This is a genomic window from Pseudoalteromonas sp. SG43-8 (assembly GCF_014164245.1).
In the GTDB taxonomy this organism is placed as follows: domain Bacteria; phylum Pseudomonadota; class Gammaproteobacteria; order Enterobacterales; family Alteromonadaceae; genus Pseudoalteromonas; species Pseudoalteromonas distincta.
The window spans coordinates 115344-230686 of record NZ_JACJEX010000002.1 but is presented as its reverse complement, the minus strand read 5'-3'; the positions used below and the strand labels follow the sequence as shown (position 1 = coordinate 230686).

119 protein-coding genes, 3 tRNA genes and 1 riboswitch (2 of these 123 cut by a window edge) are annotated in these 115343 nt (G+C 38.7%); of the genes, 48 read left to right on the top strand and 74 right to left on the bottom strand.

The genetic code is table 11. From position 1 onward, the window contains the following. The 4 genes in view from H5122_RS06285 to dolP are tightly spaced (at most 32 nt apart) and all read left to right on the top strand, a layout consistent with a single transcriptional unit that may run on beyond the window. Nucleotides 1–503, top strand: partial view of a penicillin-binding protein activator gene (locus H5122_RS06285; protein ID WP_182681702.1) — the end only. 1375 nt of this gene lie to the left of the window's left edge; the window shows 503 of its 1878 coding nt (coding positions 1376–1878); its start codon lies beyond the left edge, outside the window; it ends in the stop codon at nucleotides 501–503. A gap of 24 nt (nucleotides 504–527) precedes the next feature. After that, entirely contained in the window at nucleotides 528–899 is a 372-nt protein-coding gene (locus tag H5122_RS06280) for a YraN family protein (RefSeq protein ID WP_002957970.1), read from the top strand. 32 nt (nucleotides 900–931) lie between these two features. Continuing rightward, nucleotides 932–1525 (top strand): SIS domain-containing protein, encoded by a 594-nt coding sequence (locus tag H5122_RS06275; RefSeq protein ID WP_002957968.1) that lies wholly within the window; start codon nucleotides 932–934, stop codon nucleotides 1523–1525. After that, on the top strand, nucleotides 1518–2084 hold the full coding sequence (dolP, locus tag H5122_RS06270; RefSeq protein WP_002957967.1) for a division/outer membrane stress-associated lipid-binding lipoprotein: 567 nt from the start codon (nucleotides 1518–1520) through the stop codon (nucleotides 2082–2084). The genes H5122_RS06275 and dolP overlap by 8 nt, the downstream gene beginning before the upstream one ends. Nucleotides 2085–2143: 59 nt before the next feature. Here dolP and H5122_RS06265 read toward each other — a convergent pair whose 3' ends face one another. From H5122_RS06265 to zapE (H5122_RS06230), 8 genes are all read right to left on the bottom strand, one after another. Beyond that, nucleotides 2144–2581, bottom strand: coding sequence for a ClpXP protease specificity-enhancing factor (locus H5122_RS06265; protein WP_002957966.1), 438 nt, complete (start codon nucleotides 2579–2581; stop codon nucleotides 2144–2146). Beyond that, nucleotides 2581–3207: a stringent starvation protein SspA gene (gene sspA, locus H5122_RS06260; protein WP_002957965.1), complete on the bottom strand. Its 627-nt coding sequence runs from the start codon at nucleotides 3205–3207 to the stop codon at nucleotides 2581–2583. Before sspA ends, H5122_RS06265 begins: the two co-directional genes overlap by 1 nt. Nucleotides 3208–3287: 80 nt before the next feature. Then, entirely contained in the window at nucleotides 3288–4037 is a 750-nt protein-coding gene (locus H5122_RS06255) for a cytochrome c1 (protein ID WP_002957964.1), read from the bottom strand. Then, a complete protein-coding gene (locus H5122_RS06250; RefSeq protein ID WP_002957963.1) occupies nucleotides 4034–5299 on the bottom strand; it encodes a cytochrome b N-terminal domain-containing protein in 1266 nt (421 codons plus the stop codon). The genes H5122_RS06255 and H5122_RS06250 overlap by 4 nt, the downstream gene beginning before the upstream one ends. Beyond that, entirely contained in the window at nucleotides 5299–5889 is a 591-nt protein-coding gene (petA, locus tag H5122_RS06245; protein WP_002957962.1) for a ubiquinol-cytochrome c reductase iron-sulfur subunit, read from the bottom strand. Before petA ends, H5122_RS06250 begins: the two co-directional genes overlap by 1 nt. Before the next feature lie 581 nt (nucleotides 5890–6470). Then, complete coding sequence (gene rpsI, locus H5122_RS06240) at nucleotides 6471–6863, bottom strand: 30S ribosomal protein S9 (RefSeq protein WP_024595789.1); 393 nt, start codon at nucleotides 6861–6863, stop codon at nucleotides 6471–6473. An 8-nt stretch (nucleotides 6864–6871) separates the two neighbouring features. Then, on the bottom strand, nucleotides 6872–7300 hold the full coding sequence (gene rplM, locus H5122_RS06235) for a 50S ribosomal protein L13 (RefSeq protein ID WP_002957960.1): 429 nt from the start codon (nucleotides 7298–7300) through the stop codon (nucleotides 6872–6874). A 283-nt stretch (nucleotides 7301–7583) separates the two neighbouring features. Further along, a complete protein-coding gene (zapE, locus tag H5122_RS06230) occupies nucleotides 7584–8672 on the bottom strand; it encodes a cell division protein ZapE (protein ID WP_182681701.1) in 1089 nt (362 codons plus the stop codon). Between the two features lie 134 nt (nucleotides 8673–8806). Here zapE (H5122_RS06230) and H5122_RS06225 point away from each other — a divergent pair, with 134 nt between their 5' ends. From H5122_RS06225 to H5122_RS06215, 3 genes are all read left to right on the top strand, one after another. Then, nucleotides 8807–9250: a YhcB family protein gene (locus H5122_RS06225; protein ID WP_002957957.1), complete on the top strand. Its 444-nt coding sequence runs from the start codon at nucleotides 8807–8809 to the stop codon at nucleotides 9248–9250. 129 nt (nucleotides 9251–9379) lie between these two features. Continuing rightward, nucleotides 9380–10732, top strand: a complete 1353-nt coding sequence (locus H5122_RS06220; protein ID WP_182681700.1) for a Do family serine endopeptidase — start codon at nucleotides 9380–9382, stop codon at nucleotides 10730–10732. A gap of 102 nt (nucleotides 10733–10834) precedes the next feature. After that, a complete protein-coding gene (locus H5122_RS06215; protein ID WP_182681699.1) occupies nucleotides 10835–11917 on the top strand; it encodes a trypsin-like peptidase domain-containing protein in 1083 nt (360 codons plus the stop codon). Between the two features lie 86 nt (nucleotides 11918–12003). Here H5122_RS06215 and murA read toward each other — a convergent pair whose 3' ends face one another. From murA to mlaF, 7 genes are read right to left on the bottom strand one after another with little or no spacing between them, the layout of a single operon-like run. Further along, nucleotides 12004–13263 carry a UDP-N-acetylglucosamine 1-carboxyvinyltransferase gene (gene murA / locus H5122_RS06210; RefSeq protein ID WP_182681698.1) on the bottom strand — a complete coding sequence of 420 codons (1260 nt, stop codon included), beginning with the start codon at nucleotides 13261–13263 and terminating at the stop codon, nucleotides 12004–12006. Nucleotides 13264–13276: 13 nt separating this feature from the next. Continuing rightward, nucleotides 13277–13534: a BolA family protein gene (locus tag H5122_RS06205; protein ID WP_002957953.1), complete on the bottom strand. Its 258-nt coding sequence runs from the start codon at nucleotides 13532–13534 to the stop codon at nucleotides 13277–13279. A gap of 5 nt (nucleotides 13535–13539) precedes the next feature. Continuing rightward, the gene (locus tag H5122_RS06200; protein WP_002957952.1) at nucleotides 13540–13833 is read right to left on the bottom strand and encodes a lipid asymmetry maintenance protein MlaB; all 294 of its coding nucleotides are present in this window, start codon (nucleotides 13831–13833) and stop codon (nucleotides 13540–13542) included. After that, the gene (locus H5122_RS06195; protein WP_002957951.1) at nucleotides 13826–14506 is read right to left on the bottom strand and encodes a phospholipid-binding protein MlaC; all 681 of its coding nucleotides are present in this window, start codon (nucleotides 14504–14506) and stop codon (nucleotides 13826–13828) included. The genes H5122_RS06200 and H5122_RS06195 overlap by 8 nt, the downstream gene beginning before the upstream one ends. A 5-nt stretch (nucleotides 14507–14511) precedes the next feature. Next, nucleotides 14512–15060 (bottom strand): outer membrane lipid asymmetry maintenance protein MlaD, encoded by a 549-nt coding sequence (gene mlaD / locus H5122_RS06190; protein WP_002957950.1) that lies wholly within the window; start codon nucleotides 15058–15060, stop codon nucleotides 14512–14514. Between the two features lie 13 nt (nucleotides 15061–15073). Then, on the bottom strand, nucleotides 15074–15853 hold the full coding sequence (gene mlaE, locus H5122_RS06185) for a lipid asymmetry maintenance ABC transporter permease subunit MlaE (protein ID WP_182681697.1): 780 nt from the start codon (nucleotides 15851–15853) through the stop codon (nucleotides 15074–15076). Continuing rightward, a complete protein-coding gene (mlaF, locus tag H5122_RS06180; RefSeq protein ID WP_182681825.1) occupies nucleotides 15853–16668 on the bottom strand; it encodes a phospholipid ABC transporter ATP-binding protein MlaF in 816 nt (271 codons plus the stop codon). The genes mlaE and mlaF overlap by 1 nt, the downstream gene beginning before the upstream one ends. A 255-nt stretch (nucleotides 16669–16923) precedes the next feature. Between mlaF and H5122_RS06175 the strand changes: the two genes are divergently transcribed. From H5122_RS06175 to H5122_RS06115, 13 genes are all read left to right on the top strand, one after another. Then, the gene (locus tag H5122_RS06175) at nucleotides 16924–17892 is read left to right on the top strand and encodes a calcium/sodium antiporter (RefSeq protein WP_002957947.1); all 969 of its coding nucleotides are present in this window, start codon (nucleotides 16924–16926) and stop codon (nucleotides 17890–17892) included. Between the two features lie 3 nt (nucleotides 17893–17895). Further along, nucleotides 17896–18867 (top strand): KpsF/GutQ family sugar-phosphate isomerase, encoded by a 972-nt coding sequence (locus H5122_RS06170; RefSeq protein ID WP_182681824.1) that lies wholly within the window; start codon nucleotides 17896–17898, stop codon nucleotides 18865–18867. Next, nucleotides 18868–19419 carry a 3-deoxy-manno-octulosonate-8-phosphatase KdsC gene (gene kdsC, locus H5122_RS06165; protein WP_182681696.1) on the top strand — a complete coding sequence of 184 codons (552 nt, stop codon included), beginning with the start codon at nucleotides 18868–18870 and terminating at the stop codon, nucleotides 19417–19419. It begins immediately after the preceding gene. Then, the gene (gene lptC, locus H5122_RS06160) at nucleotides 19416–19970 is read left to right on the top strand and encodes an LPS export ABC transporter periplasmic protein LptC (RefSeq protein ID WP_002957944.1); all 555 of its coding nucleotides are present in this window, start codon (nucleotides 19416–19418) and stop codon (nucleotides 19968–19970) included. The genes kdsC and lptC overlap by 4 nt, the downstream gene beginning before the upstream one ends. Further along, complete coding sequence (lptA, locus tag H5122_RS06155; RefSeq protein WP_002957943.1) at nucleotides 19960–20505, top strand: lipopolysaccharide transport periplasmic protein LptA; 546 nt, start codon at nucleotides 19960–19962, stop codon at nucleotides 20503–20505. Before lptC ends, lptA begins: the two co-directional genes overlap by 11 nt. After that, on the top strand, nucleotides 20502–21227 hold the full coding sequence (lptB, locus tag H5122_RS06150) for an LPS export ABC transporter ATP-binding protein (protein ID WP_002957942.1): 726 nt from the start codon (nucleotides 20502–20504) through the stop codon (nucleotides 21225–21227). The genes lptA and lptB overlap by 4 nt, the downstream gene beginning before the upstream one ends. A gap of 69 nt (nucleotides 21228–21296) precedes the next feature. Continuing rightward, complete coding sequence (locus H5122_RS06145; protein WP_002957941.1) at nucleotides 21297–22796, top strand: RNA polymerase factor sigma-54; 1500 nt, start codon at nucleotides 21297–21299, stop codon at nucleotides 22794–22796. Nucleotides 22797–22822: 26 nt separating this feature from the next. After that, on the top strand, nucleotides 22823–23110 hold the full coding sequence (gene hpf, locus H5122_RS06140) for a ribosome hibernation promoting factor (RefSeq protein WP_007580301.1): 288 nt from the start codon (nucleotides 22823–22825) through the stop codon (nucleotides 23108–23110). A 4-nt stretch (nucleotides 23111–23114) separates the two neighbouring features. Continuing rightward, a complete protein-coding gene (gene ptsN / locus H5122_RS06135; RefSeq protein WP_024595797.1) occupies nucleotides 23115–23567 on the top strand; it encodes a PTS IIA-like nitrogen regulatory protein PtsN in 453 nt (150 codons plus the stop codon). Between the two features lie 18 nt (nucleotides 23568–23585). Further along, a complete protein-coding gene (gene rapZ, locus H5122_RS06130; protein WP_002957938.1) occupies nucleotides 23586–24431 on the top strand; it encodes an RNase adapter RapZ in 846 nt (281 codons plus the stop codon). A gap of 42 nt (nucleotides 24432–24473) precedes the next feature. Continuing rightward, on the top strand, nucleotides 24474–24746 hold the full coding sequence (locus H5122_RS06125; protein WP_002957937.1) for an HPr family phosphocarrier protein: 273 nt from the start codon (nucleotides 24474–24476) through the stop codon (nucleotides 24744–24746). A gap of 131 nt (nucleotides 24747–24877) precedes the next feature. Next, a complete protein-coding gene (gene mgtE / locus H5122_RS06120) occupies nucleotides 24878–26236 on the top strand; it encodes a magnesium transporter (protein WP_002957935.1) in 1359 nt (452 codons plus the stop codon). Nucleotides 26237–26438: 202 nt separating this feature from the next. Beyond that, a complete protein-coding gene (locus tag H5122_RS06115; protein ID WP_259395750.1) occupies nucleotides 26439–26846 on the top strand; it encodes a protein disulfide oxidoreductase in 408 nt (135 codons plus the stop codon). A 159-nt stretch (nucleotides 26847–27005) separates the two neighbouring features. On the opposite strand, the gene H5122_RS06110 is transcribed toward H5122_RS06115, so the two are convergent. Both H5122_RS06110 and H5122_RS06105 read right to left on the bottom strand, forming a co-directional pair. Further along, nucleotides 27006–29183: a YgiQ family radical SAM protein gene (locus H5122_RS06110; RefSeq protein ID WP_149602129.1), complete on the bottom strand. Its 2178-nt coding sequence runs from the start codon at nucleotides 29181–29183 to the stop codon at nucleotides 27006–27008. Between the two features lie 131 nt (nucleotides 29184–29314). Beyond that, nucleotides 29315–31504, bottom strand: coding sequence for an EAL domain-containing protein (locus H5122_RS06105; RefSeq protein ID WP_182681694.1), 2190 nt, complete (start codon nucleotides 31502–31504; stop codon nucleotides 29315–29317). A gap of 111 nt (nucleotides 31505–31615) precedes the next feature. On the opposite strand from H5122_RS06105, the gene H5122_RS06100 reads away from it, so the two are divergent. Further along, nucleotides 31616–32197 (top strand): SRPBCC family protein, encoded by a 582-nt coding sequence (locus tag H5122_RS06100; RefSeq protein WP_182670949.1) that lies wholly within the window; start codon nucleotides 31616–31618, stop codon nucleotides 32195–32197. Continuing rightward, nucleotides 32166–33053 (top strand): TIGR03899 family protein, encoded by an 888-nt coding sequence (locus tag H5122_RS06095; protein WP_182681693.1) that lies wholly within the window; start codon nucleotides 32166–32168, stop codon nucleotides 33051–33053. The genes H5122_RS06100 and H5122_RS06095 overlap by 32 nt, the downstream gene beginning before the upstream one ends. Nucleotides 33054–33086: 33 nt before the next feature. Here H5122_RS06095 and H5122_RS06090 read toward each other — a convergent pair whose 3' ends face one another. The 8 genes from H5122_RS06090 to H5122_RS06055 form a co-directional block, all read right to left on the bottom strand. Further along, nucleotides 33087–33857: a TIGR04219 family outer membrane beta-barrel protein gene (locus H5122_RS06090; protein ID WP_182681692.1), complete on the bottom strand. Its 771-nt coding sequence runs from the start codon at nucleotides 33855–33857 to the stop codon at nucleotides 33087–33089. Between the two features lie 3 nt (nucleotides 33858–33860). After that, nucleotides 33861–34847 (bottom strand): DUF2333 family protein, encoded by a 987-nt coding sequence (locus tag H5122_RS06085; protein WP_024603343.1) that lies wholly within the window; start codon nucleotides 34845–34847, stop codon nucleotides 33861–33863. An 8-nt stretch (nucleotides 34848–34855) separates the two neighbouring features. Further along, entirely contained in the window at nucleotides 34856–35365 is a 510-nt protein-coding gene (locus H5122_RS06080; protein WP_024595803.1) for a copper chaperone PCu(A)C, read from the bottom strand. 79 nt (nucleotides 35366–35444) lie between these two features. After that, nucleotides 35445–35771: a hypothetical protein gene (locus tag H5122_RS06075; protein ID WP_002957925.1), complete on the bottom strand. Its 327-nt coding sequence runs from the start codon at nucleotides 35769–35771 to the stop codon at nucleotides 35445–35447. Between the two features lie 166 nt (nucleotides 35772–35937). Then, nucleotides 35938–36144 carry a PspC domain-containing protein gene (locus tag H5122_RS06070; RefSeq protein ID WP_008172691.1) on the bottom strand — a complete coding sequence of 69 codons (207 nt, stop codon included), beginning with the start codon at nucleotides 36142–36144 and terminating at the stop codon, nucleotides 35938–35940. Nucleotides 36145–36153: 9 nt separating this feature from the next. After that, on the bottom strand, nucleotides 36154–36834 hold the full coding sequence (locus tag H5122_RS06065) for a PspA/IM30 family protein (RefSeq protein WP_182681691.1): 681 nt from the start codon (nucleotides 36832–36834) through the stop codon (nucleotides 36154–36156). A gap of 244 nt (nucleotides 36835–37078) precedes the next feature. Continuing rightward, nucleotides 37079–38011: a tRNA dihydrouridine(20/20a) synthase DusA gene (gene dusA, locus H5122_RS06060; protein WP_259395756.1), complete on the bottom strand. Its 933-nt coding sequence runs from the start codon at nucleotides 38009–38011 to the stop codon at nucleotides 37079–37081. A gap of 123 nt (nucleotides 38012–38134) precedes the next feature. Continuing rightward, complete coding sequence (locus tag H5122_RS06055) at nucleotides 38135–38755, bottom strand: MarC family protein (protein WP_182681689.1); 621 nt, start codon at nucleotides 38753–38755, stop codon at nucleotides 38135–38137. Between the two features lie 95 nt (nucleotides 38756–38850). On the opposite strand from H5122_RS06055, the gene H5122_RS06050 reads away from it, so the two are divergent. The 3 genes from H5122_RS06050 (at nucleotide 38851) to H5122_RS06040 (ending at nucleotide 40256) form a co-directional block, all read left to right on the top strand. Beyond that, the gene (locus H5122_RS06050) at nucleotides 38851–39288 is read left to right on the top strand and encodes a transcriptional repressor (RefSeq protein WP_002957918.1); all 438 of its coding nucleotides are present in this window, start codon (nucleotides 38851–38853) and stop codon (nucleotides 39286–39288) included. 75 nt (nucleotides 39289–39363) lie between these two features. Beyond that, entirely contained in the window at nucleotides 39364–39831 is a 468-nt protein-coding gene (locus H5122_RS06045; RefSeq protein WP_166377060.1) for a chemotaxis protein CheX, read from the top strand. After that, a complete protein-coding gene (locus H5122_RS06040; RefSeq protein ID WP_182681688.1) occupies nucleotides 39828–40256 on the top strand; it encodes a secondary thiamine-phosphate synthase enzyme YjbQ in 429 nt (142 codons plus the stop codon). The genes H5122_RS06045 and H5122_RS06040 overlap by 4 nt, the downstream gene beginning before the upstream one ends. Before the next feature lie 234 nt (nucleotides 40257–40490). Here the strand turns inward: H5122_RS06040 and H5122_RS06035 are convergent. From H5122_RS06035 to orn, 4 genes are all read right to left on the bottom strand, one after another. Beyond that, nucleotides 40491–40566: transfer RNA gene (locus tag H5122_RS06035), tRNA-Gly, on the bottom strand. A gap of 43 nt (nucleotides 40567–40609) precedes the next feature. After that, a tRNA-Gly gene (locus H5122_RS06030) sits at nucleotides 40610–40685 on the bottom strand. A gap of 96 nt (nucleotides 40686–40781) precedes the next feature. After that, nucleotides 40782–40857 (bottom strand) — tRNA-Gly (locus tag H5122_RS06025). A gap of 260 nt (nucleotides 40858–41117) precedes the next feature. After that, a complete protein-coding gene (gene orn, locus H5122_RS06020; RefSeq protein ID WP_182681687.1) occupies nucleotides 41118–41663 on the bottom strand; it encodes an oligoribonuclease in 546 nt (181 codons plus the stop codon). Nucleotides 41664–41784: 121 nt separating this feature from the next. On the opposite strand from orn, the gene rsgA reads away from it, so the two are divergent. Further along, nucleotides 41785–42843, top strand: a complete 1059-nt coding sequence (gene rsgA, locus H5122_RS06015; RefSeq protein ID WP_004336055.1) for a small ribosomal subunit biogenesis GTPase RsgA — start codon at nucleotides 41785–41787, stop codon at nucleotides 42841–42843. Nucleotides 42844–42858: 15 nt separating this feature from the next. Further along, the gene (gene asd, locus H5122_RS06010) at nucleotides 42859–43725 is read left to right on the top strand and encodes an archaetidylserine decarboxylase (RefSeq protein ID WP_004336058.1); all 867 of its coding nucleotides are present in this window, start codon (nucleotides 42859–42861) and stop codon (nucleotides 43723–43725) included. Between the two features lie 146 nt (nucleotides 43726–43871). Here the strand turns inward: asd and H5122_RS06005 are convergent, their stop codons facing one another. The 8 genes from H5122_RS06005 to H5122_RS05970 form a co-directional block, all read right to left on the bottom strand. Continuing rightward, the gene (locus tag H5122_RS06005; RefSeq protein ID WP_182681686.1) at nucleotides 43872–44621 is read right to left on the bottom strand and encodes a HesA/MoeB/ThiF family protein; all 750 of its coding nucleotides are present in this window, start codon (nucleotides 44619–44621) and stop codon (nucleotides 43872–43874) included. 20 nt (nucleotides 44622–44641) lie between these two features. Beyond that, the gene (gene thiE, locus H5122_RS06000; RefSeq protein WP_182681685.1) at nucleotides 44642–46177 is read right to left on the bottom strand and encodes a thiamine phosphate synthase; all 1536 of its coding nucleotides are present in this window, start codon (nucleotides 46175–46177) and stop codon (nucleotides 44642–44644) included. Between the two features lie 10 nt (nucleotides 46178–46187). Further along, nucleotides 46188–46979: a thiazole synthase gene (locus H5122_RS05995; protein WP_138488527.1), complete on the bottom strand. Its 792-nt coding sequence runs from the start codon at nucleotides 46977–46979 to the stop codon at nucleotides 46188–46190. Between the two features lie 5 nt (nucleotides 46980–46984). Continuing rightward, nucleotides 46985–47179, bottom strand: coding sequence for a sulfur carrier protein ThiS (thiS, locus tag H5122_RS05990; RefSeq protein ID WP_182673251.1), 195 nt, complete (start codon nucleotides 47177–47179; stop codon nucleotides 46985–46987). Between the two features lie 7 nt (nucleotides 47180–47186). After that, complete coding sequence (locus H5122_RS05985; RefSeq protein ID WP_182673250.1) at nucleotides 47187–48188, bottom strand: FAD-dependent oxidoreductase; 1002 nt, start codon at nucleotides 48186–48188, stop codon at nucleotides 47187–47189. A 106-nt stretch (nucleotides 48189–48294) separates the two neighbouring features. Then, nucleotides 48295–50247 carry a phosphomethylpyrimidine synthase ThiC gene (gene thiC / locus H5122_RS05980; RefSeq protein WP_220487014.1) on the bottom strand — a complete coding sequence of 651 codons (1953 nt, stop codon included), beginning with the start codon at nucleotides 50245–50247 and terminating at the stop codon, nucleotides 48295–48297. A gap of 140 nt (nucleotides 50248–50387) precedes the next feature. Next, a riboswitch (TPP riboswitch) is annotated at nucleotides 50388–50502 on the bottom strand. 107 nt (nucleotides 50503–50609) lie between these two features. Next, a complete protein-coding gene (locus tag H5122_RS05975; protein ID WP_032826923.1) occupies nucleotides 50610–51008 on the bottom strand; it encodes an META domain-containing protein in 399 nt (132 codons plus the stop codon). Nucleotides 51009–51134: 126 nt separating this feature from the next. Next, on the bottom strand, nucleotides 51135–51533 hold the full coding sequence (locus H5122_RS05970; protein ID WP_182681684.1) for a thioesterase family protein: 399 nt from the start codon (nucleotides 51531–51533) through the stop codon (nucleotides 51135–51137). An 84-nt stretch (nucleotides 51534–51617) separates the two neighbouring features. On the opposite strand from H5122_RS05970, the gene H5122_RS05965 reads away from it, so the two are divergent. Continuing rightward, nucleotides 51618–53735, top strand: a complete 2118-nt coding sequence (locus H5122_RS05965; protein WP_182681683.1) for a TonB-dependent receptor — start codon at nucleotides 51618–51620, stop codon at nucleotides 53733–53735. Between the two features lie 289 nt (nucleotides 53736–54024). Here the strand turns inward: H5122_RS05965 and epmA are convergent, their stop codons facing one another. Both epmA and efp read right to left on the bottom strand, forming a co-directional pair. Then, nucleotides 54025–54999, bottom strand: a complete 975-nt coding sequence (gene epmA / locus H5122_RS05960) for an elongation factor P--(R)-beta-lysine ligase (RefSeq protein ID WP_182681682.1) — start codon at nucleotides 54997–54999, stop codon at nucleotides 54025–54027. A 56-nt stretch (nucleotides 55000–55055) separates the two neighbouring features. Continuing rightward, a complete protein-coding gene (gene efp, locus H5122_RS05955) occupies nucleotides 55056–55622 on the bottom strand; it encodes an elongation factor P (protein ID WP_024596699.1) in 567 nt (188 codons plus the stop codon). A gap of 41 nt (nucleotides 55623–55663) precedes the next feature. On the opposite strand from efp, the gene epmB reads away from it, so the two are divergent. Beyond that, complete coding sequence (gene epmB / locus H5122_RS05950; RefSeq protein WP_033031971.1) at nucleotides 55664–56677, top strand: EF-P beta-lysylation protein EpmB; 1014 nt, start codon at nucleotides 55664–55666, stop codon at nucleotides 56675–56677. Here the strand turns inward: epmB and H5122_RS05945 are convergent. After that, entirely contained in the window at nucleotides 56674–56883 is a 210-nt protein-coding gene (locus H5122_RS05945) for a hypothetical protein (protein ID WP_002960797.1), read from the bottom strand. The genes epmB and H5122_RS05945 overlap by 4 nt on opposite strands. Nucleotides 56884–56954: 71 nt before the next feature. Here H5122_RS05945 and H5122_RS05940 point away from each other — a divergent pair, with 71 nt between their 5' ends. Next, the gene (locus H5122_RS05940) at nucleotides 56955–57245 is read left to right on the top strand and encodes a hypothetical protein (protein WP_002960798.1); all 291 of its coding nucleotides are present in this window, start codon (nucleotides 56955–56957) and stop codon (nucleotides 57243–57245) included. Between the two features lie 47 nt (nucleotides 57246–57292). Here H5122_RS05940 and H5122_RS05935 read toward each other — a convergent pair whose 3' ends face one another. Next, nucleotides 57293–57784, bottom strand: a complete 492-nt coding sequence (locus tag H5122_RS05935; RefSeq protein ID WP_182673246.1) for a DUF3016 domain-containing protein — start codon at nucleotides 57782–57784, stop codon at nucleotides 57293–57295. Nucleotides 57785–58060: 276 nt separating this feature from the next. Here H5122_RS05935 and galE point away from each other — a divergent pair, with 276 nt between their 5' ends. Beyond that, nucleotides 58061–59077: a UDP-glucose 4-epimerase GalE gene (gene galE / locus H5122_RS05930; RefSeq protein WP_002960801.1), complete on the top strand. Its 1017-nt coding sequence runs from the start codon at nucleotides 58061–58063 to the stop codon at nucleotides 59075–59077. A 169-nt stretch (nucleotides 59078–59246) separates the two neighbouring features. Here the strand turns inward: galE and H5122_RS05925 are convergent, their stop codons facing one another. Continuing rightward, nucleotides 59247–59927: a Fe2+-dependent dioxygenase gene (locus tag H5122_RS05925; RefSeq protein ID WP_182673245.1), complete on the bottom strand. Its 681-nt coding sequence runs from the start codon at nucleotides 59925–59927 to the stop codon at nucleotides 59247–59249. An 89-nt stretch (nucleotides 59928–60016) separates the two neighbouring features. Next, nucleotides 60017–62197, bottom strand: coding sequence for a TonB-dependent siderophore receptor (locus tag H5122_RS05920; protein ID WP_182673244.1), 2181 nt, complete (start codon nucleotides 62195–62197; stop codon nucleotides 60017–60019). Between the two features lie 217 nt (nucleotides 62198–62414). On the opposite strand from H5122_RS05920, the gene H5122_RS05915 reads away from it, so the two are divergent. The 6 genes from H5122_RS05915 to H5122_RS05890 are packed head-to-tail and all read left to right on the top strand — an operon-like array spanning nucleotide 62415 to nucleotide 67400. Beyond that, a complete protein-coding gene (locus H5122_RS05915) occupies nucleotides 62415–63188 on the top strand; it encodes a DUF3450 family protein (RefSeq protein WP_182673243.1) in 774 nt (257 codons plus the stop codon). Further along, on the top strand, nucleotides 63188–64513 hold the full coding sequence (locus H5122_RS05910) for a MotA/TolQ/ExbB proton channel family protein (protein WP_182673242.1): 1326 nt from the start codon (nucleotides 63188–63190) through the stop codon (nucleotides 64511–64513). The genes H5122_RS05915 and H5122_RS05910 overlap by 1 nt, the downstream gene beginning before the upstream one ends. Beyond that, complete coding sequence (locus H5122_RS05905; RefSeq protein ID WP_002960812.1) at nucleotides 64506–64886, top strand: MotA/TolQ/ExbB proton channel family protein; 381 nt, start codon at nucleotides 64506–64508, stop codon at nucleotides 64884–64886. The genes H5122_RS05910 and H5122_RS05905 overlap by 8 nt, the downstream gene beginning before the upstream one ends. Nucleotides 64887–64890: 4 nt before the next feature. Beyond that, entirely contained in the window at nucleotides 64891–65295 is a 405-nt protein-coding gene (locus H5122_RS05900; protein ID WP_002960813.1) for a biopolymer transporter ExbD, read from the top strand. A 1-nt stretch (nucleotide 65296) separates the two neighbouring features. After that, entirely contained in the window at nucleotides 65297–65953 is a 657-nt protein-coding gene (locus H5122_RS05895; RefSeq protein ID WP_138488520.1) for an energy transducer TonB, read from the top strand. A 19-nt stretch (nucleotides 65954–65972) separates the two neighbouring features. Then, complete coding sequence (locus H5122_RS05890) at nucleotides 65973–67400, top strand: lipopolysaccharide assembly protein LapB (protein ID WP_182681681.1); 1428 nt, start codon at nucleotides 65973–65975, stop codon at nucleotides 67398–67400. A 543-nt stretch (nucleotides 67401–67943) separates the two neighbouring features. Here H5122_RS05890 and zapE (H5122_RS05885) read toward each other — a convergent pair. After that, a complete protein-coding gene (zapE, locus tag H5122_RS05885) occupies nucleotides 67944–69053 on the bottom strand; it encodes a cell division protein ZapE (protein WP_182681680.1) in 1110 nt (369 codons plus the stop codon). Nucleotides 69054–69112: 59 nt separating this feature from the next. Here zapE (H5122_RS05885) and rsuA point away from each other — a divergent pair, with 59 nt between their 5' ends. The 3 genes from rsuA to H5122_RS05870 all read left to right on the top strand — a co-directional run bounded on the left by rsuA (nucleotide 69113) and on the right by H5122_RS05870 (nucleotide 71628). Continuing rightward, a complete protein-coding gene (gene rsuA / locus H5122_RS05880; RefSeq protein ID WP_182681679.1) occupies nucleotides 69113–69811 on the top strand; it encodes a 16S rRNA pseudouridine(516) synthase RsuA in 699 nt (232 codons plus the stop codon). Between the two features lie 120 nt (nucleotides 69812–69931). Continuing rightward, the gene (gene rluA, locus H5122_RS05875; RefSeq protein ID WP_182681678.1) at nucleotides 69932–70585 is read left to right on the top strand and encodes a bifunctional tRNA pseudouridine(32) synthase/23S rRNA pseudouridine(746) synthase RluA; all 654 of its coding nucleotides are present in this window, start codon (nucleotides 69932–69934) and stop codon (nucleotides 70583–70585) included. 92 nt (nucleotides 70586–70677) lie between these two features. Then, complete coding sequence (locus tag H5122_RS05870; protein ID WP_182681677.1) at nucleotides 70678–71628, top strand: DUF3530 family protein; 951 nt, start codon at nucleotides 70678–70680, stop codon at nucleotides 71626–71628. Here the strand turns inward: H5122_RS05870 and djlA are convergent. From djlA to H5122_RS05855, 3 genes are read right to left on the bottom strand one after another with little or no spacing between them, the layout of a single operon-like run. Then, nucleotides 71611–72477, bottom strand: coding sequence for a co-chaperone DjlA (gene djlA, locus H5122_RS05865; RefSeq protein WP_002960826.1), 867 nt, complete (start codon nucleotides 72475–72477; stop codon nucleotides 71611–71613). The genes H5122_RS05870 and djlA overlap by 18 nt on opposite strands. A 31-nt stretch (nucleotides 72478–72508) precedes the next feature. Next, entirely contained in the window at nucleotides 72509–73165 is a 657-nt protein-coding gene (gene murU, locus H5122_RS05860; protein WP_182670974.1) for an N-acetylmuramate alpha-1-phosphate uridylyltransferase MurU, read from the bottom strand. Beyond that, nucleotides 73162–74163: an aminoglycoside phosphotransferase family protein gene (locus H5122_RS05855; RefSeq protein ID WP_182681676.1), complete on the bottom strand. Its 1002-nt coding sequence runs from the start codon at nucleotides 74161–74163 to the stop codon at nucleotides 73162–73164. Before H5122_RS05855 ends, murU begins: the two co-directional genes overlap by 4 nt. Nucleotides 74164–74263: 100 nt before the next feature. On the opposite strand from H5122_RS05855, the gene lptD reads away from it, so the two are divergent. From lptD to H5122_RS05815, 8 genes are all read left to right on the top strand, one after another. Next, complete coding sequence (gene lptD, locus H5122_RS05850; protein ID WP_182681675.1) at nucleotides 74264–76516, top strand: LPS assembly protein LptD; 2253 nt, start codon at nucleotides 74264–74266, stop codon at nucleotides 76514–76516. 30 nt (nucleotides 76517–76546) lie between these two features. After that, nucleotides 76547–77839, top strand: coding sequence for a peptidylprolyl isomerase SurA (surA, locus tag H5122_RS05845; RefSeq protein WP_182681674.1), 1293 nt, complete (start codon nucleotides 76547–76549; stop codon nucleotides 77837–77839). Between the two features lie 5 nt (nucleotides 77840–77844). Beyond that, a complete protein-coding gene (gene pdxA / locus H5122_RS05840; RefSeq protein ID WP_039485530.1) occupies nucleotides 77845–78837 on the top strand; it encodes a 4-hydroxythreonine-4-phosphate dehydrogenase PdxA in 993 nt (330 codons plus the stop codon). Next, a complete protein-coding gene (gene rsmA / locus H5122_RS05835) occupies nucleotides 78834–79640 on the top strand; it encodes a 16S rRNA (adenine(1518)-N(6)/adenine(1519)-N(6))-dimethyltransferase RsmA (protein ID WP_182681673.1) in 807 nt (268 codons plus the stop codon). The genes pdxA and rsmA overlap by 4 nt, the downstream gene beginning before the upstream one ends. After that, entirely contained in the window at nucleotides 79624–80013 is a 390-nt protein-coding gene (gene apaG, locus H5122_RS05830) for a Co2+/Mg2+ efflux protein ApaG (RefSeq protein ID WP_002960839.1), read from the top strand. Before rsmA ends, apaG begins: the two co-directional genes overlap by 17 nt. Nucleotides 80014–80021: 8 nt before the next feature. Continuing rightward, on the top strand, nucleotides 80022–80840 hold the full coding sequence (locus tag H5122_RS05825) for a symmetrical bis(5'-nucleosyl)-tetraphosphatase (RefSeq protein ID WP_182681672.1): 819 nt from the start codon (nucleotides 80022–80024) through the stop codon (nucleotides 80838–80840). Between the two features lie 137 nt (nucleotides 80841–80977). Then, on the top strand, nucleotides 80978–82993 hold the full coding sequence (locus H5122_RS05820; protein ID WP_182681671.1) for a methyl-accepting chemotaxis protein: 2016 nt from the start codon (nucleotides 80978–80980) through the stop codon (nucleotides 82991–82993). 571 nt (nucleotides 82994–83564) lie between these two features. Then, a complete protein-coding gene (locus H5122_RS05815) occupies nucleotides 83565–85007 on the top strand; it encodes a capsule assembly Wzi family protein (protein ID WP_182681670.1) in 1443 nt (480 codons plus the stop codon). 282 nt (nucleotides 85008–85289) lie between these two features. Here H5122_RS05815 and H5122_RS05810 read toward each other — a convergent pair whose 3' ends face one another. The 27 genes from H5122_RS05810 to rfaH form a co-directional block, all read right to left on the bottom strand. Next, on the bottom strand, nucleotides 85290–86294 hold the full coding sequence (locus tag H5122_RS05810) for an NAD-dependent epimerase (protein ID WP_182681669.1): 1005 nt from the start codon (nucleotides 86292–86294) through the stop codon (nucleotides 85290–85292). Between the two features lie 56 nt (nucleotides 86295–86350). Beyond that, nucleotides 86351–86698, bottom strand: coding sequence for a four helix bundle protein (locus H5122_RS05805; protein ID WP_182681668.1), 348 nt, complete (start codon nucleotides 86696–86698; stop codon nucleotides 86351–86353). A gap of 92 nt (nucleotides 86699–86790) precedes the next feature. Next, nucleotides 86791–87957: a nucleotide sugar dehydrogenase gene (locus H5122_RS05800; RefSeq protein WP_182681667.1), complete on the bottom strand. Its 1167-nt coding sequence runs from the start codon at nucleotides 87955–87957 to the stop codon at nucleotides 86791–86793. A 241-nt stretch (nucleotides 87958–88198) separates the two neighbouring features. Next, complete coding sequence (locus H5122_RS05795) at nucleotides 88199–89155, bottom strand: DHH family phosphoesterase (protein ID WP_182681666.1); 957 nt, start codon at nucleotides 89153–89155, stop codon at nucleotides 88199–88201. 84 nt (nucleotides 89156–89239) lie between these two features. Further along, the gene (gene cysC, locus H5122_RS05790; RefSeq protein WP_024596724.1) at nucleotides 89240–89845 is read right to left on the bottom strand and encodes an adenylyl-sulfate kinase; all 606 of its coding nucleotides are present in this window, start codon (nucleotides 89843–89845) and stop codon (nucleotides 89240–89242) included. Between the two features lie 93 nt (nucleotides 89846–89938). Further along, complete coding sequence (locus H5122_RS05785) at nucleotides 89939–91669, bottom strand: SLC13 family permease (RefSeq protein ID WP_182681665.1); 1731 nt, start codon at nucleotides 91667–91669, stop codon at nucleotides 89939–89941. A gap of 75 nt (nucleotides 91670–91744) precedes the next feature. After that, the gene (gene cysN, locus H5122_RS05780) at nucleotides 91745–93157 is read right to left on the bottom strand and encodes a sulfate adenylyltransferase subunit CysN (RefSeq protein ID WP_182681664.1); all 1413 of its coding nucleotides are present in this window, start codon (nucleotides 93155–93157) and stop codon (nucleotides 91745–91747) included. 96 nt (nucleotides 93158–93253) lie between these two features. Then, nucleotides 93254–93598: a four helix bundle protein gene (locus tag H5122_RS05775; protein WP_182682534.1), complete on the bottom strand. Its 345-nt coding sequence runs from the start codon at nucleotides 93596–93598 to the stop codon at nucleotides 93254–93256. A 96-nt stretch (nucleotides 93599–93694) separates the two neighbouring features. Continuing rightward, the gene (gene cysD / locus H5122_RS05770; RefSeq protein WP_002963147.1) at nucleotides 93695–94603 is read right to left on the bottom strand and encodes a sulfate adenylyltransferase subunit CysD; all 909 of its coding nucleotides are present in this window, start codon (nucleotides 94601–94603) and stop codon (nucleotides 93695–93697) included. Nucleotides 94604–94848: 245 nt separating this feature from the next. Next, a complete protein-coding gene (wecA, locus tag H5122_RS05765; RefSeq protein ID WP_182682533.1) occupies nucleotides 94849–95925 on the bottom strand; it encodes a UDP-N-acetylglucosamine--undecaprenyl-phosphate N-acetylglucosaminephosphotransferase in 1077 nt (358 codons plus the stop codon). 93 nt (nucleotides 95926–96018) lie between these two features. Then, nucleotides 96019–97140 carry a glycosyltransferase family 4 protein gene (locus tag H5122_RS05760; RefSeq protein WP_182682532.1) on the bottom strand — a complete coding sequence of 374 codons (1122 nt, stop codon included), beginning with the start codon at nucleotides 97138–97140 and terminating at the stop codon, nucleotides 96019–96021. A gap of 18 nt (nucleotides 97141–97158) precedes the next feature. After that, nucleotides 97159–98052, bottom strand: a complete 894-nt coding sequence (locus H5122_RS05755) for an ATP-grasp fold amidoligase family protein (RefSeq protein WP_182682531.1) — start codon at nucleotides 98050–98052, stop codon at nucleotides 97159–97161. A gap of 44 nt (nucleotides 98053–98096) precedes the next feature. Further along, nucleotides 98097–99116 carry a glycosyltransferase gene (locus H5122_RS05750; RefSeq protein ID WP_182682530.1) on the bottom strand — a complete coding sequence of 340 codons (1020 nt, stop codon included), beginning with the start codon at nucleotides 99114–99116 and terminating at the stop codon, nucleotides 98097–98099. A gap of 7 nt (nucleotides 99117–99123) precedes the next feature. Beyond that, a complete protein-coding gene (locus H5122_RS05745; RefSeq protein ID WP_182682529.1) occupies nucleotides 99124–100164 on the bottom strand; it encodes an EpsG family protein in 1041 nt (346 codons plus the stop codon). A gap of 224 nt (nucleotides 100165–100388) precedes the next feature. Further along, nucleotides 100389–101528, bottom strand: a complete 1140-nt coding sequence (locus H5122_RS05740; RefSeq protein ID WP_182682528.1) for a glycosyltransferase family 4 protein — start codon at nucleotides 101526–101528, stop codon at nucleotides 100389–100391. A 221-nt stretch (nucleotides 101529–101749) separates the two neighbouring features. Further along, nucleotides 101750–102685 (bottom strand): glycosyltransferase family 2 protein, encoded by a 936-nt coding sequence (locus H5122_RS05735; RefSeq protein ID WP_182682527.1) that lies wholly within the window; start codon nucleotides 102683–102685, stop codon nucleotides 101750–101752. 736 nt (nucleotides 102686–103421) lie between these two features. After that, a complete protein-coding gene (locus tag H5122_RS05730; protein ID WP_182682526.1) occupies nucleotides 103422–104504 on the bottom strand; it encodes a glycosyltransferase in 1083 nt (360 codons plus the stop codon). Between the two features lie 15 nt (nucleotides 104505–104519). Next, entirely contained in the window at nucleotides 104520–105953 is a 1434-nt protein-coding gene (locus H5122_RS05725) for a lipopolysaccharide biosynthesis protein (protein WP_182682525.1), read from the bottom strand. Next, a complete protein-coding gene (locus H5122_RS05720) occupies nucleotides 105953–106741 on the bottom strand; it encodes a sulfotransferase (protein ID WP_220487734.1) in 789 nt (262 codons plus the stop codon). Before H5122_RS05720 ends, H5122_RS05725 begins: the two co-directional genes overlap by 1 nt. A 138-nt stretch (nucleotides 106742–106879) precedes the next feature. After that, a complete protein-coding gene (locus H5122_RS05715) occupies nucleotides 106880–107824 on the bottom strand; it encodes a sulfotransferase (protein ID WP_182682524.1) in 945 nt (314 codons plus the stop codon). After that, on the bottom strand, nucleotides 107824–108783 hold the full coding sequence (locus H5122_RS05710) for a hypothetical protein (RefSeq protein ID WP_182682523.1): 960 nt from the start codon (nucleotides 108781–108783) through the stop codon (nucleotides 107824–107826). Before H5122_RS05710 ends, H5122_RS05715 begins: the two co-directional genes overlap by 1 nt. Beyond that, nucleotides 108784–109473 carry a WbqC family protein gene (locus H5122_RS05705; RefSeq protein WP_182682522.1) on the bottom strand — a complete coding sequence of 230 codons (690 nt, stop codon included), beginning with the start codon at nucleotides 109471–109473 and terminating at the stop codon, nucleotides 108784–108786. Further along, nucleotides 109470–110546 carry a DegT/DnrJ/EryC1/StrS aminotransferase family protein gene (locus H5122_RS05700; RefSeq protein WP_182682521.1) on the bottom strand — a complete coding sequence of 359 codons (1077 nt, stop codon included), beginning with the start codon at nucleotides 110544–110546 and terminating at the stop codon, nucleotides 109470–109472. The genes H5122_RS05705 and H5122_RS05700 overlap by 4 nt, the downstream gene beginning before the upstream one ends. An 87-nt stretch (nucleotides 110547–110633) precedes the next feature. Then, nucleotides 110634–112862 (bottom strand): polysaccharide biosynthesis tyrosine autokinase, encoded by a 2229-nt coding sequence (locus tag H5122_RS05695; protein WP_182682520.1) that lies wholly within the window; start codon nucleotides 112860–112862, stop codon nucleotides 110634–110636. Nucleotides 112863–112877: 15 nt separating this feature from the next. Beyond that, nucleotides 112878–113312 carry a low molecular weight protein-tyrosine-phosphatase gene (locus tag H5122_RS05690; RefSeq protein WP_182682519.1) on the bottom strand — a complete coding sequence of 145 codons (435 nt, stop codon included), beginning with the start codon at nucleotides 113310–113312 and terminating at the stop codon, nucleotides 112878–112880. A gap of 11 nt (nucleotides 113313–113323) precedes the next feature. Beyond that, nucleotides 113324–114448 (bottom strand): polysaccharide export protein, encoded by a 1125-nt coding sequence (locus H5122_RS05685; protein ID WP_182682518.1) that lies wholly within the window; start codon nucleotides 114446–114448, stop codon nucleotides 113324–113326. Between the two features lie 762 nt (nucleotides 114449–115210). Further along, a protein-coding gene (rfaH, locus tag H5122_RS05680) for a transcription/translation regulatory transformer protein RfaH (protein WP_182682517.1) crosses the window boundary here: on the bottom strand, nucleotides 115211–115343 show its 3' portion. It continues 350 nt past the right edge of the window; 133 of the gene's 483 nt are visible here — the last part of the coding sequence; its start codon lies off the right edge, out of view; its stop codon occupies nucleotides 115211–115213.

Sequence of the window (115343 nt, the reverse complement as noted above, 5' to 3'; positions counted from 1 at the left end):
TTTATATTTTGGGTGATGCAATAGAAACTCGCTTAATTAAACCTTACCTTGATGTAAACGTCAGTACATTTGCTGATCGCATTCCACTTTATGCAAGCTCTAAAAGTCATAGTAAACAAATTGACAGTACAGACAAAGGCGACTTAGACGGCCTATACTTTACTGAATTACCGTGGATGCTTGATTCACAAATTAAACAACATAATTTACGCCAGCAGTACAACTCTCTATGGCCTGAGCAAATTGATATTAGCCAACGCTTATTTGCAATGGCGTACGATGCAGTATCAATATTACATGACATTAGACAGCTAAGCGTAATGCCAGGCAATCAATATAGTGGTTTGAGCGGTAAGCTATCTGTTAATACCAGCGGCCATATAGAACGTATGCTCGACTGGGCTCAATATACAAACCGTCGCATTAAGCCTGTGCAATTAGAAACACAACGCCCGGTACCATTGTTTATGCAATCAGCGGGTGATATACAAACTATAAATTAAACTTTATTTAGTTAAGGGGGCGGCATGTCGTGGTTTAAAGAGCTGTGGCACAATAGTCGCGAAAAAGGCCAGTACTATGAGCTTGAAGCGCAAAAATACTTAGTTACTCAGGGCTTAACACCCATTGAACGTAATTATTACTGCCCCTTTGGCGAGCTTGATGTCATTATGAAAGAAGGCGACACCCTTGTATTCATTGAGGTCAAATTTCGCAAAAATAATGCCCGTGGCGGTGCCAACTATGCACTTAGCCCACAAAAACAAGCTCGATTAAAACGTAGTATTTATCATTACTTAGCAGCTAAAAATTTAACTAACCAAGCACTAAGAATTGATTATGTAGCCATTACAGGAGAAGCATCTCCTAATATTAATTGGCTTAAAAATGTATTTTAAACGCAAATACAAAGATAAATTATTGGTAGGCTATGCAAGACACAATTAAAGAAATTTTTACAGAAAGCATTCAAGTTCAAATCGCTGCTGGTGAAGTGCTACCTAGTGCGCTTGAGTCAGCTGCATTTACTATTGCACAAAGTCTGATCAACGGAAATAAACTCATTTGCTGCGGTACTGCAAATTGCCACATGCTCGCTCAGCATATGGCGGGTGTATTGGTTAATCACTATGAAACCGAACGTCCTTGTTTGCCGGCAATTGCTCTATCGCAAGAAAACGTTAATCTTGGGCAAAGTACTCAGGTAGACGATCACGATACATTTGCTCGTCAAGTCCGCGCTTTTGCCCAGCAAGGCGACTTATTGCTCGTACTGGCTATTAACGGTAACGAAAAGCATGTTATTTCTGCCGTTGAAGCAGCACTAACTAAAGATATGAAGGTCATAGTTATGGTTGGTGATGATGGTGGCGAGTTGGTTGGCCTACTTGGCCCTAACGATGTTGAAATTAGATCCCCATCTAAACGCCCTAGCCGCATTATCGAATCCCATTTAGTTAACTTACATTGTTTAAGCGAACTTGTTGATTTAACGCTTTTCCCTCAGGATGAAAATTATGTTTAAACGCTCTCTTATTGTTTTAGGAACTGTTGTATTACTACAAGGCTGCGCAGCTGCTGTTGTTGCAGGTACAGCCAGTGCAGTAACTGCAGCGAACGATCGCCGTACCATTGGCTCTCAAATTGACGATAACAATATTGAAATAAAAGCGAGTATTGCACTTAGCGAAGTAGAACGCCTTGAAAAGTTTGCCAATATAAGCGCTGTAAGCGTTAACGGTATTGTTTTACTTGTAGGCCAAGTATCTAATGAAGAAATGAGAAACGAAGCACAGCGTACCATTGAGGGCGTTTCAGGTATTCGTAAGATACATAACCAAATTCGTATTGGCTCAAATATTGGCATTACTACACAAACTCATGACTCTTGGTTAACTTCTAAAGTAAAAGCTCAGTTACTAACAGCAAAAGACATTAGCAGTAATAATATTAAAGTAGTTACTGAAAACGCTGAAGTATTTTTAATGGGCTTAGTGTCTGACTCTGAATCTACTCAAGCTGTAAATATTGCCCGAAATGTATCTGGCGTAGAGCGTGTAATTAAAGTATTTGAATACTTGTAAACACAAAATACAGATATAAAAAAACCGCTTATTAAGCGGTTTTTTTTCGCATTTACTTATTATTTAATAACGCGTAAATGAGAGCCTTTTTTCTTCTGTGGCTTCTCTGGTGGTGTTTCATCAATAAATTCAGCTGATGAATCAACACTTTCAAGCTCAGGCACAAAATCGTCTTCGTCCTCTAAAAACTCATCTGCAGTAAAGACTGTTCCTTCGCCATTTTCACGCGCGTATATTGCAAGCACAGCACCTAGAGGCACATACACTTGCATTGGCTGACCACCAAAGCGCGCATTGAAGCTAAGTTGGGTTAAGTCTAACGAAAACTGTGTGACCGCTGATGGACTTATGTTTAAAACAATTTGTCCATCTTGAACAAACTGTGTTGGCACTTGTACATTTGCAAACCCAGCGTCTACCACTAAATGCGGTGTACACTCGTTATCGACTATCCAATCAAAAAAAGCACGTAATAAATAAGGACGATTAGGCGTCATTATAAACGGATCTCACGCTCAGCTTCAGTTAAAGAGGCTTGGAATGACTCACGTTCAAATAAGCGGATCATGTACTCTTTAAGCTCTTTAGAACCTGCACCATTAAGCTCAATACCAAACTCTGGTAAACGCCATAATAGTGGAGCTAAATAACAGTCTACTAAGCTAAACTCTTCACTCATAAAGTAAGGTGCTTCGCTAAAAATAGGTGCTACAGCAAGTAATGCTTCTGTTAGCTCTTTACGAGCTTGAGCAGCATCTGACGTGTTGTTACTGATTTTATCAGCTAGGCTGTACCAATCAGTATCAATACGATGCATCATTAAGCGACTACGACCACGCATTACCGGGTAAACAGGCATTAGTGGAGGATGAGGAAAACGCTCATCAAGGTATTCCATGATGATGTTTGCCTGGTATAAACCAAGCTCACGGTCAATCAGTGTTGGCACTGTGCCGTAAGGGTTAATTTCGTGAAGTGCTTCTGGCAAGTTATCTTTTTCAGCCAAATGAATATCTACACTTACACCTTTTTCCGCAAGTACAATACGTACTTGGTGGCTATACATACAGTTAGCACCAGAAAAAAGGGTCATTACAGGGCGCTTATTGGCAGCTACGGCCATGCCTATACCTCCATTAAATAACTAAAACAGCAAAAGGGGCTTAAGCCCCTATTGCAAAATTACCTTTAAAAATGTTCAACTTAATGAACATCTCTCCAGTATTCTTTCTTAAGCATAAATGCCAAGATAAATAGAATTATTAAGAATCCTATTACCTTAATACCTAGCGCTTCCGATTCAAGACGTGAAGGTTCACCCACGTACTCAAGGAAGTTTGTTAAATCACGAGCCGCTTGGTCGTATTCATCTACGCTTAATTCACCCGTACCATCAGTTTCAGTAGCAATAACTTTGGTCACAGTGTGGCCATGTTCTTCTACTTCTTTAGTGATAGGCGTTGGTAAACCTTGTAGTTCTTGAAGAACATGAGGCATACCTACCGATGGAAAAACAATATTGTTAACTCCAAACGGGCGAGATTCATCTTTATAAAACGATTTTAGGTACGTGTAAATATAATCTGGTGATTTTACACGTGCAATTAGAGTTAAATCCGGCGGAGCCGCACCAAACCATTTTGCTGCATCGTCTTTTGTAATTGCGTTGGTGATATGGCTACCTACTTTAGAGCCGTCAAAAATTAACTGCTCTAAACCAACTTCTGTTGGGATACCGATATCACGAAAAGTACGTTCATAACGTTGATACTGCATTTGGTGACAACCAAGACAGTAGTTCATGAACAACTTTGCACCGCGTTGTAAAGATGGTTGATCAGTAAGGTCGTTATTCGCTTCCATTAAAGGAACCGACGGACCTGCTGCCATAACCATGTTAGGCAACAAGTTTACTGATAAAGCAAATAAACCAATAATAAGCTTCTTCATCATTTCGTTAACCTCTCTGGCAATGGCTTAGTTTTTTCGTTCTTACTGTATACAAACAACAGTACGAAGAACATAAAGTAAGTCACAGTACAGATTTGAGAAATAATCGTTTTCATATCAGTTTGTGGAGTTGCACCCACCCAACCAAGAAGAACGAAAGTTACAACAAAGCCTGCAATGTTCCATTTATGGAAACCACAACGGTAACGAACCGATTTAACTCTACCACGGTCTATCCAAGGTAGTAATGCAAGTACTACAATCGATGCACCCATCGCCGCAACACCAATTAACTTATCAGGGATTGCACGTAAGATTGCATAGAATGGCGTAAAGTACCAAACTGGGAAAATATGCTCAGGTGTTTTAAGTGGGTTAGCCGCCTCGAAGTTTGGACCTTCTAAAAAGAAGCCATTCATCGCCGGCATAAAGAACACAACCCAACAAAACAGTATTAAGAAACCAACCACACCCACAATATCTTTAACTGTGTAGTAAGGGTGGAACGGTATCGCATCAACAATGTCTTTTTTGTTAGTGTAATACTCGTGGAATTTAAATTTAGGCTTATCTTCTTCAGCTACTGAGCCTTTCTTACGTTTAATCTCAATACCTTCAGGGTTATTTGAACCCACTTCGTGTAGAGCAACAATGTGTAAGAAAACTAAGATTACAATAACCAGTGGTAGTGCAATTACATGTAATGCAAAGAAGCGATTAAGCGTTGCACCTGATATTACGTAGTCACCACGGATCCAAAGTGTTAAGTCATCACCAATAACCGGAATAGCACCGAATAATGAAATGATTACTTGTGCGCCCCAGAACGACATTTGGCCCCATGGTAATAAGTATCCCATGAATGCTTCAGCCATTAGCGCTAAGAAAATGAACATACCAAATAACCACAGTAATTCACGCGGTTTTTGGTAAGAACCGTAGATCATGCCACGGAACATATGCATATATACAACGATGAAAAACGCTGATGCACCTGTTGAGTGCAAGTAACGTAGTAACCAGCCATATTCTACATCACGCATGATGTACTCTACCGAGGCAAAAGCACCTTCAGCAGACGGAACAAAGTTCATCGTCAACCAAATACCTGTTAGGATTTGGTTTACTAGTACTAACATGGCTAGTGAGCCAAAAAAGTACCAGAAGTTAAAGTTTTTAGGTGCTGGATACTGTGCAATGTGCATGTTCCAAACACGTGTCATTGGGATTCGGTCGTCTATCCAACCAATAATCTTACCAAACATTAGGCTACCCCTCTTTCTTCGCCCACTAAAATAGTGGTGTCATCTAGAAAAGTATAAGGTGGTATTTCTAAGTTTAATGGTGCAGGTACCGATTGAAATACTCGACCAGCCATATCAAATTTAGAACCGTGGCACGGGCAGTAGAAACCGTCATCAGTCCCTTCTACTTTCTCACCAAAATTACCTTGTAAAAAGCCTGGTGAACATCCTAAATGCGTACAAATACCTACAGCCAAAAATATTTCTGGACGTAATGAACGGTAATCATTTGTTGATGATTCTAATTGTTGTGGCTCTTGCGATTGCGGATCACGAAGTTGACCTTCATGTTCTTTCATCTGCTCAAGCATTTTTGGGGTACGTGATACAACCCATACAGGTTTACCACGCCACTCGACACGTATTAATTGTCCAGGCTCAAGTTTGCTGATATCTACTTCTACAGGCGCACCCGCAGATTTAGCTCGCTCACTTGGATTCCAAGACGCAATAAAAGGAACAGCAGCCCCAGCCGCACCAACACCACCTACAACAGAGGTAGCTATGGTTAAAAAGCGACGTCGGCCATTGTCTACAGGCGCATTGCTCATCCACTTATCTCCACTATGATTCTCAACACTTGCTATATTGAGAACATCAGTTACAGCAGGTTAATTATTCGAAATTTTTAAAATAGAAGCGATCATAATTAAAACCCTTGATTAAAACAAGGTTATTCAAAGCCCCATGCTCGAATAAACCTGACTTGATCAAAAATTTGATTAAGCTAGCTCGAGAATAAAGCCGAACGACTATAATAACGCTTCTGTAAAAACAATATACTGACCGAGATCAACACCACTAAGAGGAAACAGTAAAAACTGTACATAGTGTCGTTAAACTCACTCATTTTACTTCCACGCCAATTGTAGCAAAAAATTCCACCAATTAACTGATGGATTTAAACTAATTACGATAATTATTTAACTTTTTTGCAGCTATCTGAGTGTTTTTTAACTTTCGTTCGATTAATACGCAGTTATTGATAAATTTGATCATCATTAATTACAGCAATACCAAGTATGGCGACCGCTATAAACAAATTTAAATTAAGTAGGAAATGTAAACTTTTTGATTTGAAAACAAAAAACCCAGCATAAGCTGGGTTTTTGGATTCTTGATAACGTATAGATTAACGTTTTGAGAACTGTGGACGCTTACGCGCTTTCTTAAGACCCACTTTCTTACGTTCAACTTTACGTGCATCACGTGTAACAAAACCTGCTTTACGAAGTTGTGGACGTAGTGACTCGTCAAACTCCATAAGTGCACGAGTGATACCGTGACGGATAGCACCAGCTTGACCAGTTGTACCACCACCAGAAACGGTGATGTAAAGGTCAAATTTTTCAGTCATATCAACTAGCTCAAGAGCTTGATGAACAACCATGCGTGCTGTTTCGCGACCAAAATACTCTTCTAGAGAGCGTTTGTTGATTACGATGTTACCAGTGCCTGGGCGTAAGAATACGCGAGCACTTGAACTTTTACGACGACCTGTACCGTAGTATTGATTTGCCATGATGGTGCTCCTTAAATGTCTAGAACCTGAGGCTGTTGTGCAGCATGGTTATGCTCAGTACCTGCGTAAACTTTAAGTTTACGGTACATAGCGCGGCCTAAAGGACCACGTGGCAACATGCCTTTTACAGCTTTCTCGATGATCATTTCAGGCTTTGCAGCTTGAAGTTTATCAAAAGTAGTAGACTTAAGGCCACCTGGAAAACCAGAGTGAGCGTAGTACACTTTATCTTTGAATTTGTTACCAGTTACAGTAACTTTTTCAGCGTTGATAACGATGATGTAATCACCAGTATCTACGTGAGGAGTGTATTCAGCTTTATGCTTACCGCGTAGGCGGTGAGCGATTTCAGTAGCGATGCGACCTAAAGTTTTACCTTCAGCGTCAACTACGTACCAGTCACGTTTTACTGTTTCTGGTTTAGCAACAAACGTTTTCATTTATAAAAATCCAATGTTTTTCAATTAAAACCACAAGTAGTTAATATTAACTACTGCTCTAAGTTTGCTATAACCCCTTCGAGTTTTAGACTTTTGCGCCGCTCACAAGTGGCTAGACTATATGAGGACATAGAACGCAACGTGGCAGACGCGGGAGTATACCAGCACTTAAAACACATTGCTACTCGCCGGTTGTTTTTTCCACAAGAAATTTCAGAAATAAGAAGTACTATATATGTACCTCTTTTTTTATAGTTGCCCTATTACACATTTACTTACTTATTTAAACTAAATGCTCTCTAGCTAAATATTCTAAGGATTGCATTTCTTGTAAACGACTAATACAACGCTTAAATTCAAAGTTTAAATTACCTTGGGTATAAAGGTCGGTAATAGGTTTTTCAGCCGATATAATTAAAGTTACGTGGCGCTCGTAAAATTCATCCACTAAAGCAATAAAGCGTCTAGCAGCATCATCATTAGTTTGCCCTAGCTGTTTTACGTTAGAAATAATCACCGTATTGTATAAGCGGCTAATCTCCATGTAATCGACCTGGCTACGTGCTGTTTCGCACAATTCACTAAACTCAAACATCACAACGCATTTAGCTACTTTACGCGTTTTGATTTTTCGCCCTTCTATCTCTATCGGCTCATCTAATTGTCCTGGCTCTGGCGATAACTTATCGAAGTACTCAAATAGATTCTTATCCGCATCTTCATCTAACGGACTATGAAAAATTTCGGCTTGCTCTAAAGTACGTAAGCGATAATCAATACCTGAATCTACATTAACTATCTCGGTATTTTTTTTAACAAGCTCGATTGCTGGCATAAAACGCGCTCGCTGTAAGCCATTTATATAAAGTTCATCAGGCACTATATTAGAGGTTGCTACAAGTACGATGCCCCGTGCAAATAGCGCTTCCATTAAGCCACCTAATAGCATGGCATCAGTAATATCTTGTACAAAAAACTCATCAAAGCAAATAATGTCTGTTTCAGCTTTAAAAGTGTCAGCAATTTTTTCTAATGGATTAGCCGTATTATTTAGCTTTTTAAGCTCGTTATGCACTCGGTGCATAAATCGATGAAAGTGCACACGCATTTTACGTGTGCCCGGTAATGATTCGTAAAAAGTGTCAACTAAATAAGTTTTACCACGCCCTACTCCCCCCCAAAAGTACAAACCTTTTACAGGCGCAGGTTCTTCTTTACTAAATAGCTTAGCAAAAAAGCCTTTTTGTTTTGGCTTTGTCTGAGTTAGGTCATCGTATAGACGTTGTAAATGGCGCACAGCATTTTCTTGTGCTGCGTCGTGTACAAAGTCATCTCGCTTTAAGTCTTGTTGGTATGTTTGCCAAGGAGTCATATCTATTTACAGTTAAAACACAGTTTAATTTGCAAAGCATATTAACACGCATCATAACTCGGGGTATATTACACTTAGTATGATTTATAATTGAATCGGCATTCGTTAGTTATTTTCCCAAAGGGGTAGTTTTTATGGGCACAGTTATGTGGGTAGGTTTGATTGTTATTGTTGCTGTTGTAGCATTTTTTATTGGCGCATTTGTTACTAAAAAACAGTTCAAACAAGATGAATTAAAAGAGCAAGCAGAGCAAGCTGAAAATGCGTTAGAGCAGTATCGTCAAGATGTAGCTGATCATTTAGCGAATACTGGTAAGCTCGTAAATAAAATGAAAGAAAACTATGATCAGCTGCTTAGTCACGTTGAAGAAACAAACCAGCTTCTTCTAGAAGATAGAAATAAAGCACCAGCTGAACCATTCTTTTCAAAAGAAACAACAGAACAACTGCAGGCTTCATTAAAAGAGCGTCAATGCGATCGTTCTACAGCCGCAGCACAACCAGCTGATTATGTATCAGGTGAATCAGGTTTATTTGCTGGTCAAAATAAAGTTTCAGAACATTCTAAAGCATCTTGATGAACTTTTTTTTGACCCCATAGTCTTTAGATATAACAGCTTTGTTGTTTTATCTTAATAAACCGAAAAGGGCTGCTGTAAAGTAGCCCTTTTTGTTTTGCTTTATCTTAAGTGGAGTTACCCCTGACTATGAAAATGAAATTATCACTTATCAGCGCAGCTATCCTATCTACAAGCTTGTTAATGAGCCCAGTAGCGTCTTATGCAAAAATGCCAATTGCAGTAAATGGTCAACAACTACCAACTCTTGCCCCCATGCTAGAGAAAATATCTCCAGGTGTTGTAAGTATCCAAGTTTCAGGCTCAAAAGAAGTACGGCGCCGTGCAGATCCGCTTGAATACTTTTTTGGACAGCAACAGCCTCGCAGTCAAAAGCGTCAATTTAGTGGATTAGGCTCTGGGGTGATTATTGATGCTGATGAGGGTTATGTAGTCACTAATAATCACGTCATCCAAGATGCCGAAAAAATGGTAGTAACCCTCGAAGATGGCCGTGAATTTGAAGCAACTAAAATTGGTACTGATACAGAATCAGACATCGCTCTTTTACAAATAGACGCTGATGACTTAACTGAAATAAAACTCGCAAATTCAGATAGTATACGAGTGGGCGACTTTGCTGTCGCTATTGGTAACCCATTTGGACTTAGCCATACAGTTACATCTGGTATTGTTAGTGCTCTTGGCCGTAGTGGTTTAAATATTGAGGGCTACGAAGATTTCATTCAAACCGATGCTGCTATCAACCAAGGCAACTCTGGTGGTGCATTAGTTAACTTAAACGGTGAATTGATTGGTATTAACACTGCTATTTTAGGTGCTTCTGGCGGTAACGTGGGTATTGGTTTTGCCATTCCATCAAACATGATGAAAAACTTAGTTGATCAAATTGTTGAACACGGTGAAGTACGCCGAGGTTCGCTGGGTATTTCTGGCCGCCCACTTGATGCAGGCCTTGCTAAAGCGCAGCAACTTGACGTCAAACAAGGTGCTTATGTAATGCAAGTAATGGACGACACTGCCGCAAGTAAAGCAGGTATAAAAGCAGGTGACGTAATTGTTAGCATTAATGGCGGCGATATTAGTGGTTTCCACGAGCTGCGCAGCAAAATTGCTACGCTAGGTGAAGGCCGCGAAATAAAACTAGGTATTTACCGCGATGGTAAAATTAAAACGGTAAAAGTAACTCTTGATGGTGCATCAGGTGTTACAGCGACAGGCGAAGAGCTGCATCCTGCCTTCCAAGGCGCGACACTTGAAAACGTGCAAAAAAATAGTAATAAAGGTATTGAGGTTACGTCTGTAGACCCTCGCTCACCTTCTGCCCGTGTTGGCCTTGAAGAAGGTGATATTATTATGCAAGTGAATCGTCAACGAGTAGAGACTATTCGTGATATGAATAAGATTATCGAAAACACCAAAGGTAATATCGTACTTGGCGTGCAACGTGGTCGTGAGTCTATATTTATTTTAATTCAGTAATAAATAGCACTATTAATGTAATAAAAATAACAGTGGCACTTGCCGCTGTTATTTTTTTTATGTCATCATAAAGAGATTGCTCACTTACATAATAAGAAAACTGTGCTGAAATTAATAAAATTTATTCTTCCCCCTTTATTTGCAGGTCTAAGTATTGCTTTTTTAGTGGTTTTTTTCAGCCCTAATATGCGAGCTGCCTTACTTCCTAATGTTCCCCTTCCGAGCGCGATGAGTGCGAGTCACTTGAGTTTTTCTGATGCAGTTAAACGAGCAGCTCCTTCTGTAGTTACTATTTTTTCAGAAAGCATTTCCAAAGAGCCTCGTTATAAAAGAAAAAACACGGTACAAGAGCTAGGCTCTGGCGTCATTATGTCGCAAGACGGTTATATTCTTACTAACTACCATGTTGTGAATAATGCAGACCAAATTATGGTTATCTTAACCGATGGCCGACGCTTTTTTGATGTGCAACTAATTGGTTTTGATACCATTACTGATTTAGCCTTACTTAAAATCAATGCAGATCACCTCCCGGTAATTCCCGTAAACGATAACTATGTATCAAATGTAGGCGATGTTGTACTTGCTATAGGCAACCCGCTTAACTTAGGGCAAACAATCACTCAAGGCATTATTAGTGCAACCGGTAAGCAAAAAATTACAGATAGCCCTTACAATAACTTATTGCAAATGGATGCAGCTATTAACGTGGGCAACTCCGGCGGGGCATTAGTTAACTCCAATGGTGATTTAGTCGGCATTACTTCTGCACAATTTAAAACGCGTGAGAACCTGAATATTCAAGGAATATTTTTTGCGGTTCCTTACTCACTTGCTAAAAAAGTGATGGGTAAACTCATTCGTCACGGTCGGGTTGTGCGCGGCTATTTAGGCTTTGAAGGCACAGCAGTAGATAGTACGGGTAAAGAAGTAAACGACAGCCTAACGCCGGTTACCGGCATGCGTATTACTAATTTAGACCCTTTGGGGCCAGCATGGCAAGCGGGTATTGAAGAGCAAGATATCGTCATTAAAATTGCAGGGCTTTCGGTAGCAAACCCACAAAAAGTGCTTGAAAAAATAGGTAATACGGAGCCCGGTAAAGAAATAGAATTTGAGCTTTACAGAGATGGAAAAATAGAAAAAATCATGGTGGTGGTAGCTGAGCTTGAAACAAAGCTCTAATAAAGAGTAATATCAATCGTCAATAAAAAGGCCGGATAGCAATTTGCGTATCCGACCTTTTTTAAATAGCTTAACTAGTTATCTACTTAGCTACTTCTACGTTTAATGTTTGCGCCTAATGCACTTAGCTTATCTTCAATGCGCTGATAACCTCTATCAACGTGATAAATACGGTCAACAACCGTTTCACCTTGTGCCACTATACCCGTTAAGATTAAGCTAGCTGAAGCGCGCAGATCGGTTGCCATCACTTGCGCGCCCGTTAAGCTATCAGTCTCACCACAAATTGCGGTATGCCCTTCTAAACGAATATTAGCGCCCATACGCTGCAACTCTGGTACATGCATAAAACGGTTTTCAAAAATCGTTTCTGTGATCGTTGCACTACCATTTGCTACTACATTCAATGCTGTAAACTGAGCTTGCATATCCGTAGGAAAACCTGGGTGTGGAGCTGTTTTAATATTCACGGCTTTAAGTTCTCGGCCGCGCATATCAAGATAAATACTATCGTTATGTACTTCTAGGTGCGCATTCGTAGCACGTAGCTTTTCAATCACAGGCTCAAGAGAATGAAAATCTGTATTTTTACAAAGTACTTCACCGCCAGCCATTGCTGCTGCGACTAAAAACGTCCCAGTTTCAATTCGGTCAGGTAAAATACTGTGCTCGCAACCAGCTAAACGCTCAACGCCCTTAACTTCAATGCGGCTAGTACCTGCACCTGTGATTTTAGCGCCCATAGCAATTAGGCAGTTAGCTAAATCAATTATTTCAGGCTCGCGTGCCGCATTATCAAGTATGGTTTTACCATCAGCGAGGGCCGCTGCCATTAATAGGTTTTCGGTAGCGCCTACGCTTACCATTTCCATAAAAATTTCAGCGCCTTTTAAGCGACCATTTACCTTGGCATTAATATAACCATTTTCAACGTTTATTTGTGCGCCCATGCGCTCCAAACCTTGAATATGAATATCAACCGGGCGAGCACCAATAGCGCACCCACCAGGTAAAGACACTTGAGCTTCACCAAAACGTGCAACTAGAGGGCCTAATGCAAGCACAGAGGCACGCATTTGCTTTACTAAGTCGTAAGGCGCTAATGTTTTATTAACCGTAGCACCGTCAATTACTAGCGTATCGCCCTGCCAATTAACATCTGCACCTAAAGTTTTTAATAAGGCTTCAGTGGTCACTATGTCGCGAAGACGCGGTACATTAGTAAATATACTTTTACCATCAGCTAATAGTGAAGCAAATAAAATAGGAAGTGCGGCATTTTTAGCGCCCGAAATAGTCACTTCACCAGCAAGTGAAGTGCCACCTTGAATTACAAATTGATCCATTAGGAGGCCCTAGTTATTGCGGTAAAATGAATTTTTGTTCACGCTTCCACTCTACAGGAGTAAATGCACGAATAGATACTGCGTGAATTGTCCCATCTGAAATTGTATTCATTAATGGACCATAAACTAGCTGCTGCTTTTTAACTCGGCTTAAACCGTCAAAGCATTCGCCTACTGCAACAACTTCATAATGACTACCATTGGCTTTTACATGTACTTCAGCTAATTGAAGTTCTTCGCGTAATAATGTTTCGACTTGGCTAGTTTCCATAACTCTCACTCAAATAGGGTTGTAACCTGACCCAATTGCATTAAATTTTGCAATTGCTCAGGTAGGTTTTGCAATTCAAGGCGAATGCCTTGCTGCTTTAATTCTGCAAAAGAGTGAATTAACCAAGCTAAGCCTGCTGTGTCAACCCTTGATACTCCACTTAGGTCGAAATAGATGATTTTATGCTTAGTTAATAACTTATTGTTCAGAAGCTGTTCATCGCCAATTGAATTTCGAGTAAGCTCACCGCTTACTCCAAAATGTTGTCCATCAACTTGGCTTATTGCCAATTTAGTCATTCGAGTTACTGCCTCTAAACTGAACTGGTAGCTGACTCTTTTGCTCTAAAAGGTTACTTACATTATCAATACCTTGCTGGCGCAAAATACCTTGCAGCTCACTTTGTTTTGCGTCTAGTAAACTAATACCTTCGGCAATCATATCGTACGCGCGCCATTCACCGTCACGGTCTTCGCGTACTTTAAAATCGATTCTGATATCAGGTTTACCGTCTTCAATAATTTTAGTCTTAACAACAACAACGTCTTTGCCTTTAAACGCTTGCTCTGCACCAAACTCAACTTTCTGGTTTGTGTATTGAGTAAATACACCTGCATAAGTAGCAACTAAGTACTCTCTAAATACACCAATAAAGCGTTGAATTTCTTTAATTGCTTTGGCCTTTTCAGCCTCATCGGTAATTGCACGAACTTTAGATACTTCACTGCCAAGTACACGAAGTGCTGCATATTTATAGTCGATATAAGGCATTAATTCTTCTTCGACTATTACGCGAAGGTATTCTTGATCTTTAACAATTAATGGCTGATCTTTTTTAATGCGCGCAAATGTATTATCGGCAACTTGGCGTACCATTTTATTAGGATCGATTAATTTCACATCTGCTGCACTTACGCTTTGAGTTAGCGTCATTGTGCCTATTGCTACAATAGCTAAAAACTTTTTCAACATAATAATTACTCACTACCTTGGTTGAATAAAAACTGCCCGATTAATTCTTCAAGTACAATGGCAGACTTAGTATCAGTGATTGAATCGCCATCACCTAGTGCTTTACTTTCCACACCAAATAAATCGTCAATTGCTTCATCTTGCTTGTTTTCTGTCACTGTTTCGCCTAAACAACGTTGCTTAGCAGAATCTGGAGAAATTACAGGGTGAATACCCAAGTACTGCTCACCTAAAATACCCGACGTTAAAATAGAGATTGAGCTTGTGTCTGAAAAACGACATAAGTACTGTGCGTCAATGGTCATATTAACGACTGGTAAAAACTCTTGTGGGTGAACATAAATTGATTCAACACGACCAATTACAACACCACCTACTTTTACTGGCGCACGCGCTTTTAACGAGCCGATATTTTCAAACTTGGCATTAAGCGTATATGTTTCGCCAGAGCCACTAATACCTGAATTGGCAACTTTAAGTGCAAGCATCGCAAAAGCTAAAATGCCAAGTGCTACAAAAAAACCAACTAAAATTTCTAATTTCCGTGAATTCATTATCTATACCCTATTAACTGGTAAACATTACCGCTGTCAAAATAAAGTCAAAACCTAAAACTGCTAATGACGAATGAACAACCGTTTCGGTGGTTGCTTTGCTGATCCCTTCTGAGGTCGGCACACAGTCATATCCTTTATAAAGCGCAATCCAGGTCACCACTATGGCAAATACAAAGCTTTTAATAATACCGTTTAGTATGTCTTGCTGAAACGACACTTGCGATTGCATGATTGACCAAAAACTACCTGTATCAACCCCCAGCCAATCTACACCCACTAAATGAGCGCCTATAATTGCTACAGCTGAAAATATCAATGCAAGCAATGGCATGCTTATAAAACCCGCCCAAAAGCGCGGTGCAATAATACGTTTTAGCGGATCGATTGCCATCATCTCAAGTGATGAAAGTTGCTCTGTTGCTTTCATTAAGCCAATTTCAGCTGTCAAAGCGCTACCTGCGCGTCCTGCAAATAATAATGCAGTAACAACCGGGCCCAGTTCTCGCAATAAGCTCAGTGCCACTAACGGCCCCAAACTATCCTCAGCGCCATAACCAACCAATACGGTGTAACCTTGTAGAGCCAACACCATGCCGATAAACAAACCCGACACCATAATAATGAGTAACGATTGCGAACCAACCATATAAAGCTGGCGAACAAATAAAGGTGTGCCTTTTTTAAAATTAGGAACATGCGCTAATGCACTAAACAGCATATAAGCAGAACGACCAAGGGCCGCAAAACGTCCTAGCGTTTTATGCCCTAGCTTTTGAAATAAATCCAACATTATGCTTTTTCTCCAAGTAGTTCGTCTGCATAAGCTTGAGCCGGAAAATGAAATGGTACTGGACCATCCGACAAGCCTTTTAAAAACTGTTGAACTAAAGGAGATTCATGATTACGCATTTCATCTGGAGTACCAGAACCAATTACCCCTTGATCGGCGATAATTATCACGTGATCGGCAATGCTCATGACCTCTGTTACATCGTGCGTCACGATTAAAGACGATAAACCTAATACTTCGTTGAGCGACTTAATTAGCTTAACCAATACGCCCATCGAAATAGGATCTTGCCCTGCAAATGGTTCATCGTACATGATTAGCTCTGGATCAAGTGCTATAGCGCGTGCAAGTGCAGCACGCCTTGCCATACCGCCGGATAACTCAGATGGCATTAAATCTTTAGCGCCACGTAGTCCAACAGCTTGCAATTTCATTAACACAACTAATCGAATCAGGTCTTCACTTAGCTTTGTGTGCTCTCTTATAGGAAACGCGATATTGTCAAATACCGACATATCAGTAAACAACGCACCACTTTGAAAAAGCATACTCATTTTAGTACGTGCTTCGTATAACTCTTTACGAGACATTTTAGGAATGCTGCCACCTTCAAATAAAATATCACCTGAATCTGGTTTAAGCTGACCACCAATTAAACGCAACATAGTGGTTTTGCCAATTCCGCTTGGCCCCATAATCGCAGTAATTTTACCTTTAGGAACGCTAAAACTCATATTTTTATATATGGTTCTATTGCCTCTCGAAAAGCTAACATCCTTGACTTCTACTATTGATTGCGACAAGTCGCTCTCCATAAAAATGTTCACTAGTGCCCCTATTTTAAAGCTTTTTTGTCAAAGATGGAAAAAACAATTCGTAAGATTTTGTAATACACCCATGAAAAGGATTATAAGACTCGCTCAAAACAGCTTAACCCCGGCTTAAATTTTTAAATTAGCTGTTTAAAAGCAACATTGTTACCTAGTTGACCTTACTCTTTTATTTATACTTTCATCTTGGCTTTTGTTACTATTCGCGCCATCCGTATTTTGTATAACTGGCTTAACACAATGGTTACCTCGTTTGTTATTTTAATTCTTGGTTTTGCAGCTCTTGTTTGGAGTGCCGATAGGTTTGTTTATGGGGCTGCGGCTCTTGCTAAAAACTTTGGTGTACCTACACTTATTGTTGGTTTGACCGTTGTAGCCATGGGCTCTTCAGCCCCTGAAATGATGGTTTCAGCCTCTGCCGCTTTAGCTAACAAAACCGACACAGCCGTTGGCAATGCTGTTGGCTCTAATATTACAAACATTTTACTTGTGTTAGGTATCACAGCTCTATTTCGCCCTCTTTCAGTTTCATCTAGTACGTTAAAACGTGAAATGCCATTAGTGATGCTCGTATCTTTAGCTACTTGGTATGTGTTCTCAGATAACTACTTTTCATTTAGTGAAGGTGTTGCGCTTTTAGTTGGCTTTATCGTATTCATCGGTGGGTTAATTATTGTATCTATGCGTGCAAAAAACCAAGATGACCCATTTGTCTCAGAAGCCTGCGACGATGTACCAAACGATGTACCTACTAAAAAAGCGGTATTTTGGTTAATTGTCGGCATGATACTCTTGCCGGTTAGTTCTCATTTTTTAATCGGCTCAGCTGTTGATATTGCTAAATACTTCGGCTTAAGCGACTTAGTCATTGGTTTAACAATTATTGCCATTGGTACTAGCTTGCCTGAACTTGCCGCCTCGGTTGCAGGTGTACTTAAAAATGAAGATGATTTAGCACTAGGTAATATTGTTGGCTCAAACATATTTAATATTTTAGCTGTATTACCTCTAGCAGGTATTATTAATCCTTCAGCAATTGATCCATCGTTAGTAAGCCGAGATATATTAATTATGATTGGTGCAACACTTGCTCTTATTATTATGTCATTGAACTTTAGAGGCACCCAGCGTATCAATAGGGTAGAAGGCGGCTTATTGCTAATAGCGTTTTTGGGTTACCAAGGGTATATTTTTAGTCAAGTAGGGTAAATGATGGCAACGCTAAACTTTATTGAACAAGGCCTTCGCGTTTTAGATGTTGAGCGCCAAGCACTTAGTGATATTGCACAATATGTAGATGAAAATTTTCATAACGCGTGCCAATTAATGTACGACTGTGAAGGCCGTATTATTGTTATTGGCATGGGAAAATCAGGCCATATTGGCAATAAAATAGCGGCAACTCTTGCAAGCACTGGCAGCCCTGCGTTTTTTGTTCACCCTGGTGAAGCAAGTCATGGTGATTTAGGTATGATCACTAAAAATGACGTGGTTATGCTTATTTCTAATTCAGGGGAAACCAGCGAAGTTTTAAATATCATTCCGGTTTTAAAACGACTTGGTGCCAAAATGATAGCGATGACTGGCAATACGCAATCAACCATGGCAACCCTTGCTAATGTACATGTGTGCATTAAAGTAGAAAAAGAAGCTTGTTCATTGGGTCTAGCCCCTACATCAAGTACCACTGCAACGCTTGCGATGGGCGATGCCATGGCTGTTGCATTATTAGAAGCTCGCGGCTTTACAGCTGATGACTTCGCGCTATCTCACCCAGGTGGTAGTTTAGGCAAGCGCTTATTACTTACTTTAAAAGATGTTATGCACAGCGGCGCAAATACACCTATTATTGATGTTTCACAAACAGTTAAAGATGCCCTAATTGAAATGTCAGCTAAAGGGTTAGGTATGACAGCCATTGTTGATGAAAATCAGCAACTCGTAGGGTTACTTACCGATGGTGACTTACGTCGCATTTTAGAACAAAGAATTGATATTCATACAACACAAATAGATGTTGTTATGACTAAGTCATGCACTACAGCTACGCAAGATATTTTAGCCGCTGAAGCGCTCAATATTATGGAACGTAAACGTATAAATGGCCTAATCGTCGTCAATGAGAAAAACCAACCTATTGGCGCATTAAATATGCAAGACCTATTAAAAGCAGGAGTGTTATAAATGCAATTTGAAGAACTCTATCAACCGCTGAGCGATGATGCAAAAGCACGCGCTAAAAAAGTAAAACTACTTATATGCGATATTGATGGTGTATTTTCTGATGGCCGTATTTACCTTGGCAATCAAGGTGAAGAGCTAAAAGCATTTAATACAAAAGATGGTTTTGGCATTAAAGCACTTATAAACAGTGGCTTTGAAGTAGCTGTTATTACTGGTCGTCATTCACAGATAGTACTACAACGTATGAGCAGCTTAACCGTACAGCATATTTATCAAGGCCAAGAAAATAAGCTCATTGCCTATCAAGAATTAAAAGATAAACTCAACCTTAGCGATGAACAAATTGCTTATATTGGTGATGACGGTCCTGACATGCCTGTTATGGAGTTAGTAGGCTTTGCCGTTGCAGTAAATGATGCCCACCCACTTATTAAGCGTTTGTCACATTATGTAACGCAAATGCCTGGCGGTTTTGGTGCTGTGAGAGAACTCACCGATTTGCTCATGCTTGAAAATGGTAAAGCATTGACTACACAAGGCACTAGTTCATGAATGCAGCGCGCATAATATTAAGCGTTTTATTCATTAGCTGTATGGTTTGGCTTTGGTACCCTTATTTTACACAAACAAATATTGTGCCTCAGGCTGAGCCTGAAGTTGTTGCTAAGCCTGATTACATAGCTATTGAGCTCAAACAGACAGCCTATGATGAGCAAGGTAAAATTAGCCACAAAGTCACTGCGGCTAAAATGGAGCTATACCAGCAATTAGGTTTCACGTTTTTCGAAAAACCCATTTTCACTTTATATAACGAACAACAAACGTGGCAAATAAATGCAGACGAAGCAACATTATACGAAGATAAACAATTAATTTTAGAAGGTAATGTGGTTGCCAAAAACTTAACCGATAACGCCATGATAGACAAAATCAATGCTGATAATATTCAGGTTGATATAAAGTTATTAACAATGCGTTCGGAGCAACCCGTCATTATCACTGGACCCAATTTAAAAATCACCGGTAAAGGCCTAGAAGCCGACTTAAAAACCGAAGTGATAAAACTAATTAACCATACGCGAACCATATATTATGACCAATAAAATATTAAAATCACTTATAATTCCTACACTTATACTAGCGTTTAATAGTAGTGCTGCAGAACAAAACACGCAACCTGCTGCCAATCAAATTTCAATAAGTGCCGACAAGCAAGAAGGTCAATTAAAAGCTAATGTCGGGATTTTTGAGAAAAACGTTGAGATTATTCACGGTAATCGCCGCATTACAGCCGATCGCCTAGAAGTACACAAACGTGATGAACTTGGTGATAATAAACAATTATTAATTGCCACAGGTAGCCCTGCGCACTTTGAAGAAAAGCAATCAGACGGCACGACTATGAGCGCCAGTGCTGATGAAGTACGTTATGATGTATCTAAGCGTTTTTTAACGCTTGTTGGTAATGCACAAGTATCGCAAGCCGGACAAAAAATAAATGCTAAAAGCATTACCTACGACATAGAGCAGCAGCTCATCAGTGCCGAAAAAGATGAAAACTCAACTGACCGCGTTCACACGATTTTAGTACCGATCGAAACTAAAAAAAGTAAAAAAGGCGATAAAGGTCAACCATGAGCACATTAAAAGCAGAACTATTGGCAAAAAGCTATAAAGGTCGTGAAGTTGTAAAAAACGTCGGCCTTGAAGTACAAGCTGGCAGTATAGTTGGCTTACTTGGCCCTAACGGTGCTGGTAAAACAACGACTTTTTATATGATTGTAGGGCTTGTTCCTAGCGACAAAGGTAAAATATCTATTGATGATAACGATATTACTCTTTTACCTATGCATAGTCGTGCTAGATTAGGCATAGGCTACTTACCGCAAGAGTCATCAATTTTTAGAAAGCTGACTGTTTATCAAAACTTAATGGCCATTTTAGAAACGCGCAAAGAACTAAATAAACAAGCCAGAGAAGACACGCTCAATAACTTATTAGATGAATTTAGCATACAACACATTCGTGATAGCCAAGGTATGGCATTATCGGGTGGAGAACGTCGTCGTGTAGAAATAGCACGAGCGCTGGCAGCAGATCCTAAATTTATATTACTGGATGAACCGTTTGCCGGTGTTGACCCTATTTCGGTATTAGATATAAAGAAAATAATAGAACATCTTAAAAATCGTGGGATTGGAGTATTAATTACCGACCATAACGTAAGAGAGACCCTTGATGTTTGCGAAAAAGCCTACATTGTTTCTCATGGGGAGCTGATTGCATCAGGTACTCCAGAACACGTATTAAATGATAAAACAGTACGCGATGTTTATTTAGGCGAGCAATTTAGGCTGTAACATTTACGCCATGTCTTTAAGCATCTGCTAGTATTAATTATAACAACATAAAAGGATTGTTAGAGATACATGAGGCAATCACTACAGCTGCGCATGGGCCAGCAACTTACAATGACTCCACAGCTGCAACAAGCTATTCGTTTGTTGCAACTCAGTACATTGGATCTCCAGCAAGAAATACAAGAAGCTCTCGACAGTAATCCACTATTAGAGGTTGAAGAGGCAGACTATTCTGAAGACGCTGCTGGTAAAAACGAGCAAAAAGCTGATACCGATGACATAACTGTTAGCGCATCTGCTGATGATGCTCCGAGCGAATATGAACAAGATACTGGTGAAGCACTTGCAAAAGACACGCTAAGTGACGACATGGCTATGGATGTTAGTTGGGATGAGTACATGAGTGCCGCTCCTGCAGCCTCATCAGGTCCAATGCCTGAAGACGAATCAATATACCAAGGCGCCTCTACTGAAACGCTCCATGAGTATTTAATGTGGCAATTACAACTAACGCCATTTAGCCCTACCGATGAAGCCATCGCTATTGCGATTGTAGAGGCCGTCGATGATTCAGGTATTTTAACATTAAGCTGCGAAGAGATTTTAGAAAGCTTTAATCAAGAAAACGAAGATGATAACGAAGTCGAACTTGATGAAATTGAAGCGGTATTAAAACGCATCCAACTGTTTGATCCTGTGGGTATTGCTGCACGTAGTTTACAAGAGTGTTTGTGTATTCAGCTTAATCAATTTGATAAAGAAACACCTTACATTAATGAAACGAAAATGATTTTAACCGAGCATATTGATCTATTAGCAGCTCGCGACTATCGTACATTAATGAAAAAAACTAAGCTTAAAGAAGAAGAGCTTAAAGAAGTGATGACACTAATACATACTCTCAACCCAAAACCTGCAGATACTATTGTAAGGGAAGAATCTGAGTATGTTATTCCTGATGTGTCAGTTAAAAAAATTAAAGGCCGCTGGGTTGTCGAATTAAACCCAGATAGCATGCCTAAAATTCGTGTTAATAGCCAATACGCGGCAATGTCTCGCACTGTAAAATCAAGTGGCGACAGCCAGTTTATTCGCTCACATTTACAAGAAGCTAAATGGTTTATTAAAAGCTTAGAAAGTAGAAACGACACGCTATTAAAAGTTACTAATTGTATTGTTAAGCAACAACAAGGCTTTTTTGAACATGGCCCTGAAGCCATGAAACCAATGGTTTTAAATGATGTCGCTGAAATGGTAGAAATGCACGAATCGACAATTTCGCGCGTGACTACTCAAAAGTACATGCATACACCCCGTGGTATATTTGAGCTTAAATATTTTTTCTCAAGCCATGTAAGTACTGAAAACGGTGGTGAATGTTCATCTACAGCAATACGTGCGCTTATCCGAAAATTAATCGCAGCAGAAAACTCAGCAAAACCATTGAGTGATAGCAAAATAGCGGATATATTGGCTGAGCAAGGAATTAAAGTAGCGAGACGTACAATCGCAAAATACCGCGAATCTCTTGCTATTCCACCGTCAAATCAGCGTAAAAGCCTGATTTAAGACGCTAAACTAAGAGGGTAATGCTTATGCAACTAAACTTAACTGGTCGTCACGTAGAATTAACCGATTCACTAAGAGACTATATTAATACTAAATTTGCGAAGCTTGAAAGACACTCTGATCATATTAATAATGTTCATGTCATTCTCGATGTAGAAAAGTTAAATCAAAAAGCAGAAGCCACAATACACGTAAGCGGTGCTGAGCTATTTGCCTCTACAGAACATCAAGATATGTATGCCGCTATTGACTCGTTGATCGACAAGCTCGATCGCCAAGTAATCAAACACAAAGAGAAGCTTGCTCGACACTAATATGATGAAATTAAGTTCACTTATATGCCAGGACTGCAGCAAAGCTGCGGTCCTTTTTAATAGCAAAAAAAGAATTTTAGAGTTCATTAGCGAACTTGCTCACGACAAACTTCCGTATTTACCGCAACAAGATATTCTTAATGCTTTAATGAGCAGAGAGAAATTAGGTAGTACAGGTATAGGGCGTGGCATTGCTATTCCTCATGGAAGAATGAGCGGTGCAGAAGAGCCTTTGGCTTTAGTGCTCGTTAGCGAAACTCCAATAAACTTTGATGCAATCGATAATCGCCCTGTTGATATTTTTGTCGCACTCATCGTACCAGATGGCGATAACCAGCAGCACTTAAAGACTCTAGCAACCATTGCTGATAAACTAAACAACAAAGATTTTTGTAAACAGTTACGCAGTGCAAAATCTGATACTGAGCTTTACCAAGTTATTGTCGATCAATCATAGTTTTATAAAGGGTGTTAAATGGAGTTAATTATCATAAGCGGCCGTTCTGGTTCTGGAAAGTCGGTTGCTTTGCGCGTTGTAGAAGATTTAGGTTATTATTGCGTTGATAATATTCCAGTAAACCTACTACCTTCATTAGTTCGCAGTGTGTCTGATAGCTACGATAAAATTGCTGTTAGCATAGATGTGCGCAACATCCCTAAAGAACAAGATGAATTTAACGATATTCTTGAATACTTACCAGGCTTTGCAAACCCTACGTTATTTTATTTAGATAGCGACGATCAGACATTGATCAAACGCTTTTCTGAAACACGCAGATTACACCCACTATCAATAGACTCGTTGCCGCTTGATTTAGCCATCAAAAAAGAAAAAGAATTACTTGATGTATTAACCACTCGCGCCGACTTTATGATAGATACGACTGATTTAAGTGTTCATCAACTCGCTGAATCTATTCGTGAAAAGATTTTAGGTAAAAAAGATAAGCAACTGATTGTCACATTTGAATCATTTGGTTTTAAACACGGTATACCAAAAGAAGCAGACTACGTATTTGATGCACGCTTTTTACCAAATCCACACTGGGAACCAGAGTTAAAGCCTTTAAATGGGTTAGATCAACCGGTTAAAGACTATTTAGCTAATCACAGCATAGTGCAAAAATTCACATGGCAAATTCAAACATTTGTACAAACGTGGTTACCGCATTTAGAACGAAATAACCGCAGTTATTTAACCATTGCTATTGGGTGTACAGGCGGGCAACATCGTTCTGTGTATTTAGCGCAAACTATCGGTGAAAGTTTTGCAATGACACATCCCAATGTAAAAATTCGCCATCGCGAACAAGAAAAATAATATAGCTGAATAATCACCTGTTCAGCTTAGGTAGAGTAAGTTATGCATTGTGAAGATACCTTTTTAATAAAAAACAAATTAGGCTTGCACGCCAGAGCAGCTACTGTGCTTGCGCAATTAGCAGTACAATTTGATGCGACAATCACATTATTCCAAGATGACAAAGAAGCAGCAGGCGATAGCGTACTTGCACTAATGTTACTTGAAAGTAGCCAAGGAAAAGAAGTTAAAGTTGTTTGTAAAGGCCCTGATTCTGAGCAAGCTTTACACGCTGTTGGAGAATTAATAGCACAACGCTTTAATGAACAAGAATAACCTGTTTTATAAAAACAATATTCGCATTACTAATGCTTCAATTAAAACAGGTATATAAAATAAATAGGTTAGTAACGCCAGTTAACTCACCTCCCCCCATAAAGTAATATAACAATTTATAAAGGACGCCAATGCCTGAAGCTTTTGAACAAGATTACCCACTACAGCAACTAAAACAGGTGACGAAGTCACTCAATAGTGGTCAATTTGTTCAAGTTAGGCGCATGCTCGCAAAAACGGCTCCTTGTGATACCGCATTATTATTAGAATCATCACCGCATAAAATTCGCCGACTGCTTTGGCAATTGGTCGATCCTGATGTGCAGGGTGATGTTCTTGAAGAGTTATCTGAAGATGTTCGTTTAGGCATTATTGCCCAAATGGAACCTAAGCACATTGCCGCCGCAACTGAAGACATGGGCCACGATGACTTAGGTGAAGTATTACGTAGCCTGCCAGATACCGTCTATAAAGACGTTGTTAGCGCGATGGACATTCAAGACCGTGAACGTGCCACGCAAGCACTGTCATATCAAGAGCGTTCAGCAGGTGCGCTAATGAACACCGATACGGTGACCATTCGCCCTGATGTAACACTCGATGTTGTACTTCGTTATATTAGACTGCGTGGTGAGTTACCAGAGGGTACAGATGATTTATATGTTGTTGATAAACATAACTGCTTTATAGGCGCTTTATCGCTAAGTACATTATTAACTAATCCGCCAGAAAAAATTGTCCGCGATTTAATGGATGAAGATTGTGAGTCTATCCCAATCTCAATGGATGAAAGTGAAGTAGCGCAATTATTTGAGCGCCATAATTGGATATCGGCCCCTGTGGTGGACGATAACGACCAACTCCTCGGTCGTGTTACTATCGATGACATCGTTGATGTAATCCGAGAAGATGCCGAGCATAGCCTATTAAGCCTAGCCGGTCTTGATGATGAAGAGGATACATTCGCGCCTGTACTAAAAAGCTCTAAAAAACGCTCAGTTTGGCTAGGAGTTAATTTACTAACCGCACTTGCAGCTGCTTTTGTAGCTAGCTTTTTTGAAGGCACTTTAGATGTGCTCCCTATTTTGGCTGTGCTTAACGGTATTGTCCCTTCTATGGGTGGTGTTGCTGGTAGCCAATCATTAACGCTTGTTATCCGTGGTATTGCAGTAGGTCATATAAACCAAACAAACCAACGTTTCTTGATGATGAAAGAACTGGCCATTGGCGCGCTAAACGGTATTTTGTGGTCACTATTAATTGCGGGTGTTATTGCGCTATGGCAGTGGGACTTTATGCTTGGTGGCGTACTCGCCTTCGCTATGTTTATGAACTTAGTGGTGGCAGGTGTTGCTGGTGCAAGTATTCCAATAATTCTTAAAAGAATGAATATAGACCCTGCTCTTGCAGGGAGTGTGGTGCTAACCACAGTGACTGATATTGTTGGTATATTCGCCTTTTTAGGTACTGCTACATGGTTGCTGATATAAATTAAACGCTTTAAATGTAAAAAACTACAGCAAAAATACTTAGGGTAAATCAGTAGCTATGGCAACGGATACCAAACATAAAAATGACATACCTAAAAAAACGCTAAAACAAAAAAGCGTATCCATATTAAAAAGTGTACTGGTATATAGCTCTATATTTTTCGTCATATATACCGCCGTCAATTGGTGGCGGCAACCTGTCATGCCAGCAAATCCTCAACTACAATTAATCGACTATGAAGGGCAAAACATTAATTTAGCAGCAATGAGCCAAGATAAACCCACGCTTGTGTATTTTTGGGGAACTTGGTGTCCTATTTGTAGTATTACCTCCCCTGCCATAAACGAACTCGCAAACGAGAATAAATACCCCGTCGTGAGCATCGCGATAAAATCAGGCTCTGATCAAGAACTGCATGATTATTTAAATGAGCAAGGCTACAGCTTCAGTACTGTTAACGATCAACAGGGGGAGATATTTTCCGATTGGCAGGGACAAGTCACGCCATCTTATATAATCTTAAAAGATAATAAAATGACGCAAGGACTCACCGGCATTCAGCCGTTATGGTCACTTAAATTGCGTTTGTGGTTATCATCAATGCTTTAAAAAAAGCTAAACTTAGCACAGGATATCTAAAGAGAGGGGCTCTAAAACCTCACTCTTTATCACCTACAATAATATAGATAATAAAGAGCAAGGCTTACTTAATTTGCGTATGAAAAAGCGCGTACCGCAATTAGCCTTATCTATTAGCAAATAAAATTACTAACGTGTACTTTGACGATTACCGCCTACTTTTGGCTTAGTGTTTGCCTTTTTAAATTGGCTAAAACCAGTATGTCGCGTTAGTGCCGGACGCCCACTTTTTTTACCACCTTTACCTGCTTTTTCATCGCGCCCTTCTTCTGGCACTAAACAGTTAGGCCCTTTACCAATTAAATTAGCTTTACCCATTTTACGTAGAGCTTCACGTATCATTGGCCAACCAGCTGCATCGTGGTAGCGTAAAATAGCTTTATGTAATCTACGTTGGCGTGCGCCTTTAGGTACTGGAACAACTTCTGAGTTGTTTTTTATATTACGTAAAGAGTTCATCTCTGTATGGTAAATAGTCGTCGCATTAGCCATAGGTGATGGGTAAAAATTTTGTACCTGATCAAGCTTAAAGTCGTTTGATTTAAGCCATAAAGCCATGTTTACCATGTCTTCATCTTTTGTACCTGGGTGAGCAGAAATAAAGTAAGGAATTAAATACTGCTTTTTACCGGCTTCTTTAGAGTACTTATCAAATAGTTCTTTAAATTGATCGTACGCTCCCATACCTGGTTTCATCATTTTTGATAATGGACCATCCTCTGTATGCTCTGGCGCTATTTTTAAGTAACCGCCTACATGATGCGTTACTAATTCTTTAACGTAACGCGGGTCGCGTACAGCTAAATCGTAACGTACACCTGAAGCAATCAATACCTTTTTAATACCCTTAACTTCACGTGCTTTTTTATATAAATCTATTGTTGGCGTATGATCTGTATCCATGTGTTTACAAATATCTGGATACACACATGATAAGCGTCTACAGGTACTCTCGGCCTTTTTGCTCGTACAGCGCAGCTTATACATATTCGCCGTTGGGCCACCTAAATCAGAAATAACACCAGTAAAGCCGGGAACTTTATCTCTAATTTGTTCAATTTCTTCAATAATAGATTCTTGCGAACGACTTTGAATAATGCGCCCTTCATGCTCTGTAATTGAGCAAAACGAACAGCCACCAAAACAGCCACGCATAATATTAACTGACGTTTTAATCATATCGTAAGCAGGTATTTTAGCATCACCATAACTTGGGTGAGGAATACGCTGATACGGCAAACCAAATACAGCATCCATTTCATGTGTTTCTAATGGATATGCTGGCGGGTTTACCCAAATAGAGCGATCGCCATGTCGTTGGTAAAGCGCTCTTGCACAACCAGGGTTTGTTTCTTGATGTAAAATTCGTGAGGCATGGGCGTATAAAGGTTTGTTAACACTTACTTGCTCATAAGCAGGTAACTTAACATAGGTTTTTTCCCACGGCTTAGGACGTGCAGGCTGAACCATGATTGGTTTTGCCGCTTCTGCTTTTAAATCAATACCCGCTTGTTTAAATTCAGATTTACTACAGCCAACATCATCCGCGCCATATGGGTTTGGAATAGGGTCTATTTTACCAATTTTATCAATAGCGGTAGAATCACTGCCACGCCAACCAGGTAGAGGCTCTTTTCGAATAACAGCCGTGCCGCGAATATCCTGAATCGTATCCATCGTTTCACCCGCCGCAATACGGTGTGCAACTTCAACTAGCGGGCGCTCTGCGTTACCGTAAATTAAAATATCGGCTTTTGCATCAAACAAAATACTACGACGTACTTTTTCCTGCCAATAGTCGTAATGAGCAATACGGCGAAGGCTGGCTTCAATACCGCCAATAACAATTGGGATACCTTTGTATGCTTCACGGCATTTTTGCGAGTAAATCATCACGGCGCGATCTGGGCGCTTACCGCCAACGTTATTAGGCGTGTAAGCATCATCGTGGCGCATGCGTTTTTCCGCTGTATAGCGGTTGATCATCGAATCCATGTTGCCGGCTGTTACACCAAAAAATAAATTCGGTCTGCCGAGCTCCATAAATGCATCTTTAGAGTCCCATGCAGGTTGGGCAATAATCCCCACTCTAAAGCCTTGCGCTTCAAGTACACGGCCAATTACAGCCATACCAAAACTAGGATGGTCAACATACGCATCGCCACTAATTATTATTATGTCGCAGCTATCCCAGCCAAGTGCATCCATTTCTTCACGTGTAGTTGGTAAAAATGGCGCGGTGCCATAACATTCAGCCCAGTATTTCGGGTATGAAAATAAGGCGCGCTTAGCTTTGAGTGTGCTCATAATTGTGGCCGTAGAATAACAAAAGGCGCGAATTATACCCTACTAAATTCTTTATATATACAAAGTAGTCAAAGCATATCGCGCTTTAAATTCTAAATCGTTCATTAGCATAAATAATAAGTTAATCTTTTTTAGCGTTTATTTATAAATTCTATCAATTCATGCTCAGGCATGGGTTTAGCATACATAAAACCTTGTACCTCATCACAGCCTAAGTTTTTTAAGAACTGAGCTTGTTCTTGTGTTTCAACGCCTTCAGCAATCGTTTTTAAACCCAACTTAGCACCAAGAGAAATAACTAAGGCAGCAATAGCGCCAGTGTCATCATTTGGCAGATCCTTAATAAATGCACGATCTATTTTCAACCTATCCAAGGGTAAACTTTGTATATAACTAAGCGATGAAAAGCCAGTCCCAAAGTCATCAATAGCAACCTCAATCCCTAACTCTTGAAGCTCTCTAAGTGTATTAATAACAGTTTCGAGTTCATCCATTACTACGCTTTCAGTGACTTCTAACTCTATGTTTTTTGGCTTAACACCATATTTTAATAATGTATTTTTAACTTTTTGAGCATAACCTTTTACTTTAAACTGCGGAACAGACACATTAACCGCAATACAAATTTCGGTGCCCATATTTTCTAGGCGCTTTTGTTGTTGGCAAGCTTGCTCTAAAACCCACTGCCCTATATCAACAATCAAGCCCGCATCTTCTGCAAGTGGAACAAATACCGCTGGCGATATATATGATCCATTACCGGTAGGCCACCTAAGTAATGCCTCACACCCAATTAAAGACAAGTCATCTAATGAAAGTTGAGGTTGATACCATACCTCTAACTTGTTTCGAGCAAAATCATGACGTAATTGTCTAATAATTCCTATGCGCCAAGCCATTTTATCTTGCATGTCTACACTGTAATAAATTCCCTCTTTGTGTTTTGTTTTTTTAGCTTGATTAAGTGCAATATAAGCAACTTTAAGTGTATCAATCCCGCTACTTTGAAAGTCTTGCTGTTGGCATAAACCCAATCTAAAATCGATAGGCAATGTATGCTCTTCTGCGCAAAATGGAACACCTAACTGCTCATTCAATTTTTTTAAGTCGAGTTCATCACGGCGAATAATAAAGCCAAAAACATCAGCACCAATACGAGATAGTAATTCAGCTGTTGGGTAGTTTTCTTTTAACCTTTGCACAATGCCAATTAATACTTTATTGCCGACCTCTTGCCCTAAGCCGTTATTAATATCTGCAAAATTAACTATATCAAGTAGTACAAATACATAATCATTCACGTGCGGCTTTTGATAACGCTCTACCCGTTCAATAAAATTGGTACGATTTGAAATACCTGTAAGCACATCTTTATAAGCTGCATCTCTTAACTTTACAAACAGCCTTATATTATCGAGGGCCACACTCACATTTGTTAAGAAGATTTCAGCAAACTGCAATTGTGCTTGCAAAGGAACATGGTCACATTCTATATATAAAGCCGCTTTTCTATGCTTACTTTTTAATACAAACGTTGCACTTGAGTCTGTATGTTGATGCTTTGATAAATCAAAACACGACTCGACTTGTTTAAATACTTTGCTATCAACATTAATTAATTTTTCACCAAAGTAGTTTTCGTAATGCCCACAACCACCTAAGACTTGAATAAAGTCATCGCCATCTAATTTGCTGCACACAAGCCCTCGAGGTGAACACTTTAAAATAATACTCATGTGCTTGATGATTTCTTTGCATAGTTGCTTAATATCAGTAAGCCCTAAAATAGACTTTGATGCAGAAACAATCGTGTTCATTGCATCACTTTGATATTTAAGCTGGCATACCTGCTCGTAAGAGCGAATAGCGGTTATGAGCGATGTTACTAATTTAGAGCGAGTGAGTTCTGTTTTAGTTTTATAATCATTTATGTCGTACTCACGTATTACTTTTTCCTCTGGTGTATTACCAGCTTGCCCTGTTCTTAAAATAATTCTTACATGTTGATTATTTAATTCGTCACGCACCCTTTTTACAACATGCAAGCCAGCATCGTCAGTTTCCATAACAACATCTAAAAAAATAACTGAAATATTGTTATTTTTAGCTAAAATCTCTATTGCTTCAGCTCCCGAATAGGCATCATGAAATCGCAAGCCTGCCCCCCAAAACTCAACCCCAGACAAAGCCAACTTTGTGACAGAGTGGATCTCAGGTTCGTCATCAACAATTAAAATATCCCAAAACTTAGTCGGCTCAATTACTGCTTCATCTTCATAGTCTTGTTCAAAAAATAAAAAATCGTTTTGATCTGACGACATTCGCTCTCCTAGGTAGCAATTTATAAATTATTTTTGGTTTATAATCTAATTCATACTATAGTCGATTAATAAAAAGTTGTTGTATTTCAACTCAAAAAACTAATAAAAGGTGTGCTTATTAAACCATTAAAAATATTGATCAAAGGCGTACTGTTATTGCTATTGGTATTAGTACTGGTAGGGCTAATACTTCCTCAAAGTTATAGTGTAAATAAAACAATAGAAATCAATGCAAATATTGACGCAGTAAAACCGCTTATTACTGACTTTAATCAATGGCAAAAATGGTCTCCATGGGAAAAAGTAGACCCCAGTATACGTTTTACCTTGGGCGAACCTAGCTCTGGCCTAGGTGCTCATCAGTCTTGGAAAGGAAAATGGGGGTATGGTGAAATGATCATAACTTCGGTGAGTCAAAATAAGGTCAGCTTTAATATACTTTTAAATGCTGAGCATATTATTAGAGGGACTTTTAATTTTAGTGAGCAAAACGGTATCGTCACTTTAATATGTAAGATTAACGGACAAACAACCGCTCCTTTAATATCTGGTTACACTGCAATTTTAAGCGAATATGTGCTCCGTAATACAGTTTCATTGGGGTTAAATAACCTTAAAACTGTTGCTCAGCTTAGCCATTCACAAAGGACAATGCACAGCCATGACAGTCAAGACAGCACAAGCGAGAATTAACCTTGCTAACATTATCGAATCCTTACTTGGTTACCCTATAACAAAAGTTGGCAGTAACGGAGTATTGCCTACCTCTGAACAAAGTTACGATATTAAAGGCCAAGTTAAGCCGCTTTATCATATTAACAGTGAAAACTCTGTTTTAGCTCGTGCCCAAAAGCGCCAAGATTTACTTCTAATAAAACAACAACAAAATATAGAGTCAATTTTGGCGATGGCTATGGGGTTTTGCCCCGATGTAGCAAGTAGTAAACAACCTGATGTTGATTGGGTAGAGCATTTTATCGCACTGTGCGAAGATACTTCAAATGCGTCAATGCAAACTTTATGGGCGAAAATTTTAACGGGAGAAACACTCAACCCTGGCACGTTTTCAATTAAAAGCCTGCAAACGTTAAAGCATATGACACAGCGAGAAGCTGACTCTTTACAAAAATGTGTGTCGCTCTCAGGCTATAACGAAAAAGACGACAGCCACTTTATTTTACTTGGCTTTTACAAAAAACCATCATTGTTTGATTTGCTACGAAAAGGCAATAAAGTGTCTCTAAATTTAGGAAAAACAGGTATTAGTTTTCCTGATATTTTAACACTTATGGATCTTAATTTACTGTATAGAAAAGAAATTGAATCTGCAGTGCTTAAAGCGGGACAAGAACTTACCCTTTCATTTTTATCGCAAAAAGTAACGTTAAAAGCAAAAAGCAGTGACTTGGTATTAAGCTATTATAAATTCACGCAAACAGGTGATGAGTTATCTAAACTCATTAATTTTCCTGTAAATAAAATTTATAAGCAGTTAATTAATAATGCGCTGGAGGGAGAGTTTGATTTAGCGTGGCACGCAATAAAATAATATGCCACGCTTTGTTTAATTAGAAAATACTAATTAAAAGTGAACCTGAATACCCGCAAATGGGCCAGATGCATCAATATCAGTAGTAATATCATCTACATCATCAAGTTCTAATACCATAGAGCGGTAACCTGCTTTAACAGCAACATCTACTGCTAGGTTATCAATAAGTTCCCACGCTACGCCTACTTGGTAATCTTGTACTTTGCTATCGTCAATAGCCAAAAAGCTACCTTCAAAAAATACACTTAAGCCAGTAAAAGGTAAGCCTGCTTCAGCACGACCATACGCAAGAGGAACAAAACTAGAGAAATCTTTTGTTTCGGTAAAGTTAGTACCACCATTTTGAGTAGTACCATTTACAATAATATCACCATCAAACTGCTTAGCATTTAAACCTAAGTCAATTGAGATTAAATCGTTATCAAAAATCTCATAATAAAAAATGTAATCGATGTGTGTTAAATCACTTACCGTATTTACCGTAGAGCCTACAACATAATCAGAGCCATTAAAGCTAAATGTATCTGTAAGTAGCGCAGAACCATTTAACTCAAGCTCGGTATACTTTAATTTAATATTTGGAACTAATGGTACAGGGTGCTCAAGTGCCGCGTAGTAACTTACAAACGTCTCATCTTCAAAATTAAAATCTTGAGATGCATTATTTTTATAAGAAAATTGACCATCGTTATCTGACTTCCACCCATCAACACCTACGTATAAACCTAGTAGAGTGTCAGCTTGCGCTGCTGGTGCTAAACATGCCATTGAAAGGGCTGCTGCTAAACAATACTTTTTCATTTTTTATCCTTGAGCTAGTAGTTCGCTGAGTTCGATTAAAGCCGCATTGGCTCTAGAAATATAATTTGCCATAACTAAAGAATGGTTTGCCACATAGCCAAAACCATTGCCGTTTAAAATAAGTGGGCTCCACACTGTTTCTTGAGTGGCCTCAAGTTCACGTATGATTTGTTGTAAGCTTACACGTGCATTTTTCTTTTCAAGCACGTCATTAAAGTCATACTCTATCGCTTGTAAAAAATGCAGTAATGCCCAAGTTGCACCGCGCGACTCGTAAAACACATCGTCAATTTCTAACCACGGTGTTCTTACTTGCTGCTGCAGTGGCGCAAGAGTTGCTTGTTTATTAGATGAATTACCCGCTAAATCGGTGTTCACTTTTTCCTGACCTACGCTGGCACTTAAGCGCTGGCTTAGGCTACCTAAACGTTTTTCAGCTTCTTTAAGCCAACTACGTAAGTTATCTGCTCGTGCGTAAAATTGGCTATCGCGCTCATGCTCATTAGCTATTTGTCCACGATATACCATTAAGTAGTCAATACCTTTTTGGTACTCACCTTCAGCACTTGGCCACGCCCATGCCTCAGAGCTTATATTAAACTGCGGCTGCGCCTTTTTAAGAGCTTCATGTTCCGTTGATTGTGATTGAGAACGGCTAAAATCTTTTCGCATAGAAAGCGATAAATCACGTACCATTTCTAGTGCGCCATATTCCCACGCTGGCATATCATCCATAATAATACTTGGTGGTATTACATCATTTGATAAGTAGCCACCCGGTTTATCTAGTAAGGTATTGGCTACCGTAATTAATGTAGAAGTAGTTACATAACCCGTTACTATTTTTTCATTACGAAGCTGCGCTTGCTCTTTCGCGTTTGCAACAACATCAAAACGTGAAGGTTCTGTGCTCCAATAAACAGCAATTGCGTAAAAAATGATAAGCAGTAAAACAATTATTCCTGCTATTTTTCCTTTATGTTGCGACATGTGTACTCCTAATGATGAGCGTGTTGAGTAGATGGTTTTGACTGCTTAGCTTGCGCTTCAAGCGACACGACTTGAGCATTAGTAAATAAGCGATTACCGTCACTAAAATATAGTGTGAGTTTACGTTCTTGTCCTACTTTTAATGGCTCTTGTGGTTCAAATGCCATTAAATGATAACCGCCAGGCTGAAAGCTGACGCTTTCGTGCGCCTTAATTTCAACCGATTCAACTTGTTGCATTTTCATCATGCCGTCTACATGTGAATGCTCGTGTATTTCAACACGCCCTAAGCCATCAATAGTTGCCTTAGTTAAAGTTGCTGCGGCTCCACTGTGATTAATAAGGGTTAAATAACCGACAGTTGAAGTACTGCCAGGTAAAAACTCTCTAACTTGCGCGTTAGTTACTTCGAGCACAGCCACATCAGAACCATGATCGTGCCCTGAGTGCGCCGCCAACGATGACGAAAAAAAACTAAATATTAATGCAGAAGCCATCGAAAAACATAGTTTCGTCATCATTCTTATCCTTATGAAAACTTTAAATTACAGGCTAAATTTAACATAGTTAACCTATAATAGTCAGTCAAATTAAGGATTAAGAGGCTACTTTTTTGTTATCGGCAACAAGCCAACACAACACTGCAACAAATAGTAACGGCCATGCAATCATTATAGATCCGAATAAAAGCGCTAAAACAGTCCCTGCTAATGCCACTACACCCGCACCAACTAATCCCATAGTAATTAAAGCCACTACCGCAACTACAGCAATAATTGCGGCCAAAGCACCTACAAGCTCGAGCCCAGCCCAACTAATATCAGCAATCCATAACGGCAACTGCCAAGAGTCAATCTGCACAAACGTTATTAAATCAGTAAACAGTAATAAATAGATAATTACACATACTGCCAAAGCTTTCATAGTAATTCTCCTTATACCAACTGGCTTATATATGAGGTCTATTTAACGATAAGAAAATTGCGCTATAACTAGGCAAAAATTTTTATACTTAGCTGTTCTAAATTTATAACAACGTTATAGGGTGATTTAATTCGTTAAATTGTTCAAATATTTATGCCTGTTGGTATTAATACTCTTTATTTTCAAGGCAGCAATGCGCTATAAAATAACCAAGTGCAATTGCAAACGGAAAACTCAAAAACAACAAAATAGTAACTACGCGTGTTGCCCATACCGGAAAGTCCAATCTATGGGCTAAACCACTACAAACACCCGATATTTTTTTATTCAGAGTATCTTTATACCAACCTCGTTGACGATTAAAGCTGTTCATAGCAATCTCCTAAGCAGTGTGTTTTAAATTAGTATTTAAGTTCGCTTTTAAGCGATCCAACTCAGCATCAATTTTTTCATTTTCAACTAACGACTCAATTTGGGCACTGGTAGAGCTTGCTGTATCAGTCAGCTCATAAGCCTCTACTTGAGCTTCAATACCTTCAACACGCTGCTCTATTTGTTCAAAACGAGACAACGCATGAGCTACTTTATCGCTTTGTAGTTGCGTACTGATTCGCCCTCTAGCAATAGCAACATTATGGCGTTGCATTAACTGAGCTTGCTTAGTTTTAGCCATAGCCATTTTTTGCTGCAAGCGCTCACAATCAGACTTAATTTTTGCAATAGACTCTTGCAAAGTTTCTAGTTGAGTTTGCTTATTTTCAATGCTTTCGTTAACGCGTTGCTTCTCAAGTAAAGCTGATTTAGCAAGATCATCACTGCCCTTCTCAACCGCACGTGCTGCTTTAATTTGCCAAGCTGCTAATTCTGTTTTTTTAGTATCAATTTGGCGATTAATTACTTTCTCTTCACACAATAAAGCGGCTGCTGTACTACGACACTCATTCAATGCATCTTGCATCTCGCTAAGCATTAGGTTTAAAAGCTTTTCTGGATCTTCTGCTTTATCAAGCATGGCGACAATGTTTGATTGAATTACATCGTTTACGCGATTAAATATTCCCATGGTATTCTCCTGTTGATTTTTAATTAATTTCAACAAGAAGATTCCAAGAGTTGTGCCAAGTCCATCAAAACAAAAATAAAGCATTTAAAATCATAACATTAAATAAAAACCACTCTAAATTTTAGTGACTTTAAGCTGAACAAAATAGAGTGTAATTGGCCAATAAATTATGATTTTGACTAATTTTTAGGATCAAAAAAGCCACTCGAAAGTGGCTTAAATTTAGAATTTTTAAAGCTTAGTTTTATTCTGGTACAAAGCTTAATGCTTTATCCATTACCGATAAATCAGCTTGCTTACCGTGACCACTTTCAGAAAGGTGGCGTCTAAAACCTCGCGCGCCAGGCTGCCCCTGAAAAATACCGAGCATGTGACGTGCAATATGCCAAAAATTAGCACCCAAACGCATTTCTTCTTCAATGTAGTCATACATTGAACGCACTACATCGTGGCGTGACTGCGTATTTGCAGCATCACCATAAATTTTCTCATCAACGTCATTGAGCATAAATGGGTTGCTATAAGCCTCACGCCCAATCATTACACCATCAATATGTTGCAAATGTTCTAGGCTCTGCTCAATTGTTTTAACACCGCCATTTAGGCTTAAATCTAGCTGCGGATAATCTTTTTTAAGTTGATAAACACGTGGGTAATCAAGTGGCGGAACCTCACGATTTTCTTTCGGGCTTAAACCATTAAGCCATGCTTTACGAGCATGAATAATAAAATCATCACACCCTACTTTATGAGACGCTTCAATAAGCGCACATAAAAACTCATACGAATCTTGCTCATCAATACCAATACGCGTTTTAACGGTAACAGGAATGCTTACTTCGTTTTTCATTGCTGCAACACACTCAGCAACTAATTGAGGTTCAGCCATTAAACATGCGCCAAATCGACCATTCTGAACTCGGTCTGACGGGCAACCTACATTTAAATTTATTTCGTCATAACCACGCTCACCTGCGAGCTTCGCACATTGCGCAAGCGCTTTAGGATCAGAGCCACCAAGTTGCAGCGCAACGGGGCCTTCGTGTTCATTAAAATGTAAGTAATCGCCTCGACCAAATAAAATAGCGCCTGTGGTTATCATTTCTGTATAAAGCACAGTATGTTTAGTCATTTTGCGATGAAAGGTACGACAATGGCGATCAGTCCAATCAAGCATTGGGGCCACAGAAAAGCGTCTATCCAAAGTACATTTATTCAAAGCAAACCTCAGGGTATTAAAGTTATTAAGCACAGCTTAAAAGGCGCTGCATTTTACACAAAAGCCTAGCGAGCATCAATGTTAAGAGAAAACCTGCAAGCCAAAATAATGGGCTATGCCATTTAAAATATTGGTAACCGCAACCGAGCTTAAAATAAGCCCCATAATTCTACTTATTATACTTGCACCACTATCACCAATTAATTTATGTACATGTGTTGCAAGCAGTAACAAAACCAGTACAACCGCTAATACAGCAAGCATCATCGAAGACGTTAGTAACTGCTCAACCCAGGTATATTCTTCATTACGAGTCATTAATACGGCGCCTAACATAGCGCCAGGGCTCGCGATAGAGGGAATCGCAAGCGGAAAAATAGTGGTTTCAGTGCTGTCGCGTACACTTTTAATTTCGGCTTCTGGTTTACTTTCACCAAATATCATTGAGAGCGCAAAAATAAGTAATATGATACCGCCGGCTATTTGAAAAGCCGAAAGTGGAATTTCAATTGCGTTAAGTAATTGCTCACCTGCAAGTACAAAAAATAAGAGCACTAATGCAGATACGCCTACCGCTTTATATATAACTTTGCGTTTAAATTTCTCATCATCACCACGTGTGACAGCAATAAATACAGGAACAGTACCAATGGGGTCAATAACCGCAAAAAAGAAAATAAATATAGCTAATAGTTCGTGCATTACTGGGTTTCCTAGGTAAAAAGCGCTTAATAAAAACGCTGCAACTACAACACAGTATGTTAGTATATCACGGTAGCATAAGGATAAGAGTAATGATGAATATAGAATCACTCGTAAGTAAAGCAAAACAAGTTTGTGACAACCGTGGTGCGCGTTTTACGCCTATCCGCGAGAAAGTATTTCGCCTATTAGCCAGCGCACAAGGTGGTGTTGGTGCATACGATTTGCTTGAGCAATTAAAAATAACTGAAACGGGTGCTAAACCTGCAACTATTTATCGTGCATTAGACTTTTTAGCTGAGCTAGGTTTTATTCATAAAATTGAAAGCACAAATGCATTTATGCTGTGTCATCATTTTGATCATATACACCCAGTACAATTGTTAATTTGCGATACCTGTGGTTTTGTCAAAGAATTACACTCGAGTGTAATTTCGCATGAGCTAAATAATTTAGCTGCCGAAGGTGGCTTTGTTGTATCAGGGCAGACAATAGAAGCACATGGTAAATGTGAATCTTGCAGAGCATCATAATCCTTCAAAGTTATCCTTAGTGACTATACTCAAACTATATAGTCATTTCACAGAACAAATTTAAGAGTAGCCACTATGAATGTAGAATTCATCAATCCTTTTTTATCTTCTTTAATTAATGTTTTGAGCACTATGGCTCAAACTCAATTGAAGCCAGGTAAACCTCGCATTAAAACTGATGAGATAGCCTGTGGTGATGTATCAGGTTTGATTGGGATGGTTGGCCCGCAAACGCGAGGATCATTTTCAATTACATTTGATGAAGAACTAGCATTGACCATCATGGAGCGTATGCTTGGCGAACGCCCTGATACCATAGATGAAGAAGTTACAGATATGGTTGGCGAAATAACCAACATGGTAACAGGTGGTGCTAAAAATTTACTTGGCGAGAAAGGCTTTGACTTTGATATGGCAACGCCTATTGTGGTATCGGGTAAGGATCATACAATTACTCACAAAAGCCAAGGTAAAAAAATCATCATGCCATTTAGCTGTGATGCTGGTAATGCAAACATTGAAGTTAGTTTCGATAAATTATGAGTTGGCAGCAAAAGCAAATTACATTAAAGCCTCGCCCGCGAGGTTTTCATATAATCGATGACGAAATATTGTCTCAGCTTCCTGAACTGGCGAGTTATAAAGTTGGCTTGTTACATTTATTTATTCAGCATACCTCAGCGAGCCTTACAATAAACGAAAATGCAGACCCTACTGTTCGTATGGACATGGAGAGCCATTTCAATAAATTCGTTCCTGAGCGTCAACCTTATTATCGCCACGATTATGAAGGTGACGACGACATGCCTGCACACATAAAAACCAGTACGTTAGGCTGCGAGTTAGGTATTCCTATTTCAAATGGTTATTTAGCGTTAGGTACATGGCAAGGTATTTATTTAGGTGAGCATCGCGATTCTGGTAGCTCTAGACGAGTTATAGCAACTATTCAGGGGGAGCTTTTTTAACACAAGCTTCTCGGTTTAAAATGTTAACCTCTGTTTTTCTTCAGCCATACCCTCATAGATTCAAAATACGTCACTCTATAGACGTAAATCTTAGGCGCGCGAAGTAATAATTTCTAACAACCAAAACTTTAATGCTGAATATTGCACATAGAATAAAGTAGATAAGAGAGATTTTAAATTATAATTTTATTTATGATTTTTAATACAAAGGATTTTGAAAGGATATAAAAAGATTGGAGCGGTACACGAGGCTCGAACTCGTGACCTCGACCTTGGCAAGGTCGCGCTCTACCAACTGAGCTAGTACCGCATTACATTTTCATTCAACACTACAATTTCTTTTGGTTAGAAATTGGAGCGGTACACGAGGCTCGAACTCGTGACCTCGACCTTGGCAAGGTCGCGCTCTACCAACTGAGCTAGTACCGCATTTTTCAGTTATTTTATTGATGCGCAATGAATTGCGTTCAACATCCTAGCAACTGAGCTAGCTTTTATTCACTTCAATTTCTTTTGGTTAGAAATTGGAGCGGTACACGAGGCTCGAACTCGTGACCTCGACCTTGGCAAGGTCGCGCTCTACCAACTGAGCTAGTACCGCATTTTTTATTTCTTCAGTTATTTTACGTTGGTGCGCGACGGGTCGCGTTCAACATTCTAGCAACTGAGCTAGTACCGCATTTTCATTTCTTCAGTTATTTTATGCTTAAGCGCGACGGGTCGCGTTCAACATTCTAGCAACTGAGCTAGTACCATATTTATTGATGGTAATTCAATCACTCAAACACACTAACCCCGCGTGGGTTATCGTCTTGAGCGGGGCAGGATTCTACAATAATCCGATGTGTTTGCAAGTGTTTTTTACAAATTAAAGAAATTTTCTCTATAGACTTTTAATTCCATAATCGAATCTTTAATGTCATCCAAAGCAAGGTGCGAACCTTTTTTGTTCACTTTTGCAAGCACTTCAGGTTTCCAGCGACGTGCTAATTCTTTAATAGTACTCACGTCAAGATTGCGGTAATGAAAAAAATCTTCAAGTTCACGCATGTATTTATTCATAAAGCGGCGGTCTTGCCCAATTGAATTACCACACATTGGTGATACACCTGCAGGCACCCACTGTTTTAAAAAATCTAACGTTTGTTCCACGGCATACTCTTCATTGAATGTACTTGATTTACAGCGTGCTGTTAAACCCGACTTACCATGCTGCGTAGTACACCACTCGTCCATACCATTTAGTAATTCATCACTTTGATGAATAGCTATGGTTGGCCCTTCAGCTAATATATTCAGGTCTGCGTCAGTGACAACCGTCGCAATTTCGAGTATTTTATCGGTCTCTGGTTCGAGTCCTGTCATTTCAAGATCGAGCCAAATTAAATTTGATTTATTAATAGTCATAATTACCTAAGCGGTGCTTTCCTTTAGATCCAACGCATTTCGATATATCATATTAGCATCAACCGTCGAGCTAAAGCTTTTTTTAGGAAAAGCGACATTTAACTAAGGTTATAGGCCTCCAGTGGCAAAACAGAAAAAATTAAGTAAAGGCCAATCGCGTCAGATCAAGGCCAACCACCAAAAGCGCATTAATAGCGCAGACTCAAGACCAGCTAAAAAAGGCGCGCAAGAGTGGCAAACCGATAATTTAGGTCAGGTCGAGAGCGCAATTGTGATCAGTCGTTTTGGGCAACACGCCGATGTCGAAACTGAAAATGGCGATGTACTTCGTTGTAATATACGACGTACCGTGTCAAATTTAGTGTGTGGTGATGAGGTATTGTTTCGCCGTGCCAAAGTAAGTGAAGGTGATTTAGCCGGAGTAATTGAAGCCACGCAAGAGCGTCGCTCGCAACTTACCCGCCCTGACTTTTACGACGGCGTAAAAGTTATTGCGGCTAACATAGATCAAATACTCATGGTATCGGCGGTATTACCTGAGTTTACCCCAAGTATTATCGACCGCTATTTAATAGCCTGTGAAGATATGGGTATTGAGCCAATTTTAGTACTCAATAAAATAGATTTAATTGATGACGCAGGTCTTAGCGAAATACAAAAAGTTCTCGATATCTATCGTAAACTTGATTACCAAGTACTTCTTGTTAGTAATATATCGGGCAATGGTATTGATGAATTAAAAGAAGTACTTGTTGGTAAAAATAACATTTTTGTTGGCCAAAGTGGTGTGGGTAAATCCACCCTCGTTAATACTGTATTACCTAACGCTGAAATATTAACTAAAGAAGTATCTGAAAACAGCGGCTTAGGACAGCACACAACAACTGTTTCACGCCTTCACCATTTACCAAGTGGCGGTAACCTAATCGACTCGCCAGGAATTCGTGAGTTTGGTTTATGGCATTTAGATGTTGAGCGTGTAACCTGGTGCTTTAAAGAGTTTAGAGAATTTATAGGCGGGTGCCGCTTTAGAGACTGTAAACATTTAAACGATCCGGGCTGTATAGTTAAAGAAGCTGTAGCAGATGGCAAAATTTCTCAATTGCGCTTTGACAGCTACCACCGAATTTTAGAAACAATGGCCGATGGCCGTGCAGGCGCCCGTGCGCCTCGCGTATAATTTAGGATAAATACTGTGAGTTTAGACAAATTTAAAATCGCAATGCAGTACGCAATGCCAAAACATTTTATTTCACGCGTAGTGGGTAAATTAGCCGCAGCTAAAGCAGGCGCTTTAACAACGACTTTAATTAAACTATTTATTAAGCAATATAAAGTAGATATGAGCGAAGCCCAATACCCAGATCCGGCTCACTATAAAAGCTTTAATGAATTTTTTACTCGCCCTTTAAAAGACGGCATGCGCCCAATGGTAGAAGATAGCAATATCATCATTCATCCAGTGGATGGCGCAATCAGCCAGCTAGGCGATATTGTTGACGGACAGCTAATACAAGCTAAAGGTCACGATTACAGCTTACAAGCGCTACTAGGCGGCTCACAAGATGATACAACACCATTTTTAGGCGGTAAGTTTGCCACTATTTATTTAGCACCTAAAGATTATCACCGTATTCATATGCCAATTGATGGCACACTAAGCAAAATGATTTACGTGCCAGGTGATTTATTTTCAGTAAACCCACTTACCGCGCAAAACGTGCCTAACTTGTTTGCGCGTAATGAACGAGTAGTAGCAATTTTTGAAACTGAAATTGGTCCGCTTGCTATGGTACTTGTTGGCGCAACAATTGTAGCCAGCATAGAAACTATTTGGGCAGGTACTGTCACGCCACCAGCAGGTAGCGATGTATTTAGTTGGAAATACCCAACCACTGGCGATAACGCCATCACGCTTAAAAAGGGTGAAGAAATGGGTCGCTTTAAGTTAGGCTCTACTGTGGTACTAGCATGGGGTGCTGATAAAGCTGAAATACTGGATGACCAACTACCAGAAGTGGTTACTCGCTTAGGTACTGCGTTTGCAAAAATTAACGACTAAAATAAATCGTTAATTAGAAATCAAAAAACCGCGTTATTTAAACGCGGTTTTTTTATTTTTGTAGGCGTGAAGCTTGCTCACGCGAAAAGCGCAGATTTTAGTTTCTTAAAGCCACATGTAATAACAGGCACAAGCCCATTCAAAACCTATTTTCCACACTCTTTACACTCTGAATCTTTAATCACTTTAAAGTACTGCTGCTTTAAAGTAAGCGCATCAAACGTTATAAACACACTTCCCTCTGCATGCCCTAGCAATAAGTTAAGCGTAAGTTGCGCCTGCATAGAGCCTATTACACCAAGTAACGGGCTAATAACCCCAGCATTACTGCAATTTATAACCGGTGTAGCTTCGCCCTGTGGAAAAACACAGCCATAACATGGGCTATCACTTTGCCTAAAATCAAAGCCCATTAACTGCCCTTTGGTTGCGAGTGCAGCACCAGAAATTAACGGTATTTTATTACTAATACAATAACGATTAACACTATAGCGAGTACTAAAGTTATCAGAGCAATCAAGTACTATATCAGCACCTTTTAGAATATTAGTGGCGTTACTCTCAGCTAATTTTTGGCAATGCGTTACTATTTCTATTTGATTATTAAGACTCGCTAATACTTTACCCGCTGCAGCGACTTTGCTTTGTCCTAAGTGATTTATTTTATAAAGCACTTGGCGCTGTAAGTTTGAAAGCTCAACCTCATCATTATCAATTAAAATAAGCGTTCCAATGCCCGCCGCAGCTAAATATAAAAGCGCTGGGCTACCTAACCCACCAGCCCCCACTAAAGCAACCGTTGAGGATTTAAGTGCTAATTGCCCTTTAAGCCCAACTTCTTCAAGCAACAAATGGCGGCTGTAACGCAGAGTTTCTTTATCGCTTAGCTCACTCACGTTTATCAGCCTTGTTAGTTTTAATAGGCACTGCTTATGGCCACTTGCAGAGCGCTTATAGCCTCTACGTAATTATCAGCTTCGGTAATCGCACGCACTACGGCAACACTGCCCACGCCTGTTTTCGCTACCTGCTCAGCACGGCTTAAATCAATACCGCCTATTGCTACTTTTGGGTAGCTTTGCATAAGTGGTACAAACTTAATCAGCTTTTCAAGGCCTTGTATTTGACCTGTCATATCTTTTGTTGTGGTTGGGTAAATAGCGCCAAATGCCATATAACTAGGGCGATAATTATGCGCACGCAACATTTCATAAAAACCATGAGTAGAAAGCCCAAGCCTTAACCCTGCGTCTTTAATTGCCGCTAAATTAGCAATGTCTAAATCCTCTTGCCCTAAATGCACGCCATATGCACCGTGCTTAATAGCTAACTGCCAGTAGTCGTTTATAAATACCTGTGCGTTGTATTGTTTGCCCAGCTCAACAGCTTGCTTAATGAGCCCATCAAGCTCGTCTTGCGTTTTATTTTTAACGCGTAACTGCGCTGTTTTAATGCCTTGTTGTAAGCACTTTTCTAACCAATCTATACTATCTACAACTGCATACAAGCCAAGCGATTTACTTTCACAAGGTGCAAAATCAGCAGCCATATTAAAATCAAGCGGCACATCAAAATCTAGTTCATCACCCAGCCAGCTCCCCGGCTCAATCACTTGTGGGTAGTCAGCTAAATTAGTGGGGAACGATGTATGAGCAACCGGTCCAATCCCTTCGCCATAACGTACCGACTGTTTTAGCCCTTGGTTTATATATGCTTTAGCTAAAATAAAGGCATCTTTTAATGGATAGTCTTTAGCTAAACATGCAGCAATTACCGAAGCCATGCTACATCCGGTGCCGTGGTTATGCGGGGTTTGTATTTTTTGATTGCCTAACCAGTATTCTTCACCATTTTGCGTATTACTATCAATACAATAATCAATGCAGTAGCCACTTGGGTAATCCCAATGTCCGCCTTTAATAACAACGGCTTTTGCGCCCCAGCTTAATAACTTATTAGCCGCTTCTTTTATTGCAGCTGGGCCAATTAAATACACACCGGTTAATAACTGTGTTTCGTGGGTGTTTGGGGTTATTACATCCACCAGCGGCAGTAAACATTCTTTTATTGCGCTTACTGTGTCTTCTTCTGTTAGTAAGTCACCGCTTGAGGCAATCGCAACAGGGTCATATACAATAACGGGAGGCACCGGCCACTTAGCTTTATAGTGACTTATATGTTCGCTGATCAACTGAATTTGCTGCACATTGGCAAGCATGCCAATTTTTATCACTTTGGCTTTCATGTCTTTTTCAAGCGCTAGTAACTGCGATTCAATAATATCGGTAGACACCGCATTAATAGCTTCTACGCCTAAACTATTTTGTGCAGTAAGCGCCGTAATTGCCGTGCAGCCATGTACACCAAAACTTTGCATTGCTTTTATATCAGCTTGAATACCTGCGCCGCCGCCCGAATCAGAACCGGCAATAGTCCACACTACGTTATTCATATTCTCTCCTTCACTGCTGATGCCAAAATGGCATACCCATTGTTGGGGTTGATGGGGCTGCAACGTCTTTTTCAGGCATTGCTTTTGCTTGATATGCAAAGCGCCCTGCTTCAACTGCGGCTTTAAATGCGCGGCTCATAGTAATTGGGCAACCCGCCCCTGCAATGGCTGAATTTAATAATACCGCATCATACCCCATTTCGAGTGCTTGGCAGGCATGCGATGGCAAACCTAAACCTGCATCTACTATTAATGTGGTATCGGGTAAACGCTCTCGAATAGTTTTTAAATTATAACTATTTAACAAGCCTTTACCGGTGCCTATTGGCGCCCCCCACGGCATAAGCACCTCACACCCTAGCTCATTTAAGCGCTGGCAAAGTACTAAGTCATCGGTGCAATAAGGCAATACTTTAAAGCCATCATTAATTAATATTTTTGTGGCTTCAAGTAACGCAAAAGGGTCAGGCTGTAAATTGTAATCATCGCCAATCAGCTCCAGCTTAATCCAGTCGGTGGCAAATACCTCTCGGCACATTTTTGCAAGTGTAATCGCCTCTTTTACACTGTGGCACCCTGCAGTATTAGGGAGTATTTTTAAGCCTGTATTTTTTATTAACTGCCAAAAGTCATCACCGGCTGCTGCACTTTGTTGGCGCCTAAGCGACACGGTTACAATTTCAGCACCAGAGGCGACTATCGATTGGGTCATAATGTCGGGCGACGGATAAAGCGCAGAGCCTATTAATAAACGGCTATTTACTTGCTCACCATAAATAGTTAAACAGTCTTTAGTTTGCATGAGCTTTATCCGCCTTGAATGGGTGACAGCAACTCAACACTGTCGCCTTTATTAAGTACATAGTTACTGTGCCGACTTTGTGGAATAAATTCGCCATTAACAGCCACAGCAAAAGGCGCAACCGCACCAAAACTTTGAAGTACCTCAACGAGCGCTTTGCTATTAACATTAAGTAGCTCGCCATTAATTGTAATGTTCATTTTATTCTCACTCTATTCGTGAAACTACTTGCGCCACTAATGCCGGTGCCAGCATATAACCATGACGATATAAGCCGTTAATGCTAATTACATTGCCAACTTGTGATACTTCTGGGCGGTTATCGCTAAATGCAGGGCGTAATCCGGTTTGAATATTAAGTAGTCGTGCTTCGGCAAATCCGCTGTGTACGGTATAAGCCGCTGAAAGTAACTCAAGAGTTGATCGCACTGTTGCGGCGCCGCTATCTTGCGATTCTATTTCGGTCGCACCAATTACATATTCATGATTCGGTTTAGGCGCTATATAAATTGGGTAACGCGGATGCATTAAACGCACAGGTCGCGTTAAATTTACTTCAGGTGCATATAGCCTTGCGACTTCACCGCGCACACCTCTAAGTGGTTTATCGCTTTTAGCACCAAGCCCACGACAATCTATAATGTAGTCAAATGGTCGATTATTTATTTCACCGTTTTTAATGGTTACGCGCTGGTTAAACACACACTTAACTTTGCGCTTGTTGAGCATGGTAAAACTTGCTTTATAAAAGGCTTGGTTATCTATTTGCCCCTCGCAGGGTAAAAATAGACCTTGGTTAAACCGATTAGCAAGCTCTGGCTCTAACTGCGCTATTTGCTGAGCATTCAATGCCTGAGCGCTTTGCCCTGCTATGGGCTTTATTCTCTGAGTAAAGCTTTGTAGATCGCCTTTATCTTGCTGATGCGCAACGACCAATGTGCCTTGCTGCTGAAAAAACACATCCCCCTCAAGTTCACTCACTATTTCTGGCCAGCGCTTCATTGAATCAAGCCCCATTAAAGCTAAATCAGCCTCGCATAACACCGACTCAGCCAGCGGTGCCAGCATGGCTGCTGCCACTTTACCGGCGCTATTTGGGGTTTGCTCATCGTCTGCTTCAAACACCGTTACATGATGCAACTTACTTAGCTCAAGGGCAGCTAAGCGCCCTGCTAAACCAAAACCCACCACAGCAATGTTATAAAACATAAAACCTCCAAAAGCAGTTATTAGTAGGTGCGAACTCACTCGCACTTCTTCAATGTTTAAAGAAGCGAGGTATAAAACCTCACCTACATCTGCATCTAACTTCTTGCTATACCGCTTTGTGGTAAATTTCTGAGCCTGTTTGCTTAAACTGGGCAGATTTAGCTTTCATTTCGGCTTCTACATCAATCATTTTGATCTCAATAGCCTCGCCAGCGTCATTTGGATCAATACCGCGTGTTTCTAAATCTTTAGCGTAATCGCGTACTTCTTGGCTAATTTTCATAGAGCAAAATTTAGGGCCACACATAGAACAAAAGTGAGCCACTTTGCCTGATTCTTGCGGCAGGGTTTCGTCGTGATATTCACGAGCACGCTCTGGATCTAAACCAATATTAAATTGGTCATGCCATCTAAATTCAAAGCGTGCTTTTGATAGCGCGTTATCACGCTCTTGCGCGCCTGGGTGACCTTTTGCTAAATCGGCGGCATGTGCAGCTATTTTGTAGGTAATTAAGCCTTCTTTAACATCTTCTTTATTTGGCAGACCTAAATGCTCTTTAGGTGTTACATAACAAAGCATTGCACAGCCGTACCATGCTATTTGGGCCGCCCCAATACCTGAGGTGATATGATCGTACCCTGGTGCAATATCGGTCGTTAGCGGGCCTAAAGTATAAAAAGGCGCTTCGTCGCAATGCTTTAATTGCTCATCCATATTGGCTTTAATCATGTGCATTGGCACATGCCCTGGGCCTTCAATAAATACTTGTACGTCGTGCTTCCACGCAATTTTAGTCAGTTCACCTAATGTGCGCAGCTCACTAAACTGCGCTTCATCGTTGGCATCAGCAATCGAACCAGGGCGAAGGCCATCACCTAATGAAAAACACACATCGTATTGTTTTAAAATTTCACAAATGTCTTCAAAGTGCGTGTATAAAAAGTTTTCTTTGTGATGCGCTAAACACCACTTAGCCATAATTGAGCCACCGCGCGACACAATACCGGTTACACGTTTAGCCGTCATTGGTACGTAGCGAAGCAGTACACCGGCATGAATAGTAAAGTAATCAACGCCCTGCTCAGCTTGCTCTATAAGCGTATCGCGGAAAATCTCCCACGTTAAATCCTCAGCCACACCGTTTACTTTTTCAAGCGCTTGATAAATCGGTACTGTGCCAATAGGTACAGGCGAGTTACGTACAACCCATTCGCGCGTTTCGTGAATGTAACGCCCCGTTGATAAGTCCATCACGGTGTCTGCGCCCCAGCGGGTAGACCACACCATTTTTTCTACTTCTTCTTCAATAGATGAGCTAACCGATGAATTACCAATATTAGCATTAACTTTTACTAAAAAGTTACGACCTACAATCATAGGCTCTGTTTCTGGATGGTTTATATTATTTGGTAAAATAGCGCGACCGCGGGCTATTTCGTCGCGTACAAACTCTGGGGTAATAAATTCAGGAATACTCGCACCAAACGACTCGCCTTTATGCTGCGCGGCAAGTAATTCTTTACGGATTTCTGCACGCCCCATATTTTCGCGAACAGCTACGTATTCCATTTCAGGGGTAATAATCCCTTGGCGTGCGTAGTGCATTTGCGTTACGTTTTTACCAGCGACACCACGGCGAATTTTTGGAAGGTGATCGAAGCGAATATGATCCAACCCTTCATCTGCCATGCGCTGCTGCGAAAACTGCGACGTCACTGATTCTAAAATTTCAGTGTCACCACGGTTTTTAATCCATTGTTCACGAAATTTTGGTAAGCCTTTACGCACGTCTAGTTCAAAATTAGGATCGGTATACGGGCCCGACGTATCGTAAACACGTAGCGGATCGTTTGTCTCATAAACAGGGTTTTCATCTGTGCCGCCAATAAACGTATCACTTAACGTGATTTCACGCATACCAACGCGCACGCCTGGTTGAGTACCTTCAACGTATACTTTATGAGAATTTGGGAACGGTTGACCCGTTAAGTTATAAATATATTCAGACGCGGCAGCACGAGTTTCTCGGCGTGACGCTTTATTTGTAGTATTTGACATGACTTGCCTCATTGCTTAAGGGTTGTCTTGTCAGATATTCCGAGGAATAGAGAAAGATCGTAAAGTAGCGTACATGCTACTTTGCAGCCTAAAAAATAAATCACTTTATTGTGCGCATAAAAAAAGACGCACAAGCGTCCCATTTTAGGCAGCTTGTTCCCTACGCAGGTATTAACCTGATCAGGTTCACGGATCCCGCTTTCGCGATCTCAGCCAAAAACTAATTCCTTAGCTTTGGCACTCCGACAAGTATTGATATATAAATTTTGTTCGTCGATTCGAAGATATTATTCAACAAATCTGCGCTGAGTGTACGTCAGTTAAAAACTGCCCGCAAGGGGCTGTTTTTCAAAAACTTAAAATTATTTAGGGATAAACACAAATGTTTGCTCGCCTTGCATGACTAATTGCTGGTCTTGCATTTTAAGCTCGGCACCTTGCTTTAAGGCTTGTAATAACTGCTGCTCAAACTCATCAAGCTCTTCGCCGCACGACTTGCGCGTCATTCCTAATTTACTTACGGTAAGGTTACTTTCTTCAAGCGAGCCTTCACCAAAAAATTTGTTACAGCCAGCAAAACCGTTTACTTGCAGTGCTTCAATAAAGCTCATTGATGCATTAAACGAAGGTGGAATTGCTAAACCATCAACACGTGATAATTGCCATTGGGTGTATTTAAGCTGCTCACTGGTAACCGTCCCTGTTGATGCGCAACCAACACATAAACCGACTATAAGCATCGGTATTGCTGCTAATTTCATGCTACTACTAACTAATTGTCTAATTAATGTAATAGTAACAATATTTATGCCCTTTATCCGTTAAAAATGCATGTTTTAAATGTAAATTTTTGTTCTATGATAGTTTAAAAGTTGTCCGATTAAGTACTAAGTTGTAGTTTTGAATACGTTATCTATTTGCTCTGGTAAAAATGGCCTACCTTTTTCATTAACAGACGTTCCTATAACCAGTGCATTGAGCATTACTTTTTCATCGTTTTTACGTATAACCGTTTGCTTAAAGGCAAATTTTAAACGACTAATACGCTGCGGCTCTACAGCCACATAAAATTCATCACCTGGTAATAGTGAATGTTTATAGTCCATTTCGCTGCGCATCACGACTAGGTTAATTTTATCTTTTGCTAACTGAGCAAAATCAATACCGTGTGCGTACAAGAACTCATGTCGAGCATGCTCTAAATAATTAAAATAGACGCTGTTGTTTACAATACCTTGTAAGTCACATTCGTAATCACGTACCTTGAAGTCAACTTTAAAGGTCATATTAGTAATCCTGATTATTTAACGTATAATTGCCGCGTTTATAGCACATGTGTTTAAATAATTGCTACCATACGAGTCCCTAAAATGGAGTTAAGTAACCCAATGAACTTACGTTTGTCTTTAATTACTGCCGCACTTTTACCGCTGCTTGGTGCACCAATTGCAGCTAACGCTGATGATAGCGACCTAGAAAGAATTGTTGTAACTGGCGATTTTCAGCGCGAAAGCATTCAAACTCTAAGCGCGAGTGCGAGCTTATTTAGCGAAGATGAAATTAATCAACGTGGTGCAAGTTACTTAGACGAAATGTTAGGCAGTACCGCCAATGTAAATTTTGCATCTGGTGCGTCGCGCGGTCGTTATATTCAAATTCGTGGCGTGGGACTTCGCTCACAATTTGTAGACCCTATTAATCCATCTGTAGGCTTAGTTATTGATGGTATTAACTATTCTGGCCTTGGTGGCAGTTCATTATTATTTGATATAGACCAAGTAGAAATTTATCGTGGCCCACAAGGTACACGCTTTGGCGCAGACGGCATGGCCGGTATGATCCAAATGGGTTCAGCTAAAGCCACAAGCGATCCAAGCTTAAAATTACAACTAGGTGCTGGCACATACAACACCCGCGAAGCAGGTATTGCAGCAAGCACAGGCTTAACATATGACACTAGCGCACGCGTTAGCTACTTTCGTAGAAAGTCAGATGGTTACGTAGATAACTTGTACTTAAATGACGAAACACAAAATCAAGACGAGCAAGTAGCGCGTTTTAAATTAAACAGCCAGCTTACAAAGCATTTAAATACTGAGCTAAACCTGCACTATATTGATATAAACAACGGCTACGATGCGTTTACGCTTGATAACAGCCGCAATAGCGTTGCCGATGAACCAGGACAAGATAATCAACAAAGCTACGCAATAGGCGTTAATAATACTTACACGGGTTTTGACGCTTTTGATGTAAATTTAAACCTGTCGGCTATTGATACCGAATTACTTTACAGCTTTGATGAAGACTGGGTATGTAACGATACAAGTGAGCCAAAGTTATGTGCTGCTGGCTTACATCCAGATGGATACAGCTCAACTGATTTATACAGCCGCGATCGCGACGATCAGTCTGTAGATTTACAGTTTAATTCTAAAACGGGTAACTGGGTTGCGGGTATTTATTACCAAAACCGTGATGTTGATTTAGAGCGCCAGTACACATGGTTAGCAAGCCCGTTCTCTTCAACTTATGAAACGAGTAACGTTGCAGTATATGGTCAAGTAGCGACTCCAATTGGCCCTAAAACAACATTAATTACAGGTTTACGTGTAGAGCAATACCAAGGCGACTACACCGATAGCAATGGCTTTATAGAAGATACTGACGATGTAATGGTTGGCGGTAAAATTGCGCTAGAGTATCAGGTAATTGATCGTACGATGCTCTACACCAGCATTACGCGTGGCTACAAAGCTGGCGGTATTAACTCAGAAGCGCTTGCTAAAGCCAAAGATGAAGGCTTAAACCTAAGCGCTGATTTTTTCCAGCAACACACCAGTTTTGACCCTGAATATTTATGGAGCGGCGAATTTGGTGTTAAAGGTTCATCACTTGATGACAAATTTACACTTCGCTTAGCAGCATTTTACATGCACCGCGACGATATTCAGTTAAAAGCATGGCAAGTAGAAGGTCAGCAATTTACCGGTTATGTTGATAACGCAAGTTCTGGTAGCAACTACGGACTTGAAGTTGAAGGTAGTTACCAACTAACTGATAATCTATTTTTAACAGGTAGTGCTGGTTACTTAAACACTGAAATTGACGACTTTGTAACACAATCAGGCTTAAATCAAGACGGTCGCGAACAAGCACAGTCACCTAAATACCAGTATGCGTTTACTGCACGTTACAACTTTACTAACGCATTTTACGGCATGGTTGGTATTGAAGGTAAGGACGATTACTACTTCTCAGATAGTCACAATTCACAAGCACCAAGCAGCAACTTAGTTAATTTAAGCTTTGGCTACGAAGCAGACATGTGGGCAGTTCGCGCATGGGCTCGTAATGTATTTGACGAAACAGTCCCTACACGTGGTTTTGAATTTGGTAACGATCCACAAGATGGTTACGCAACGCATACCTATACACAATTAGGTGAGCCTCGCGTAGCAGGTGTTACGTTTACACTTAATCTGTAAAGCACAGCCGTTGGCTTTCAAATGAAAGTTACAGCAAGCAAATAAAAACACCGCGTTTAATTTAAACGCGGTGTTTTTATTTGTAGGTAAGGTTTTATACCTCGCTTTTTATAAAGTTAAATTACACGAGCACGAAATAAATTCGCACCTACAGGTTTGCCGTAGGTTGTTGGGGTTGATGTTTATTGTAGGTGAGGTTTTATACCTCGCTTATTTATAAAGTTAATTTACATGAGCGCGAAATAAATTCGCACCTACAGGTTTTCCACCTACGCCTACAAGCTAAGCATTACGCTCTTTGCACATCAAACGAGATTACGTCTTTAATTTTTTCTTTATTTGTTGCGAGCATTACAAGCCTATCTATACCCAAAGCCACCCCTGCGCACTGAGGTAATCCATGCTCCAGCGCTTTAATTAAACGCGTATCCATTGGCACTTGCTTTAAACCGTTTTCAGCGCGGTATGCGTTATCTTCATTAAAACGTTTAGCTTGCTCGCTGGCATTTGTGAGTTCGTTAAAGCCATTCGCCAATTCCATATTTTTATAATAAAGCTCAAAGCGCCCTGCTACACGTGTATCGTGTTCACAAATTTGTGCAAGTGCCGCTTGAGAAGCTGGAAAGTGATACACAAAACATGGCTTATCTTGTCCTATTGTAGGCTCCACTTTCATACAAAATAATAATTGTAGTAAGGTATCTTTATGTGTTTCATTTTGGGCTATATCAGCAAATCCCTGCTCACACGCTAGTTGCTTTAATTGCTCTAGGTTCGCTGTTAGCGGATCGAGCCCAAGTGCTTGTTCAAACGCTTGCTGATAAGTAAGCCTTGTTGCCGGCTCAACATCTAAAACAAGCCGCGTTAGCTCATCCATTTCATCCATAAGTGCAAACTCATCAAAGCCTGGGCGATACCATTCCAGCATTGTAAATTCGGGATTGTGATGACTACCTGCCTCTTCATTTCTAAATGCTTTACAAAGCTGAAAAATAGCGCCTGAGCCTGCTGCTAACAAGCGTTTCATAGCAAACTCTGGAGATGTTTGTAAAAAAAGAGGGAGCCCACCAGCATGCCCTGGACCTACAAATGTGGTGTTAAAACTGGCCAAATGCACATCGGTTACACTGGCAGCACTTAAGCTCGGCGTTTCTACTTCCATTACATCACGTGCATAAAAAAAATCACGAATGTTACGTAATATTGCTGCACGTTGTTTTAGTGTTTCAATGCTTGCGCTTGGGGCCCAAAGATCTGCTGACATATTTTCTCCAAAAAAAATCCCAGCTTAAGCTGGGATTTTATAAACAATGTTAAAGCTTACTTAACACGGCTTACGTATTCACCGTTACGAGTGTCTACTTTAATTACTTCGCCAATTTGTACGAATAATGGAACTCGTACTACAGCGCCTGTGCTAAGCGTTGCTGGTTTACCACCAGTACCCGCTGTATCACCCTTAAGGCCAGGATCTGTTTCAGTGATCTCAAGCTCAACAAAGTTAGGTGGTGTAACAGCAATAGGGCTGCCGTTCCATAATGTAATTGTACATAAATCATTTTCAACTAACCATTTAACTGCATCGCCTAGTGCTTTTTCGTCAGCAGCAATTTGCTCAAATGTTTCGTTGTTCATGAAATGCCAAAATTCGCCGTCTGTGTATAGATACGCTAAATCGGTATCCATTACATCAGCACCTTCAACTGATTCACCCGATTTAAAGGTTTTTTCAAGCACCTTACCAGAGATAAGTTTACGGATACGAACACGGTTGAACGCCTGGCCTTTACCAGGTTTTACCATTTCATTTTCTAAGATACTGCAAGGCTCGCCGTCCATCATAATTTTTAGGCCGCCCTTGAACTCGTTGGTGCTATAATTCGCCATCGTTTCCTCTATTTATATTTTTTCGAGTAATCTACATGCCAATGATACAAAGAAATGAAGCAAATTTGCATAAAAACTGGCAAAAAGAATTAGCAAATGTAGTTACCTGCCCAAAAACCTTGCTTGAAATGGTCGGTTTATCGAGCCAAGTCCATGAAAACGACCTAAAAGCCCGTAGTTTATTTCCGGTACGCGTGCCTATCCCTTTTATAAAAAAAATACGCAAAGGCGATCCAAACGATCCTCTTTTATTGCAAGTCATGCCACGCCATCAAGAATTTTTAACTAAGTCGGGTTTTAATAAAGATCCCCTACTTGAGCAAGATAACGAACAACCCGGCCTTTTACATAAGTATAAATCGCGTGTTTTAGTAATGTTTAAAACCGGCTGTGCAGTCAATTGTCGTTACTGCTTTAGAAGGCATTTTCCGTATCAAGAAAACCAACTTAATAAAAAAAGCCTGCTTGAAACACTAAGCTACATAAAATCTGATGCCAATATAAACGAAGTGATTTTAAGTGGTGGCGATCCGCTGATGGCCAAAGACGATGCAATAAGTTGGTTTTTAGATGAGCTTGAGCAATTACCACAAATTAAACGAATGCGAATTCATAGTCGTTTACCAGTAGTTATACCCACGCGGGTTACCGATGAGTTATGTGAGCGATTAGCAAAATCGCCATTAAAAATTATTTTTATTAATCACATAAACCACGCCAACGAAATAGACGCTGACTTTAAAGCTGCTATGCAAAAGCTTAAACAAGCAAACGTAACGCTTTTAAATCAAGCTGTAATTTTAAAAGATGTGAACGATACGCTCGATGCGCAAATAAATTTAAGCGAAGCGTTATTTGACGCAGACGTATTGCCGTATTATTTGTATTTGCTCGATAAAGTTGAAGGGGCCAGCCACTTTGATATTAACGAAGAAGACGCGATAAAAATAATGGCAGAGCTATTAAAAGCCCTGCCTGGATTTTTAGTGCCTAAATTAGTGAGAGAAATAGGTGGTCAAAAAAGCAAAACACCTATCGACCTTAAGCTAATTTAAACATATATATTTACGTTGTTACCCAATGATGCAGTTACCGACTTAGCCGGTGTTTGTGCACTTGACGATTGTGCAGCACCTTCAATAAGTGCAAGTGCTGCTGCGCCATCTGCTAGTTGCTGCTTTTTAGATAAAGCAGCGCTATAAAGCTCACTGCCTTGGCCTGAGCCAGAAACAGCGGGTAAACTTGTGCCTGATATATTCATATAACAAACCTGACTTTTAAATGTAATCCAAGTATTATGTCGGCCATGCAGTACAAAGCTTTAGGAAAACCATGGATTCAATTATTGAACAACTCAATACTAATTTAAAAATTGTTTATCGTCAGGCGCTTGATGCCGACAAAAAACTCGATGAACTACAACAGCAAGGCCATGGCAAATTTAAAGCCTTATTTGCACAAGATGCTGGTTTTAGCTTTGAAGCTAAACGCTTTAAGCCGTATGTTCTTGACGTAGCCGCTGACGTTGAAAGCTTATCTAACGATGGTTTTGATGAAGAAAAACTTAAAACAACCGTTATTAAGTTACAACAAATACTCACGCTGTTAGCTACTTTTAAGTAAAGCTTAAAAATAAAAATGCCGCTATTTAGCGGCATTTTTATTTTAAGTTAATCTAAACTTGGTAATATTTGCTCACCAAACCACTGCGTTAATAAGCGTTTTTCGTAATATAGTGATTCTTCGCGGCCCATTTTAATTTTATCCATAAAGCCCATATCTTTGAGCTCCACATCAGTATCTTTACTAAGCACGGTACCGTCGTTATCGGTTAACGAATAATTAAGCTTAATTCGTGGAAAGTATATTGGTTTTACTACACGAATTTCCTCCATACCACCATAACGCACATCTCCCGCTAAATCTAAATCAGTAAACTCTACGTTTAACTTATAATCTTTTGGTAGTTGCTCAGCTAATTTAGACATATGTTTTTCAAAACTTGCCGCAATACTTTTGTGATACGAGCCCTTAGCTTGGTTAGACGCTCGCACATCACGATAATCATTAAAGTCATTCCATTTAACAACAGACTCACCAGCATGGGCAAGCGCAGGTAATGCGATACACATTGTTGTTGCTATTTTTTTAACTAAATTCATATCTTTCTCCAAAGAGGTAACCAATCACAAAAGTGTGGATTGGAGTAAACCTAGCACTAGCTATTACTAAAGCTATTTTAGCACTTGTTTATTAACTATAACTTAATCTTACGAATCAAGTGTTACTTGTTTTGCACAAAATGTAATCAAAAGTATTTAATGTGCTGATATCAAAAAAATACGATTAAAATCATATAAATTACAGATAAAACATGTAAATCACCTCTATTTATGGTGAAATTAACTTAATTGATAAAAGGTACCCACGGAGCTTTCATGACTATTTTAGTAACCGGTGGCGCAGGCTATATTGGCTCGCACACTGTTTTAGAACTTTTACAGCAAGGTAACGATGTTGTTGTTATTGATAATTTAAGTAACTCATCACAAGAATCACTTGCGCGCGTAAAAAATATAACAGGTAAAGAAGCCACTTTTTACCAAGGCGATATTCTCGATAAACCCTTTTTAGATTCAGTATTTGCAAAACACACGGTAGATAGTGTTATACATTTTGCGGGTTTAAAATCAGTAGGCGAGTCGGTTGCAAAGCCAGTTGAGTACTATCAAAACAACGTTCAAGGTACGCTTACGCTTGTTGATGCGATGCGCGATGCGGGTGTATTTAAATTGGTATTTAGCTCGTCAGCCACGGTTTACGGCGACCCTGCAAGCTTACCAATCAAAGAAGATTTCCCTGTAGGCGGTACAACCAACCCTTACGGCACATCTAAGTTAATGGTTGAAATGATGCTACAAGATATCGCTAAATCAGATGAGCGCTTTGCGTTTGCTATTTTGCGTTACTTTAACCCAGTGGGTGCACATGAGTCGGGCTTAATTGGTGAAGATCCTAATGGTATTCCAAACAATCTTTTACCGTTTATCGCACAAGTAGCGGTAGGTAAATTAAAGCAACTCGCTGTATTTGGTGATGACTACGACACAGTTGATGGCACCGGTGTGCGCGACTATATACATGTTGTAGATTTAGCGATTGGTCATTTAAAAGCGCTTGATAAAATTGCCAGCAGTACGGGTGCATTAGTTTATAACCTAGGTACTGGTAATGGTTACTCTGTACTACAAATGGTTAATGCATTTATTAAAGCAAGCGATCAGGCTGTACCCTATCAGGTTTCACCTCGCCGCCCTGGTGATATTGCAGCGTGTTATGCAGCGCCAGAAAAAGCACTTAATGAACTTGGCTGGGAAGCCGTGCGCGGTATTGATGAAATGATGCAAGATACCTGGCGCTGGCAGTCAAATAACCCTAACGGTTATAAGGGTTAAGTAAAACAAGCTTTGCGCTTACAATAAGTGCGCGGCATCAAGCCGCGCATACCGAGCATTTAAAACACCGAATTCAATTTTATGGCTGCGTCGTAGGCGTAGAGCTTACTCACGCGAAAAGCGCAGCTTTTAATTACTTATATCCAATATTTAATAACGAGTATCTTCGTTATGTCTGTGCCCACTGTCTTAGTAAGTTATGGTACACACCTGTTAATTGAATAATCTCTGGGCTATCTTCTACTTTGCTGCGCAAACTTTGAATCGACATATCTAAATCAAATAACAAACCACGTTTTTCGTCGCTGTTTACCATGCTTTGCATCCAAAAAAATGAGGCTAATCTGCGCCCACTCGTTACTGGCATTACACGATGTAAACTCGTTGAAGGGTATAACACCATACTGCCTGCGGGCAGCTTTACACTGTGTGAGCCATAAGTGTCTTCAATAACAAGTTCACCGCCCTCATAGTCTTCAGGATCGTTAATAAATAACGTCATTGATACATCTGTACGAATTTTTACTGGCGTACCCGGCACTTGTCTAATTGCATTATCTACATGTACACCAAACGATTGCCCGCCTTGATAGCAATTAAATAACGGAGGAAAAATTTTTGCAGGAAGTGCAGCCGACATAAACAAATTACTACGCGCAAGTGCTGCCATAATAATATCGCCAAGCTCTTGGCATTCAGGACTATTTTCAGGTAGCTGTAAGTTATTTTTTGCTTTGGTTGATTGATGACCTGCGGTAATACTGCCATCGGCCCACTGCGCTTTAAGCAAAACCTCATGGCAATACGCCACTTCTTCTTTCGTTAATAGCTCTGGAATTTTAACTATCATGTGCGCCCTCTCACATTTTCATCAAATAATTAAGGGCAGGTAATAGGCCTGCCCTTATGCTTACTTTTGTTTTTTAATTTGTTTTAAAATTAAAAAGAGTAGCTCGCTGTTAAACTAAACTTACGACCATCACCTGGTACAAAGTGTCCACCACCTAACTGATCAACGTAATCTTTATCACCTAGGTTTTCACCATTAAGCTGCAGGCTCAAATCTTTTGATATGTCATACGCAACCATCAGGTCAAAAATAGTATAACCTGGCGCACGAGAGCGTGTTGACGTAGTGCCGTTGTAACGCTCACCTACATACTGCGCACCTAAACCAAACGATAACTTATCCGACATATCGTACGTAGTCCAAACACTCGCGCTATTTTTAGGCGTACGTGCAAGCTCGTTACCAATTTGAGTTGCGTCGTCGCCTAATGCTTTAGTTACTTCGCTATCTTGGTAAGTGTATGAAGCAATTACAGTCCACTCTTTAGTAATTAGGCCTGTTGCTGAAAGCTCTAAACCTTGTACACGCTGTTCACCACCAAGTATTTCGTCACTTGAGCTATCTGCAAATGGGTCATCAGTACGGGCATTGGTTTTTTCAGTACGGAAAAGTGCAGCATTAGTTTGCAGGCGGCCATCCATTAGGCTCCATTTAGTTCCTAATTCATAACTGCGGCTTTCTTCTGCGTCTAAATCAGCTGCATTTGAACGCGTAGATACCGTTAGGCTTTCCGCCGATGGGTTAAATGAATTACCTGCGCCTAAATATACACTGCCATTTTCTGTAGGTTTATAAACTACAGCTGCATTCCAGCTAAATAAATCGTCACTTGTCGAAATTAAAGCGCTTGGATCATTGTAATCGTTGTGATAATCCGTAGTGAAGCTATCAAAGCGAATTCCACCTGTAACTTCCCATTGCTTGTTAAGCGTCACTGTATCAAATGCATAAATAGCTTGGTTTTTAGCTTTAGCTTCAATGCTTGTACCGTCACGGCCGTACACACCCGTAAACGCAATTGTTGCATCAGGGTTGTATAAGTCGTTACGTATTCCATCTTCAATTAAGTTATCAGGCGTAGTGGCAACAAAGTTATGGCGTGTAAACGTTTCATTTGCAAGTTCAACACCCACTACAACATCGTGAGTAAAGCCAGCAAATTCATAGTTACCAATTAAATCAACTTGAAGTGCAGCAAGTGAATTTTCAGTATCACGTGTTTTTTCATCTGCAAAGGTAATGTCAGTGTCTGTTGTAACCGAGAAATAACGCGGTGCAGTTGTTACTGATTCACGTTTTACTTTACCTAAACGACCTTGCACACGTAACGTAGTATTTTGAGAAAAATCATACTCATAACGAGCTGTTGTTGAGTAAGCTTCAATATCTTCGTAATCACGGTAAATATTACCGTAAAAGTTATCAAAATCGACAGGAGAAGGTGAGCGCGCGCTATCTGCAAGTTCAGCTACTGGCGTATCGCTGTAAACCCAAGGAATACCATAATCAGGTAAATTGTCTTGGCGTTGATACTCTAGGTTTAAATCAAAACGGCTGTTTGTACCAAGCCCTGTTGCAAATGCAAACGCAACAGCATTTGTTTCATTTTCAACATGATCGCGACCTGCAACATCACCTTTATCAGTAAGAAGATTGATACGTAGTGCGCTTGTATCGTTTACTTGAATGTTAGTATCAAAACGACCACGGTAATCGTTTTCTGTACCTAAACGTAGAGAAACGTCGTTAAAGTTGTCTAACTTCGCCTTTTTACTTTCTAAATTAACACTACCACCTGTTGCGCCACGACCAGAAACTGCAGAGCCTGGGCCTTTTGCAACTTCAACGGCTTCAATGTTGTAAATATCACGTGTGTAACCTGCAACATCACGAATACCATCAACAAAAATATCATTTGTTGCACTAAAACCACGAATCGACATGCTATCGCCAGTAGGTGAGCCACCCTCACCTGCTGCTAAAGAAATACCTGAAACATTACGCAAAGCATCACGTAGGCTATCTACGTTTCTGTCTTTCATTACCGCTTGGTTGATTACTGTTACCGTTTTAGCTGTATCGAGTAGCGGTTGAGTGTATTTATGCGACGTTGATTTTTCTACAACATAACTAGACTCAGTTTTAGTTTCTGCTTTGGTTACCGATAGTTCTTGAACATCCTGTGCACTTGCCCAAGTTGAAAGCGTAGCTGTAACAACCGCTGCAATTGGCTTCACGTACGCATTTCCTTTATTCGATGGCTTACTCATGGTTACTCCGTAGTTTTTATTAAGCACTTAACTATTGTTAATTTAAGGTACATATTTAATTTCGGCGAAATCCTACCACTCAAACAACTCAATGTAAACGATAACTGTTATCAATTGCATTGTTATGTGAATTCCTATATTGTATACACACTCAAAAATTAACAGTAATTACGTCCTTGTAATTGCTTGTCGTAACTTTCAGGATTGTTGTTAAGTAATGCGAAGCTTAATTAAACCAATTAGCGTAGTTATCGCGCTTTGTAGCACTATGGCAGTAAAAGCCGACACTGTTAGTGAGCTAGAACAACTCGTTAATAAATGGCTACAAATAGAAAATCAAAACACAGAATTAAATACTCATTGGCTTGAACAAAAAAGCAGTATGGAGCAAACCTTAACGCTTCTTAATGCCGAGCAGCAGCAACTTAGCGAGCTTAATCAGCGTAGAAAAAAAAGCACCAGTGAACTTGCCCAAAAACGCGAACAGCTTGTAACTCAGCAATCAGAACTTGAAAATGATCAACAGCAATTAAATGATCAACTAGCACGTATTTCTCAGCAATTACTTTCATTACAAGTGCAATTACCTCCGCCACTATTAAACAGTTGGAAAAATGCAGGTGATTTAAGCGATTCAAAACTCAGTACAACTGACAGATTACAAACAGCGCTCAAAATGCTGACTCTACTTAATGATTTTCAACAGCGTATTTCTATTCACGAAATGGCTATTAAACACCCTGACGGGCAAGAAGTGTGGGTAAAGCAGCTTTACTTAGGTGCAGCTCAAGCATGGTTTGTAAGCGAAGATTTAAGTTATGTAGGTATTGGTTTTCCAAGTGACTTAGGTTGGCAGTGGGAGTTTGATTCAAGCATTAATGCAGAACAAGTTGCACTGGGTATTGCTGTACAGCAAAAAAAGCGCGCTGCTGATTGGGTAACACTCCCAATATTAAGTTATGTAAATAAAAACCAGCAAGGGGCTAAATAATGGCTACTAACAGCATAATTAAAGTATTTAGCGCCACAGTGTTACTTTTTAGTGCAAACATATCTTTTGCAGCTAGCAGTGATGATGCTAAGCAAAGTATTTTAAGTGATATTAAAACAGCGCAGCGTACTCTAAGTAAAACTCAAAATAGCATTTCAAAAGAGCAAGCGACCCTTGCAAAGCAAATTTTTACCAAGCAGCAATCGCTCAGTAAATTACGCGAACAAGCAGCCGTTAATCGCCGCCTAGCTGACGAAAACACATTAAGCCTTGATCAGTTACAAACCCGATTAGACACTTGGCAACAGCAGCAGCAATATCAATTAAACTTACTTAGCCGTTTTGTACGCCAAAATACCAGCAATAGTGCTAGCAGTAACGAGTCGGCTAATAGCCAAAACGAGTTATTAAGCCGTGTTGTATCGCTAATTAATAATCAAGAGCAGGCACTTTATCCACAGTTAAAAAAACAATCGGTTGTGCTAAGTAATGGCGAATTAAGCCAAGCTAATACCCTTCAAGTCGGGCCTGTTGCATGGTTTAGTACGCAAACACCTAAACTTATGGGTTTATTAAATTTAGATGATGAATCTAATGCATTAAAAGTAGCGTTAGTACAATCAACAAGTGACGACAACCCACTCGATAATACTTTAAAGCAAAACGGTGTAGGCTCTACATTACTTACTTTTGATCCTAGTTTAACGCACTTAGTAACTAGCCAAGCCCAACAAGAAAGTCCGCTTGAACACCTAGAAAAAGGCGGTTTATGGGCTATCCCTATTATTTTATTTGCCTGCTTTGCACTTACCATTGCGCTATTAAAAGCCGCACAGCTACTGCGTTTAAGTAAAATTAAAATGCACTCTCAAATGCAATTACAGCAACTTTTTAAAGCTGAAAATAGCAGTGAATTTTCAGGTATGCAGCAGCAGCTATTTAACTTAACGCTGCAAAGCGAAAAAGGCCAAGTACGAGACGATCAATTATTTAATCAGTTAATTCATGATAAGCATAAACTCGATAACTTTATTGGCGCTATTGCCGTTACTGCAGCAGTAGCCCCACTACTTGGGTTATTAGGCACTGTTAGCGGCATGATCGAAACATTTAAAATGATGACCTTGTTTGGCTCAGGCGACCCAGAAGTTGTATCGGGCGGTATTGCACAAGCACTTATAACAACCGAACTGGGTTTAGTCGTTGCTATACCAGCACTCGTTTTAAATGCACTGTTATCGCGTAAAGCAAAAGCGTATTACAGCCAACTAGAAGGCTTTGCATTACAGCTAAGCCAACTAGAAAAAGGAGATAACAATGTTTGAAAAAATAGTTAGTAACCCTATTTGCTGGTGTATTCTTTTACTCGCTTTATTTGTATACCAGCTGATTTTTCATGACTTACTGCACCTTAAACAATACCAAGCGCAGCGCAAAGGTTATTGGCAAGAAGTTAGCTCTATTTTAACTGCAGCGCTTCCGCTACTTGGTTTATTAGGCACCATTGTTGGTTTGCTTGATACATTTAAAGTAATGGCGCTGGGCCATAACGAGTTAATGAGTGACGCCATTGGTGATGCATTGCTAACAACTCAACTTGGTCTTGTGTGCGCTATTCCTGCGTGGTTAATGCAAGCTTACTTAGCGTATTCGCAGCGTAATCCTAAATTACATACATTAAGTAAACAGTTAGGGTAACACTATGCAATCACGATTAAAGCACAAGCTAGAGCAAGAAGCGGGGCAACATATTGATATGTCGCCGCTACTTGATGTGGTATTTATATTGCTAATATTTTTTATTGTTACAACCGTATTTGTACGCGAAAGCGGCGTTGAGGTTGATAAACCACAAGCCGTATCGGCCAGTCGTCTTGAGCAGCAAGTTATATTTTTAGCAATAACCGACAACCAACAAGTATTTTTTGATGGCGGCCAAATTGGTGTTGCCGGTGTACGTAGTAGTGTCGAGCAAATGTTAAAACAGCAACAACGCCCTGTGGTTATTCAAGCTGATAAAACAGTACCTACTGAGTTACTTGTTCAAGTAATTGACGAAGCAAAGCTGGCAGGCGCAGCGCAAGTTAACTTAGCTACGAAACAATAATATGCACACGATTAACCCGCTTCAAAAAACAAAAAACAATCGCCATCCGCTGTTTGCATTTGGCCTTAGTCTCATTGTGCTTAGTGCTGCATTACTGCTTTTATGGCTTGGGCAACTTGCAGAGCATCATATCCAAGACAAAGTGGTTGTACGTGAGATTGCCATGGTGGCACTGCCACCTCCGCCACCTCCATCAATATCACAACAGCAAACAAGTGAGCCAATGCAAAGCTTAGCGGTAGAAGGTGCAGGCGCGTCAATTCAAGCCGTAAAAATTAAGATAAAGAGTGATTTAAGTATTGTAAAACCCGATACCCCCAACGTAAAAGTAAGCGCGCCACAATGGCAATCAATGAGTGTAAATTGGGATGCATTTAGCTTAAATCAACTCGATGGTCTCCCCACTTTACTTACTCCCGTCAAGGCCGTTTTACCAAAAAGCTTAACCCGCCGAGGTGTTGATGTATTTACTGTAAAACTCGATGTATTTATTGATGAAAGTGGCAAGTTAAGTTTAATTGAGGTAGTACAAAACCCATACCCTGAACTTAAACCAGCTATCGACAAAATTATTAAACAAAGCCGCTTTAGTGCACCTAAAAAAGAAGGTGAAACCGTACGCGCTCGCTTTATTTGGCCAATCGAATTTAAACCTTAAGCCTATTAAAATGAAAAATATGAATATATTTAAAACGCTAAAACCATTAACTCGCGCAGTTATCACTACTTTAATGTGCTCACTCCCTTTATTAGGTGTAAGTAGCGTGCATGCTAGCGCTGCTAGTACGCCATTGAAAAGTGCGCCACTAAAAGTAACTCTATCGCCTAGCGATCCAACATGGCAGTTGGCTATAAATAACAAATTACTAGGCCCTACAGAGGTTCTTATTGAGCCGACCGAGCGCGGTTTTGCTCGCCAAGTACAACCACTATTACAAGCCGGTAATTACAGTGAAGTTGCGGCGCTATTTAAAGGCCGAGATATAAGCCAAGATAGCACTGCTTTAAACTTATTACGTGCACAAGTACTGCTTTCAACAAAAGACTTTAATAACGCTGAACTAGCTTACCTAGCGTGTTTAAAAGCTTCACCTGATTTAGTAAAAGCACACCAAGGTTTGAGCCTTTTATACATGCAACAAGCAAAGTATGACAAAGCACAAACACACCTAGTTCACAGTATTGAACTAGGCCAAGCTGACGCACAAAGTTATGCGCAACTTGCTTATATACACGTGCAGCATAGCCAACCTTGGAGCGCAGTAGCGGCGTACCGCCAGGCGCTTATGCTAGCGCCAGAAACAAGCCAATATCAACAAGGTCTATTGTTTGCGTTAATTGAATCGGGTGATTTAAGCCAGGCAAGTGCGTTACTAAAAGAATTACTTAATAAAAGCCCTGATAAAGCTGAACTTTGGCTGCAACGTGCACAAATAGCATTACAGCTTGATCAAAAAAAGCAGGCGCTAGCTGCTATTGAAGTGGCCTTAAAACTCAACCCTAAAGATGCCAGTAACCAGCTTTTAGCAGCCCAGCTGCATTTAACTGAAGGCAGCACTGAACGCGCAGTGAGTTTATTAAAGCATGGTTTAAAACACGCCACTAAACAGCAGCAAGTTGAGGTTATTAATACCACGATGCAAACTTTAGGCTGGCTTGTATCTCAACAAAAATGGGATTTAGCTAAAGAGCTAATAGGCAGCGCAAAAAGATTAACTAAGCAGCTACCCCGTGATGAACAAGCGCAGTTTTCTGTATACAGCGCACAAATTGCTATGCAACAAGGTAATACTAAACGTGCTCTTAAAAGCTTAAATAACGCACTTAAAATAAACCCGAATTTAGGTGATGCCCTACTTAGTTTAGCAAGTATATATCGTAGTAAAGGTCAACTTACCCAAGCTAAACTTATGTATGTTCGTGCACAAGCTCTACCTGATTACCAACTATCGGCGTGGCTTGGATTATCACAAATAGCAATTGACTCTAAAGACTACCCGAGCGCGCTAAAGCATCTTAGAAAAGCATTACAAGCCAATCCACAACGCCAGGACTTAATTACTAATATTCGCGCCCTTGAGAATATAGTGCGCCAAAAAGGGTAAGTTTAACACCGTGGTTAAATTTACTTGTATAAGCACAGCTTGCTGGCTGTGACGAGCAAAGCTCGTAATTTCTATATGCAATAAGATCTTAAGTGATTTGTTCACAAAGAGGTTTAGAGGGCGCTGCGCTTTAGAGAAGTAAAAATATATAATTACTATTGTTTTATGTTTTCTCATTTACTCCTCTTTTACTTCTCTTTGTGCGATAAGTTTTTAGATAATTTATTCACAAAGAGGTTTAGAGGGCGCTGTGCTTTAGAGAAGTAAAAATACATAATTACTATTGTTTTATGTCTTCTCATTTACTCCTCTTTTACTTCTCTTTGTGCAATAAGATCTTAAGGGATTTATTCACAAAGAGGTTTAGAGGGCGCTGCGCTTTAGAGAAGTAAAAATACATAATTACTATTGTTTTATGTTTTCTCATTTACTCCTCTTTTACTTCTCTTTGTGCAATAAGATTTTAAGTAATTTATTCACAAAAAGGTTAAGAGGGGCTGCGCTTCTCACGTGAGCAAGCTTGTTTACAATCAATATTAAGCGTTACCAATTTTGCATTTCGACTATGCGTGATTGTGTGCGCGCATATTCAAAGCTCAACTTTTTACCTTTATATAAATGTTCAATGTCGGTTTGCGCATTTATTACTAGCAATTTATGGCAATCGTAAAATTCATCGACTAAGGCAATGAAGCGCCGTGCTTCGTCGTCAAAAGTATGCTCATCAAGTGTTTGTTTTTCGCGTTGGTAGCTATCTTCTATACCGTGAACAATAACTTTACCCGTTGCTTTAACACCCATTTGCGGCACGTTCGATACATATAACACATCAAATTGCGTTGCTAAAAACATATAATCGTTAGCACTACGCGGGCCGGAGCATAGCGCCATAAAATCAATCATCAAGGCGTTATCTGCTTTTAATAAATAGGGTAAATCGCGGCCATGCACAGTAATTGTATTGCTACATGTTACTACTGGATACGAAGCTAAAAACTCATTTTTAAAATCGAGATTTGATAAATTAATAAAATAGTGACGACTGTTTTTACCATATCTAAAACGGTGATCGTCCTCCCCTGCCACGTTAATTATATGGCAATGGTTATTAATTAAATCGATAGTAGGTAAAAATCGCGCTCGTTGCAGGCCGTTGTAATAAAGCAGCTCTGGCTTTGCGTTCGATGTGGCCACCAGCACAACACCTTGTTCAAACAATGCATTGAACAATCTGGCCATAATCATGGCATCGCCAATGTCGCTCACAAAAAACTCGTCAAAACACAGTACTCGAATATTTTTAGCCCACTGTTTTGCAATTAGAATGAGTGGATTTTTTTGACCTTGTAGCTGCGAAAGTTGGGCATGCACTTGTGCTATAAAATGATGAAAATGCAGCCGCTGCTTTTGCTCAATAGGTAGGTTTTTATAAAATAAATCCATTAACATGGATTTACCACGCCCTACGGGTCCATATAAATAAATGCCTTTTATTAAGGGCGCTTTTTGCCACCATGATGTGTGAGCTTGAAGTTGCTCGCTTAGCGTATTTAAAGCTTCCACCGCATTTTGCTGCGCAGCATCAAAACACAGTTCACCTGTGTCTATTTTTGCTTGGTAAAGGCTTAAAATTTGTGTGCTGTGCACTGTCATGGTATTTCACTATCGGCTATAATCGCGCCCATTGTAGCCGACTAAAAATGTGAACCAAAATGAAATTCCCTTGCCGCTTAGATAAATTCATTAGCCACTTAGCTGAAATACCGCGCACGCAAGCTCGCGCTAGTATTAAGCGAAAAGAAGTAAGCGTGAATGGCGAAGTAATCACATCACATAATTTTCAGTTAGCCCAGCAAGATGAAGTACTGCACCAAGGTACGCCTTTGGTATTTTTAGGTAAGCGCTATTACATGCTAAATAAACCTGTTGGCTATGTATGCGCTAACAGCGATGAGCTTCATAAAACTGTTTTTGACTTACTTGATGAGCCAAATATGAGCGACTTTCACGTAGCAGGTCGCCTTGATATAGATACCACAGGGTTAGTTATTATTACTAATGATGGCGATTGGTCACATAAAATTACGTCGCCTAAAAGCAATAAATTTAAAACCTACCTAGTAGAAACTCAAGAGCCTATTACCGATGAAGCCCTTGAGCAATTACGTACAGGTCTCATGCTGCATAACGAAAAAGATTTAACCCGCCCAGCTATAGCAGAGAGACTTGCTAATTACGGACTCCGTTTATCAATAAGTGAAGGTAAGTATCATCAAGTTAAGCGTATGCTTTACGCGGTAGATAACAAAGTGGTTGAGTTACATCGCGAGCAGATTGCGGGGATTACCCTAGATGAAAACTTGGCCAGTGGTGAATATCGATTATTAACACCCGAAGAAATTAAGTTATAAAAACGCTTTAAAGGAGCCTAAGGCTTGGACTATTAGTTAAAACAATATAGCCAAACTTTTACTTGAGCCTGTTGGCTTGCTCTACTAAAATAGCGCCCTTCAAAATTACTAAGGTCGGCCGTGTTAGTTAACTACAATCCCCCTATGAGTCCGTATTTAACGATACTTTTTCAGGATGACGACTTGCTGATAGTTAATAAACCAAGTGAGTTATTAACTGTCCCAGGTAAAGATCCTAAACATGCCGACAGCTTAATTAATCGTGTTAATCGTGTTTTTCCAACAGCAAGAATAGTGCACCGCTTAGATATGGCGACTTCTGGCATACTGTGCCTTGCCATGAATAAAGCAGCGCACAGACATTTAAGTATGCAGTTTCAAGAGCGCGAAACAGCGAAACGTTATATCGCACGTATATACGGACAACTTGAAGCTGAAACAGGATCAGTAGATTTACCCCTTATTTGTGATTGGCCTAATCGCCCTAAACAAATGGTTGATCACGACAGAGGCAAACCTTCACTTACGCATTTTAAAATACTTGAGCGTGAAGAAAATGCAACCCGTGTAGAGCTAACCCCCATCACTGGTCGCTCGCATCAGTTACGTGTGCATATGTTAAGCCTGGGTCATCCTATTTTAGGTGATAGACTTTACGCCCACAAAGAGGCACTTGCTGCCGCTCCTCGCTTACAATTACATGCACAAATGCTGAAATTAAAGCACCCCGTAACTGAGCAAGTACTTACTTTTGAAGCCGAATTAGAGTTTTAACAGGTTTAAATTTACTAGCTAATTCGCTCTATACATTAAACTTTTAGATAACCTTGCCGATACCTAACTAATTGTCATTAGTTAGGTGCGTTATGCTATTTACACGGTTTTTAAAAGGGGCTTTTTATATACAGCTCAGCTGTGCCCTACTTTTAGCTAACCCCATCAGCGCGGCTGAACATATTGCTCCACCTAGCCTATCAAGTATTGAAAATAGCGATATTGAGCGACTACTTCCAAGTGATGAAATAAAGCCAATATTGGCGGGTGAAACAGAATTTTTAAGCCTTTACAGCGAGTATATGAGTAGTAATTTTAGAGGTATCGTAATACTTATACCCGATTGGCATTCTTCACCTACCAATAATTCAGGTATGAGCTACTTGCGCAAAGAGCTTAATAATTTAGGTTACAGCACCTACGCAATGACAGTGCCCGACATTGACTGGCAAGCAAGTAAACTGGCCGAAACAATGCCCAGCGAAACCGAAGCTGCGCCTAGTAAAGCCGGTGAGCCTGCATCACCCGACACAGCAACAAACGCACAATCACAGCCTGCAAAAATCAAAGGTGAGCCTCATTACGTTAATGCAATAGAAAAAGTAACTGACGACATACTTGATGACTATAAAATAAATCTCATTTCTCGGTTTAATGCGCTGTATCAAACCGCTATGGAAGATTCGAGTAATATAGTGGTTATTGCACAAGGTACTAGTGCGGGTGTGTTGTTGGAGTACTATGCAGATTTTCCAGATGAGAGACTAGATGCGTTTATAAGTTTAAGCAGTTACTTACCTAATACTAAACGTAACGAAAGTTTGAGCCAAACAGCGTCACTTGTTACACCCGCCTTACTTGATATTTACTACGCAAATGACAGCACAGACATTTTAATGAGCCTTAAAAATCGTCAGCGCTGGGTTGAGCGAAATGCAAAATTTGATTACCGCCAACGCCAATTGTTTGGCCTGCGCGATCAACCCGGTCAACACGCACGCCTAACAAAAGAAATAGACGGGTTTTTACGCCGACTTTTTTAAATACTCATAAGCGGCTTGAATATCTTGGCTCTTTTTAACAGCCAATTCCATCATGTGCTTTGGTAAACCTTGCGACACTAATTTATCTGGATGATGTTGCGACATAAGTTTACGGTACGCTACTTTTATATCACGCTGCGTTGCATCGCTATTTAAGCCTAATAACGCCAATGCTTGCGCACGGTTCATATTATTATTTGGCGGTACATGATGGCCAGAACCCTCACGGTAGCTACTACTTTGACCTTGGCTTTGTTGCTGCTGATTAAAGCGCTGTTGTTGCTTTCTAAAGTTAAACTCAGCTTGGTAACGTTTTAATACAAATGCAAAGTGTGTTTTAGAAATCCCTAGCTGTTTACTTACTTCTGCTAATAATTGCTTTTCTTGTTCGGCTAACACGCCATCAGAAAACGCCATTTGAATTTGTATTTCTAAAAACAACTGTATTAAATCGTTTCGTTTAGCAAAGCGTTCTTTAAAGTCGTGTACTGTTTCTTTAAGTGAAAAGTCACTCTCTTTACCTGACTGAAATGCATGTTGTGCTTCGCGGCGCTCTTCGCCCTTTAAGCCCATTTCATCCATAAACAAGTTAGCCGCTTTTATATGTATTTCGCTCACTCGGCCATTCGATTTTGCAATGTGCCCCATAACAGCAAAGCAACTTGAAAAGAATAAAGCTTGGCGCTCGTGAACATCGTCACCACTAAATAAGCTAGAAAAACCGCCTGCTTTATCAAAGTTATTTTTTAAGCTTTTATCAAATAAATGACCTAGGTATAAACCTAAAATAGCACCAAATATTTTGCCAAACATAAAGCCAAAACAAAAACCGAGAATTTTTCCCCACATCTATAATACTGCCTTCTTAAAAATTGAGTTGTTACGCCTCAAGGCGCGTGTTTAATTGGTTTAAACGCTCTGGTGTACCAATGTCATCCCACTGCCCTATGTAGAGCTCAGTAGAGACTAAATGTTCATTTAGCTTTTCACGTAAAATAGGCCCTAAAGGGCGAATACCTTGCGTTAATCCTTTAAAAAAATCAGCCTGATACCGGCCAATCCCCGAAAAGGTATATTTTTGACTCTCGGCCGACAAATGGCTCAATGCAAAGTCGCCATCTGGATTGTGTGGCGGGTTTTCTATAAGCACTATGTGCGCCTCACCGGGTTGCAAATGAAGTTGCATTAGCGCGCTTACATCGTAGTCGGTGTATACATCGCCATTTATTACAATGAACGAGTCGCCCAACAACGGTAACGCTTCAATAATACCGCCGGCAGTTTCAAGGCCACCTTCAACTTCTTGGCTATAAAGTATATTTACGCCCAATTGACTGCCATCTTTAAAGTAGTCTTTTATTTTATCACCCTGCCACGCAAGGTTTATTACAATATCGGTAATGCCGGCAGCTTTAAGGTTATTTATATGGTGCTCAATAAGTGGTTTTTCTGCCACTTTTAACATTGGCTTTGGCATATTTTGCGTAAGCGGCATCATACGCTGTCCGCGCCCTGCAGCTAAAATCATCGCTTTCATGAGCGCTCCATTGCCAACTTTTCAGTCACTTTTGGCACTATGGTATTTTTTGTCCACTCACTCAATGCTTTGAGCTCTGGGTAATTTGCCGCTACTTCAATAATGTAATCAAGCGTCGGTAAAATATTATCTAAATAACCTGTTTTACCATCGCGTAAATACAATCGACAAAATATACCCGCAGCTTTTAAGTGGCGCTGTAATCCGGTTAAATCAAACCAATATTTAAACTCATCGAATGAAGTGTTAGTCAGTAAATTTTGAGCTGTAAATTCTTGATAAGCAAAATCAAGTAAACTTGTTAACTCTTGCTCTGGCAATTTAAAGTAGCAATCGCGCAGTAGCGATACTAAGTCGTAGCAAAGCGGCCCGCGTACAGCATCTTGATAATCTATAATGGCCCACTGGCCATCACTATTCATAATATTACGGCTATGGTAATCACGATGAACGGTAACCGTAGGTTGCTCAAGCATCGCCTTTATTAATAGCTCTGAACTTGCTTGCCACATTATTTTTTGTTCTGCACTGAGTGGCTCATTAATAAAGTCGCTTACTAACCACTGGCTAAATATATCAAGCTCTAGCTTTATAAAATCTTCGTTATACGCTTGCATAGCAGAAGCTGTGGGCGTTTTTGCCCACTGAGCACTTAAACTAATTAATGCTTGGTAATGCTCGGTGCGATTTGCATCATCGAGCATGTCGGCTAGGTGCGTACTGCCTAAATCACTCAGAACAAAAAAGCCCTGTTTCTCATCACTTGCAATAATAGTGGGAAGTAAAAAACCTTGCTCAACAAACACCTGATTTAGCGAAATGTAAGGTTCGTTATTCACTTTTTTTGGATCTGAGTCCATCACTATTAAATGTTTATTATCGTGATTTAAACGATAATAACGGCGAAAGCTCGCATCACCCGTGATCGCATTTAAAGTATGCGACTTGGCATTAAGGTGTGTGTTTATAAATTGTTGTAAATTCTCAAAGCGTGTCATTTTATTAGATATCTATTTTTATAGGTCAATTACTGTAATTGCCATTATTTTCCTTTATTATGTGTATATTATATTAAACACAAAGTATTAAGGTCGATAAATGAGCAAAACCTGGGGCATATTGATGCTAAGCGTAGTTAGCGCACCATCGCTTGCCGAAACTGAACTGGCACACAACCTTTGTGGCATTTCAATGCAAACCAGAGCTTGGCAACCACTTGAAGGCCTTAACCTTGGTGAAGTTGATATCCAAGCTGATGATGTTGAGCTACTTGGCACTCAAAGCGCTGAATTTACCGGCAATGTTGATATTAACACCCTTAAGATGAGTTTGTCCGCACAAACTGCGTTGATAGACAAACAGCGTGGTTTATTAAATGCAACGGGGCCAATTACTTATCAAGACTACGTAAGTAAAGTAAACAGCACCGGATTAAATGCCGATTTAAATAATTCAGAAGTCAGTTTGTTAGGCGCCGACTACAGCCTAACCGAACAACAAGGTAAAGGCGGCGCTGAAAAGCTCACTGTTAATCAGTCTGGCCTATTACTCATGAATGCAAGCTTTACTACTTGCCCAAGTGACACCCCTGCATGGGAAATTGAAGCTGACGAAATAAACCTTTCACGCGAAGAAGGTTGGGGCGAAACATATAACGCCGTATTGCGTATTTTAGATACACCGGTTTTATATTTACCTTATTTTACATTCCCGCTAGATGAACGCCGTAAATCGGGCTTACTTACCCCGACTATTTCAAGCTCTGACAAATACGGCCTTGAAACAATTACGCCGTATTATTTAAATATTGCACCTAATTTTGATGCCACTATTACGCCTCGTTATATGTCTAACAAAGGGCTGCAATTACAAACAGAATTTAGATACCTAACAGAGCAACATGAAGGCTTAGTAGGGATTGAATACTTAGATAGTGATGATTCTGAGCCTGATTTAAATGAACGCTACATGTTTCATTGGCAACAGCAAAGCTACCTAGGTGAAAACTGGCGCGCAAACGTTGATGTAACCAATGTGAGCGATGATAACTACATTACCGACTTAACTTCAAACTACGCAAGTAAAACCGATACTCAATTGTATCGTACTGGTTCACTTACCCATTTAGGTGATACATGGCGCACCGATATTAAAGTGCAAAACTTTGAAGTACTCGGCGATCACTTAGAGTCATACACTGCAATACCACAAGTTAATTTTACGCAAACAGCGCCTTGGCGTTTTGATAATTTTGACTTTAGTGTGTCGGGCGAAATTAGCCATTTTACTAATGATTCATCAGAAGTGGCCATAGACAGCGCAACTCGTGTACACGTAGAACCAAAAGCACGCTACAACTACGCTACGCATGCGTGGTCATTTTTATCTGAAGTAAGCTTATTACAAACTAATTATAAGCAAAGCGGAAACTTAACCGGCACGCAATACAGCGATACCGTATCGCGTACTATCCCAAAAGTACGTTTGTACTCTCAGCTTAATTTTGAGCGTGACGCATCTTACTTTTTTGAAGATGGTATACAAACGCTTGAGCCGCAAATTCAGTATTTATATACACCTAATAAAGATCAGTCAGATATTGGCTTGTTTGATACAACCAAGCTGCAAGATGATTATTATGGTTTATTTAGAGACGTGCGCTTTTCGGGTGTTGACCGTATAGCCGCTGCTAATCAGTTTACTTTAGGTGCTACAACGCGCTTATTTGATAAAAAACAAGAAGAAGTGTTTAACTTGAGTGCGGGCCAAATATTTTATTTAAGTGACGATGCCAAGCCAACAGAGCAAGGCTTAAACTCAGACACTAATTATAATGCACTATTTGCAGCTCAAACCATGTTACATTGGCACCGCCGTTGGTACCTCGCTGGAGGTATTCAATATGATACAGATGGCAAGCAAATGGTACAGTCAAATGTAACGCTTGATTATAAAGGTGATAATAATCAGCTAGTACAATTGAACCATCGCTATGCAAATGATGTCTCAGGAAATACAATCGAGCAAGCAGGTGTATTTACAAGTATTCCTATTAGCGACGAATGGCAATTTATTGCGAGCTATCATCGAGATCTTGAAAACAACAGAAGTATCGAAGTATTGAGCGGATTACAGTATGAATCATGCTGTTGGGCTATCCAAATTACTGGCCATCGCCAAATTGAAACTGATTTAAATCAGTCAATAGGACAAGAACAAGCAACTTTTGATTCAGGTATTAGTTTGAATTTTGTATTAAAAGGACTTGGCAGTAAAAGCCGTTATGATGCACAAAAATTATTACAACAAGGTATTTTTGGCTATCGTAGACCGTATTTTCTTAGTAACTAGAGTACTATCAGTAAGAGTAGTAAAAAGAATATGAATTTAAAAAAATTATTAACATCAGCAGTTTTAAGTGCCAGCCTTTGTCAAAGTGTAATGGCTGCACCAGTAGAAATAGATAAAGTTATTGGCGTTGTAAACCAAGGCGTAATTTTAAAAAGCGAAGTAGACACCATAATTGATCGTGTTAAAAAGCAAGCACAAGAACAAGGCCAGCAATTACCAAAAGATGAAACACTTCGTGTACAAGCTGTAGAGCGTTTAGTTAATCAGGCGCTTATGATGCAAATGGCTGAGCGTATGGGATTACAAATCTCAGACAGCCAACTCGATCAAACTCTCGCTAACATGGCAAAAGAGCAAGGCGGAACAATTGCCGACTTACGCCGCACTATTGAAGGTTCGGGCGAAAGCTTTCAAGCTTACCGTGAAGAAATTCGTAAAGAAATCACAACGCAGCAAGTAACACGTGCAAGCGTTGATCGTCGTATTTATATTAGCGAACAAGAAGTTGATAACCTTTTAAAAATTATGGAAACCCAAGGTCAAAGTGCTGAAGAGTACGACATTGGTCATATTTTAATAGATATCCCTAACGATGCGACAGCTGACGAAATTGCTGATGCAAAAACACGTGCAGATAAGGTTATTGAGCTATTAAACGATGGCCAAGAGTTTAAGCGTATTGCTATTTCATCATCAAGCGGCTCTAAAGCACTTGAAGGTGGACAACTTGGTTACATGGGCATTAACGAAATGCCATCGCTTTTTGCTGAAGCAGTAAAAGGCCAAAAGAAAGGCGCTATTGTTGGTCCACTTCGCTCTGGTGCTGGTTTTCATATCATTAAAGTACAAGACGTTCGTGGCCTACAAGTTGTAGAAACAACTGAAGTACGTTCACGCCATATACTTATTAAACCTTCAATTATTTTAAGTGAAGAAAAAGCACGCTCAATGCTTGCAGGCTTTGCAAAAGACTTACGTGCAGGAACAGCCGACTTTGGTGAACTTGCTAAAGAGTACTCAGAAGATCCAGGCTCTGCACTTAAAGGTGGCGAATACGATTGGACAGATCCAACTACCTACGTACCTGCGTTTAAAGATACATTACTTTCTCTTAAAGAAAATGAAATAAGCGAACCGTTTAGAACACAGTTTGGTTGGCATATTGTGCAGTTACTTGGCAAACGTGTAGCTGATAAAACTGAACTAGCTAAACGTAACCGTGCTCATGGCATGTTGTTTAACCGTAAATTTAAGGAAGAAAGTTTTAACTGGCAGCAAGAAATGCGCGAGCAAGCTCACGTTGAAATTTTCCCTATAGACTAATAAATATGACTCTAAGAATTGCTATTACACCGGGTGAACCAGCCGGTATTGGCCCTGATTTGCTACTCACGCTTGCTCAGCAAGCGTGGGACGCTCAACTAATAGCGATTGCTGATGGCAAACTATTAAAAGAGCGTGCAAAGCATTTAGGCTTAACAATAAACTTAATTAAATTTGATGATAATGCCCCCGCCATAGCAGCACCTGCGGGCAGTTTGTATATTCATCAGGTTGATTTAGGTGCGGATGTAGAGCTTGGCGTACTAAATGACGGTAACGGCCAATACGTGTTAGATACCTTGCGTATAGCAAGTGAAAAAAACATGGATGGCACGTTCGATGCGGTTGTTACGGGCCCTGTTCACAAAGGCATTATTAACAAAGCGGGCATTTCATTTAGCGGACACACTGAGTATTTTGCGCAGCAATCAAATACTGCAGATGTAGTTATGATGCTTGCAACTGAAGGTTTACGCGTTGCACTTGTAACCACGCATATTCCACTTGCGTATGTATCGCGTGCCATTACTCCTGAGCGCTTAACTAAAGTAGCGGGTATTTTAAATCACGACCTACAAACTAAGTTTGGGATAGAAAAACCACGTATTTTAGTGTGTGGCTTAAACCCACATGCAGGTGAAGATGGCCATTTAGGCCGTGAAGAAATAGAAACAATCACCCCAACGCTCGAAATACTTAGAAGTGAAGGGATGAATTTAATTGGCCCACTACCGGCCGATACCTTATTTCAACATAAATACCTATCTGAAGCAGATGCAGTACTTGCTATGTATCACGATCAGGGATTACCTGTGCTAAAATACAAAGGATTTGGTAAATCGGTAAATATTACCCTTGGCTTACCATTTATCCGCACCTCAGTTGACCACGGTACTGCACTCGATTTAGCAGGTACTGGTACAGCTGACGTTGGCAGTTTTGAATTAGCGATCCGCGAAGCAATTAAGCTCGCCCAAGAAAAAGCACAAAATCAATGACCGATAAAGTACATTTAGGACACCGCGCTCGTAAGCGTTTTGGGCAAAACTTTTTATTTGATGAATCTATCATCGATAAAATAGTCTCTGCGATTGATCCTAAACCAGAAGACAACTTAGTAGAAATTGGCCCCGGCCTTGGCGCAATTACTGAGCCAGTAGCCGACTTAAGCGGCCATTTAACGGTTGTTGAATTAGATAAAGACTTAGCACAACGATTAATTGAACACCCATTTTTGGGTCCTAAATTAACCGTTAACCAAGGCGATGCAATGACGTTTGACTTTGCAAGCTTGGTTCGCGATGACAAAAAATTAAAAGTGTTTGGTAACTTACCTTACAATATTTCGACACCGTTATTGTTTCACCTTTTTGAATTTTCAGATCATATTGAGCACATGCACTTTATGCTTCAAAAAGAAGTAGTAAAACGCATGGTAGCAGGCCCAGGTAGTAAAACATTTGGCCGCTTAAGCGTAATGACTCAATACTACTGTAATGCAATGCCGGTTGTTGAAGTACCACCTGAGTGCTTCAAACCAGCGCCAAAAGTTGACTCTGCTGTTATTCGTTTAATACCTAAAAAGCCAGAGCAACGTACAGCAAAAAGCGTTAAAATTTTAAACACCGTGTGTTTAGAAGCATTTAACCAGCGCCGTAAAACGCTACGTAATAGTTTAGGTAACTTACTTACCGCAGAAGAACTAACTAACATTGGCATTGATATAACGCTGCGTGCTGAGCGCTTATCTTTACAACAATTTATTGATATAGCTAACTGGATTTATGACAACAAGCAGTAACATTGGATCGCCTGTAAAGGTATCTGTAGAAACATTTTACGTAGAAGGTCAATCTCAACCTGAGCTTGAAAAATACGTATTTGCTTACTCGGTAACAATTAAAAACCATAGTTTATGCAGTGCAAAATTACTGAGCCGCTATTGGTTAATTACCGATGCAAATGGCAAACAAGTAGAAGTTGAAGGCGAAGGCGTTGTTGGCGAAATGCCAGATATTGGCCCAGGCGAAAGCTATAAATACACCAGCGGTGCAATTTTAGATACACCTGTAGGCACTATGCAAGGCCATTACACGTTACGCAACGAGTTTGGCTCTGAGTTTCAGGCGCCTATTAATGTGTTTCGTTTGGCTTGCCCTAACATTTTGCATTAAGCACTTAGATGGCAGATTATGCGATAGGTGATTTACAAGGGTGTTTTAGTGAATTTAACACCCTTTTACAACGGGTTGATTTTAACCCAAGTAAAGATCACCTATATTTAGTTGGCGACATAGTTGCTCGCGGGCCAGACTCCCTAGCCTGCTTAGACTATATTTACCAACATCAAAATAGCATGACCATCACTTTAGGCAATCACGACCTTCACATGATTGCCTGCTACTTTCTTAACAAACCCACTAATCCAAACGATAAATTAAACTCAATATTTGAAAGCCCTAAATTGGCTAACTACATCGCTTTTTTACAAACCCAGCCATTGGCATTAGAGCTTATAAAACATAACTGCTTTATATCTCACGCGGGGTTAAACCCTGATTGGTCTGTTGAAGATGCGCTAAAACAAGCCCAATTTGCACAAAGCTGTTATCAATCAAGTAACGCAAAAGCGTTTTTTGAACACATGTATCAGCCTCACCCCGCTAAGTGGTCGAATACCCTTGATGACTTTGCAAAGTTTAGATACATAGTTAATTACTTTACCCGCATGCGTTTTTTAACAAGTGATAACACACTCGAGCTTAATGCAAAGGGTGCAATAACCGACAGCGAAACTCTCACTCCTTGGTTTAACCACCCCAATATAGCTAAATCTAAACACGATATTATTTTTGGCCACTGGGCCGCACTTGAAGGTAGAACAGGTAATTCACGGGTTCACGCCCTAGATACAGGCTGCGTATGGGGTAACACCATGAGCCTAATGGAGCTGAGTACTAAAAAAGTAATTGTAGAAAATTCCCACCTTTCGTCTAAATAAACTGAAAAAAAACAATACATCTGTTAGATTTATCAATTAATAGTTAAAATTAATTAAAGTAATTGATTTTAATTACTTAACTTATTGGTACAAACGCCGATAAGTTTTAATTGAAGTACTTTTTGAGTGGAAATCTTATGAACCTGACAGTAAGCCAGCGTATTTGGGGTGGTTTTATATTTATCACACTATTATTATTAATAATTGGTGGTAATTCCTTAATAAAAATTGCAAATATCGACCGTTCCACTCAAAAAGTGAACCAACTATCCCTCCCAGCATTAAATAAAAGCTCTGAGCTACAAGCCGAATTTATTTTAATGAGTAAAGCCGCACAAGCGAGCTTTTACACAACATCAGCCAATGAGCTTGCGCCAATAAAAGCTCAGGTCCTTGAGCAAAAACAATTGTTCAACACGCTGCACCGTGAGCTTCAAGACGTAGTAAAAAACGATGCTGCGCTTAATCAAAGTAGCCAAAATGTAGAAAAAACCTACTTAAGCTTTTTAAGCTCAGTTGAAAATTTATTAGAAGACAAAGCAAAACAACTAGCATTAAATAAAACATTAAAAGCACAATTAGAAAATATAGAACTAAGTGCAGAAGATGCTAACTCTGTTGTACTCGACATTATCGACATTGACGGGTTTGAACAAAACCACCCTCGCGCTTATCAAGCTGCAAATAATTTAGAAAACAACTTTATGTCGGTAGTTAGTAACAGCACCGACATGCTAACCGTTAAAACGCTTAACACTCTCGATATTGTTAAAAACGAGCAAACGTATTACCTTGAAGAGGTAATACGTACCGTTGATTTAATTAAGCCAGCAATAGAGCAAACGCATAGCGACTTATATTCAAGCCTAAAAGAGTATGTTGATGTTTTAGAAAATAACATAAAGGGCAGTAACAGCTTAGCAGCAAACAAAAAACGTTTAATTGATTCGATTACGCTTACGCAATCAGAGCTTGCACAGTCAGAGCAAGCCACCAAAATGGCACTTAACCAAATTGACGAACTAGTTAATCAAGCGAGTGACGTTGCGTTTAAATTACAACAAGGTGTGCGCAGCGACGTTGACTCAGCTAATTTATGGACCTGGGTTGGTATGGTTATAGCCACTCTTTTAGCAATTGTGATTGCCATTATTACTGTTAGCCGCATTACTAAACCACTTGCCGAAGTTAATCGCATTTTAGATATTGTTGCCAGTGGCGACATGACACAACGTTTAGACGACAGCGCTCAAGACGAGTTTGGCGAACTATCTAAAAGTTGTAATACACTAATTGACAGCCTACGCAGCCTAATTAAAGGTATTATTTCGCGCTCTACTCAACTTGCAGCAGCATCAGAGCAAACATCGGCCATTACCTCAGAATCAAGCCAAGCAATTCGTAACCAGCAAGCACAAGTTGAACAAGCAGCTACTGCAACAACCGAAATGAGCAGTACATCGCAAACAGTTAGTAACAGCGCTCAACAAGCACTTAGCGAAATTAAAAATGCTGATAAAGAAGCTGAACGCGTTAAAGGTATTTCGAATAACAATAAAGCAACGATTGAACAACTAGCACGTGAAGTAGACGACGCCTCACAAGTTATAAATAAACTGCATCAAGATAGCGCATCAATTGGCAGCATATTAGATGTAATACGCGGAATAGCGGATCAAACTAACCTACTTGCACTAAATGCCGCAATTGAAGCTGCGCGAGCTGGTGAATACGGCCGAGGCTTTGCTGTTGTAGCTGACGAAGTGCGCTCTCTAGCGAGTAAAACTCAAGAGTCCACCCAAGAGATACAATCAATGATTGAGTCGCTACAAACAGGCGCTGAAGCTGCAGTAACGGCAATGAGCAAAGGTAAGCAACGCGCTGTATCGTGTGTTGAGCAAACCGACCTAGCAAGTAGCGCACTTGATTCGATTACATTTGCGGTTTCGCAAGCTCACGACGTAAGTGAAGAAATTTCGACTGCCGCACTTGAGCAACAACAAGTAGCACAAGAAATTAGCGAACGCCTTGAGTCGATTGTAGCCATCGCAGAGCAAACAGCCGAAGGCGCAAACCAAACTAATATCTCAAGTTCAGAAGTAGCAAAACTTGCTGAAGAGCTTCGCTTGTCTGTAGACGAATTTAAAGTTTAGGTTTACTAAAACGATTAAAAAACCCCGATGGTACACAGTACCATCGGGTTTTTTGTTTATTAGAGCTTTAAAAGTGAGGCGTAAACCTTACCGGTAACGTAGAGCTTGCTCACGCGAAAAGCGCAGCTTTTAATATTTATACTTAATAGACTACCTACTTTTGCCTTCACTAAAGCGCAGCGCCATCTTAACCTCTTTGTGAATAAATTACTTAAACCCTATTACACAAAGAGAAGCAAAAGAGGAGTAAATGAGAAGACATTAAAATAATAGTAATTATGTATTTTTACTTCTCTAAAGCGCAGCGCCCTCTTAACCTCTTTGTGAATAAATAACTTATAAATCTATTTTTTGTAGGTATAACTTATTAAATGCGTTCGCCACCTGCTTTATAGCAAAACACTACATGCAAAACGCGCTCGAATTTAACGGATAGTCTATCACCTGCGAATGATAGCCTACTCCTATATATCCCCACTAATATATCGCTTTTTTCTTCCTTACTTAGGCGTTTATTGCTAACCTCGCGTTAACGTTTTTACTTAAACAAATTTTTGCTAACGGAATAATTATGCTCAAAAAAATATCACTGTTTATCGGGATGGCAATCAGTGCAAATGCTGTTGCTAAAGGTGGCGTATCACCCTACTTACCTTTAAATCAAGCCCCAGAACTTGAGCACCAAGTACAACGACTTTTAGCCGTAAGTAAAAACACACATATTATGAGCAAGCCTTATAAAGCTCACGATATTTATAGAGTACTGCAAACAGTAAGGCATACTTATCCAGAGTTATATCAAACACTTTCGTACCAACTTAGTCCTTATATTCAAAGCGATGCGGGGTCATTTGCAAAAGTAGCGCTTGCTGCTGGCACAAAAGATAAAACACTGCCGAACCAACGCGGCCAAACAACAAAAACAAACCTAATAGTTGAAGGTGGCGCTTATGCTAACTTTGGCCGTTATTTTGGTGTAAGTGTTGCAGGCATAGCCAACGAAGACGAAATATTACCTACACAAAGCTTTTTTTACCTTGGTAATAAATATGCGCAGTTAGATGTAGGTTACCGAGAGCATTGGTATTCACCATTTAACGACAGCGCTATGCTATTAAGTACACAAGCTAAAACAACGCCTTCTATAACGCTTAGCAATGTAGAACCAATAACCAGCTTTAATATTCGTTATGATATGTTTATTAGCAAAATGACCGAGCAACGTGGCATTTTAAAAGAAGGTCGACAAACAGGTGTCGCTAATGTATATGAGCCAGGCAAGCCTTATTTATTTGGTTTACACACAAGCTTTGCAGCAACTGATAATTTAACAATAGGTTTAAGCCGTTTAATGCAATTTGGAGGCGGCCCTCGAACAGTTACGTTAAAAGACTTTGCAGAAGGCTTTTTTACTCCTGGAAGTAAAGATAACGTGGGTAGTAATGATGCCGATGAGTTTGGAGAAAACTTTGAGCTTGGCGATCAACTAGGATCCATAACATTTGCCTACAACAATAGTATTTACGCACTTCCTTATGAGTTTTATGGCGAGGTTGCGCTTGAAGACACGTTAGGTGGATCTCGTAATAATGCCTACAGTTTTGGACTCTACTTACCTTTTATTGCTAATAACCACAGCCTACGTTTTGAGCATAGTAACTTACAAAAAGGTTGGTATAACAACCGTCTCTACCTTGATGGCAACCGTAATTCAGGTAATGTTATTGGCCATTGGCTAGGTGATGAGCATGACTACACCGACTACACACCAGCTAAATCTATGAGCGTAAGCTGGCATTGGCAATTAAGTAAAATAGAAAGCTTAAATACCACTATTCGTATGCTTGAAAATAAACGTGATGGTTATAAAACAAGTTATGAGTTACAAACAGCATACACACGTAAGTTAAGTAAACCAATAATGGGCGCTAAAAGTTGGGGAGCTGAGCTGTATCAAGGAAAGGATATATACGGGGAAACATTTGCTAGATTAGGTGTATTTGCTAATTTTTAATACCCTGTAGGTGCGAATTTATTTCGCGCTAATGTAATTTAACTTTACCAAAGCGAGGTGTAAAACCTCACCTACAATATACGTTCCTGTAGGTGCGAATTTATTTCGCGCTAATGTAACTTAACCTGTCCAAAAGCGAGGTGTAAAACCTCACCTACGATATATGCACCCTGTAGGTGCGAATTTATTTCGCGCTCATCTAACATGACTTTATTTAAGCCAATAAAAAACACTGCCTCAAATTGAAAACAGTGTTTTTAAATGACTTATAAATTGTAACTTTTACTTATAAAAGTCTTTATACCACTTAATAAGCTCACTTACGCCTTGCTTAACACAAACTTGCGCTTCATAGCCTGTTGCATTAAATAAGTCGGTAGTATCAGCATAAGTTTTATAAACATCGCCAGCTTGCATTTCACGGAAGTTCTTTTTAGCTTCAGTGCCTAATTCAGCTTCAATGGCTTCAATAAACTTCATTAGGTTTATTGGGCTACCGTGACCAATATTATAAACCGCATACGGAGCAGAGCTAGAAGCAGGTGAACCTGTTTCAACTTTCCAATCTGGGTTTGCAACAGGTATAACATCGGCAGCACGAACAACACCTTCTACAATGTCATCTATGTAAGTAAAGTCACGCCACATATCGCCGTTGTTATTTATATCAATAGTGTCGCCGGCAAGTATTTTTTTAGTAAAAATATACGGTGCCATATCTGGGCGACCCCATGGGCCATATACAGTAAAAAAGCGTAAGCCTGTTGTAGGTAAACTATATAAATGAGAATAGCTATGCGCCATTAGCTCATTGGCTTTTTTGGTTGCTGCATAAAACGACACAGGGTGATCGACACTATCGGTTGTTTCAAATGGTGTTTTTTCGTTTAAGCCATATACAGAGCTAGATGAAGCATAAATCAAGTGCTTAACTTTAGTATTACGACATCCTTCAAGCACATTTAAGTGCCCTACTAAATTAGAATCGGCATAAGCATCAGGGTTTTCTATTGAATACCTAACTCCAGCTTGCGCTGCTAAATGTATTACTTTATCAAACTGCTGTGTTTTAAATAACTCGCTCATTGCTGGGCGTTCACTTATATCAAGCTTAATAAATGTAAATGCTTCATGGCTTTCAAACAGCGCTAAACGAGCCAGCTTTAAATTTACATCGTAATAGTCGTTAAGGTTATCGATACCAACTACTACATGACCGGCCGCTAACAATTTTTGACATGTTGCCGCGCCAATAAAACCAGCAGCACCCGTTACTAAATATTTCATAATTACCTAATCTTTAAGCTGATAAAGTTAAAAGTTAAAAGTTGAAGACTAAAAGCCTAATCCCAAGTTTCAATAGTTTTCATTAAGGCCGATATCATTTTTGATAACTGCCTAGACTCTTCTATCCAGATTTCTGCTGTTTTTGTATCAACCTCACCAATTTTTAAGGCAATATATATTTGTGAGCGAAGTTCACCACAGCTACCTTTAGAGTAAGAGAGAAAACGGCAGTAATCTTTAGCTGTCTCTCTCTCATAACCCTCAGCAATATTTGATGAAATTGATAATGCAGAGCGTGTAATTTGATCTTTTAAACCAAATTGCTTACTTGCCTTAAAATAAATAAAAACTTCACAAGCTAAATCGGCAGAGCGCTGCCATACATTTAAGTCCTCAAATTGCACAACGCCCCCTAATATAAATTTACCTTAGTTTTTGACTTATACTTTAACTTTTAGCCTTTAGCCTTTAACCTTTAGCCTTTAAACTTTGTTTATTAATCGCTACCAAATAAATCGCGTGTATAAACTTTGTCTGCAATATCACTGAGCTCTTCAACCATACGGTTAGATACTACAACGTCAGATATTTGCTTGAATTCATTTAAGTCTTTAATAACACGTGAGTGATAGAACTCATTTTCTTCAAGTACTGGTTCGTAAACGACTACTTCAATACCTTTAGCTTTAATTCGCTTCATAATGCCTTGAATAGCAGAAGCTCTAAAGTTATCAGACCCTGTTTTCATTACTAAACGATATACACCAACCACTTTAGGGCTACGCTTAATTATTGAGTCCGCAATAAAGTCTTTACGTGTCGTATTAGCATCAACAATCGCACCAATAATATTGTTTGGTACATTTGCATAGTTTGCACGTAATTGCTTTGTATCTTTTGGTAAGCAGTAGCCACCGTAGCCAAATGATGGGTTATTGTAATGATCACCAATACGTGGGTCTAAACTAACACCTTGTATAATTTGCTTAGAGTTTAAGCCATGTGATTCAGCGTAGCTATCAAGCTCATTAAAATAAGCCACACGCATAGCTAAATAAGTGTTTGAGAACAACTTAATAGCTTCGGCTTCTGTTGAGTCAGTAAAAAGTACTTCAATATCTTCTTTGATAGCACCTTGCTTAAGTAAGTTAGCAAACACACTTGCGCGCTCACTTTGCTCACCTACAACAATACGCGAGGGGTATAAGTTATCGTGTAGTGCTTTACCTTCACGTAAAAACTCTGGCGAAAATATTAAGTTACTAATACCCAACGTCTCTTTAATATTTTGCGTAAAACCAACCGGTATAGTCGACTTAATAACCATAACCGCATTTGGGTTATGCGCTATCGCATCTTTAATTACAGCTTCTACTGAGCTTGTATTAAAATAATTGTTTTCAACATCGTAATCGGTTGGTGTAGCAATAATTACAAAATCAGCATTTTTATAGGCAGCTACTTTGTCGGTAGTTGCTGTAAAATTTAAATCACTACGTGTTAAAAACTCACTAATTTCAGTATCAACTATTGGTGACTTTTTATTATTTAAAAGCGCAATTTTGTGTTCGTCTATATCTAATGCAACAACTTCATTGTGCTGTGCTAACAACATAGCATTAGAAAGGCCTACATAGCCCGTACCTACTACGGCAACTTTCATTTTATTCCCTTAATATTTATAGTATTAATCATTTTGATTTTATGAGTATTCACTTAAAAATAATTTTATCATCTACAGCACCGAGCTGCTACGCCGAGAAGTTATAAGTTATATGATTGCGCCAGCAAGCTTGTCGCCTACGAGTAATTATTACTTCTCCTTGTCTTCTCTGTTGTGATAGCTATTACTTATTTTATGAGTGTTCACTTAATAGATAAGATTTAGAACTCTTATAAATACATTACTTATAGTAACCTACTAGTTCAGTTATAAAATTTGAAAGTTGCGTCTCAGGCAGCTCATTAATTCCAGCAGCAGCCGCACGTCCACCACCTGTTGCAAACTTACTGCATACACCAACAGCCCCCTGCTTATTACTAAGCGGAGCGCGTACGCTAACAGTGTAACTTCCCTTATTATTGCTTGTAACAACACCATGCGCTTTAGTCGGCGCTTGGTTAGCTAAATCATTACCTAATACACCACTAACACGACGCGCCCAAGGCTCATTATCTAATAAAATAACTTTGGCAGTATCACAATCATGCAGAACTTTAGCCCCTGCAGCTTTTTTCATATCAGCTTTATAAGCACGCTCTAAAGTATAGTAAGCAGAGTTTTCATCGTTAATGGCATCAAGCGGCGATTTATATTGCAAAAGTTGCTCGTAAAGATTTTCTGGAGAAAAATGTAAATCAGCAACTTCACTCCCATAACCATTATAATTAATATACGTACCAAATGCTTTTAGCTGCGATTTTTGTAATTCAGTCAGTTTTAACTTATCAGCTTCAGCATCAGCCTTTGCAAATAAATTATCACCATATGCAGCAGTAATTGCCCACAGGTGGAATTGATTATTAAGTAAATCACTCACAATTAAACTGGTGCACATATTTGCATCCAGATCTATATGAGGAAATAAATTTGCGTGATTAGGAATGTCACCTGCTTTGTGATGGTCAACATACATAACTTTAGCGCCAGCCGTTAAAGCATCATGAAGAGCTGGCATATTTTTTTCCATTGAAATATCAAGCACACGAATACAGTCGCCTGATTGTGGTGTTACTTTTTTTAGTAACTGAATATCACGCTTAACCCCAGTTACTTTAACTGTGTCTGTCGGATTAGCGAGTTGTAACTGAAGTAATGCGATAATACCATCAGCATCACCATTAAAAACATCGTATTTCATAATAGTCTCAAAGTCAGAAAACAAAGTACTTTGCTTAACTAAGCGGTTAATCTTTAAATTATTCAGGTATCAAAATCTGAATACCTATAATTTTATAACTTCTTTTTCTTTTAAATACTGAATAATTTGCTCAACACTTTGTTCAATACTTTGCTGTGCTGTTTTTACATGTAACTCTGGTGATATTGGTACATCAAAAGCAGAGCTAATCCCCGTAAAGTTAGGTATTTCGCCAGCTCTCGCTTTTTTATACAAACCTTTAGGATCGCGGCTTTCGCATACTTCTATTGGAGTATCAATAAACACCTCAATAAACTCACCGTTGGCCATAATACTGCGAGCCTGGGCACGATCTGTAGCAAATGGAGAAATAAATGCTGTCGACACTATTAAGCCAGCATCAACAAATAACTTAGCAACTTCACTAATACGACGAATATTTTCAATACGGTCTTCATCGCTAAATGTGAGCCCTTTATTTAGACCCATACGAACATTGTCACCATCTAACAAATAAGTATGACAACCTAATTCAAATAATTTTGATTCCACCGCATTAGCAATAGTCGATTTACCTGAGCCACTTAATCCCGTATACCAAAGCAAAACCGGCTTATGTCCTTTATGACCTTGCTTTTGTTCTCGTGACACCGTTTGCGTGTGCCATACTATATTTTCATCCTGGCTCATTAATATACCTTACCTTTTATTCTTATACGGCCCGAGGTAACCCCACACCGACGTAATATAATTTAAAATGTGACAATATAGTCCATTACATGTCTACTTAAATGGAAAAAACACCGGAATACAAACTAAAACAACCACTGCATAAACAACACTGACAGGTAAGCCCATTTTAACAAAGTCATTTAATCTATAGTTACCGGCATTAAAAACCATTAAATTAGTTTGATAACCATAAGGGCTTATAAAGCTTCCACTTGCAGCAAAAGCAACTGTCATAACAAACGGCAATACATCTACTCCAAACCCAAGCGCAATTGTATAACCTATAGGAAACATTAATGCTGCTGCCGCGTTATTAGTCACAAACTCAGTCATTAACCAAGTTGCTATATAAACAAAAATTAAAGCAATATATACATAACTCGGATCGTTATACTGGCCAATAAAAACGCCTAATGTAACTACTACACCAGAATTAACTAAAGCATTTGAAAGCAAAATTGCCGACGAAACAACTAACCAAACATCAACTGGAAAGCGCCTAACTAGCTCATTCGTAGTTAAACTATGAGTGAATAATAACGCTCCGAGTAATAATACCAAACCTTCTAATAAATCTAGAATACCAAAAGCGGCCAGCACAATGATTGAAATAAACCCACCAATAGATAGCCAAGCACGCCACCCATTTATTCTTGATTCAGGCTCAACACCAGAAAGTACTAAAAAGTTTTTATTAATATTGGTTCTTGTTTTGTAATCTTTACCCACCGCTAAGACTAAAAAGTCACCAGAACGAATTACAACATCCCCTAACTTTCCAGAGACCTGCTCACCATCGCGTCTAATTGCAACTACAGCGGCATCAAATAAAGCCCTAAAACCTGTTGTTTTTAAGGTTTTACCAACAATAATACTTTCTTGTCTAACCACCACTTCAGTTAAATTACTATTTAACGTACCGTTTTTTTCAGCAAAAATCTCTAAGCCTGTAAATTGTCCAAGCTGAAGTAACTTAGTAACTTCGCCACAAAATATAAGCCTATCAGAGCACTGTATAACCTCCGAAGGAGACACGGGGCTAATTAAGTGCCCCTTTCTCACTATTTCAACTAAAAACAATGACTCTAAATGCCTCAAGCCATTAGCTTCAACGGAACGCCCGATAAGCTCAGAGTTTTCAGCAACCTTAGCATCAATAAAATACCCTTCAGAGGTCGCCTTTTTTTGCTCAATACTGGGTAACATATTCGTGCAAAAATACATAACAACACCACAGCAAACAACTAAAATAGCCCCAATTGCTGTGAACGAAAAAAACGACAGTGAACGTCCAGAAGCCTCAATATACATTGAGTTAACAATCAAATTAGTTGACGTTCCTATAAGTGTTAAAGTACCACCTAGAATAGAAGCGTAGGAAAGAGGTAACAGTAGTTTGCTCGAAAAGTGGTGAGGATTATTACGTATAGGAGAAAGTAACGTAGCGACAACAGCTGTATTATTTAAAATAGACGAAAAAAGTGTAGTAACTCCAAATAACCTAAACCAAGTAGAATGGTAGCTACTCACAATTATTTTAGATGCGACAACCCTTAACAAACGTGTTTTTTCAAGTGCTAAAGAGCACAATACAAGTAAAATTAAAGTCACTAAACCAGGGTTTGCAATGCTTGTTAAAAATTGTTCTTTAGTAACCAAATCACAAGCTATCAAAGCAATAAGTGTCGCTCCAAAAACAGCGACAGGCCTTCCTTGAATAACAATTAATCCAGTCACCGTAAGTGCAAAAATAAAAAGCGTTAGATAAGCATCTAATGGCATAATTATAGTAGCCATCCATAGTTAATAAAACAAAAGTGCGGGCTAAAAAAGCCCGCAATGCTTAGCACGAGCAATCTATCGGATTACTTTTGCATCCCAATGAGGAAAGTGTTTACGAACCAACGCATTAAACTCAACTTCAAAAACAGAGTGTTGGCTTTGCGATTTATTCGTTTTAGCATCCAGAGGCTTACGTATCATCCCAGCACCAACAGTTACGTTAGTTAAGCGATCAATAATAATAAACGCTCCTGTGTGTTTATTAATATTATAAGCATCAAATTGTACAGGTGCTGTTAAAGCAAATTGACAGTTACCAATCTCATTTAAGTTTAGCTGCGACGCTTCTTTTTGCTCTAGCGTATTCACGTCAACTTTATAGTTAACAGCTTCTACGTGGCCAAAAACAGACTTACTGCCAACTTTTATTTCATACTCACGGTCAACTTGTAATGCCTCTTCAGTCATCCAAACCACATCAGCTTCTAAATTAGCAGATGAATGAGGTTTTTGATGAGGGCGCACTAACATATCGCCACGACTAACATCAATTTCATCTTCAAGCGTTAGCGTAATAGCCATACCCGCAGAAGCTTTTTCAAGGTTGCCATCAAAAGTAACTATTGATTTAACTTTACTTTCTTTACCTGAAGGTAATGATGCAACAGTATCCCCCACTCTAATATCGCCAGCAGCTATAGTGCCACTAAAGCCACGAAAATCTAAATTAGGACGGTTAACATATTGTACTTGCAGTCTAAATTCATCATTTTTAGCATGCGTCACTGAAACCGTGTTTAAAAGCTTCATTAGCGTAGAGCCAGGATACCAAGACATCGCTTCACTTTCATTTACTACGTTATCACCACGCAGTGCCGAAATTGGTACAAAACGTATATCATCAAAAGATAGTTTTTCAGCAAACTCTCGGTAATCTTTTTTAATGTTTTGATAAACAGATTGCTCGTAACCAACTGCATCCATTTTATTAATAGCAATAACTACATTTTTAATTCCTAACAAAGAACAAATATAGCTATGGCGACGTGTTTGTACTTGCACACCATGGCGAGCATCAATCAAAATAATTGCTAAATCACATGTTGAAGCGCCCGTTGCCATATTACGAGTATATTGCTCATGCCCTGGCGTATCGGCAATAATAAATTTACGTTGATCCGTTGCAAAGTATCGATATGCAACATCAATTGTAATACCTTGCTCACGCTCCGACTGAAGGCCATCAACTAAAAGCGCTAAGTCAAAATCGTTATCTGTAGTGTTAAAGCGTTTTGAATCTTTTTCGATAGCAGCCATCTGATCTTCAAAGATCATTTTGCTGTCGTAAAGTAAGCGGCCAATTAACGTTGATTTACCATCATCTACACTGCCGCAGGTTAAAATACGCAGCATATCTTTGTTTTCATGTACTTTTAAATAAGCTTCAATATCGGTTGCAAGTAAGTTTGGTTGTGTTTGTTCAGTCATTTTAATTCCTTTATAAGCTGTAAGCTGTAAGCTAAGAGCTGCGGGCTATAAGCTATAAGCTATAAACTATAAGCTATAAGCTATAAGCTATAAGCATTATTCTGTTGCTATTGAGTTTTTTAAGCTATTGATCATAGCGTGTAACTCTTTGGATTCTATAACCCATTCACGGCCAGTATCGTTATTTATATAACCAATTTCTATGCCGATATAAATCTGGGTTCGGGCTTCTGAAAGAGATGAACGTGCAATATCTAAAAAGCGGCGCTTTTCTTTATTACTATCTCTAGTCATCCCTTCTGCTATATTGCTCGGTACAGATAATCCTGCACGTGTGAGTTGATCTCTAAAGCCATAGTCACGTAAGTCTGCTGTTATTTTATAAATTTGTGCGGATAACCTTGCTGAACATTTCCATACTTCTAGCTTTTCAAAGTTCATAATAATCCTTTTTATAAAGTCATCAGATCTAAGATTTAAAATCTATATATCACTTGTTTAACTTACAACTTACGGCTTTAAACTTATAGCTTTGTTTTAAAAATACCCTTCCATTTTTTTCTTTTCCATAGAACCAGCTGAATCGTTATCGATTACTCTGCCTTGGCGCTCTGACGTAGTACAAAGCAGCATTTCTTGGATAATTTCAGGTAATGTTTGAGCCACAGACTCAACAGCACCAGTTAATGGATAACAACCCAATGTTCTAAAGCGAACCATTTTTTGCTGAACTTCTTCGCCTTTTTCAAGCTCCATTCGTTCATCATCAACCATAATTAATGTGCCATCACGCTCAACAACAGGACGCTCTTGCGCAAAATATAATGACGGAATTTCAATACCTTCAAGGTAAATATATTGCCAAATATCTAACTCAGTCCAATTGCTAAGTGGGAATACGCGAATGCTTTCACCTTTATCGACTTTGCTGTTATAAACATTCCAAAGTTCTGGGCGTTGGTTTTTAGGATCCCAACGGTGGTTTTTATCACGGAATGAATAAACACGTTCTTTAGCACGAGATTTTTCTTCATCGCGACGAGCACCACCAAATGCAGCATCAAAACCATTCATATCAAGGGCTTGCTTTAACCCTTGAGTTTTCATAATGTCAGTGTGTTTAGCACTACCATGAACAAATGGGCTAATCCCCATTTCTAAACCTTCAGGATTTTTATGAACGATTAAATCGAAACCATGCTTTTCAGCCATCTGGTCTCTAAACTGAATCATTTCTTTAAATTTCCAGTTTGTATCTACGTGCATTAACGGAAAAGGTATTTTACCTGGATAAAAAGCTTTACGTGCTAAATGTAGTAATACCGAAGAGTCTTTACCAACAGAGTAAAGCATTACTGGATTATCAAATTCTGCGGCCACTTCACGCATTATATGAATTGACTCAGCTTCGAGCGCTTTTAGGTGAGTTAACTTTTCTTCATTCATAGTGTTTATTTATTCCTAAATTATCAAAATCCATTGTAGCTAATGCATAGCTTATGGTTAAAGGCTAATACCGTTCTGCACGCAACTTATAGGGGCTCCACTAACATTACTGTTGCCTAATAGTGTTCTCGCAATCTCTTGGTGAAATATTAATTAAGCTGTATTTTTACAAAAAAATTAATGCAATATTACTAGTTACTCTAAATTAGTTTCTTTGGGTTTTACACTCCTGGAGTGGCATAGGCCTACTTACTGGTGGAATATTTTTTTTCTGGCAGGTCGAGCTTACGTCTAAAAAAGTTTATAACTGCGCAATAATTAATAAGTATTAATAAGTACACAGTAAATAAAATTATAAAACCATAAAACATTAAAAATTCAGGGATTAAAAATATCTCGCCTATAATACCCACACCAGCAAGTATGGCTGCAATTAAACATATTAGAATAAGTGTTTGTGTAGGAGAGCACCCTAAACGCTGACAAATATGGTGTAAATGATCGCGATCAGGTTTAAAAGGTGACTTACCTTGTTTAACACGGCGTATCATTATTGCTGTCATATCCATTAAAGGCACAGCAATTAACCATAATGCCGTTACAGGCCGAATCATCGCATTATCTGATGTTTGGCTAGCGCCTATTAGCAACCAAATAACAGTAAATCCAATCATCATACTACCGGCATCTCCCATGAATACTTTACGCTCACGACCTATAAGGCCTAAGTTCATAATAATGTAAGGCACCATACAAACAACTAATAGCAAACACAAATAACTTAAACTTTGCTCTCCGGACAAACCAAGTAATATACCCAAACTAGCAAACGTAACGATAGAAAGGCCACCTAATAAGCCATCAATCCCATCAACCATATTAAATGCATTAATACAGCCAATTACAGCCAATATAGTGATAACCGTGCCAAAATAACCAAGGTCAGTACCACCAAAGCCAAACATATCGCCCAACGTATGTAAATTTGCATCTGCGTAGTAAATCATTGCAAACGAAATAAGTGCTTGCACTAGCATGCGTACTTTCACACTTAAATCAAACCTATCATCTAACGCACCAACAGCTGTTAAACCACATATGCTTAGCATAAATAGATTAGCGTGATTAATCATACCTGGATGGGTATAAATATAATTCACTATCGTTATACAAATGGCAACACCACCTACTAGGGGGATATTACCTGTATGTACTTTTCTGCCTGAAGGCTTGTCGACCAATCCTACTTTACGTGCAACTTTTCGCATCAAAAACAATATTGCAAACGCAATAAAAAAGGTAAGAAGTAAATCTATAAACATGTTTCATCCTGAGCAGATAGTACTTACGCCATTCCGTTAAGTATTTTATTGTATTGACTATTTACACACTAAAAAATGTATAACCAAATAATCTTAGGCCTCGTTTAAAAGCTGTTTAACAGCCACAAGGTATTTATTTATAACAATTTTTTCGTCAAATTCGGTTTCAATTTTGTGGCGACTGTTAACACCAAATTTAAGGCGCTCAGAGTGAGGCATAATAATTATTTTATTTAAGACGTCAGTTAAACTTTCGGCACTTCGAGGTTCGCAAATAAAACCATTAAACCCATCATCAACAGTTTCCCTGCAACCTACATTATCTGTTGTTACTATAGGCTTGCCCATAGCACCAGCCTCTAGTAACGACTTAGGAACCCCCTCTCGGTAATACGAGGGCAATACCATACAATCAACTTGTGCTATTTCAGCCTCAACGTTATCGCTAGTGCCAAGATAATTAACTACCCCTTCAGCTACCCACGCATTCATTTGCGCTTTAGACACCGCAGAAGGGTTATCAACATCTAAAAAGCCCAGCAATCTAAACTCAACAGCATCGCCATATTGCTTTTTTAAAACGCGCGCAGCCTCAATATATTGCCCTATGCCTTTATCAAAAAGCATACGGGCTATCAGTAAAAAGCGAGTAACGCCATCATCAGGCGCTAGCGATACAACAAAACGCGATAAATCGGCTCCCGAACCCGGTAATCGGTCACTTTCCACATGGCATGCTATTTGGTGCTGTTTAAACAAAGCTCTGTCGTCTTCATTTTGAAAAAAAATAAAATCAGCTTTACTTTGGCTATATTTATACAAAACCCTCGCAATTTTAGACGCTACGCTTTCATTAATAAACAATGTACCTAAACCAGCAATGTTATTAAGTGCTTTAACCCCAGCACACTTAGCTGCAAGAGTGCTATAAATATTGTTTTTAGGTGTAAAGTTTAAAGTAACACAAGGCTTATGATGCTTATATAGTTTATAAAAAGCATAAAAAGTAGCAATATCGCTTACGGGGTTAGTGCCGCCACTATCAATTTTTATTGGCAGGTATGTAGCCCCTAAATCAGTTAACTTTTGCGAGTAGACATCAAAAGGGGCAATAGCAATAACGCTGTAACCTTGCTCTAACAACGCTAAAATTGTGTTTTTTCTAAAGTTGTATAAATACCAGCTGGTATTTGCTGTTATTGCAATACTTTTCAAAGGGCCTCCAGGGCATTATTATAGTTGAAACTCATCCCAGTACTGACCCCATAATTTATCTACGCACTTAGAGCTCATAGGTTCCCATCCACTACCATGGCAAAATGTAAGCTCTCCAAAATAAATAACACCATCAACATTGTACATATCAACCCTTACATACCTAAAAGGCCTCGCAAGTTGCTTTGCCAGCTTTATTAAGGTTTCCATATTATCGGGAAACTGATAATTACTTCCAAGGGTGTCGTATTTTGGCTGGATATTATAATTCAACAGTTTTAAATCTTCGCTATAAAGGGATCGTTTGTGATTTTCAAATCGATCAGCATCAACCTGAACTATAACTTTTTCATCACGCTCAGCTTTTCCTTGAAATATATGCAACTTAAAGTCAGAAGGGTAACTGCCATCTTTATGTTTTATCAGCTCCTCAAATATAACTCTTGGTAGCTCTATATCATAAAAGTGTTCATCAACAATCTTACCTACTTTAATTTTTAAAAAAGCATTAAATTTTTTACATGTTTTTTCTAGGTCGAGATCCGCTTTGTTTTCAACAATAAGTACGTTTTCTCCACCTCCACCATTGCTGGTTTTCATAACAAAGCTATTAGGTAAGTCATCAAAATCACTGACTTTTAAATAAGTCACATTTTTGATTAAGGGGATTAAGTATTGTTCACCTATTGTATGTTTAACATGCTCTCTAACAGTAAATTTATCTACAAATTTTGAAAGCTTACTAGGTTTCACAGTAAACTTTCTAACTATCAATTTCTCACTAAATGTATTTGGGTGTTTGAGATTGGGAATATATTTATGCGTTTTAAAAAAACGTAGGTAAGTGTAACCTATTGGTCTAAGTACAAAACGGATAGAATCCCGCATTAAATATTTAAGTTTATTTTTCATACCAAATTACTTATAACTGCACTAAACATATTTTAGCCTACTATTTAATATATATTATTAAAAAAACTTTCACTGAATACAGGGTAATCTTTTTCATTATTTAATGTCCCGCGGCTATAGCGCTCAAAACCTGAATTAATATATTCCTGATAAAAATCATCAACTGAAATCTCAAGCTCATCCAATTTAATATAAAAACTATTCATACCGGCTTTGGTATACTGAACCATCTCGCCTACGGGGTTAATAACAGGAATTAAGCCAGATTTTATTGCTTGAAAGCAAGTAATGCACATACCTTCATATAGACTTGTTTGGAGAAAAAATGAGAACTGAGACATTTTATTTTCAACTTCAACAGGGTTTAACTCCCCGCAATATTGCACAACACTCTCTAATTGCAATTCTTTCGCATACTTTAAAATATCAGACAAGTCCCCATCATCTCGCCCAAATAGCGTAAATTTAACTGAATCTGTCGTTTTGCTTTTTAATAGCTTTATAAATTTTAATGCATCTCTCAAATTTTTTTGTGAATGAGAAAAACGGCCTATGTACACAAAAGACAAATCACGATTATTTTGTTTCAGCATCTGCTTATTGAACGTTACATTCATAGGAACAACAACTGAGGGAGTCTTGGATCGTTGTTGTACGACCTCTAGGGTTTTTTTAGAATCGCAAAATATTTTATCTACCGTACACTCAATAAGTTTATTTATAAAAAAGTCAACTCTATGCGCGTAATTTGTGCTATGTATAAATGCAACGCGTTGTACTTTTTTTAAATTAAACATAGTACACAAGTTAACTATGTGCCCTCTCCATAAAGAACTACAAATAATATCAGGCTGGAGTGAGTATGTTTTCTTTATCGCATGCAAAAAACCATTACAAACATGCAGCCTGATTTTCTCAGACTCACTTAGACTAGAAATAAAATTTTTATCGGCACCTTTTACGGTAATCACATGATAATTGTTATCACTTTTGAGCAAGCTTAAGACGCCAACTTCAACACCGCCAATTTCCATTGCATTTATTATATGCACTATTTTTTTCATTATTAATTCAACTTAACCAATAGTTAAAATAAGAGTCAAACTCATATTGTTTTATGTACTTTGTAAATAAAGTCCACACAATAAATGCGAGCACGGTTGTTATAAACAAAATAAAATTACCATAGGGTTTTAAAAACCGAGCATTAACATTAGTATTGCGTTTACTAACTAACATCCAGCAAAGTGTACTTAGTAATATAAAGTAATATGCAAACCGGTCAGCAATTGTTGACGACAACACCGAAAACAACATAACAAGCGGAAACGAGAATATAACAATAAGCACAAGCCTTTGCTCAATTAATGAAAATGTTTTAACTGTGTTTATATGAAGTAATAACAGTGCGGTTGGAACGAGTAAAAATACAGCTCTTAAATAAACACCAGAACTCTCCATTGTAGAGTCAATGTATTGGCTATACTCAGTTAGCATAGAGTAAACAATAGGCGGAATAATTAAAGCAAACAGGAGAACGGCATAGCGCTTTTTATGCTCTATAAAATATAGAGGAGCAAAGCACAAAGCTGATGTATGAAAAGATCCTGCTAAAATAATAAAGACTAAAAATTGATTTTTTTTGTTATTTATTAAACAAGCAATTGCATAAATAAATACACTTAACGCTACTCCTTGCCGAGTATAATTAAGGCCTGACATAACCAAATGATAAGGTGCAACGATAGCAAAAAAATAGAAAGGATTTATATCTACTTTTTTAGCCCCTAACAGAGTAAAAGTAATAAAAATCACTGTTGATAAAAATATTACTGTAACAATACCTACATCAATATAATAAGCGATAACATTCAGAGCTTTGTAACCAACTTCAAGTGTATTCAAAGACCATATATCAGCTACTTGTCGTTCGTACACTTTTATATAGTTAAACCAGTCAACTCCAACTTCAAACCGAAATCCATAGGTAAGCGAAAAAACAAATACAATAAACGCTATAATCTTAGCCTTATCATTATTCTCTCGTCCAACTCGGTCATAGATGTAACCTAAACTTATGGATAAAATAATTGTGAAGTAATATATAGTCATTAACTTACTCCCGTTATATTTTATTCAAGGGGCTAGCCCTAAAAGAAACTCTATTTTTATGTAAATAAACATCGCAGTTTCTTTCAACAAAATACCACATAACCATGGAAAACATGATGAAAAACGGAATGTTAAAAAACCATAGGTAATAATCATCCATATCATTTCTAGCAACATTAAATCCTACATATAAAGCAGCTAACCCTCTGATGATAGATAGATCATTAAAGTTGATTTTTACGTTCATTATTTTTCTCATTTAATACTTTATTAATTAAAGAGTCCCATTCCTCGAATATTTTATTTTTAGAAAATTGCCGAGAACTAATAACTGCCTTCTCTGAAAGAGCTGTTCTTTTTTTCTCGTCTGATAACAAACAATTTAGCTTTTCACTCATTTTCTCTAAATTTTGATCGTCGACTAATAGGCCATCAACGTTATTTGTTATTATATCAGATGGACCGGTTTTACAGTCAAAAGCAATACAAGCACACCCTTGAGACATGGCTTCGATTAATGCCATTGGTAAACCTTCATTTCGGGATGTGAGAATAAAAATGCTAGAGTTCTGTAATAATTTTTTTACATCACTGACAGCCCCAAGGAATTGGACGCTATTTTCAACACCTTTATTGCGCGCTAATTCGAGTAGCTTGTTCTTACCCAGTTCACCAGAACCAGCAAACTGCAGTATCCACCCAGGGTGTTGAGTGGAAACCTGTGAAAATATTTCAATTAAATTATCCCAGCCTTTCACGTGAATACGGTTTAAATCACCTACGCCCAAAACAACTTTACGCCTTTGCTCTTGAGTAACTAATAGCTCGGATTCAAAAGCCCCGGGGTTTTTCATGACGGAAACATTTTTTAAATACTTGCCATAAAAGTTATCGATATCTGAAGTCGTTAACACAGTTATTTCATTCGCCAATTTATATATAAAGCGCCTATCGATATATGCAAACTTGCCTTTAACTCCATAAGGCATATTAAAACTTGTATGTTCACACGCTATGATAGGAATATTTAAAAACCAACAACTTAAAATAGCCTCCCGATTGGTAGATTGGATATGAGAAATAACTAAATCTGGCTTTATTTTTTTTAATTTACTTACAAGATAGAAAGGTGCTAATAGTTTTCGTTTTATTTTACTTCTGATATTAGAAAACTCTAAATTTTCTGCAGGTAATGCATGCTCAACTTTCACTTTACTAGATAGCTCATAAGGAAACTGTAGAGCGCCTACAACAAGTAAAAGAGCTACATCATACCCTCTTTCAGCAAGCTCATTGGCTTGCATACAAGCTACTCTATGAGCTCCGCCATGTATCATGGTGCCTAATACTATTGTTATTTTCATCTTTACTCTATAATTGGTTTAGCTTGCTTTAAAGCTAGACGACTTGCCAAAACGACTTTGTTAGCACTATTGAAGGCATATTGAACTTTATTTTCATTAATTAAAAAACAAGTTCACATCTGACCTTTAAGTCATTTCCATCTACTTATGTTTAAAATCATACTCGAAAACTTATAAACGTTGGTTTACTGTTTTATAAGAAATGATTTATTTACAATACATCAACCCCTCGTAATAATTCGCTTTGCTTTTCTTATGCACAAATTAAAAAAGGAAATAGGATTGCACTTAAATAACAGAAAATAAGCATACACTTCACTCTGACAATTTTTTTCATTTAAATTTAAAAAACACAATGAACTATACTTAGAATAATCAATTCCATTTGATTTATTTAGTTTAACAGAATCAAAATGAATCGTAGATAATTTCCATTGTAATATTTTTTTTGAAAAATATTCTTGGTGTCGTTCCCAAAAGTCAAAAATAGACTTATAGTCAACTCTGGTACTTATATCCCGATGAGACACTGTATATACTGCTGTCGAAAAATTTACATACTTTGCAACATAAGAGCTTCTTAAGATATCAAAGTAGAATTGATAGTCTTGGTGCCTTTTTAACTGGATATCAAAAGAAATATCAGGAAAAACCTCTCTTTTGAAAAAAAAAGAATTTGTTTGGGGCGGTGATAACAAAATTGTATCATAACGATTACTCAATAACTCATGATTATCTACTTCTCTAATTACAATTTGTTCTCCCCTATCTAAAACAACATTGGAATAAATGAAGTCTGCACCTTCAGAGATTATACTATTAAATGAAAGCTCCAAGTGCCTTTCTAACCAATAATCATCTGCATCAAGTAAAGCTACGTATTGACCACGAGCTATATCAATCCCCTTATTGCGACTATATGCGCCATTCATATTTCTTTCATTTCTGAACAATTTAATGTCAAATAATGATTTGTTTTTTTCACGCATCTCATCTATAACTAACTGACTTTGATAGTAATCGTCAGAAAAATCATCAATAATAATCACTTCTTTGGGCAGACAGGATTGCAGTACAATGCTTTCAATACACCTTTTAAGTGATATCGAATCATTATAACAAGGTATTACAACTGAAACGTCTACTGTGTTTTTCACTAATATCTCCTATCTTTTATTGTAACGTATTGCATTTATTTAGTGCTTTTCTACAAAAGCATCTTCACCTAAGATTTATGGTGTTGTGAGCCATTCCATATTTTTATTGCCGCTTTCTCCAACAACGCGAATATACAGCGTTATTACTACACTACTTAGCAAAACCTTAGTGATACATCTATTACCAACCAATTAGATGGTTTTGGAGTTTATTATGCAATGGAGCGAGATATTAAGCTTATCAACCAAAGAAGCATTAAAGGGGGTTAATACAATATAATGATAAGCTCCAAGTAAATACTCGTTTTTATATACTAGATTATATTATCTTCTCTTTAGATAGCGACCTTAAGATAAATGTTCAACGCTGTGATTATTTTCTATTAATTGGGTGGAAACACTATTATTTTTTTAAAGTAATGAGCCGCATTCATTTACTTAAATTTGTTCGGATATTTCCACTAATAGATGATAACGGTTAATTATTAAGTAGTAGACATGAGTCACCTAGTTATATTATTCACAAATGCTAATATATCAAGTAAAAGTTCAAAATCACTTCTTCAAAGGTAGATGTATTTCCGTTCATTTCAAAAAGAAGTAATATTGTAAAGTGCACCTTTAAATTCTAAACGCAATAGCTTACTCGTATTAGTCTTCACTAGATATTTGTCACTAAGAACATATCATTATTCAAGAATTAGAGACCTGACCCAGCACAATTATGTCTCTAAATTTAAACTGCCCTATTAAATTTTAGATTTTTCAAGTATCTCAGGCATTTAAGCATTATTTTATAAGCAAAAAATATAAATTTAAATTTAGATATATAATGCAAGAGAGAGCATTCAAAATCATTGAAATATTGAGTGTTTTCTTTGAGTAATAAGGTCTTATTAACGTTAGAAAATGTCCTATTTAATATAAAAATTTTAATCCATTTTCGATTTTCTGAATGGAAGTATTTCTTATACCTACCATCAGTTATTATGTTTAGCTCATTATAAGAGCGAACTCTTGCCCTAACATGCCGTAATTGTTTTAGCTCATTAGACGTAGAAGTCCATGAGCCAACAGCAAAAATTCTATATACACTCATTGTTTCATGTAAGTAAAAAGCACCGCTATTTTGCGCTCCAAAAAAATGAATGTAAATATCACCAACTGTCAACCATGGACGACTCTCTACGAATTCCGAAAACTTTAAAATCACCTCTTTTTTGCAAAAAGTGCTTGCTGTCATAATTTGGCCGTGAGATTTAGCAATAATATCTTTCAAATTAATCAATAAATCTTTTTCCCCATACTCCCCACTTAAGAGCTGTTCATTAGTTTTACAATTGATAGTTATAGCACTGTGAAAGCATAACCCAACTTTAGGATTATCTTTCAAGCACTCAAATTGCTTTTGCAATTTACTTTCATCCAGCCAGAAATCATCACCTTCACACAATGCAAAATACTCACCTTTAGCATGCGCTGAACTCAATAAAGTTGGTTTCTTACCTTGAGAATATTGGTTTTCTGTTTGAATAACTGGCTTGAATATTTGTGGGTAGCGTTTAGCGTACTCTCTAACAATATCAGAGGTTCTATCTGTAGATGCATCATCATGCACTATCACCTCAAACACAAAGTCGGTTTTTTGAATTAAAAAACCTCGAAAAGCATCTTCAATATACGTAGCTTGATTAAACGTGTTACACAATACACTTACTATTGGCTTTTCAATATCACCTTGCCAGTTTGCTATTATCTCAGATTCTGTTGGTAATGGCTGTGCCCTGAAAGCATCGAGATCAAATTTTTCGTTTTCCATATAAATCCTTTAACACTATTTGCGCATTACTAAGTTTATTGTTTCTGTAAATGCCTTAAGCTTAGTAACATAACCAGCCATTAGGTACACTAGAGGAGTTAATACCATAAAGACTGCCAACTCCAAAATAGGTGTTAGAGCCAACTTACCTTGCATACTGTAAAGCACGGCAGCTATTAAACTTGTGATAATAAGCGCAGGTATAAAATCTGCTAGTTGCTCTTTTAGTGTGTAGCCTATTAATTTATTTGAGTAATATGCATTTGGTAAGTAATTTATTTTACTTACAATTATTTGGCCTATTAAAACGGTTACAATGTCGTATTGAATGGTAAATACAAACACTATAATACCTACTGCTTTTTTAAATAACCCAACATAAAAAAATAAGTCTGCCCTACCTTTTACTTTTAATATGTTTAAGTTAATTGAATGTAGGGGGTATAGCACAGAGGCAATAAGCATTAACTGTAAATAAAGCACTGCACCTTGCCACTTCTCAGGCAATAAAATATCAAAAATTAAGTTAGCTATTGCCGCTGTAAATAACAGGAGCGGAAACACTAAAAATGTCGTTATACGTACTATTTTACGGTAACCAGTTTTTAAACGGGTATTATCTTGCTGTATTTGCGAAAGTGCTGGATAGGTAACAGTTTGAATAGCGCCTATAAATAAATCGAGCAAAATGCCTTTTATTTTTTGTGCAAAGTAATAGTAGCCTAATAAACTTGCTGCAAAAAACTTGGGTAATACAATTAAGTACATATTAGCAAAGGGTATTGCAAATAAAGAGTCGAGCACTACAAAACTAGAAAAACCAGCTAACTTTTTTACCGAGCTATAACTTAACTGAAATTTAGGCCGCCATACACTTATAACCCAATAACACAGGGCCTGCACAGCATGCATTATTAACATTTGAAGTATAAGTGCCCATACCCCAAACTTTAAATAGGCGAGTAATATAGCCGCCCCTGATGAAATAAAAGCTGCAGGTAGCACTATTTTAAGCTGCGCTTTAAAGTTTAATTTTTTAACCAGTAAGCTTTTAGGCACTACTATTACGCTTTGAAAAAATAAACTAAGCGTGACTATTCGTACCAAGGAAGTAAGCAGTGGCTCGTTGTAAAAAGTAGCTATATATGGCGCCGCTATATAACAAAGCAAGTATATGAGCCCACTGAGCGCTATATTTATAAAAAAGGCGGTATTTAAGTCTTCGTCTTTAACATCGGGCATTCTTATTAGGGCTTGACCAATACCCGCATCAACTAACGCCGTAGAAAGAGCAATAAACACCGTAAGCATGGCAATTAACGCATAATCATTTGGCGTTAAAAACCACGCTAACAATAGCGTGGTAATAACTGTTACACCTTTGGTGGCAAACTTTTCAGCTAAATTCCAAAGCAAGCCACTAACTGCTTTTTTTGCAATGCCCGTCATTAAGTTTTATTTTCCCAAGGAAAATCCTTTTGGTTTGATTTAATACCTAAAAACTCGGTAAATTTAGAATAAGCGCCTTTATCTGCAATATTAATTATAAGTAAATCATCAGGGCGATTTTTAAAGTACTCAATAATTTCTTGGTTATAATTTAAATAATGCGAAATCATAATTTCTTTATTATAAGGATCATTTTCAGGGGTACCATGCACTTTAGTTACATTAGCCATATAACCATCTTTTATATACGTTGCTTTTTGCAAATCACTATATGTTGGTATATCCCCATTTTTACCAAACATTTTACCGTGATAACGGGTTATTGATTTATACCATTGCTCTTCGTTATCTCGAATAGTTAATATAAACTTGCTATTGGGGTAAGCTTTATCTAAGTGCTTATATGTTTCGGGGTAGCTAAATGGTATGTCTTGAAATACTTGAGCACTCGTACAATAATTTAAAATTTCTTGGAATTCATTCTCAAAATAGTGTTCAGCGGTTAGTAACTCAGCCTTTCTTTGATTTCCTACAGGGTGACCTAAATCTTCAAACGCTTTTTTCAACGAAGTTGTACCCGTTTTGTTACGACCAATACAAAATATTTTTGTTTTGCCTTTTGCAGACTGCTTATTCTTAAAAGCATGAACAGCTGCTTTTAGTTTATTTTTTATTTTTGGGTACATCATTAATTTAACCTTGTTAAAGTATATAACTATTAGCTGTATTATTTGAGTGGTTAAGCGCTCTATAGCACTCCATTTTAAGCCATTTGCTGTAGACTTCATTTATTTCTCAAAAAAAACTTGGGGGGCTGAAGTTTCACCTAACTTGAAAAAAGTTAAAAATGATTTCGTCAGTTAAAAAAACACGTCATCGCTTAAATTGAATACCTAAAGAAAAGCTTAGCACTGCTTATGTTTGGGTCATTTATTAGCAAGCCTATTATAGGCTTCTTGTAACTTATCTAATATACTCGATTCTAGCTTTATCTTATTACCATCTTTTACATTCTCAACAACTTCAGATGCTGTATTGTGATTTAACGCATAGTTATTTACTGCATACTTTTCTACAATCCTCTCCAATACCTGTTGCGGTGAGCTAACAAAGTCTTCATAAAGAACCTCTAACTTTGCTTCTTCAGGTATAGAAAAAAGTGCATTTTCTATAGCTTTGTTAGTATAAAAAACTTGCCCGGCTATTTGACTGTATATATCTGAATTCTTTAAAAAACTATACTCTTTCGGCTTAGCTGACCACCAGTTTTTAGCAGAACCGCTCTCTTTAACTCTAGCCGTATAGATAGACTGCATTACATATATAGGATTCCTTTTTATATAGAGAAAAATTGGTTTTCTCAATTGCCTATAAAAAAAATCAAGATTGTATTGCAACATCAACCCCTTACTAACGAATGGCTTTTTATAAAACTTTTCTATCACGCTTAACTGCTGTTGCAGTTGAATACAATCAACCAACCCAAGCTCAGTACTTTCAAGAGCTCTAATTTCATTATTAGGAAAAAATCTTCTATAGAAATGAAAAAATTCATTGGTATTTAGACTACCATTACTCCTTCCGTAATCAGAGGAAAAATCTATATTTCTAGTGCTATCAACCAATCCGAATTCAGCATTAAACATTAGCTCTTGTATAATGGTTGCATACTCCATAGAAGATGAAAATCTAGTTAAGCAATTCGTAGGATATGAGAACCCCCCTGTTTCAGCAAGAAATTGAAGTAATGCTGTAGTACCACTCCGGGGGCAGCCAACTATATAAGTTGTAGGGTAGCTAATATCAAGTGCAGTTTTGTTATTGCCTTTTACTAATTCATTAAATTCGTTTATCAAGTCTACTTCGTTCATTACAAATCCAAAGCTTCTGTTACAGTTTTTACAAGTAATTCAAGATCTTGCTCACTCAATCTTTCATCAATAGGCATAAATAAAGTTTTTTCAAACATTTCTTTACCTACTACACCATTGTGTTTACTTTGCCAGTACCTAGGCAAAAAAATTGAATGTTTAGCTAGTTCACTGCAGACAGCTCGTACAGGAAATATAACTTGAAGCGGATAACACAAAGGGGTTTGCTCATAAAAAGGAAAATCTAATTTATTAATTTCACTAAACTGACTTTGCAAAAAACTATAATTTTTTCTTCTTTTATCAACAATATTATTTAAGTCAGTACTCTTAATTAAATACGAGGATATCGCAGACATTTTTTTAGGTATGAAATCATCTAAGGCATATTCAGCATTCTGGAAATTAATATACCCTTCTCTTACATTACCTGCGGCCCTTAGTAATAAATGACCTATATATGGACTAGAATCGAAATAAGCCTCCGGTACTGTTATTTCACTGTTAGTTTTGAGTAAGCCACCATCAGGAATACCTAAGAACTTCCTTGGGGAATAGATACTTGTTGTACCTTCTATATGGTCACTAAATAATGCTTGTGAATTATCAACAACAAATAGGTCAGGCTGCTCTTTTACTAAGAGCTTTATTTGTTCAGTTAGTAAACCAAAATAATTTACTAATAATACTTTGCTATTTCTTGGTAAATTTTTACGAAAAGTATTTTGAGGTAAAAGTCTCTCATTAATTGAGTAAAACTTAACTTCAACCCTTAATGCTTCTAAAGCAGGAAATAAACTATCACACATATAATTAGGAACATAAAGCACTCTAATATTTTCGGCTTTGATATAGGCATATAGAGCAGCTCTGGCTGATTGAAACCTATAAGCACATGGGTGCAATTGCGTTTTTAAGTCAGGAAGTGAAATTTGGTTATAGCCGCCAATTGCTGTCATTTATACCAACCTAGACTTAGTCAACAACTTTTTAACTTGTTCTTTACTATTCCACATCAATACATCAATCATCGACAAGTAAGGCACAAACTCTGATTTACCTTGCTCGTAAATAACACTTTGCATTTCGATAAAAGATAAATTTACACCTTTATTAGAAAAGTACTCTTTGCTATATAAATCTTTACCGCCGGGGCTATTAATGTAGTGTTTACCATTAAGTAAACCTGCCATTGCGATTAGCTTATCAGCAGCTGGTAAATCACGGTTATACTCAAGCTCACTTGAAAACTTAAATTGCTTATTTATGCCTAAATAGCTAAATACAGAGATGATGCTATTTGCACATAGCGTATGTACTTGGCGTTCGGTACTCGTTAGTATTTTTTCTATAATCGGATAAACGTCATTAAAATAGGGGGATTTTGCATAGCTTTGACTGATTGTTTTTAAAGTTTTTTTTACATTAGCGTCAAAGTTTAGTTCTTTAATTAATATATTTGAAGATGCTCCAGGCACTGGCACGGTGAAGCGTTGAGCTTGGCCATTAACTAAAATATTATTGCGATTAATATAACCATTTTTAATGTAAGTAACATCATCATAAAAAATAAAAGCGTCTACAGCATTAACAAGTTGGTAATAACCTAAATAAGGAAATAGGTACGGCTGCATTACAGCAAAATTCATAACAAGTCCTTTATTATTGAGGTTATTGTAATAACGTCACTTTTGGTCATAAAATTATGTAGCGGCAAGCAAATAACTCCGCCTGCCAACTGCTGGCTATTATTACAACCATAACTTTTTAATTGTGGGTAGGCGGTATCAAGCGAAGGAGTAAAATAGCGACGACTTTGAATATTATTTTTAGCTAACCCGTCTAATACTGCGCTTTGTTTTATTGGGCATTCAATATAAATTGGCATGTATGCACCATTTAAACTGGCCTCTGGGTGCCAGCTTGGTAATACTACTAGGTTATTGAGTTCATTACGGTATAGATCAAAAAGGGTAGCTCGGTTTTTAAGTACTTCGTCCATTTGGTCTAATAATGTTAAACCCACGGCGCATTGGTATTCATTCAACTTGGCATTAATACCTGGCTCGCCTAAAGTACCACCCGCTTGTATGCCAAAATTAATAAGCTGCTTGGCTGTTTCAAAGTCAGCCTTATGCTTAAAAACAATCGCACCACCTTCAACGGTATGAAATACTTTAGTAGCATGAAAGCTCAACGTGCTTGCATCACCAAAGTTAAGTACAGATTCACCAGCAACTTTAACCCCAAACGCATGTGCAGCATCATAAACTATTTTTTTATTATGCTTCTTAGCAACTTTAGCAAGTGACTCTACATCACAAGGGTTTCCGTAAACATGAGTAGCTACAATGCCATCGTAATGGTTATCTTGTGTTAGGGCTTTATCTAACGCTTTAGGGCACAAATTATAACTTTTTGCATCTATATCACTAAACACTGTTTCTATTCCTTGCCATAATAAAGAGCTAGTAGTTGCTACAAAGCTAAATGGCGTAGTAATAGCTGAGTTAACACCAAGTGCTTTGCAGGCCACCTGAATTGCTAATGTTCCGTTAGACACAAGCAATAGATTTTTTATACCTAGGTAACTCTCTAGTCGTAGCGTTAATTTCTCGTGTAAAGGACCAAAGTTGGTATACCAGCCTCTATCGTTAACTTGTGACAGGTATTCTGTAAGCCTTGCTAAGTTAGGCTGTAATGGTTTATTGAGTGCTATCATTTATATAATTGGTCCGCAGATCTTAAGTACTAAATACATTTAAAGCTATGTAAAAGTACATAGGTACTTTTACATAAGTATGACTCTTTATTTATCTGACTTATATTCGTAGTTGTAGTAGCCGTAATAGCCATAAGCATTACTCGCTTTTTTAACAACACCATTAAATACAACGCCTCTTACATCTGTACCATTTTGCTCAAAACGGTTGCGGGTTAGCTCTATCTCGCGCAAATGGTTTTGCCCAAAGCGCGTAACTAATAACGTTGTACCAACATGAGCACTTACTATTGCAGGGTCGGTTACTGCGAGTATAGGTGGAGTATCGATAATTATAATGTCGTAAGCTGCACTTACTTCTTCAACTAATTTACTAAAATTCGAGTGCATTAATAGTTCTGAAGGGTTTGGCGGTATTTGTCCACGCGTAATAACGCTTAAGCCTTCAACTTTGGTTGCTTTAGTAACTTGCTCGAGATTTAAACGGCCCGACAAGTAATCACTTAAGCCATTATCCCATTTTAAGCCAAATTGGGTTTGTAAATAGCCTTTACGCATGTCAGCATCTATGATTAATACTTTTTTTCCACCTTGTGCTAATACGCTTGCTAGGTTAACTGATATAAACGATTTGCCCACACCAGGGCTTGGGCCCGATATAGCAATTATATTATTTTTAGCTTCCATCATCGCAAAATGTAAACTAGTGCGTAAGCTTCGCAGCGCCTCAATTGATAAATCTGCTGGGTTATCTACTGCGAGTATACTTTTAGCTTTAGCTGTTTTATTTTTACGTACTTTAGCAAAACCAGTTAGCTTATCCTGATACTCAGAGTGCGGTACGCTTGCATATACTGGTAACCCAAGCGCTTCTATTTCACTTGGATCTTCTACACCTTTATTAAGTGCTTTTTGTACAATAACAATGGTTATAGCTAATAACGCACCTAATATTGTTGCAATAACAACTATTAATGGTTTTTTAGGCTTTATTGGTCCGGTTGAGTTTAATTCAGCTGAATCTATTATACGCACATTACCTACTGTACCTGCACGTACTACATCAAGCTCTTGAGCTTTGCTTAGAAGCAGCATGTAAATTTGGTTATTTACTTCTACGTCGCGCCTTAGGCTCAATAATTGCTGCTGAGTAGCAGGTAAGTTACCAACTTCTTGTACTAACTCTTCTTTTTGTTTTTTTATTTCATTTATTTTTTCAACCAAGCCTTGATAAAGTGGGTGCTCATTTTTAAATTTGCGGCTTAACTCTAAACGCTGTAAATCTAAATCCTGTAGTTTTGTGTCTAAGGTTACAACACGATCGAGTACTGACTGCGTCTCCAAGCTTATATCTACAGACTGTTGTTCTATTTTGTAATTGTTGTATTTAGCCTCTGCAGCCTCAAGTTGTTTTTTTATCTCTGGTAGTTGTACTTTTAAAAAGTCGAGTGAATTTTGTGCTTCGGCACTATTACGCTCAACATTTCGGCGCACATATATTTGTGCAATTGTATTTATTACTTTCTGTGCGTAGTTTGGCGAGCTATGCTGCATTTCAAGGGTAATTATACCTGTTCCCTTACCTAATTCACTTGCCATTAAACTATTTTGCAAACCTAAAATAGTACCAAGTCGATTTTTTCGTGTAATTAAAAACTCAGTACCTGGGCGTGCATTAATACTCCGTACTGTTAGCGTAAAGCTACCATTGGTTAACTCTTCCCCTATATTGCCTTCTAATATTTGCTCTTCATTATTATTTAGTAATATTACTGTATTGTTAGGAGCAACTTTTAAAATAAAAGTTTTACCTATTGCCGAGTTAGGTACTTTAAATCTGAATACATCTATACTTTCTCCCCCCCAAGCATAACTTTCGGCCCCATATTGAGGTTCTGCCAGTTGGTTTGGCTTAATAGGTGAAAATACGCTGTATGCGCGTGCTCCAATGTAAGGAAATAGTTTTGGGGAAGCGATTACATCAAGCTTGAGAGTATCGACAGCCTCACCAATTATACTACGCGATTTTAATAGCTCTATTTCTGCAGTTGAGTTACTTGACGACTCAAACATACCACCAACATCATCTAAACCAGGCACATTTGAGCCTGAACTCTCTACTTGTAAAATTGAGTTAACCTGATAAATTGGTGTTGAGTATCTTGCGTAAACGATACCTACTAACATAAATACTATTGTAATAGTTAGTACCAAAAATTTACGATCAATTATGGCACCAACAAATAACATTAAATCAATATCTTGTGCGTTTTCGGCTTGTTTATTAGTTTGAGTTGTACTTGGCTGAGAATTCATTAAATTAGCCATTCCTTATAAATACTTTTGCCAAGCGCTACATGCGCTATCGATTAATGTGTAAACGTGTTCAAAAGCTTCTTGGCTTTGGCGGTATGGGTCTGGTATTTCAGCGTTATTTATCCATTTACCGAGTAAAAACGTTTTACCACGAGCTTCAGGGTAACGTGCATGTACATCGTTTAAATGGCGTTCTTCCATTACGAGTATTACGCTATTTTGCGCAACCAAGCTTGATGTAAGCTGCTGGCCTTGATGAGCATCCATATTAACGCCATGTGCAAGTGCTACTTGTTTTGCTTTTGTATCTGCTGGTTTGCCTTCAAGCGCTGTTAAACCCGCAGACGATACTTTAATATTTTTGCCTTCAAGCTTTTGCTTTAAAACATACTCACCTGTTGGGCTACGGCAAATATTTCCCGCACATACAACTAAAATTGAATCAAACATATTTTCTCCGATTAGTTGCTAACTGAATCAACTGTGTCATCTATTTTATCTATTGCACTAACTGATGGTAATAGTAAGCTAATTACACGATTCCAGCGTGCTAACGGTGCAGACGTTACATAAACTATGTCGTTTGGTTGTAATTTAAATTGTTCTGCAATAACCATTGCTGTAATGTTTTTTGCATGTAATTGGTATACATCAGCAATTAAGCCTGTTTGCTGCAAGTCTCGTTTACGCACAACAAATACGCCATTTGCGTCAGCGCTACCTTCATTTATACCGCCAGAATCACTTAGCGCCTCAGCTAAGTTTAACCCGTAACGACTGACTTTTAACGTGCCGGGGCGCTTTACCTCTCCTAACATAAATACTTTTTGTGCGTCATTACGGCTTACGTGCACTATATCGCCATGCTCTAAAAGGCGATTTTGTGATATGTCACCATTTGTATAAAAGTCATCTAGCTTGATTATTTCGGTTTTACCATTGTGGGTATATGTAACAGTGCGCCAGTCTGCTGAATCATTTAAACCGCCAGCTTGGTTTAGCGCATCAATAAGCGTAAGAGGAGTTTCAGTTATTGGGTATACACCGGGCTTAGTAACTTCACCTGTTACATAAGCTTTTTGACTTTTAAAACTAACAACTTTTACATCTACTTGTGGGTCTTCTATCACTCGACTTAGGCGTTTTACAAGTGCATCACGTATTTGTGGAATTGTTTTCCCCACAGCCGGTACATTTGGTGCATAAGCAAAAGTTATAGTTCCATTTTCTTGTACTCTAAAACCATCAAACTCTGCTGTGCGCTGCGTACCGGCTGGTATTGTAAGCTCTGGATGATCCCATACACCAATTGTTATAACGTCGCCTACTCCCAGCTTATACTGATAGCTTGATGTATCCAAAGCTATAGCTTTAGCTAAATGGCTAACCTTTTGTTTTTTTTGTTTTTCTGCAGCTATTAGCCTTGAATCTATTATTTGAATATTTACTTTTTCGAGATCCTGTTCAAGGTTATGAGTTTGCTCACCTGGGTTGATACCTTCAAAATGACTACCAGGTATAATAGTACAACCTGTCATGCTTAGCATTGCGAGTATTGATGCGAGTGATTTACAGCTTAACGCCATTGTAGAATCCCAAAATTATTTTAAATATTGCACTTACTCACCAACCTTGGTGAGCACTTGTATTTTAGCCGACTAATTAAAGCATGTGCACTATTGTGAAGCAATAGCCTTTGCTTTGTAAAAGCTTTGTAACTAAGTTTTTAATTAGCACTAAAATTATATCAGTATTTTCATAAGGTATTTATGAATAAATTTAATTGAAAGCCGTTTTTAGTTAAACACTTAACGCATTCATCACCAATTGCATAAAGAGAAGTGAATTAGAGTAAATGGAAGTCACTTAAACAAGTGCTTTATGGCTGTTTACTTCTCTAAAGCGCAGCGCCCTCTTAACCTCTTTGTGAATAACCCTTATTACGAGCTTTGCTCGTCACGCTAGCAAGCTGTGCGTCTACAAATGATTTTAACTATGGTGTAAAACTTTGCTGTTTTGCTTTCACGTAAAAAGTGCAGCGTGTTCTTAACCTCTTTGTAAATAAATCACTTAAAATATGATTGCACAAAGAGAAGCGAATGAGGAGTAAATGAGAAGTCATTTAAACAAGTGCTTTATGGCTGTTTACTTCTCTAAAGCGCAGCGCCCTCTTAACCTCTTTGTGAATAACCCTTATTACGAGCTTTGCTCGTCACGCTAGCAAGCTGTGCGTCTACAAATGAACTTAACCACGGTGTTTTAAGTGTTTTAGGAACGCTTCCGCCCTTAGGTTACAGTTCCTATGTACTGATATGTAGCTATTTTTTACGGTGTTACGCTTTTAGTTATTATTGCTTAATATCTTTATTATCTACACTTACTTCAATTTTTTGGTTGAGTAGGTTAATTAGTAAAATACTGCGTAGGTCGCCGTCTGGCTCTTTGTATATTGCTTGTATATTACTAAATGAATAGTTATTC

What these genes read in the sequence shown, in the direction of transcription:
- H5122_RS06280 (WP_002957970.1), top strand. Translation starts at nt 528, where the DNA reads ATGTCGTGGTTTAAAGAGCTGTGGCACAATAGTCGCGAAAAAGGCCAG.
- H5122_RS06275 (WP_002957968.1), top strand. Translation starts at nt 932, where the DNA reads ATGCAAGACACAATTAAAGAAATTTTTACAGAAAGCATTCAAGTTCAA.
- dolP (WP_002957967.1), top strand. Translation starts at nt 1,518, where the DNA reads ATGTTTAAACGCTCTCTTATTGTTTTAGGAACTGTTGTATTACTACAA.
- H5122_RS06265 (WP_002957966.1), bottom strand. Translation starts at nt 2,581, where the DNA reads ATGACGCCTAATCGTCCTTATTTATTACGTGCTTTTTTTGATTGGATA.
- sspA (WP_002957965.1), bottom strand. Translation starts at nt 3,207, where the DNA reads ATGGCCGTAGCTGCCAATAAGCGCCCTGTAATGACCCTTTTTTCTGGT.
- H5122_RS06255 (WP_002957964.1), bottom strand. Translation starts at nt 4,037, where the DNA reads ATGATGAAGAAGCTTATTATTGGTTTATTTGCTTTATCAGTAAACTTG.
- H5122_RS06250 (WP_002957963.1), bottom strand. Translation starts at nt 5,299, where the DNA reads ATGTTTGGTAAGATTATTGGTTGGATAGACGACCGAATCCCAATGACA.
- petA (WP_002957962.1), bottom strand. Translation starts at nt 5,889, where the DNA reads ATGAGCAATGCGCCTGTAGACAATGGCCGACGTCGCTTTTTAACCATA.
- rplM (WP_002957960.1), bottom strand. Translation starts at nt 7,300, where the DNA reads ATGAAAACGTTTGTTGCTAAACCAGAAACAGTAAAACGTGACTGGTAC.
- zapE (WP_182681701.1), bottom strand. Translation starts at nt 8,672, where the DNA reads ATGACTCCTTGGCAAACATACCAACAAGACTTAAAGCGAGATGACTTT.
- H5122_RS06225 (WP_002957957.1), top strand. Translation starts at nt 8,807, where the DNA reads ATGGGCACAGTTATGTGGGTAGGTTTGATTGTTATTGTTGCTGTTGTA.
- H5122_RS06220 (WP_182681700.1), top strand. Translation starts at nt 9,380, where the DNA reads ATGAAAATGAAATTATCACTTATCAGCGCAGCTATCCTATCTACAAGC.
- murA (WP_182681698.1), bottom strand. Translation starts at nt 13,263, where the DNA reads ATGGATCAATTTGTAATTCAAGGTGGCACTTCACTTGCTGGTGAAGTG.
- H5122_RS06205 (WP_002957953.1), bottom strand. Translation starts at nt 13,534, where the DNA reads ATGGAAACTAGCCAAGTCGAAACATTATTACGCGAAGAACTTCAATTA.
- H5122_RS06200 (WP_002957952.1), bottom strand. Translation starts at nt 13,833, where the DNA reads ATGACTAAATTGGCAATAAGCCAAGTTGATGGACAACATTTTGGAGTA.
- H5122_RS06195 (WP_002957951.1), bottom strand. Translation starts at nt 14,506, where the DNA reads ATGTTGAAAAAGTTTTTAGCTATTGTAGCAATAGGCACAATGACGCTA.
- mlaD (WP_002957950.1), bottom strand. Translation starts at nt 15,060, where the DNA reads ATGAATTCACGGAAATTAGAAATTTTAGTTGGTTTTTTTGTAGCACTT.
- mlaE (WP_182681697.1), bottom strand. Translation starts at nt 15,853, where the DNA reads ATGTTGGATTTATTTCAAAAGCTAGGGCATAAAACGCTAGGACGTTTT.
- mlaF (WP_182681825.1), bottom strand. Translation starts at nt 16,668, where the DNA reads ATGGAGAGCGACTTGTCGCAATCAATAGTAGAAGTCAAGGATGTTAGC.
- H5122_RS06175 (WP_002957947.1), top strand. Translation starts at nt 16,924, where the DNA reads ATGGTTACCTCGTTTGTTATTTTAATTCTTGGTTTTGCAGCTCTTGTT.
- H5122_RS06170 (WP_182681824.1), top strand. Translation starts at nt 17,896, where the DNA reads ATGGCAACGCTAAACTTTATTGAACAAGGCCTTCGCGTTTTAGATGTT.
- kdsC (WP_182681696.1), top strand. Translation starts at nt 18,868, where the DNA reads ATGCAATTTGAAGAACTCTATCAACCGCTGAGCGATGATGCAAAAGCA.
- lptC (WP_002957944.1), top strand. Translation starts at nt 19,416, where the DNA reads ATGAATGCAGCGCGCATAATATTAAGCGTTTTATTCATTAGCTGTATG.
- lptA (WP_002957943.1), top strand. Translation starts at nt 19,960, where the DNA reads ATGACCAATAAAATATTAAAATCACTTATAATTCCTACACTTATACTA.
- lptB (WP_002957942.1), top strand. Translation starts at nt 20,502, where the DNA reads ATGAGCACATTAAAAGCAGAACTATTGGCAAAAAGCTATAAAGGTCGT.
- H5122_RS06145 (WP_002957941.1), top strand. Translation starts at nt 21,297, where the DNA reads ATGAGGCAATCACTACAGCTGCGCATGGGCCAGCAACTTACAATGACT.
- hpf (WP_007580301.1), top strand. Translation starts at nt 22,823, where the DNA reads ATGCAACTAAACTTAACTGGTCGTCACGTAGAATTAACCGATTCACTA.
- ptsN (WP_024595797.1), top strand. Translation starts at nt 23,115, where the DNA reads ATGAAATTAAGTTCACTTATATGCCAGGACTGCAGCAAAGCTGCGGTC.
- rapZ (WP_002957938.1), top strand. Translation starts at nt 23,586, where the DNA reads ATGGAGTTAATTATCATAAGCGGCCGTTCTGGTTCTGGAAAGTCGGTT.
- H5122_RS06125 (WP_002957937.1), top strand. Translation starts at nt 24,474, where the DNA reads ATGCATTGTGAAGATACCTTTTTAATAAAAAACAAATTAGGCTTGCAC.
- mgtE (WP_002957935.1), top strand. Translation starts at nt 24,878, where the DNA reads ATGCCTGAAGCTTTTGAACAAGATTACCCACTACAGCAACTAAAACAG.
- H5122_RS06115 (WP_259395750.1), top strand. Translation starts at nt 26,439, where the DNA reads ATGCCAGCAAATCCTCAACTACAATTAATCGACTATGAAGGGCAAAAC.
- H5122_RS06110 (WP_149602129.1), bottom strand. Translation starts at nt 29,183, where the DNA reads ATGAGCACACTCAAAGCTAAGCGCGCCTTATTTTCATACCCGAAATAC.
- H5122_RS06105 (WP_182681694.1), bottom strand. Translation starts at nt 31,504, where the DNA reads ATGTCGTCAGATCAAAACGATTTTTTATTTTTTGAACAAGACTATGAA.
- H5122_RS06095 (WP_182681693.1), top strand. Translation starts at nt 32,166, where the DNA reads ATGACAGTCAAGACAGCACAAGCGAGAATTAACCTTGCTAACATTATC.
- H5122_RS06090 (WP_182681692.1), bottom strand. Translation starts at nt 33,857, where the DNA reads ATGAAAAAGTATTGTTTAGCAGCAGCCCTTTCAATGGCATGTTTAGCA.
- H5122_RS06085 (WP_024603343.1), bottom strand. Translation starts at nt 34,847, where the DNA reads ATGTCGCAACATAAAGGAAAAATAGCAGGAATAATTGTTTTACTGCTT.
- H5122_RS06080 (WP_024595803.1), bottom strand. Translation starts at nt 35,365, where the DNA reads ATGACGAAACTATGTTTTTCGATGGCTTCTGCATTAATATTTAGTTTT.
- H5122_RS06075 (WP_002957925.1), bottom strand. Translation starts at nt 35,771, where the DNA reads ATGAAAGCTTTGGCAGTATGTGTAATTATCTATTTATTACTGTTTACT.
- H5122_RS06070 (WP_008172691.1), bottom strand. Translation starts at nt 36,144, where the DNA reads ATGAACAGCTTTAATCGTCAACGAGGTTGGTATAAAGATACTCTGAAT.
- H5122_RS06065 (WP_182681691.1), bottom strand. Translation starts at nt 36,834, where the DNA reads ATGGGAATATTTAATCGCGTAAACGATGTAATTCAATCAAACATTGTC.
- dusA (WP_259395756.1), bottom strand. Translation starts at nt 38,011, where the DNA reads ATGCTTGATTGGACTGATCGCCATTGTCGTACCTTTCATCGCAAAATG.
- H5122_RS06055 (WP_182681689.1), bottom strand. Translation starts at nt 38,755, where the DNA reads ATGCACGAACTATTAGCTATATTTATTTTCTTTTTTGCGGTTATTGAC.
- H5122_RS06050 (WP_002957918.1), top strand. Translation starts at nt 38,851, where the DNA reads ATGAATATAGAATCACTCGTAAGTAAAGCAAAACAAGTTTGTGACAAC.
- H5122_RS06045 (WP_166377060.1), top strand. Translation starts at nt 39,364, where the DNA reads ATGAATGTAGAATTCATCAATCCTTTTTTATCTTCTTTAATTAATGTT.
- H5122_RS06040 (WP_182681688.1), top strand. Translation starts at nt 39,828, where the DNA reads ATGAGTTGGCAGCAAAAGCAAATTACATTAAAGCCTCGCCCGCGAGGT.
- orn (WP_182681687.1), bottom strand. Translation starts at nt 41,663, where the DNA reads ATGACTATTAATAAATCAAATTTAATTTGGCTCGATCTTGAAATGACA.
- thiE (WP_182681685.1), bottom strand. Translation starts at nt 46,177, where the DNA reads ATGAATAACGTAGTGTGGACTATTGCCGGTTCTGATTCGGGCGGCGGC.
- H5122_RS05995 (WP_138488527.1), bottom strand. Translation starts at nt 46,979, where the DNA reads ATGCAAACTAAAGACTGTTTAACTATTTATGGTGAGCAAGTAAATAGC.
- thiS (WP_182673251.1), bottom strand. Translation starts at nt 47,179, where the DNA reads ATGAACATTACAATTAATGGCGAGCTACTTAATGTTAATAGCAAAGCG.
- H5122_RS05985 (WP_182673250.1), bottom strand. Translation starts at nt 48,188, where the DNA reads ATGTTTTATAACATTGCTGTGGTGGGTTTTGGTTTAGCAGGGCGCTTA.
- thiC (WP_220487014.1), bottom strand. Translation starts at nt 50,247, where the DNA reads ATGTCAAATACTACAAATAAAGCGTCACGCCGAGAAACTCGTGCTGCC.
- H5122_RS05975 (WP_032826923.1), bottom strand. Translation starts at nt 51,008, where the DNA reads ATGAAATTAGCAGCAATACCGATGCTTATAGTCGGTTTATGTGTTGGT.
- H5122_RS05970 (WP_182681684.1), bottom strand. Translation starts at nt 51,533, where the DNA reads ATGACCTTTAAAGTTGACTTCAAGGTACGTGATTACGAATGTGACTTA.
- H5122_RS05965 (WP_182681683.1), top strand. Translation starts at nt 51,618, where the DNA reads ATGGAGTTAAGTAACCCAATGAACTTACGTTTGTCTTTAATTACTGCC.
- epmA (WP_182681682.1), bottom strand. Translation starts at nt 54,999, where the DNA reads ATGTCAGCAGATCTTTGGGCCCCAAGCGCAAGCATTGAAACACTAAAA.
- efp (WP_024596699.1), bottom strand. Translation starts at nt 55,622, where the DNA reads ATGGCGAATTATAGCACCAACGAGTTCAAGGGCGGCCTAAAAATTATG.
- epmB (WP_033031971.1), top strand. Translation starts at nt 55,664, where the DNA reads ATGATACAAAGAAATGAAGCAAATTTGCATAAAAACTGGCAAAAAGAA.
- H5122_RS05945 (WP_002960797.1), bottom strand. Translation starts at nt 56,883, where the DNA reads ATGAATATATCAGGCACAAGTTTACCCGCTGTTTCTGGCTCAGGCCAA.
- H5122_RS05940 (WP_002960798.1), top strand. Translation starts at nt 56,955, where the DNA reads ATGGATTCAATTATTGAACAACTCAATACTAATTTAAAAATTGTTTAT.
- H5122_RS05935 (WP_182673246.1), bottom strand. Translation starts at nt 57,784, where the DNA reads ATGAATTTAGTTAAAAAAATAGCAACAACAATGTGTATCGCATTACCT.
- galE (WP_002960801.1), top strand. Translation starts at nt 58,061, where the DNA reads ATGACTATTTTAGTAACCGGTGGCGCAGGCTATATTGGCTCGCACACT.
- H5122_RS05925 (WP_182673245.1), bottom strand. Translation starts at nt 59,927, where the DNA reads ATGATAGTTAAAATTCCAGAGCTATTAACGAAAGAAGAAGTGGCGTAT.
- H5122_RS05920 (WP_182673244.1), bottom strand. Translation starts at nt 62,197, where the DNA reads ATGAGTAAGCCATCGAATAAAGGAAATGCGTACGTGAAGCCAATTGCA.
- H5122_RS05915 (WP_182673243.1), top strand. Translation starts at nt 62,415, where the DNA reads ATGCGAAGCTTAATTAAACCAATTAGCGTAGTTATCGCGCTTTGTAGC.
- H5122_RS05910 (WP_182673242.1), top strand. Translation starts at nt 63,188, where the DNA reads ATGGCTACTAACAGCATAATTAAAGTATTTAGCGCCACAGTGTTACTT.
- H5122_RS05905 (WP_002960812.1), top strand. Translation starts at nt 64,506, where the DNA reads ATGTTTGAAAAAATAGTTAGTAACCCTATTTGCTGGTGTATTCTTTTA.
- H5122_RS05900 (WP_002960813.1), top strand. Translation starts at nt 64,891, where the DNA reads ATGCAATCACGATTAAAGCACAAGCTAGAGCAAGAAGCGGGGCAACAT.
- H5122_RS05895 (WP_138488520.1), top strand. Translation starts at nt 65,297, where the DNA reads ATGCACACGATTAACCCGCTTCAAAAAACAAAAAACAATCGCCATCCG.
- H5122_RS05890 (WP_182681681.1), top strand. Translation starts at nt 65,973, where the DNA reads ATGAATATATTTAAAACGCTAAAACCATTAACTCGCGCAGTTATCACT.
- zapE (WP_182681680.1), bottom strand. Translation starts at nt 69,053, where the DNA reads ATGACAGTGCACAGCACACAAATTTTAAGCCTTTACCAAGCAAAAATA.
- rsuA (WP_182681679.1), top strand. Translation starts at nt 69,113, where the DNA reads ATGAAATTCCCTTGCCGCTTAGATAAATTCATTAGCCACTTAGCTGAA.
- H5122_RS05870 (WP_182681677.1), top strand. Translation starts at nt 70,678, where the DNA reads ATGCTATTTACACGGTTTTTAAAAGGGGCTTTTTATATACAGCTCAGC.
- djlA (WP_002960826.1), bottom strand. Translation starts at nt 72,477, where the DNA reads ATGTGGGGAAAAATTCTCGGTTTTTGTTTTGGCTTTATGTTTGGCAAA.
- murU (WP_182670974.1), bottom strand. Translation starts at nt 73,165, where the DNA reads ATGAAAGCGATGATTTTAGCTGCAGGGCGCGGACAGCGTATGATGCCG.
- H5122_RS05855 (WP_182681676.1), bottom strand. Translation starts at nt 74,163, where the DNA reads ATGACACGCTTTGAGAATTTACAACAATTTATAAACACACACCTTAAT.
- lptD (WP_182681675.1), top strand. Translation starts at nt 74,264, where the DNA reads ATGAGCAAAACCTGGGGCATATTGATGCTAAGCGTAGTTAGCGCACCA.
- surA (WP_182681674.1), top strand. Translation starts at nt 76,547, where the DNA reads ATGAATTTAAAAAAATTATTAACATCAGCAGTTTTAAGTGCCAGCCTT.
- pdxA (WP_039485530.1), top strand. Translation starts at nt 77,845, where the DNA reads ATGACTCTAAGAATTGCTATTACACCGGGTGAACCAGCCGGTATTGGC.
- rsmA (WP_182681673.1), top strand. Translation starts at nt 78,834, where the DNA reads ATGACCGATAAAGTACATTTAGGACACCGCGCTCGTAAGCGTTTTGGG.
- apaG (WP_002960839.1), top strand. Translation starts at nt 79,624, where the DNA reads ATGACAACAAGCAGTAACATTGGATCGCCTGTAAAGGTATCTGTAGAA.
- H5122_RS05825 (WP_182681672.1), top strand. Translation starts at nt 80,022, where the DNA reads ATGGCAGATTATGCGATAGGTGATTTACAAGGGTGTTTTAGTGAATTT.
- H5122_RS05820 (WP_182681671.1), top strand. Translation starts at nt 80,978, where the DNA reads ATGAACCTGACAGTAAGCCAGCGTATTTGGGGTGGTTTTATATTTATC.
- H5122_RS05815 (WP_182681670.1), top strand. Translation starts at nt 83,565, where the DNA reads ATGCTCAAAAAAATATCACTGTTTATCGGGATGGCAATCAGTGCAAAT.
- H5122_RS05810 (WP_182681669.1), bottom strand. Translation starts at nt 86,294, where the DNA reads ATGAAATATTTAGTAACGGGTGCTGCTGGTTTTATTGGCGCGGCAACA.
- H5122_RS05800 (WP_182681667.1), bottom strand. Translation starts at nt 87,957, where the DNA reads ATGAAAGTTGCCGTAGTAGGTACGGGCTATGTAGGCCTTTCTAATGCT.
- H5122_RS05795 (WP_182681666.1), bottom strand. Translation starts at nt 89,155, where the DNA reads ATGAAATACGATGTTTTTAATGGTGATGCTGATGGTATTATCGCATTA.
- cysC (WP_024596724.1), bottom strand. Translation starts at nt 89,845, where the DNA reads ATGAGCCAGGATGAAAATATAGTATGGCACACGCAAACGGTGTCACGA.
- H5122_RS05785 (WP_182681665.1), bottom strand. Translation starts at nt 91,669, where the DNA reads ATGCCATTAGATGCTTATCTAACGCTTTTTATTTTTGCACTTACGGTG.
- cysN (WP_182681664.1), bottom strand. Translation starts at nt 93,157, where the DNA reads ATGACTGAACAAACACAACCAAACTTACTTGCAACCGATATTGAAGCT.
- H5122_RS05775 (WP_182682534.1), bottom strand. Translation starts at nt 93,598, where the DNA reads ATGAACTTTGAAAAGCTAGAAGTATGGAAATGTTCAGCAAGGTTATCC.
- cysD (WP_002963147.1), bottom strand. Translation starts at nt 94,603, where the DNA reads ATGAATGAAGAAAAGTTAACTCACCTAAAAGCGCTCGAAGCTGAGTCA.
- wecA (WP_182682533.1), bottom strand. Translation starts at nt 95,925, where the DNA reads ATGTTTATAGATTTACTTCTTACCTTTTTTATTGCGTTTGCAATATTG.
- H5122_RS05755 (WP_182682531.1), bottom strand. Translation starts at nt 98,052, where the DNA reads ATGAAAAATAAACTTAAATATTTAATGCGGGATTCTATCCGTTTTGTA.
- H5122_RS05750 (WP_182682530.1), bottom strand. Translation starts at nt 99,116, where the DNA reads ATGAAAAAAATAGTGCATATAATAAATGCAATGGAAATTGGCGGTGTT.
- H5122_RS05745 (WP_182682529.1), bottom strand. Translation starts at nt 100,164, where the DNA reads ATGACTATATATTACTTCACAATTATTTTATCCATAAGTTTAGGTTAC.
- H5122_RS05740 (WP_182682528.1), bottom strand. Translation starts at nt 101,528, where the DNA reads ATGAAAATAACAATAGTATTAGGCACCATGATACATGGCGGAGCTCAT.
- H5122_RS05730 (WP_182682526.1), bottom strand. Translation starts at nt 104,504, where the DNA reads ATGGAAAACGAAAAATTTGATCTCGATGCTTTCAGGGCACAGCCATTA.
- H5122_RS05725 (WP_182682525.1), bottom strand. Translation starts at nt 105,953, where the DNA reads ATGACGGGCATTGCAAAAAAAGCAGTTAGTGGCTTGCTTTGGAATTTA.
- H5122_RS05720 (WP_220487734.1), bottom strand. Translation starts at nt 106,741, where the DNA reads ATGAAGTCTACAGCAAATGGCTTAAAATGGAGTGCTATAGAGCGCTTA.
- H5122_RS05715 (WP_182682524.1), bottom strand. Translation starts at nt 107,824, where the DNA reads ATGAACGAAGTAGACTTGATAAACGAATTTAATGAATTAGTAAAAGGC.
- H5122_RS05710 (WP_182682523.1), bottom strand. Translation starts at nt 108,783, where the DNA reads ATGACAGCAATTGGCGGCTATAACCAAATTTCACTTCCTGACTTAAAA.
- H5122_RS05705 (WP_182682522.1), bottom strand. Translation starts at nt 109,473, where the DNA reads ATGAATTTTGCTGTAATGCAGCCGTACCTATTTCCTTATTTAGGTTAT.
- H5122_RS05700 (WP_182682521.1), bottom strand. Translation starts at nt 110,546, where the DNA reads ATGATAGCACTCAATAAACCATTACAGCCTAACTTAGCAAGGCTTACA.
- H5122_RS05695 (WP_182682520.1), bottom strand. Translation starts at nt 112,862, where the DNA reads ATGAATTCTCAGCCAAGTACAACTCAAACTAATAAACAAGCCGAAAAC.
- H5122_RS05690 (WP_182682519.1), bottom strand. Translation starts at nt 113,312, where the DNA reads ATGTTTGATTCAATTTTAGTTGTATGTGCGGGAAATATTTGCCGTAGC.
- H5122_RS05685 (WP_182682518.1), bottom strand. Translation starts at nt 114,448, where the DNA reads ATGGCGTTAAGCTGTAAATCACTCGCATCAATACTCGCAATGCTAAGC.